The 115,343-nt window shown below is 61.5% G+C and carries 96 protein-coding genes and 1 riboswitch (2 of these 97 cut by a window edge); of the genes, 47 read left to right on the top strand and 49 right to left on the bottom strand.

What is annotated here, in order from left to right:
• Positions 1-1,987: the 5' portion of a penicillin-binding protein 1A gene (locus P3C18_RS03300; protein WP_275960448.1), read on the bottom strand. Its footprint begins 431 nt before the window's first position; the window shows 1,987 of its 2,418 coding nt (coding positions 1-1,987); the start codon lies at positions 1,985-1,987; its stop codon lies beyond the left edge, outside the window.
• 181 nt (positions 1,988-2,168) lie between these two features.
• Between P3C18_RS03300 and P3C18_RS03305 the strand changes: the two genes are divergently transcribed.
• The 11 genes from P3C18_RS03305 to hemE all read left to right on the top strand — a co-directional run bounded on the left by P3C18_RS03305 (position 2,169) and on the right by hemE (position 17,802).
• Complete coding sequence (locus tag P3C18_RS03305) at positions 2,169-3,233, top strand: pilus assembly protein PilM (RefSeq protein ID WP_275960449.1); 1,065 nt, start codon at positions 2,169-2,171, stop codon at positions 3,231-3,233.
• The gene (locus P3C18_RS03310; protein WP_275960451.1) at positions 3,233-3,805 is read left to right on the top strand and encodes a PilN domain-containing protein; all 573 of its coding nucleotides are present in this window, start codon (positions 3,233-3,235) and stop codon (positions 3,803-3,805) included. The genes P3C18_RS03305 and P3C18_RS03310 overlap by 1 nt, the downstream gene beginning before the upstream one ends.
• Complete coding sequence (gene pilO / locus P3C18_RS03315) at positions 3,802-4,422, top strand: type 4a pilus biogenesis protein PilO (protein ID WP_275960453.1); 621 nt, start codon at positions 3,802-3,804, stop codon at positions 4,420-4,422. The genes P3C18_RS03310 and pilO overlap by 4 nt, the downstream gene beginning before the upstream one ends.
• Entirely contained in the window at positions 4,419-4,943 is a 525-nt protein-coding gene (gene pilP, locus P3C18_RS03320) for a type 4a pilus biogenesis lipoprotein PilP (protein WP_275960454.1), read from the top strand. Before pilO ends, pilP begins: the two co-directional genes overlap by 4 nt.
• Positions 4,944-4,998: 55 nt before the next feature.
• Positions 4,999-7,119 (top strand): type IV pilus secretin PilQ, encoded by a 2,121-nt coding sequence (pilQ, locus tag P3C18_RS03325; RefSeq protein WP_275961567.1) that lies wholly within the window; start codon positions 4,999-5,001, stop codon positions 7,117-7,119.
• Positions 7,120-7,124: 5 nt separating this feature from the next.
• Complete coding sequence (gene aroK, locus P3C18_RS03330; RefSeq protein WP_275960455.1) at positions 7,125-7,643, top strand: shikimate kinase AroK; 519 nt, start codon at positions 7,125-7,127, stop codon at positions 7,641-7,643.
• Positions 7,644-7,694: 51 nt separating this feature from the next.
• On the top strand, positions 7,695-8,798 hold the full coding sequence (aroB, locus tag P3C18_RS03335; RefSeq protein ID WP_275960456.1) for a 3-dehydroquinate synthase: 1,104 nt from the start codon (positions 7,695-7,697) through the stop codon (positions 8,796-8,798).
• A 10-nt stretch (positions 8,799-8,808) separates the two neighbouring features.
• The gene (locus P3C18_RS03340) at positions 8,809-10,389 is read left to right on the top strand and encodes an AAA family ATPase (protein ID WP_275960457.1); all 1,581 of its coding nucleotides are present in this window, start codon (positions 8,809-8,811) and stop codon (positions 10,387-10,389) included.
• A 240-nt stretch (positions 10,390-10,629) separates the two neighbouring features.
• Positions 10,630-15,078 (top strand): glutamate synthase large subunit, encoded by a 4,449-nt coding sequence (gltB, locus tag P3C18_RS03345; RefSeq protein WP_275960458.1) that lies wholly within the window; start codon positions 10,630-10,632, stop codon positions 15,076-15,078.
• A gap of 34 nt (positions 15,079-15,112) precedes the next feature.
• On the top strand, positions 15,113-16,531 hold the full coding sequence (locus P3C18_RS03350) for an FAD-dependent oxidoreductase (protein WP_275960459.1): 1,419 nt from the start codon (positions 15,113-15,115) through the stop codon (positions 16,529-16,531).
• 203 nt (positions 16,532-16,734) lie between these two features.
• Positions 16,735-17,802 carry a uroporphyrinogen decarboxylase gene (hemE, locus tag P3C18_RS03355; RefSeq protein WP_275960460.1) on the top strand — a complete coding sequence of 356 codons (1,068 nt, stop codon included), beginning with the start codon at positions 16,735-16,737 and terminating at the stop codon, positions 17,800-17,802.
• 116 nt (positions 17,803-17,918) lie between these two features.
• On the opposite strand, the gene P3C18_RS03360 is transcribed toward hemE, so the two are convergent.
• From P3C18_RS03360 to P3C18_RS03470, 23 genes are all read right to left on the bottom strand, one after another.
• A complete protein-coding gene (locus P3C18_RS03360) occupies positions 17,919-18,248 on the bottom strand; it encodes a cytochrome c (RefSeq protein ID WP_275960461.1) in 330 nt (109 codons plus the stop codon).
• The gene (locus P3C18_RS03365) at positions 18,238-18,681 is read right to left on the bottom strand and encodes an excinuclease (RefSeq protein WP_275960462.1); all 444 of its coding nucleotides are present in this window, start codon (positions 18,679-18,681) and stop codon (positions 18,238-18,240) included. The genes P3C18_RS03360 and P3C18_RS03365 overlap by 11 nt, the downstream gene beginning before the upstream one ends.
• Positions 18,682-18,704: 23 nt before the next feature.
• Entirely contained in the window at positions 18,705-19,109 is a 405-nt protein-coding gene (locus P3C18_RS03370; protein ID WP_275960463.1) for a hypothetical protein, read from the bottom strand.
• A 22-nt stretch (positions 19,110-19,131) separates the two neighbouring features.
• Positions 19,132-20,367: a beta-ketoacyl-ACP synthase gene (locus tag P3C18_RS03375; protein WP_275960464.1), complete on the bottom strand. Its 1,236-nt coding sequence runs from the start codon at positions 20,365-20,367 to the stop codon at positions 19,132-19,134.
• Entirely contained in the window at positions 20,367-21,095 is a 729-nt protein-coding gene (gene fabG, locus P3C18_RS03380; protein ID WP_275961568.1) for a 3-oxoacyl-ACP reductase FabG, read from the bottom strand. The genes P3C18_RS03375 and fabG overlap by 1 nt, the downstream gene beginning before the upstream one ends.
• Positions 21,096-21,127: 32 nt before the next feature.
• A complete protein-coding gene (locus P3C18_RS03385; RefSeq protein WP_275960465.1) occupies positions 21,128-21,592 on the bottom strand; it encodes a hotdog family protein in 465 nt (154 codons plus the stop codon).
• On the bottom strand, positions 21,589-22,821 hold the full coding sequence (locus P3C18_RS03390) for a beta-ketoacyl-[acyl-carrier-protein] synthase family protein (protein WP_275960466.1): 1,233 nt from the start codon (positions 22,819-22,821) through the stop codon (positions 21,589-21,591). The genes P3C18_RS03385 and P3C18_RS03390 overlap by 4 nt, the downstream gene beginning before the upstream one ends.
• Positions 22,821-23,321, bottom strand: coding sequence for a hypothetical protein (locus P3C18_RS03395; protein ID WP_275960467.1), 501 nt, complete (start codon positions 23,319-23,321; stop codon positions 22,821-22,823). Before P3C18_RS03395 ends, P3C18_RS03390 begins: the two co-directional genes overlap by 1 nt.
• On the bottom strand, positions 23,318-24,046 hold the full coding sequence (locus P3C18_RS03400; RefSeq protein WP_275960468.1) for a class I SAM-dependent methyltransferase: 729 nt from the start codon (positions 24,044-24,046) through the stop codon (positions 23,318-23,320). Before P3C18_RS03400 ends, P3C18_RS03395 begins: the two co-directional genes overlap by 4 nt.
• 8 nt (positions 24,047-24,054) lie before the next feature.
• Positions 24,055-25,314, bottom strand: coding sequence for an NAD(P)/FAD-dependent oxidoreductase (locus P3C18_RS03405; protein WP_275960469.1), 1,260 nt, complete (start codon positions 25,312-25,314; stop codon positions 24,055-24,057).
• Entirely contained in the window at positions 25,301-26,458 is a 1,158-nt protein-coding gene (locus tag P3C18_RS03410) for a sodium:proton antiporter (protein WP_275960470.1), read from the bottom strand. Before P3C18_RS03410 ends, P3C18_RS03405 begins: the two co-directional genes overlap by 14 nt.
• The gene (locus P3C18_RS03415; protein WP_275960471.1) at positions 26,455-28,818 is read right to left on the bottom strand and encodes a hypothetical protein; all 2,364 of its coding nucleotides are present in this window, start codon (positions 28,816-28,818) and stop codon (positions 26,455-26,457) included. Before P3C18_RS03415 ends, P3C18_RS03410 begins: the two co-directional genes overlap by 4 nt.
• Entirely contained in the window at positions 28,808-29,437 is a 630-nt protein-coding gene (locus P3C18_RS03420) for an outer membrane lipoprotein carrier protein LolA (protein WP_275961569.1), read from the bottom strand. The genes P3C18_RS03415 and P3C18_RS03420 overlap by 11 nt, the downstream gene beginning before the upstream one ends.
• Positions 29,438-29,463: 26 nt before the next feature.
• Positions 29,464-29,889 carry an acyl-CoA thioesterase gene (locus tag P3C18_RS03425; protein WP_275960472.1) on the bottom strand — a complete coding sequence of 142 codons (426 nt, stop codon included), beginning with the start codon at positions 29,887-29,889 and terminating at the stop codon, positions 29,464-29,466.
• A complete protein-coding gene (locus tag P3C18_RS03430; RefSeq protein ID WP_275960473.1) occupies positions 29,882-31,423 on the bottom strand; it encodes an aromatic amino acid ammonia-lyase in 1,542 nt (513 codons plus the stop codon). Before P3C18_RS03430 ends, P3C18_RS03425 begins: the two co-directional genes overlap by 8 nt.
• Entirely contained in the window at positions 31,404-32,342 is a 939-nt protein-coding gene (locus P3C18_RS03435; RefSeq protein ID WP_275960474.1) for a glycosyl transferase, read from the bottom strand. Before P3C18_RS03435 ends, P3C18_RS03430 begins: the two co-directional genes overlap by 20 nt.
• Positions 32,339-33,121, bottom strand: a complete 783-nt coding sequence (locus P3C18_RS03440; protein WP_275960475.1) for a glycosyltransferase family 2 protein — start codon at positions 33,119-33,121, stop codon at positions 32,339-32,341. The genes P3C18_RS03435 and P3C18_RS03440 overlap by 4 nt, the downstream gene beginning before the upstream one ends.
• Positions 33,122-33,248: 127 nt before the next feature.
• The gene (locus P3C18_RS03445) at positions 33,249-34,919 is read right to left on the bottom strand and encodes an acyl-CoA synthetase family protein (protein ID WP_275960476.1); all 1,671 of its coding nucleotides are present in this window, start codon (positions 34,917-34,919) and stop codon (positions 33,249-33,251) included.
• Positions 34,916-35,461 (bottom strand): hypothetical protein, encoded by a 546-nt coding sequence (locus P3C18_RS03450; RefSeq protein WP_275960477.1) that lies wholly within the window; start codon positions 35,459-35,461, stop codon positions 34,916-34,918. Before P3C18_RS03450 ends, P3C18_RS03445 begins: the two co-directional genes overlap by 4 nt.
• On the bottom strand, positions 35,461-35,721 hold the full coding sequence (locus P3C18_RS03455) for an acyl carrier protein (protein WP_090380641.1): 261 nt from the start codon (positions 35,719-35,721) through the stop codon (positions 35,461-35,463). Before P3C18_RS03455 ends, P3C18_RS03450 begins: the two co-directional genes overlap by 1 nt.
• A gap of 11 nt (positions 35,722-35,732) precedes the next feature.
• Positions 35,733-35,993: a phosphopantetheine-binding protein gene (locus tag P3C18_RS03460; protein WP_090249897.1), complete on the bottom strand. Its 261-nt coding sequence runs from the start codon at positions 35,991-35,993 to the stop codon at positions 35,733-35,735.
• The gene (locus tag P3C18_RS03465) at positions 35,968-36,783 is read right to left on the bottom strand and encodes a lysophospholipid acyltransferase family protein (RefSeq protein ID WP_275960478.1); all 816 of its coding nucleotides are present in this window, start codon (positions 36,781-36,783) and stop codon (positions 35,968-35,970) included. Before P3C18_RS03465 ends, P3C18_RS03460 begins: the two co-directional genes overlap by 26 nt.
• The gene (locus tag P3C18_RS03470) at positions 36,756-37,472 is read right to left on the bottom strand and encodes a beta-ketoacyl synthase chain length factor (protein WP_275960479.1); all 717 of its coding nucleotides are present in this window, start codon (positions 37,470-37,472) and stop codon (positions 36,756-36,758) included. Before P3C18_RS03470 ends, P3C18_RS03465 begins: the two co-directional genes overlap by 28 nt.
• A gap of 227 nt (positions 37,473-37,699) precedes the next feature.
• Between P3C18_RS03470 and P3C18_RS03475 the strand changes: the two genes are divergently transcribed.
• Positions 37,700-38,470, top strand: coding sequence for a ParA family protein (locus tag P3C18_RS03475; RefSeq protein WP_275960480.1), 771 nt, complete (start codon positions 37,700-37,702; stop codon positions 38,468-38,470).
• A 58-nt stretch (positions 38,471-38,528) separates the two neighbouring features.
• Here the strand turns inward: P3C18_RS03475 and P3C18_RS03480 are convergent, their stop codons facing one another.
• From P3C18_RS03480 to P3C18_RS03500, 5 genes are all read right to left on the bottom strand, one after another.
• Positions 38,529-39,329, bottom strand: coding sequence for a universal stress protein (locus P3C18_RS03480; RefSeq protein ID WP_275960481.1), 801 nt, complete (start codon positions 39,327-39,329; stop codon positions 38,529-38,531).
• Between the two features lie 88 nt (positions 39,330-39,417).
• Positions 39,418-39,861 carry a YiiD C-terminal domain-containing protein gene (locus tag P3C18_RS03485; protein WP_275960482.1) on the bottom strand — a complete coding sequence of 148 codons (444 nt, stop codon included), beginning with the start codon at positions 39,859-39,861 and terminating at the stop codon, positions 39,418-39,420.
• A 107-nt stretch (positions 39,862-39,968) separates the two neighbouring features.
• A complete protein-coding gene (trxC, locus tag P3C18_RS03490) occupies positions 39,969-40,403 on the bottom strand; it encodes a thioredoxin TrxC (RefSeq protein ID WP_275960483.1) in 435 nt (144 codons plus the stop codon).
• 60 nt (positions 40,404-40,463) lie between these two features.
• Positions 40,464-41,741 carry a bifunctional O-acetylhomoserine aminocarboxypropyltransferase/cysteine synthase gene (locus P3C18_RS03495; RefSeq protein ID WP_275960484.1) on the bottom strand — a complete coding sequence of 426 codons (1,278 nt, stop codon included), beginning with the start codon at positions 41,739-41,741 and terminating at the stop codon, positions 40,464-40,466.
• Between the two features lie 265 nt (positions 41,742-42,006).
• Positions 42,007-43,803 carry an SLC13 family permease gene (locus tag P3C18_RS03500; protein WP_275960485.1) on the bottom strand — a complete coding sequence of 599 codons (1,797 nt, stop codon included), beginning with the start codon at positions 43,801-43,803 and terminating at the stop codon, positions 42,007-42,009.
• A gap of 237 nt (positions 43,804-44,040) precedes the next feature.
• Here P3C18_RS03500 and P3C18_RS03505 point away from each other — a divergent pair, with 237 nt between their 5' ends.
• Positions 44,041-44,739 (top strand): aspartate/glutamate racemase family protein, encoded by a 699-nt coding sequence (locus P3C18_RS03505; protein WP_275960486.1) that lies wholly within the window; start codon positions 44,041-44,043, stop codon positions 44,737-44,739.
• A gap of 88 nt (positions 44,740-44,827) precedes the next feature.
• Here P3C18_RS03505 and P3C18_RS03510 read toward each other — a convergent pair whose 3' ends face one another.
• From P3C18_RS03510 to P3C18_RS03530, 5 genes are all read right to left on the bottom strand, one after another.
• Positions 44,828-46,288, bottom strand: a complete 1,461-nt coding sequence (locus P3C18_RS03510; RefSeq protein ID WP_275960487.1) for a protein adenylyltransferase SelO — start codon at positions 46,286-46,288, stop codon at positions 44,828-44,830.
• Positions 46,289-46,364: 76 nt separating this feature from the next.
• On the bottom strand, positions 46,365-49,721 hold the full coding sequence (gene mscK, locus P3C18_RS03515) for a mechanosensitive channel MscK (RefSeq protein ID WP_275960488.1): 3,357 nt from the start codon (positions 49,719-49,721) through the stop codon (positions 46,365-46,367).
• 144 nt (positions 49,722-49,865) lie between these two features.
• Positions 49,866-51,611 carry a potassium/proton antiporter gene (locus P3C18_RS03520; protein WP_275960489.1) on the bottom strand — a complete coding sequence of 582 codons (1,746 nt, stop codon included), beginning with the start codon at positions 51,609-51,611 and terminating at the stop codon, positions 49,866-49,868.
• A 378-nt stretch (positions 51,612-51,989) separates the two neighbouring features.
• Positions 51,990-53,792: an acyl-CoA dehydrogenase gene (locus P3C18_RS03525; RefSeq protein ID WP_275960491.1), complete on the bottom strand. Its 1,803-nt coding sequence runs from the start codon at positions 53,790-53,792 to the stop codon at positions 51,990-51,992.
• 292 nt (positions 53,793-54,084) lie between these two features.
• The gene (locus P3C18_RS03530; protein WP_275960492.1) at positions 54,085-55,128 is read right to left on the bottom strand and encodes a nitronate monooxygenase; all 1,044 of its coding nucleotides are present in this window, start codon (positions 55,126-55,128) and stop codon (positions 54,085-54,087) included.
• Between the two features lie 96 nt (positions 55,129-55,224).
• Between P3C18_RS03530 and P3C18_RS03535 the strand changes: the two genes are divergently transcribed.
• Positions 55,225-56,073 carry a 23S rRNA (adenine(2030)-N(6))-methyltransferase RlmJ gene (locus tag P3C18_RS03535; protein ID WP_275960493.1) on the top strand — a complete coding sequence of 283 codons (849 nt, stop codon included), beginning with the start codon at positions 55,225-55,227 and terminating at the stop codon, positions 56,071-56,073.
• Here the strand turns inward: P3C18_RS03535 and P3C18_RS03540 are convergent.
• Positions 56,070-57,323, bottom strand: a complete 1,254-nt coding sequence (locus tag P3C18_RS03540) for an HD-GYP domain-containing protein (RefSeq protein WP_275960494.1) — start codon at positions 57,321-57,323, stop codon at positions 56,070-56,072. The two genes, P3C18_RS03535 and P3C18_RS03540, sit on opposite strands and share 4 nt — an antisense overlap.
• A gap of 86 nt (positions 57,324-57,409) precedes the next feature.
• Complete coding sequence (locus P3C18_RS03545; RefSeq protein ID WP_275960495.1) at positions 57,410-57,946, bottom strand: PadR family transcriptional regulator; 537 nt, start codon at positions 57,944-57,946, stop codon at positions 57,410-57,412.
• A 126-nt stretch (positions 57,947-58,072) separates the two neighbouring features.
• Here P3C18_RS03545 and P3C18_RS03550 point away from each other — a divergent pair, with 126 nt between their 5' ends.
• The gene (locus P3C18_RS03550; RefSeq protein WP_275960496.1) at positions 58,073-59,725 is read left to right on the top strand and encodes an NAD(P)/FAD-dependent oxidoreductase; all 1,653 of its coding nucleotides are present in this window, start codon (positions 58,073-58,075) and stop codon (positions 59,723-59,725) included.
• On the opposite strand, the gene P3C18_RS03555 is transcribed toward P3C18_RS03550, so the two are convergent.
• The 3 genes from P3C18_RS03555 to P3C18_RS03565 all read right to left on the bottom strand — a co-directional run bounded on the left by P3C18_RS03555 (position 59,722) and on the right by P3C18_RS03565 (position 63,289).
• The gene (locus P3C18_RS03555; RefSeq protein WP_275960497.1) at positions 59,722-59,919 is read right to left on the bottom strand and encodes a putative motility protein; all 198 of its coding nucleotides are present in this window, start codon (positions 59,917-59,919) and stop codon (positions 59,722-59,724) included. The genes P3C18_RS03550 and P3C18_RS03555 overlap by 4 nt on opposite strands.
• An 18-nt stretch (positions 59,920-59,937) precedes the next feature.
• Positions 59,938-60,585, bottom strand: coding sequence for a peptide-methionine (S)-S-oxide reductase MsrA (msrA, locus tag P3C18_RS03560; RefSeq protein WP_275960498.1), 648 nt, complete (start codon positions 60,583-60,585; stop codon positions 59,938-59,940).
• Positions 60,586-60,646: 61 nt separating this feature from the next.
• Entirely contained in the window at positions 60,647-63,289 is a 2,643-nt protein-coding gene (locus P3C18_RS03565; protein ID WP_275960499.1) for an EAL domain-containing protein, read from the bottom strand.
• A gap of 131 nt (positions 63,290-63,420) precedes the next feature.
• On the opposite strand from P3C18_RS03565, the gene P3C18_RS03570 reads away from it, so the two are divergent.
• A complete protein-coding gene (locus P3C18_RS03570; protein ID WP_275960500.1) occupies positions 63,421-63,897 on the top strand; it encodes a hypothetical protein in 477 nt (158 codons plus the stop codon).
• A 290-nt stretch (positions 63,898-64,187) separates the two neighbouring features.
• On the opposite strand, the gene aceF is transcribed toward P3C18_RS03570, so the two are convergent.
• Positions 64,188-65,843, bottom strand: a complete 1,656-nt coding sequence (aceF, locus tag P3C18_RS03575; RefSeq protein WP_275960501.1) for a dihydrolipoyllysine-residue acetyltransferase — start codon at positions 65,841-65,843, stop codon at positions 64,188-64,190.
• 11 nt (positions 65,844-65,854) lie between these two features.
• Entirely contained in the window at positions 65,855-68,500 is a 2,646-nt protein-coding gene (gene aceE / locus P3C18_RS03580; RefSeq protein WP_275960502.1) for a pyruvate dehydrogenase (acetyl-transferring), homodimeric type, read from the bottom strand.
• Positions 68,501-68,766: 266 nt separating this feature from the next.
• Between aceE and glnE the strand changes: the two genes are divergently transcribed.
• The 14 genes from glnE (at position 68,767) to P3C18_RS03650 (ending at position 86,117) form a co-directional block, all read left to right on the top strand.
• The gene (gene glnE / locus P3C18_RS03585; protein WP_275960503.1) at positions 68,767-71,715 is read left to right on the top strand and encodes a bifunctional [glutamate--ammonia ligase]-adenylyl-L-tyrosine phosphorylase/[glutamate--ammonia-ligase] adenylyltransferase; all 2,949 of its coding nucleotides are present in this window, start codon (positions 68,767-68,769) and stop codon (positions 71,713-71,715) included.
• Between the two features lie 71 nt (positions 71,716-71,786).
• Positions 71,787-72,710 (top strand): branched-chain-amino-acid transaminase, encoded by a 924-nt coding sequence (gene ilvE, locus P3C18_RS03590; protein ID WP_090249834.1) that lies wholly within the window; start codon positions 71,787-71,789, stop codon positions 72,708-72,710.
• 111 nt (positions 72,711-72,821) lie between these two features.
• Positions 72,822-73,856: a lipopolysaccharide heptosyltransferase II gene (gene waaF / locus P3C18_RS03595; protein ID WP_275960504.1), complete on the top strand. Its 1,035-nt coding sequence runs from the start codon at positions 72,822-72,824 to the stop codon at positions 73,854-73,856.
• Between the two features lies 1 nt (position 73,857).
• Entirely contained in the window at positions 73,858-74,859 is a 1,002-nt protein-coding gene (gene waaC, locus P3C18_RS03600; protein WP_275960505.1) for a lipopolysaccharide heptosyltransferase I, read from the top strand.
• Positions 74,859-75,980: a glycosyltransferase family 4 protein gene (locus P3C18_RS03605; protein ID WP_275960506.1), complete on the top strand. Its 1,122-nt coding sequence runs from the start codon at positions 74,859-74,861 to the stop codon at positions 75,978-75,980. The genes waaC and P3C18_RS03605 overlap by 1 nt, the downstream gene beginning before the upstream one ends.
• Positions 75,977-76,807 carry a lipopolysaccharide core heptose(I) kinase RfaP gene (gene rfaP / locus P3C18_RS03610; RefSeq protein WP_275960507.1) on the top strand — a complete coding sequence of 277 codons (831 nt, stop codon included), beginning with the start codon at positions 75,977-75,979 and terminating at the stop codon, positions 76,805-76,807. Before P3C18_RS03605 ends, rfaP begins: the two co-directional genes overlap by 4 nt.
• Positions 76,804-77,541 carry a lipopolysaccharide kinase InaA family protein gene (locus P3C18_RS03615; RefSeq protein WP_275960508.1) on the top strand — a complete coding sequence of 246 codons (738 nt, stop codon included), beginning with the start codon at positions 76,804-76,806 and terminating at the stop codon, positions 77,539-77,541. Before rfaP ends, P3C18_RS03615 begins: the two co-directional genes overlap by 4 nt.
• A complete protein-coding gene (locus P3C18_RS03620) occupies positions 77,538-78,284 on the top strand; it encodes a lipopolysaccharide kinase InaA family protein (protein WP_275960509.1) in 747 nt (248 codons plus the stop codon). Before P3C18_RS03615 ends, P3C18_RS03620 begins: the two co-directional genes overlap by 4 nt.
• Positions 78,281-79,744, top strand: a complete 1,464-nt coding sequence (locus P3C18_RS03625) for a lipopolysaccharide kinase InaA family protein (protein WP_275960510.1) — start codon at positions 78,281-78,283, stop codon at positions 79,742-79,744. The genes P3C18_RS03620 and P3C18_RS03625 overlap by 4 nt, the downstream gene beginning before the upstream one ends.
• A 14-nt stretch (positions 79,745-79,758) precedes the next feature.
• Positions 79,759-81,513 carry a carbamoyltransferase gene (locus P3C18_RS03630; RefSeq protein ID WP_275960511.1) on the top strand — a complete coding sequence of 585 codons (1,755 nt, stop codon included), beginning with the start codon at positions 79,759-79,761 and terminating at the stop codon, positions 81,511-81,513.
• Positions 81,506-82,645, top strand: coding sequence for a glycosyltransferase (locus tag P3C18_RS03635; RefSeq protein WP_275961570.1), 1,140 nt, complete (start codon positions 81,506-81,508; stop codon positions 82,643-82,645). Before P3C18_RS03630 ends, P3C18_RS03635 begins: the two co-directional genes overlap by 8 nt.
• Position 82,646: 1 nt before the next feature.
• Positions 82,647-83,930 (top strand): capsule biosynthesis protein, encoded by a 1,284-nt coding sequence (locus P3C18_RS03640; protein ID WP_275960512.1) that lies wholly within the window; start codon positions 82,647-82,649, stop codon positions 83,928-83,930.
• Between the two features lie 102 nt (positions 83,931-84,032).
• The gene (locus P3C18_RS03645) at positions 84,033-85,235 is read left to right on the top strand and encodes an O-antigen ligase family protein (protein ID WP_275960513.1); all 1,203 of its coding nucleotides are present in this window, start codon (positions 84,033-84,035) and stop codon (positions 85,233-85,235) included.
• A gap of 42 nt (positions 85,236-85,277) precedes the next feature.
• Positions 85,278-86,117 (top strand): lipopolysaccharide core biosynthesis protein, encoded by an 840-nt coding sequence (locus tag P3C18_RS03650; RefSeq protein WP_275960514.1) that lies wholly within the window; start codon positions 85,278-85,280, stop codon positions 86,115-86,117.
• Here P3C18_RS03650 and P3C18_RS03655 read toward each other — a convergent pair.
• Complete coding sequence (locus tag P3C18_RS03655; protein ID WP_275960515.1) at positions 86,087-86,701, bottom strand: lipopolysaccharide kinase InaA family protein; 615 nt, start codon at positions 86,699-86,701, stop codon at positions 86,087-86,089. The genes P3C18_RS03650 and P3C18_RS03655 overlap by 31 nt on opposite strands.
• A 35-nt stretch (positions 86,702-86,736) precedes the next feature.
• On the opposite strand from P3C18_RS03655, the gene msbA reads away from it, so the two are divergent.
• The 4 genes from msbA (at position 86,737) to P3C18_RS03675 (ending at position 92,591) form a co-directional block, all read left to right on the top strand.
• On the top strand, positions 86,737-88,515 hold the full coding sequence (gene msbA, locus P3C18_RS03660) for a lipid A export permease/ATP-binding protein MsbA (RefSeq protein WP_275960516.1): 1,779 nt from the start codon (positions 86,737-86,739) through the stop codon (positions 88,513-88,515).
• A gap of 39 nt (positions 88,516-88,554) precedes the next feature.
• Positions 88,555-89,976, top strand: a complete 1,422-nt coding sequence (gene hldE / locus P3C18_RS03665) for a bifunctional D-glycero-beta-D-manno-heptose-7-phosphate kinase/D-glycero-beta-D-manno-heptose 1-phosphate adenylyltransferase HldE (protein ID WP_275960517.1) — start codon at positions 88,555-88,557, stop codon at positions 89,974-89,976.
• Positions 89,977-90,086: 110 nt separating this feature from the next.
• Positions 90,087-91,370, top strand: a complete 1,284-nt coding sequence (locus P3C18_RS03670; protein WP_275960518.1) for an acyl-CoA dehydrogenase family protein — start codon at positions 90,087-90,089, stop codon at positions 91,368-91,370.
• Between the two features lie 12 nt (positions 91,371-91,382).
• Positions 91,383-92,591: an acyl-CoA dehydrogenase family protein gene (locus P3C18_RS03675; protein WP_275960519.1), complete on the top strand. Its 1,209-nt coding sequence runs from the start codon at positions 91,383-91,385 to the stop codon at positions 92,589-92,591.
• 202 nt (positions 92,592-92,793) lie between these two features.
• On the opposite strand, the gene P3C18_RS03680 is transcribed toward P3C18_RS03675, so the two are convergent.
• The 4 genes from P3C18_RS03680 to P3C18_RS03695 form a co-directional block, all read right to left on the bottom strand.
• Positions 92,794-93,669: a metal ABC transporter ATPase gene (locus P3C18_RS03680; RefSeq protein ID WP_275960520.1), complete on the bottom strand. Its 876-nt coding sequence runs from the start codon at positions 93,667-93,669 to the stop codon at positions 92,794-92,796.
• 63 nt (positions 93,670-93,732) lie between these two features.
• Complete coding sequence (locus P3C18_RS03685) at positions 93,733-94,551, bottom strand: aldo/keto reductase (protein ID WP_275960521.1); 819 nt, start codon at positions 94,549-94,551, stop codon at positions 93,733-93,735.
• Positions 94,551-95,723 carry an FAD-dependent oxidoreductase gene (locus P3C18_RS03690; RefSeq protein WP_275960522.1) on the bottom strand — a complete coding sequence of 391 codons (1,173 nt, stop codon included), beginning with the start codon at positions 95,721-95,723 and terminating at the stop codon, positions 94,551-94,553. Before P3C18_RS03690 ends, P3C18_RS03685 begins: the two co-directional genes overlap by 1 nt.
• Positions 95,724-95,800: 77 nt before the next feature.
• The gene (locus tag P3C18_RS03695; protein ID WP_090249763.1) at positions 95,801-96,133 is read right to left on the bottom strand and encodes a multidrug efflux SMR transporter; all 333 of its coding nucleotides are present in this window, start codon (positions 96,131-96,133) and stop codon (positions 95,801-95,803) included.
• A gap of 87 nt (positions 96,134-96,220) precedes the next feature.
• Here P3C18_RS03695 and P3C18_RS03700 point away from each other — a divergent pair, with 87 nt between their 5' ends.
• On the top strand, positions 96,221-97,105 hold the full coding sequence (locus tag P3C18_RS03700; protein WP_275960523.1) for a LysR family transcriptional regulator: 885 nt from the start codon (positions 96,221-96,223) through the stop codon (positions 97,103-97,105).
• A 54-nt stretch (positions 97,106-97,159) separates the two neighbouring features.
• A complete protein-coding gene (waaA, locus tag P3C18_RS03705) occupies positions 97,160-98,455 on the top strand; it encodes a lipid IV(A) 3-deoxy-D-manno-octulosonic acid transferase (RefSeq protein WP_275960524.1) in 1,296 nt (431 codons plus the stop codon).
• 129 nt (positions 98,456-98,584) lie between these two features.
• Here the strand turns inward: waaA and P3C18_RS03710 are convergent, their stop codons facing one another.
• On the bottom strand, positions 98,585-100,030 hold the full coding sequence (locus P3C18_RS03710) for a TolC family outer membrane protein (RefSeq protein ID WP_275960525.1): 1,446 nt from the start codon (positions 100,028-100,030) through the stop codon (positions 98,585-98,587).
• A 221-nt stretch (positions 100,031-100,251) separates the two neighbouring features.
• A riboswitch (TPP riboswitch) is annotated at positions 100,252-100,358 on the top strand.
• 95 nt (positions 100,359-100,453) lie between these two features.
• Here P3C18_RS03710 and thiC point away from each other — a divergent pair.
• The 10 genes from thiC to P3C18_RS03760 all read left to right on the top strand — a co-directional run bounded on the left by thiC (position 100,454) and on the right by P3C18_RS03760 (position 111,821).
• On the top strand, positions 100,454-102,346 hold the full coding sequence (gene thiC / locus P3C18_RS03715; RefSeq protein ID WP_275960526.1) for a phosphomethylpyrimidine synthase ThiC: 1,893 nt from the start codon (positions 100,454-100,456) through the stop codon (positions 102,344-102,346).
• Positions 102,347-102,579: 233 nt separating this feature from the next.
• Positions 102,580-103,179: an NUDIX domain-containing protein gene (locus tag P3C18_RS03720; RefSeq protein ID WP_275960527.1), complete on the top strand. Its 600-nt coding sequence runs from the start codon at positions 102,580-102,582 to the stop codon at positions 103,177-103,179.
• Complete coding sequence (locus P3C18_RS03725) at positions 103,170-103,628, top strand: DUF1249 domain-containing protein (RefSeq protein WP_275960528.1); 459 nt, start codon at positions 103,170-103,172, stop codon at positions 103,626-103,628. The genes P3C18_RS03720 and P3C18_RS03725 overlap by 10 nt, the downstream gene beginning before the upstream one ends.
• A 173-nt stretch (positions 103,629-103,801) precedes the next feature.
• Positions 103,802-104,623 (top strand): 3',5'-cyclic-AMP phosphodiesterase, encoded by an 822-nt coding sequence (gene cpdA / locus P3C18_RS03730; RefSeq protein WP_275960529.1) that lies wholly within the window; start codon positions 103,802-103,804, stop codon positions 104,621-104,623.
• A 64-nt stretch (positions 104,624-104,687) separates the two neighbouring features.
• Positions 104,688-105,299, top strand: coding sequence for a YqiA/YcfP family alpha/beta fold hydrolase (locus P3C18_RS03735; RefSeq protein ID WP_275960530.1), 612 nt, complete (start codon positions 104,688-104,690; stop codon positions 105,297-105,299).
• A gap of 15 nt (positions 105,300-105,314) precedes the next feature.
• Positions 105,315-107,219 (top strand): DNA topoisomerase IV subunit B, encoded by a 1,905-nt coding sequence (gene parE / locus P3C18_RS03740; RefSeq protein WP_275960531.1) that lies wholly within the window; start codon positions 105,315-105,317, stop codon positions 107,217-107,219.
• Positions 107,216-108,202, top strand: coding sequence for an esterase-like activity of phytase family protein (locus P3C18_RS03745; RefSeq protein WP_275961571.1), 987 nt, complete (start codon positions 107,216-107,218; stop codon positions 108,200-108,202). The genes parE and P3C18_RS03745 overlap by 4 nt, the downstream gene beginning before the upstream one ends.
• A complete protein-coding gene (locus P3C18_RS03750) occupies positions 108,199-108,723 on the top strand; it encodes a TIGR02281 family clan AA aspartic protease (protein ID WP_275960532.1) in 525 nt (174 codons plus the stop codon). Before P3C18_RS03745 ends, P3C18_RS03750 begins: the two co-directional genes overlap by 4 nt.
• A 7-nt stretch (positions 108,724-108,730) precedes the next feature.
• Positions 108,731-110,989: a DNA topoisomerase IV subunit A gene (gene parC / locus P3C18_RS03755; protein ID WP_275960533.1), complete on the top strand. Its 2,259-nt coding sequence runs from the start codon at positions 108,731-108,733 to the stop codon at positions 110,987-110,989.
• 127 nt (positions 110,990-111,116) lie between these two features.
• Positions 111,117-111,821 (top strand): ABC-type transport auxiliary lipoprotein family protein, encoded by a 705-nt coding sequence (locus P3C18_RS03760; protein ID WP_275960534.1) that lies wholly within the window; start codon positions 111,117-111,119, stop codon positions 111,819-111,821.
• Between the two features lie 282 nt (positions 111,822-112,103).
• On the opposite strand, the gene P3C18_RS03765 is transcribed toward P3C18_RS03760, so the two are convergent.
• Positions 112,104-113,639 carry an AhpA/YtjB family protein gene (locus P3C18_RS03765; RefSeq protein ID WP_275960535.1) on the bottom strand — a complete coding sequence of 512 codons (1,536 nt, stop codon included), beginning with the start codon at positions 113,637-113,639 and terminating at the stop codon, positions 112,104-112,106.
• 174 nt (positions 113,640-113,813) lie between these two features.
• Here P3C18_RS03765 and serB point away from each other — a divergent pair, with 174 nt between their 5' ends.
• Positions 113,814-115,028: a phosphoserine phosphatase SerB gene (serB, locus tag P3C18_RS03770; RefSeq protein WP_090249722.1), complete on the top strand. Its 1,215-nt coding sequence runs from the start codon at positions 113,814-113,816 to the stop codon at positions 115,026-115,028.
• A 52-nt stretch (positions 115,029-115,080) separates the two neighbouring features.
• Here serB and P3C18_RS03775 read toward each other — a convergent pair whose 3' ends face one another.
• Positions 115,081-115,343, bottom strand: the final stretch of a protein-coding gene (locus tag P3C18_RS03775) for an EAL domain-containing protein (RefSeq protein ID WP_275960536.1). Its footprint extends 1,807 nt past the window's final position; 263 of the gene's 2,070 nt are visible here — the last part of the coding sequence; its start codon lies off the right edge, out of view — the gene reads right to left on this strand; the stop codon is at positions 115,081-115,083.

A 115,343-nucleotide genomic window follows, 5' to 3' on the forward strand; every position in this document is an offset into this window, starting at 1 on the left:
CCGTGCCGCGCTTGATCACGTCCTGGAGCATGCTGGTCATGATGTAGGCGGTGCGCTCATCGATAATCTGCTCAGCAAGCACCGGCTCAGGCGGTAGTGGCTGGTCGCCGACGCTGAACTGCAGTGCGCTGCCCTGTTCTGCACGCTGGGCGATACCGGTCGGGGTTTGCGCCGGGTTGGCGTTGAACAGCTGCTTGCCCGTGCGGTCTTCGATCCGTTCGATCAGATAAGGCTCGGTCTTGTAGCCGCCGCTGGCAAACACGCTCCAGCCCTCGGCGATTTCCATTGGCGTGAGGCTCGCGGTGCCCAGTGCCAACGACAGGTTGGGCGGCAGGTCCTTTTTCTCAAAGCCAAAGCGCTCGATATAGCTCAGGGTGCTGGCGATGCCGAGGTCCTGCAGCAGGCGAATGGAAACCAGGTTGCGTGAACGGTACAAGGCTTCGCGCAGGCGGATCGGGCCGAGGAAGGTGTTGTTGTCATTCTTCGGTCGCCATACCTGTGACAGCGCATCGTCGGCGAACACAATCGGCGCGTCATTCACCAGGGTGGCGGCGGTATAGCCTTTATCCAGCGCGGCGCTGTAGACGAAGGGTTTAAAGCTTGAGCCCGGCTGGCGCTTGGCTTGCGCGGCGCGGTTGTAGTTGCTCTGTTCAAAGGAGAAGCCGCCGACCAGGGCGCGAATGGCGCCGCTGTTCGGGTCCAGCGATACCAGAGCGCTCTGCGCCGCAGGCAGCTGAACAAAGCGCAGGCTGCCGTCTTCCTGGCGTTGCACGCGGATCAGGTCGCCAATCTGGCTGACATCGGCGGGCTGTTGTGGGCGTGGGCCCATGCTGTTGGTGTTAAGGAAAGGTCGCGCCCATTTCATACTGTCCCACGCAACGGCGTGTTCCTCGCCGTTGCGTAGCAGAACCATGATCCCGCTTTTTTCCACGCCTGTGACAATGGCCGGTTCCAGGCCGCCGAGAGAGGTTTGCTTGTTCAGCTCGGTTTGCCAGTTTTCCTTGGTCATGCCCGGCAGCCGGCTTTCTGGGCCGCGATAACCGTGGCGCTGGTCGTAAGCAATCAGGCCCTCGCGGACTGCCGAGTTGGCCGCGAGTTGCAGGTCGCTGGATACCGTAGTGGTGACGTTAAAGCCATCGGTATAAGCCTCGCTGCCGTAGCGGCCGACCATCTCCGCGCGTGCCATCTCAGCGATATAAGGTGCCGCCAGTTCCGGTGCCGGTACGTGGTAACTGACATTGATGGGTTCAGCCAGGGCTTCCTCATAACGCTGTTTGTCGATGCGTCCAAGGCTGTACATGCGCCCAAGAATCCAGTCGCGGCGCTCCATCGAGCGGGTTGGGTTGACCAGTGGATTGAAGCGCGAGGGGGCTTTGGGCAGGCCGGCAATCATTGCCATTTGAGCAAGGCTGGCCTCGCGAATGGATTTGCCGTAATACACCTGCGCGGCTGCTTCGATACCGTAAGCGCGATTACCCAGGTAAATCTTGTTCACATAAAGTTCAAGAATTTCGTTCTTACTGAGCTCCCGTTCAATTTGCAGAGCTAGAAGTATCTCGTTGATCTTGCGCGAGAAACTTCTTTCGCTGGTGAGAAAGAAGTTCTTCGCCACCTGCATGGTAATGGTGCTGCCGCCGGTTTGAATCTGCCCGCTTTTCAAGATTTGCGTTGCAGCGCGCATCAGGCTGGTAAGGTCGACGCCATAATGGTTGGCAAAGTTGTCATCTTCGGCCGCCAGCAAAGCGCTGATGAAATCTGGGGGGATGTCCGCAAAGGCGATTGGCGAGCGGCGCATTTCACCGAATTCGGCAATCAGCTTGGCGTCGCTGCTGTAAACGCGCAGAGGAATCTGCAGCTGAATGCTGCGCAAAGATTCGACGGATGGAAGGCTAGGGCTAAGATAGAGGAAGGCTCCGCTGAAACTGAGCACCAGAGCACAAAAAGCGGCGAGGCCAGACCAGCAGAAAAAACGCAAAAGATGCATCAAGATTTTTGGATTTCCAGATAAAAGAACGGGTTAAGCGAAACACAAGGTTAAAAGAGAAAAACTGATCACATTATAAGCGGTTTTTTTGCTGGGTAGCCATTTGCGCTTCTGTCAAGACTGTTATTTAATGTGAAAAAACATAAATAGTCCGTAAGTCGCGGATGCCAATAGGAAATCGGTCGTGCTAGGGCTCTTCAATAAGAAAGCGAATACGCTACTCGGGATCGATATCAGTTCGACCTCCGTCAAGCTCCTCGAATTGAGCCGCTCCGGAAGCCGCTACAAGGTAGAGGCTTACGCAGTCGAGCCGCTCCCGCCAAACGCGGTGGTCGAAAAGAACATCGCCGAACTGGAAGGGGTGGGGCAGGCCCTTTCACGTGTGCTCGCCAAAGCCAAAAGCGGTGTGAAAACCGTTGCGGTGGCAGTGGCAGGCTCAGCGGTGATTACCAAGACCATCGAAATGGAAGCTGGGCTTTCTGATGATGAGCTTGAAAATCAGCTGAAGATCGAGGCCGACCAATACATTCCCTATCCACTGGAAGAAGTTGCGATCGATTTCGAAGTGCAAGGCGCGTCCGCGCGCAATGCTGATCGTGTCGAGGTGCTGCTTGCCGCGTGCCGCAAGGAAAACGTCGAAGTCCGTGAGGCCGCTCTGGCGCTCGCCGGTCTTACCGCCAAAGTGGTTGATGTCGAAGCCTATGCGCTTGAGCGTGCATACGGTCTGCTGATCGATCAGCTGGGCGGCGGTCGTGATGAGCTGACTGTCGCGGTTGTCGATATTGGCGCAACCATGACCACGCTCAGCGTCCTGCACAACGGTCGCACTATCTATACCCGTGAGCAGCTATTTGGCGGTAAACAACTTACCGAAGAAATTCAGCGCCGCTATGGTTTGTCCGTCGAAGAAGCCGGCCTTGCCAAGAAGCAAGGTGGCTTGCCGGATGACTACGACAGCGAAGTGCTGCAGCCATTTAAAGAGGCCGTGGTTCAGCAGGTCGCTCGCTCTCTGCAGTTCTTCTTCGCAGCGGGTCAGTTCAATGATGTCGACTACATCCTGTTGGCGGGCGGTACTGCGTCGATTCCAGACCTTGATCGTTTGATTCAGCAAAAAATTGGCACTCAGACATTGGTCGCCAATCCATTCGCTGAAATGGCGCTGAGTGGCAAGGTCAATGCAGGTGCGCTCGCCAGCGATGCGCCGGCCTTGATGATTGCCTGTGGTCTGGCGATGAGGAGTTTCGACTAATGGCGAGGATTAACCTTCTACCCTGGCGCGAGCAGCTACGCGAAGAGCGCAAGCAGCGTTTTTTGGTGACGCTTGCTGGTGTGTTTGTTGTTGCGGCAGGTGCTGTCTTCCTTGGTGATCAATATCTGAGCGGGGCGATAGAGCAACAAAATGCTCGAAATGAGTTTGTCCGTAAGGAGATTGCTGTCCTGGATGCTCGGATCGCTGAAATCAGTGAGCTCAAAGCGCGTCGACAGCAGCTTCTTGAGCGGATGAAGATTATTCAGGATTTGCAGGGTAATCGACCGATTATTGGGCGGGTTTTTGATCAGCTGGTTAGAACATTACCTGATGGTGTTCATTTCACTGGCGTGAAAATGACCGAAAAAAATATCGCAATCGTTGGTGCTGCTGAATCCAACAATCGTGTCTCGAGCCTAATGCGAAATTTAGATGCTTCTGAATGGTTGGCTGCGCCAAATCTAACTGAAGTTAAGTCTGTGACGGCAGGCGCGGTTGATCAGGCTAATGTGTTTCAGCTAAGCGTACAGCAGACCCAGCCGGCGCTTGCGGCAGAGGAGGCTAAGCCATGAGTCTTAATGATTCCTTAGAAAGTCTGCGGCAGATTGATTTAAATGACCTTGATCTCAATAACATCGGCTCTTGGCCTGCGGCGGTAAAGTTTATTGCAGGTGCTTTGTTGTTGGTGGGTATTGTTGCGCTTGGGTATAATTTTCACCTGAAAGACTTGCAGGTGCAGCTAGAAGGTAAGCAGGCTGAAGAGATTTCCCTAAAGGAACAGTTCTCAAGTAAGGCTTTTCAAGCTGCAAATTTAGATGCATATAAAGAGCAGATGCAGGAAATGGAGGTTTCGTTTGGTGCTCTTTTGAAACAGTTGCCGAGTGATACTGAGGTTCCTGGATTGTTGGAAGATATTACTCGTACAGGCTTGGGTAGCGGTCTGGAGTTTGAGGAGATCAAACTTTTGCCAGAGGCAGTGCAGCAGTTTTACATCGAATTACCTATTCAGATAGTTGTTGTCGGTGCATATCACGACTTGGCTACTTTTGTAAGTGGTGTGGCGAGTCTTCCTCGGATTGTAACGCTTCATGATTTTGATTTGACTCCTGATGCAGAGAACTCTTCAAAATTGAGGATGACTATATTGGCTAAAACTTATCGCTACAATGATAAGGGAGTGCAGCCATGAGAAGCTATTTGGTGTTGTTGGCGTGTTTTGTTTTGGCGCTTTCTGGGTGCGAGGGTGGGAGCGGATTTTCTGATCTTCAGGCTTATATGGATGAGGTGCGTGCTCGTCCTAAGGGTGAAATTGAACCATTACCGAAGTTTCAGCCTTATGAAAGTTTCACGTACAGTGCTGCTTCACTGCGTAGTCCATTTCAGCCGCCTGTAAAGTTAGAGTTAATGGCTCAGCAGAAAGGTTCAAAAGATATTAAGCCTGACGAGGCTCGTGTAAGACAGTTTCTCGAAGGCTTCAATATAGAAACGTTTTTGATGGTGGGTACCTTGGCCAATGATGCGGGTTCTTTTGCGTTGATTAGTGGGGCTGGTGGTGTCCATCGAGTTCGGGTGGGGGACTATCTTGGTCGAAATCATGGCCGAATATTTGCCATAGATGAATCTAAGGTTGATGTAGTTGAAATCGTTCCGGATGGTGAGGGTGGTTGGTTGGAGCGGCCGCGTAGTCTGTCCCTTAAGGAGCGTTCTTAATCGGAGCGGAATGAATATGAAAAAGAATAATCGACCTGCTCAACGGAATATGAAGATGAAAAAAAGCCTCTCATTTTTTGGTATTTCGCTGATAACTGCGTTTTTGTCGCCCTCGCTGATGGCTGCAAACTTGCAGGCCCTAGATGTTGCTGCATTACCGGGAGATCGTGTTGAGCTGAAGTTGACTTTTGATGAGCCAGTGCTTGCTCCGCGTGGTTATACAATAGATCAGCCGGCTCGTATCGCGCTTGATTTGCCTGGTGTGTCGAGCAAGCTTGGTACGAAAAATAGAGAGCTGGGAGCGGGTAACGCGCGTAGCGTTACAGTTGTCGAAACAAAGGATCGCACCCGGCTGATTATAAATCTGACTACCCTTTCTCCATACAGCACCCGCGCTGAGGGGAATAACCTTTTCGTGGTGGTTGGTGAGGGGGCTAAAGGTTCGTTCGTCAGTAGCCAGAAAATGGCTGCTCCTATCGTTGCTCCAGCGCACAAGTATGTTGCTCAGTCACGAGAGGTTAGTAGTATCGATTTTCAGCGCGGCGAACAAGGCGAGGGTAATGTTGTTATTACCTTGTCGGATGCTTCTATAAATCCTGATATACAAGATCAGGGTGGGAAGATTCGTTTAAATTTTGCCAAGACGCAATTACCTGAATCGCTTAGGGTGAAACTTGACGTGAAGGATTTCGCAACGCCTGTGCAGTTTGTGAGTGCTGTTGGTTCTACAGGTGATACGAGTATTCTTATTGAGCCGTCAGGTGTTTACGACTATCTAGTCTATCAAGCAGATAACAAGCTTACCGTCAGTGTAAAGCCGCTAACTCAAGTTGAGTCGGATAAGCGTAAGGCCGATAGCTTTGCGTATTCCGGTGAAAAATTGTCCCTGAATTTTCAGGATATTGATGTTCGCTCTGTGTTGCAGCTGATTGCTGATTTTACTGATCTTAATTTGGTTGCGAGTGATACTGTTTCTGGAAATATAACGCTTCGGCTTCAGAATGTGCCGTGGGACCAGGCTTTGGATTTGGTTCTTAAGACTAAAGGGTTGGATAAGCGTAGGTTAGGTAATGTTCTGATGGTTGCGCCGGCTGATGAAATTGCCGCGCGCGAGCGCCAAGAGCTAGAGGCACAAAAGCAGGTTTCCGAATTGGCTCCGTTGCGTAAGGACTTTATTCAGCTTAATTATGCCAAAGCGTCGGACATTGCAAAGCTCTATGAGAGTAAAGATAAAGAAGGTGAGTTGAAGGATGATATGCGTGGGACTGTTATTTCTGATGACAGAACAAATAGCCTGATTGTTACTTTGACTCAGGAGCGTATCGATGAGCTGCGGCGTATTGTCACACAGCTAGATGTTGCTGTTCGCCAAGTAATGATTGAGGCGAGAATTGTCGAGGCGAACGTGAATTACGATAAAAGCCTGGGCGTGCGTTGGGGGGGGACCTTGGGGGGGGCAGGTGCAAAATGGCGTGCCAACGGTAAGGATGGTGCGACTGGTATCGATGCAGATGGAGCTGGGACCTGTGGTCCATTTGCTGGGGCGTGTACTCGCCCAACGGTAGGCACTACTAACGTGCCCGTTCCTTTTGTAGATCTTGGGGTTGTGAATAGTGCTGCTGGAATTGGTATTGGCTTTATTACTGATAACGCCATTTTGGATCTTCAGCTTTCTGCTATGGAGAAGACAGGTAATGGGGAGATTGTTTCTCAGCCGAAAGTTGTAACATCTGATAAAGAGACTGCGAAAATTCTCAAGGGCACTGAGGTGCCTTATCAAGAGGCGAGCTCCAGTGGCGCCACTACAGTTTCCTTTAAAGAAGCTGCGCTTTCTCTGGAGGTTACTCCGCAAATTACTCCCGATAATCGTATTATCATGGAGGTTAAGGTTACTAAAGATGAACCGGACTATCCCAATGCGGTGTTAGGGGTTCCGCCAATCAAGAAGAATGAAGTTAATGCAAAGGTTCTTGTGCGTGATGGTGAAACCATCGTAATCGGTGGTGTTTTTTCTAACACTCGAAGCTCTTCGGTAGAAAAAGTTCCTTTTCTTGGCGATTTACCCTACCTGGGGAGAATTTTTCGTCGAGATATAGTTCAGGATAATAAATCGGAGTTGTTGGTTTTCCTTACTCCGCGCATTATGAATGATAACGCCATTGCTGTGAATCGATGACCTAAGTGCGAAACTTGATACTTGTAGGCCCGATGGGGGCTGGTAAAAGCACCATCGGGCGTTTGCTTGCTAAAGAATTGCGGTTGCCGTTCAAGGACTCTGATAAAGAGATTGAGCAGCGCACGGGCGCTGATATTCCCTGGATCTTTGATGTTGAAGGTGAGCAGGGGTTTCGTGAGCGTGAGCAGGCGGTGATCGCAGAGCTTTGCCATGTGGACGGTATGGTATTGGCTACTGGTGGCGGCGCGGTGATGCGTGCTGAAAACCGTGTTGCCCTGAGGCGCGGCGGTCATGTGGTTTATCTGCATGCTTCTGTTGAGCAGCAGGTGGATCGTACTTCGCGTGATCGCAATCGGCCGCTGTTGCGTGCGGCGGACCCGGGTAAGGTTCTGGCTGAGCTGTTGGCTGTTCGCGATCCGCTCTACCGTGAAATCGCTGATGTAGTGGTCGAAACCGACGAGCGTCCGCCTCGCCTGGTGGTGCAAGAGATCCTTGAGCGTCTTGAGGCGCTTTCTCCCCGTTAAAGCGCAGGCTGAACTGCGCTATCCTAGGCCCCTTTGTAACCTGGGGGCTTTATGCAGACTCTTCATGTCGATCTTGGTGACCGCAGCTACCCGATCTATATCGGTGCTCAGCTGTTGGCTCGTGATGATTTGCTGGCAGCCCACATTGTTGGCCGGCAGGTCGCGATAGTAACCAATGAGACTGTTGCTCCCCTCTACCTTGCTGCGCTTGAGCGTTCGCTCGCGGGCTACGCCATTACCTCTGTGGTGTTACCCGATGGTGAGAGTTATAAAACCTGGGAAACCCTGCAGTTGGTTTTTGATGGATTGCTGGGCGCGCGGCATGACCGTCGCACGACGGTCATTGCTCTGGGTGGTGGTGTAATCGGTGATATGGCGGGGTTTGCCGCCTCGTGTTACCAGCGCGGTGTGAACTTTATCCAAGTGCCAACCACGCTGCTGTCGCAGGTCGATTCATCGGTGGGTGGCAAAACCGGGATCAACCACCCGCTGGGTAAAAATATGGTGGGAGCCTTCTACCAGCCGCAAGCCGTGTTGATCGATACCGCCACGCTGGCTACCTTGCCTGCTCGTGAGTTGTCTGCTGGTTTGGCCGAGGTGATCAAGTACGGTTTGATTTGCGATGAGCCATTCCTGTCCTGGCTTGAGGAGCATATGCCTGCACTGCGTGCCCTTGATCAGGAGGCCCTGACTCCGGCGATTGCTCATTCATGTGCGGCCAAGGCTCGCGTTGTCGCGGCTGATGAGCGTGAGTCGGGTGTGCGCGCTACGTTGAATCTTGGGCATACCTTCGGCCATGCCATCGAGACGCATCAGGGCTATGGTGTCTGGCTGCATGGTGAGGCGGTTGCGGCTGGCACCGTTATGGCGCTGGATATGTCCGAGCGCCTGGGCTGGATCAGCGCTGCTGAGCGTGAGCGGGCCGTTCGCTTGTTTATTGCCGCGGGATTGCCGGTTACTCCTCCTGGGGATATGACTCCTGAGGACTTTATGGAGCATATGGCGGTCGACAAGAAGGTTCTCGATGGCAAGTTGCGCCTGGTGTTGTTGCGCGGCTTGGGTGAGGCGGTTGTAACCGGTGATTTTCCCCGGGAAATTTTGAATGCCACGCTGAGCGCAGATTATGCGGCGCAGCTGGCTCAGCTTAAAAATTAACGAGTGTCCCATGACAAGTCTGCATGCTGACGAGGCGTTTCTCGATCATTACCACTTCACTCACGACCCCTTTGCTGCGCGGGTGCCGGGCTTCAAGTTTTTTCCGGCGCAGCGCAAACCGGTGCTGGGCCAGCTGCATCACTTGGCGCGCTACAGCCAGCTGTTGCTGGTGGTCAGTGGGCCGGATGGCAGTGGCAAAACCCTGCTGCGCCAGGCGCTGGTAGCCAGTACCAATAAGCAGGCTGTGCAAAGTGTGGTGGTGTCCGCCAAGGGCGCTGCTGATCCTGCGAGCATTTTGCGTCAGGTCGCGCAGGGGCTGCAGGTGCAGCGGCCGGAGCTGCCGGCCATTCTGGCGCAGGTCGGGCAATTGGCACTGACCGGGCAGGAAGTCTATGTGCTGGTTGATGATGCTGAGGATCTCAGTGACGCGGCGCTGACCAGCTTGCTGAGTCTGGCGGTCGGCAATGCGGAAGGTCGCCCGCATGTCTTTCTGTTTGCTGATTCGCAGCTGCTACCGCGTATTGAGCATGTGGCTGCGGGTGATGAGTGCTTTCATGTCATCGAGTTGCAGCCTTATGGCGAGGATGAAACGCGCGAGTATCTGGCTCAGCGTCTTGAGGGGGCGGGGCAAGGTATTGAGGTGTTGAGCGATGAGCAGGTTGCGGATATTCATGAGCAATCTGCTGGCTGGCCTGGGGTAATCAATCAGGTCGCGCGCGAGTCGTTGGTTGAGGCGATGTTGGCGCAGCGCGGCGCGGCGAACCGGGGTGGTTTTTCTTTCAGTTTGCCGCGCAAGCATTTGCTGGCTCTCTGTGTGGTGGCTATCGGTGTGTTGGCTGCCTGGTTTATGCAGGGGCGAGTGGTTGAAGATGTAGAGGCGCCTGTGATTGCACAGTTGCCACTCGGTGAAACTCTTCCGCCTGCGGTAGTTGCGGAGTCGCCTGCTCCTGCTGCTCCTGCGGTTGCACCGGCAATTCAATTCGAGGGGGCTAATCAGCCACTGCCGCTGCCTTTGGTGGGGGAGGCGCAGCCGGTTATTCGTGAGCCTTTGGCGCAGGCGGCAGGTTTGAGTGGTGCAGAAGAGGCTGACGCACTAGGTGCATCAGGTGCTGCGGATATCGCGCCTGAGCCGGCGGTTTCGGCGAGTGTTCCGGTGGCGCCTGTAGTGTCTGAGCCGGTCAAGGTTGCGCCTGTGGTTGCGCCGCCTGCTGCGCCCGTGGTTAAGCCGGTTGCGCCAGTGGCTGCTGCCGTGCCGCCGCCAATTAAGCCGCAAGCACCGGTCGCTGCGGCCCAGCCTGCTGCTGGTGGTGATTGGTATGCTGCGCAGGCCGGCTCGCGTTATACCCTGCAGATCCTCGGGGCTCGGTTGGAAAGTGGTGCGCAGGCTTTTGTAAAAGCCAATGGCGCGGACTACCGCTATTTCAAGAAGCAGCATCAGGGCAAGCCGCTTTATGTGGTTACCTATGGCAGCTTTGCCACGCGTGATGCGGCGCAGGCGGCCTTGCGTACCCTGCCTGCCAAGGTGCAGGCTGGTAAGCCCTGGCCGCGTAACTTCGCGGGCATTCAGCAAGAGATTGCCCAGGCGCGCTAGCTGATACACTTCAGCGCTTGCGCTGACCGGTCGGTCGCTACCACGACCTTCCGGTCTTATCCTTCGTTTTAGCGACATATTTTTTCAAGGCTTCGTCACTAAGATTTGTGACGGCCTAGGTGGGTATGTACAATGACTGCCCTTTCGCCTGCGCAAAGCTGGGGCTTGGTCCTGCGCGCATGGTAAGTGGTTGAATTAGAAAGTAATTGCCTTGTGATAGGCCGTCTGGTGAGAGTCCCTATGAAAGCAGGTTTGTACCGTCCTGATGAGTTCAAGGATAACTGCGGCTTCGGCCTTATCGCCCATATGCAGGGTGAGGCTAGCCATCACCTGCTGCAGACCGCGATTGAAGCCCTGACATGCATGACCCACCGTGGCGGGATCAACGCCGACGGTAAAACCGGTGACGGTTGCGGTCTGCTGATCCAGAAGCCTGATGCTTTCCTGCGGGCCATGGCCCAGCAGCACTTTGCCGTCGAGCTGCCTAAGCAGTACGCCGTCGGCATGGTGTTCCTCAACCAAGATCCAGTGAAGGCTGAAGCGGCCCGCGAAAACATGAATCGCGAGATTCTCGCAGCTGGCCTGAGCCTGGTCGGCTGGCGCAAAGTGCCAATCGACACCAGCGTGCTTGGCCGTCTGGCGCTTGAGCGTCTGCCGCAGATCGAGCAGGTGTTTATCGGCGGCGAAGGCCTGTCCGACCAGGAATTTGCGATCAAGCTGTTCAGTGCCCGTCGTCGTTCCTCGGTGGCCAATGCCGCTGACAGCGATCACTACATCTGCAGCTTTTCGCACAAAACTATCATCTACAAAGGCCTGATGATGCCGGCCGATCTGCAGCAGTTCTACCCGGACCTGGGTGACGAGCGTCTGCAGACCGCCATTTGCGTCTTCCACCAGCGCTTCTCCACCAACACCCTGCCGAAGTGGCCGCTGGCACAGCCGTTCCGCTTCCTCGCGCACAACGGTGAAATCAACACCATCACTGGTAACCGCAACTGGGCGCAGGCGCGTCGCCTGAAGTTTGCCAATGACCAGATATTCGACCTGGAAGAACTCGGCCCGCTGGTCAACCGTGTCGGATCCGACTCCTCGAGCATGGACAACATGCTTGAGCTGATGGTCACCGGCGGCATCGACTTGTTCCGTGGCGTGCGCATGATCATTCCGCCTGCATGGCAGAACGTCGAAACCATGGACGCCGATCTGCGCGCGTTCTACGAATACAACTCCATGCACATGGAGCCCTGGGATGGTCCGGCCGGTGTGGTACTCACCGATGGCCGCCATGCTGTGTGCCTGCTCGACCGTAACGGCCTGCGTCCGGCGCGCTGGGTTACCACCAAGAATGGCTATATCACCCTGGCTTCGGAAATCGGCGTGTGGAACTACGCACCCGAGGACGTATTGGCCAAGGGCCGCGTTGGCCCGGGGCAGATCCTGGCGGTGGACACCGAAACCGGGCAGATTCTCGGCAGCGACGATATCGACAACCGTCTCAAGTCGCGTCACCCCTACAAGCAGTGGATGCGCAAGAGTGCCCAGCGCATTCAGGCGACCCTGGAAGACCGCGACCATGGTTCTGCGTTCTACGACGTTGACCAGCTCAAGCAGTACATGAAGATGTACCAGGTCACCTTCGAAGAGCGTGATCAGGTGTTGCGTCCGCTTGGCGAACAAGGCCAGGAAGCGGTCGGCTCGATGGGCGACGACACGCCGATGGCCGTGCTCAGCCAGCGCGTGCGCTCGCCGTACGACTATTTCCGTCAGCAGTTCGCGCAGGTCACCAACCCGCCGATCGACCCGCTGCGTGAAGCCATCGTCATGTCGCTGGAGATCTGCCTCGGTGCCGAGCGCAATATCTTCGAAGAGTCGCCAGAGCACGCCGCACGGGTGATTCTCAGCAGCCCGGTGATCTCGCCGGCCAAGTGGCGCGCATTGATGACCCTCGACCGCCCAGGCTTCGAGCGTCAGCTGATCGACATGAACTACGACGAGTCGATTGGCCTGGAAGCCGCCGTGCGTAACATGGCCGATCAGGCCGAAGAAGCGGTGCGCGCCGGTAAGGTGCTGCTGGTTCTGTCTGACCGTCATATCGCCCCAGGCAAGCTGCCGGCCCACGCCTCGCTGGTCACCGGTGCGATTCACCACCGCCTGACCGAAAAAGGCCTGCGTTGCGACTGCAACATCCTGGTCGAGACGGCGACTGCCCGCGATCCGCATCACTATGCGGTGCTGCTCGGCTTCGGCGCGTCGGCGGTCTATCCGTTCCTCGCATACGAAGTGCTGGGCGACCTGATCCGCACCGGCGAAGTGCTGGGCGATCTGTATGAAGTGTTCAAGCACTACCGCAAAGGCATCTCCAAAGGCCTGCTGAAGATCCTATCGAAGATGGGTATCTCCACTGTTGCCTCCTACCGTGGTGCGCAGCTGTTTGAAGCGGTCGGCCTGGCCGATGACGTCACCGAGCTGTGCTTCCGAGGTGTGGCCAGCCGCATCAAAGGCGCGCGCTTCGTTGATATCGAAAACGAGCAGAAGCTGCTGGCGGCCGAAGCCTGGAACGCGCGCAAGACCATCCAGCAGGGCGGCTTGCTCAAGTTCGTCTACGGCGGCGAGTACCACGCTTACAACCCGGACGTGGTCAACACCCTGCAGGCCGCTGTGCAGCAGGGCAGCTACGAGAAATTCAAGGAATACACCACGCTGGTCGACACCCGTCCGGTATCGATGCTGCGCGACCTGCTGCAACTGAAGCTGGCCGATCAGCCACTGGCGCTGGATCAGGTTGAGCCGCTGGGCGATATTCTCAAACGCTTCGACTCCGCCGGGATTTCCCTTGGCGCGTTGTCGCCGGAAGCCCACGAAGCCATCGCCGAGGCAATGAACCGCCTGGGTGCGCGCTCCAACTCCGGTGAGGGCGGCGAAGACCCAGCCCGTTACGGCACCGTGCGCAGCTCGAAGATCAAGCAAGTGGCCACTGGCCGTTTTGGCGTGACCCCGGAATACCTGGTCAACGCCGAAGTGCTGCAGATCAAGGTTGCTCAGGGCGCCAAGCCCGGCGAGGGCGGCCAGCTGCCGGGCGGCAAGGTCAACGGTCTGATCGCCAAACTGCGTTATGCAGTACCGGGCGTGACCCTGATTTCGCCACCGCCGCACCATGACATCTATTCCATCGAAGACCTGGCGCAGCTGATCTATGACCTCAAGCAGGTCAACCCGGCTGCCCTGGTATCGGTCAAGCTGGTGGCGGAAGCCGGTGTTGGCACCATCGCCGCCGGTGTGGCCAAGGCCTATGCCGACCTGATCACCATCTCCGGTTACGACGGTGGCACCGGTGCTTCGCCACTGACCTCGATCAAGTACGCCGGTGCGCCGTGGGAACTCGGCCTGGCCGAAACCCACCAGACTCTGCGCGGCAACGACCTGCGCGGCAAGGTGCGGGTACAGACTGACGGCGGCCTGAAGACCGGCCTGGACGTGATCAAGGCCGCTATTCTCGGCGCCGAAAGCTTCGGCTTTGGTACTGCGCCGATGATCGCCCTGGGCTGTAAATACCTGCGTATCTGTCACCTGAACAACTGCGCCACCGGCGTGGCCACGCAGAACGACAAGCTGCGCAAGGATCACTTCATCGGCACCGTCGAAATGGTGATGAACTTCTTCACCTATGTCGCCGAAGAAACCCGCGAGTGGCTGGCCAAGCTCGGCGTGCGTAGCCTGGAAGAGTTGATCGGGCGTACCGATCTGCTGGAAATGCTGCCGGGCGAAACCGCCAAGCAGGGGCATCTGGACCTGACGCCGCTGCTCGGTAGCGACCACATTCCGGCCGACAAGCCGCAGTTCTGTCTGGTTGATCGCAACCCGCCGTTCGACGAAGGTCTGCTGGCCGAGAAGATGGTCGAGCTGGTCAAGCCGGCGATTGAGGCAGCCAGCGGTGCTGAGATTGATCTGGAAATCTGCAACTGTGACCGTTCCATCGGTGCCCGTGTCTCCGGCGAAATCGCCCGCAAACACGGCAACCAAGGCATGGCCAAGGCGCCGATCACCTTCCGCTTCAAGGGCACTGCGGGCCAGAGCTTCGGTGTGTGGAACGCCGGTGGTCTGAACCTGTACCTGGAAGGCGACGCCAACGACTACGTCGGCAAGGGCATGACCGGCGGCAAGCTGGTGATCACCCCGCCGAAAGGCAGCCCGTTCAAGACCCAGGACAGCGCCATCATTGGCAACACCTGCTTGTATGGCGCCACCGGTGGCAAGCTGTTCGCCGCGGGTACTGCGGGCGAGCGTTTCGCCGTGCGTAACTCCGGTGCCCACACGGTAGTGGAAGGCACGGGCGACCATTGCTGTGAATACATGACTGGCGGCTTTGTCTGCGTACTGGGCAAGACCGGCTACAACTTCGGTTCCGGCATGACCGGCGGTTTCGCCTACGTGCTCGATCTGGATAACAGCTTCTACGACCGCGTTAACCACGAGCTGGTGGAAATTCAGCGGATCAACAATGAGTCGATGGAGGCTTACCGTAGCCACCTGGAGCGCGTACTCGCCGAGTACGTCCAGGAAACATCGAGTGAGTGGGGCATCAACCTGCTGGAAAACCTGGACGACTACCTGCGCAAGTTCTGGCTGGTCAAACCGAAGGCGGCAAGCCTGAAGTCGTTGCTCTCCAGCACCCGTGCCAACCCGCAATAAGAATGCGCCTGAAGTGGTTTGATGAGGTATTGCAATGACTGAACGTCTGAATAACGACTTCCAGTTCATCGAAGTCGGGCGCAAAGACCCGAAGAAGAAACTGTTGCGTCAGCGTAAGAAAGAGTTCGTCGAGATCTACGACAACTTCAAGCCTGCGCAAGCGGCCGACCAGGCACACCGTTGCCTGGGCTGTGGCAACCCCTATTGCGAATGGAAGTGCCCGGTGCACAACTTCATTCCCAACTGGCTCAAGCTGGTGTCCGAGGGCAACATCCTCGCCGCCGCCGAGTTGTCGCACCAGACCAACACCCTGCCGGAAGTCTGCGGCCGTGTGTGTCCGCAGGACCGTCTGTGCGAGGGTGCATGCACCCTTAACGACGGCTTCGGCGCGGTGACCATCGGCTCGGTGGAGAAGTACATCACCGATACGGCCTTCGCCATGGGCTGGCGCCCGGACATGTCGCGCGTGGTGCCAACCGGCAAGCGCGTTGCGGTGATCGGTGCCGGCCCGGCAGGTCTCGGCTGCGCCGACGTCCTGGTGCGCAACGGTGTGACCCCGGTGGTGTTCGACAAGAACCCGGAAATCGGTGGCCTGCTGACTTTCGGTATCCCCGAGTTCAAGCTGGAGAAGAGCGTGCTGAGCAATCGCCGCGAAGTCTTCACCGGCATGGGCGTCGAGTTCCGCCTGAACACCGAGATCGGCACAGACATCACCATGCAGCAGCTGCTGGATGAGTACGATGCCGTGTTTATGGGCATGGGCACCTACACCTACATGAAGGGCGGCTTCCCCGGTGAAGACCTGCCGGGCGTTACCGATGCGCTGGATTTCCTGATCGCCAACGTCAACCGCAACCTCGGTTTCGAGAAGAACGCGGAAGACTTTATCGACATGAAGGGCAAGCGCATCGTCGTCCTCGGCGGCGGCGACACCGCGATGGACTGCAACCGCACTTCGATTCGCCAGGGCGCCAAGTCGGTCACCTGCGCCTATCGCCGCGACGAAGAGAACATGCCGGGCTCGCGCAAGGAAGTGAAAAACGCCAAGGAAGAAGGGGTGAAATTCCTCTTCAACCGTCAGCCCATCGCCATCGTCGGAGAAGACAAGGTCGAAGGCGTGAAAGTGGTCGAGACCCGTCTCGGCGAGCCTGATGCCCGTGGCCGTCGCAGCCCTGAGCCGATTCCCGGTTCCGAGGAAATCATCCCGGCGGAAGCCGTGCTGATCGCCTTCGGTTTCCGTCCAAGCCCGGCTGCCTGGTTCAGCGATTTCAAGATCGAAACCGACAGCCAGGGCCGCGTCGTCGCCCCGGAGCAGAGCCAGTTCAAGCACCAGACCAGCAACCCGAAGATCTTCGCCGGCGGCGATATGGTTCGCGGTTCCGATCTGGTGGTGACGGCGATCTTTGAAGGCCGTAATGCCGCCGAAGGCATCTTGGATTACCTCGGCGTCTAAGCTACTACGCTGTACCTGTGGGAGGGGCTTTAGCCGCGCGCTTTAAATCGGCGGCATCGCGGCTGAAGCCCCTCCCACAGAAGTGTTTTCCCGCGACAAATTGACCCTATAGACAAAAGGCACGGCACTCGCCGTGCCTTTTGTTTTGTGGTCTGCGAAAATGCCCGCACTTTTTTGCTGCCTTCCATGTTTCGGGAATTGTTATGACCGCCCTGAAGAACGACCGCTTCCTTCGTGCTCTGCTCAAGCAACCTGTCGATGTCACCCCGGTGTGGATGATGCGCCAGGCCGGTCGTTACCTGCCGGAGTACCGCGCCACCCGTGCCAAGGCCGGTGATTTCGTCAAGCTGATGAAGAACCCGGAGCTGGCCTGCGAAGTCACCATCCAGCCGCTGGACCGTTACCCGCAGCTGGACGCGGCGATTCTGTTCTCCGACATCCTGACCATCCCCGACGCCATGGGCCAGGGCCTGTATTTCGAAACGGGCGAAGGCCCGCGCTTCAAGAAAGTCATCAGCTCGATGGCTGACATTGAGGCGCTGCCGATCCCCGATCCGGAACAGGACCTGGGTTATGTGATGGACGCCGTGCGCACCATTCGCCGCGAGCTGAATGGCCGTGTGCCGCTGATTGGCTTTACCGGCAGCCCCTGGACCCTGGCCACCTATATGGTTGAAGGCGGCTCGTCGAAGGACTTCCGCAAGTCCAAGGCCATGCTCTACGACAACCCGCAGGCCATGCATGCCCTGCTCGACAAGCTGGCGCAATCGGTGACTGCCTACCTCAACGGGCAGATCAAGGCTGGCGCGCAGGCCGTGCAGATTTTCGATTCCTGGGGCGGCTCGCTGTCTGCCGCGGCGTATCAGGAGTTCTCCCTGGCCTATATGCAGAAGATCATCGACGGCCTGATCCGCGAGCATGACGGTCGCCGTGTGCCGGTAATCCTGTTCACCAAGGGCGGCGGCCTATGGTTGGAGTCCATGGCCGACAGCGGCGCTGAAGCCCTGGGCCTGGACTGGACCTGCGATATTGGCAGTGCTCGCGCCCGCGTCGGCAACAAGGTGGCACTGCAAGGCAATATGGACCCGAGCGTGCTCTACGCCAACCCGGCGGCGATTCGCGCCGAAGTCGGGCGTATTCTTGCCAGCTACGGTCATGGCAGCGGCCAAGTGTTTAACCTCGGCCACGGCATCACCCCGGAAGTTAATCCAGCCCACGCGGGTGCGTTCTTCGAAGCGGTGCATGAATTGTCCGCGCAATACCACACCTGAGAAACACAGGCCCGTAGGAGCGGGCCATGCCCGCGAATCGCACGCATGGCGTGCTCCTACAGGTGTGCAGATAAAACAAAGGCCGCTAATGCGGCCTTAGTTTTTCTGGGTGTTGCTTAGGGCTTACGCAAATCGCGCACTGCCCTTACCAGCGCCAGCTGTTCGGCTTCGCTGAGCTTGCCTGCGTAGCCGGGCATGGCGCCTGGGCCTTCCTGAATGGCTTCGAGGATGTCGTTGTCGCTGTTGTTGTCCTGCCACTTGGCTTTGCTCAGGTTCTGCGCAAAGTACAGCCAGCCGCGCAGGGTGTTGGCGCGGCCGTCTTCGGCGTGGCATTTGGCGCAGTGCTGGCGGTACAGCTGCTGGCCATCCACTTCGGCCAGCGCGGGCAGGCTGGCGAGCAGGGTCAGCGCGCCGAGCAGGCCAAGCAGCGCCGGCTTATTTGACATTGGCCAGGTTTCCCTTGAGGGCGACGCCCGCCATCACCGCGCCGGCGTGGCATTCGTACTTCTGGCTGTCCTTGTACTCGATGTTCTTGTAGTTGCTGGCCAGGTCGACCACGGCATTGGCGCCGGCAGCCTTGGCGGCGTTCTGGAAGCGGATCAGCGCGGATTGCAGGGCCCAGCTGCAGGCGGCTTCATCGCTCTTGTTGAAGGCGTTGGTCTTCTGGCTGGTGGTGACGCCGGATTTGATCACACTGACCGCACCAGCCGGTTTGTTACCCGCCAGGTAGAACTTCACGCTGCCGTCGAGGCGGCCGGCGTTGAGGGCTTCCTGCACAGCGGCTTCGAACGGCAGAAAGTGGGTAGTGTCACGGGCTTGGCTGATGCTCGGCAGTGCCGCGAAGCAGGCAACAGCGACGAGTAGGTGGCGCAATTTCATGGTGACCTCCGTGGTTCTTATGCTTATGAGCTGCTTGGCTCAGGATTGATCGACAGTTTCATATAGTGCTGGGTCAAGCCGTGCAAGCGTTTCACCAAGGCGTTATAGCGCTTGTGAATCTTGCCATCTGCATAGCGTAGCTTTTCGCTGTCGCGGTACAGGATGTCATAGCGCGTCGCACTGTAATTAAGGGTAATAGAGGCGCTGTGCCCGCGAAAGTCGATGCGCGCGAGGATTTGCTGCGGTCGATCCTGTTCTACCACCCAGTTACCGTGCGCCAGCGCTTGCAGCAGGATTTGATGAAAGTCGCCGCTGTAGTTGGCGAGCGGCACGGGCTGATGAATTTCGCGGATCGGCTGAACCCGACTACAGGCCAGCAAAGAAACGATGGCAAGGCTGATGAGCAGCAGCTTAGTGAAGCGGTACATGGCGGACTCCTTGTCCAGTGGTTTAAGTCCAGCGTTTGAAGATCAGCGAGGTATTCACCCCGCCAAAGGCGAAGTTGTTATTCATCACGTACTGGTGGCTCATCTGGCGGAACTCGCCGCGCAGGTAGTCCAGCTCGCCGCAGGCCGGGTCTATCTCGTCCAGGTTCAGGGTCGGCACATAGCTATCCGCGTTCATCATTTCGATGCTGAACCAGGACTCCAGCGCGCCGCAGGCGCCCAGGGTGTGGCCGAAGTAGCTCTTCTGCGAGCTGATCGGCATCTGGCTGCCGAACAGTTCCTGAGTGGCCTGAGTTTCCGCGACATCACCCTGGTCGGTGGCGGTGCCGTGGCCGTTGACGTAGCCGATGGCAGAAGGCTGTAAGCCGGCATCCTGCAGCGCCAGTTCCATCGCCCCGCGCATGGTCGCCTGCACCGGTTTGGTGGCGTGCTGGCCATCGGAGTTGCAGCCAAAGCCGACGATTTCGGCATGGATAGTCGCGCCACGGGCCAGGGCGTGTTCCAGCTCCTCCAGGACCAGAATGCCGGCACCTTCGCCGATTACCAGGCCGTCGCGGCCGCTGTCGTAGGGGCGCGGTGAAGTGTGCGGGGCATCGTTTTTCAGGCTGGTGGCGTACAACGCATCGAACACCATGGCCTCGGTGGGGCACAGCTCTTCGGCGCCGCCGGCGAGCATCATCGGCAGTCGGCCGAACTTGATCGCCTCGTAGGCGTAACCGATGCCCTGGCTACCGCTGGTGCAGGCGCTGGAGGTAGGGATCAGGCGGCCCTTGAGGCCGAAGAAGATGCTGATATTGGCCGCCGTGGTGTGCGGCATCATGCGGATATAGGAGTTGGCGTTGAGGCCGTCGGCCACCGAGTTCAGCAGCATATTGCCGAACGCCTTGATCTCGTCGGTGCTGCCGGTGGAGGAGCCGCAGGCCACGCCCATACGGCCGTCCTTGATCGACTCGTCGCCGAGCAGGCCGGCATGCTCCAGTGCGCGTTCGGCGGCGTACACCACCAGCTTGGAGACGCGGCCCATGCTGCGGGTTTGCTTGCGGTTCCAGTGCTTGGGTTGCACGAAATCATCCACCGGGCCGCCGAGGCGAGTGTTCAGCTCGCTGAATCTGTCCCACTCGTGCATATAGCGGATGCCGCTCTTGCCGGCCTTGAAGTTCGCTTCAATCGTCGGCCAGTCGCTGCCCAGCGAGGTCACGCCGGCCATGCCGGTGACTACAACCCGTTTGCATCCGTTCATCAGCACAACCCACCGTTCACCGCGAGGACCTGGCGGGTAATGTAGGCCGCCTCCTCGGACATCAGAAAATTCACCGCGCCGGCTACTTCTTCGGGAGTGCCCATGCGGGCGGCCGGGACCATCTTGAGGATTTCCTCGATGGGTACATCGGCATCGAGAATCTCGGTATCGATCAGCCCCGGAGCCACGCAGTTGACCGTGATCTTGCGCTTGCCCAGCTCGATCGCCAAGGCCTTGGCCGCGCCGATAATGCCGGCCTTGGAGGCGCTGTAGTTGACCTGGCCACGGTTGCCGATCAGCCCGGATACCGAGGTGATGCAGACGATGCGCCCGGCCTTGCGCCGCCGCACCATGGGCATGGTCAGCGGATGCAGCACGTTATAGAAACCGTCCAGGTTGGTGCGCATCACGATGTCCCAGTCCTCTTCGCTTAGCGCCGGAAAGGCGCCGTCGCGGGTCAGGCCGGCGTTGCATACGACCCCATAATAGGCGCCGTGCTGCTCGACATCGGCCTCCAGCGCCGCGCGGCAGGCGGCGCGGTCGGAGACGTCGAATTGCAGGATGCGCGCCTGCTGGCCCATCTCGATGATCTGCGCCTGCACCGCTTCGGCTTCCTCACGGCGGGCGCGGCAGTGCAGTACGATGTCATAGCCGCCCTTGGCCAGGCGCAAGGCAATCGCCCGACCGATGCCACGGCTGGAGCCGGTGACCAGAATGGTTTCGCTTATGGCTTTGCTTTCGCTCACGGCTGCTTTTTCGCTCATGGCTGCGTTCCCTCAAATTCTTCCTGAAGATAGCTGGCCACCTGGGGTGGACGGAATACGTTAAGGCGGGCCAGGGCCTCGATGCCGGGACCGCGCAGCTGGCACTCGAACACGCCCATGCCGTTGTCATCCTGCAGCGAGCGGCTCGCATGGATATGCAGCTCGGCTCCGGCCGGGAAGCGTTCGACATTGCACTCGTACTTGCGCGTACCGAGCAGAAAGCCCAACTCCACCGGCTCGCCGCGCAGGCGCGCCTGGCAGCCTGCGTAGGCGGCGACGCTCTGCGCCATCAGCTCGATGCCAACCCAGGCCGGCAGGCTGCCGTCTTCCAGGTTAAACAGGCCACCGTGGCGGATGGTCAGCTGGGTTTCGATGTCCTCGTCGCCAAAGCGCAGCACCTGGTCGATCAGGATCATGTCAGCGGCGTGGGGGATCAGTTCGGCGATTGGCCATTGGCTCATAGCTGTTCTCCTGGCGCTTCAGCGAGAAGCAGGCTGATATTGTTGCCGCCAAAGGCGAAGGAGTTGCTCATTAGCCGGCGCGGGCGGCTATTGCTCAGGCGGGTTCCGGGCTGTACCAGATTCAGCGTTGGCAGGGCCGGGTCAGCCTGGCCGTCCCACAGGTGCGGCGGCAGCAACTGCTCTGGGTTGTATTCGCTTAAGGTCAGCCAGCAGAAGGCAGCTTCCAATGCACCGGCGGCGCCCAGGGTATGGCCGACCATAGGCTTGCTGGATGAACAGGGCACCCCATGCGGGAAGATTGCCTGCACCGCCTGACTTTCCATGGCGTCGTTGTGGGTCGTAGCGGTGCCATGCAGGTTCAGGTAGTCGACCTGGTCAGCGCTGATCCCGGCTGCAGCCAGGGCTTTGCGCATCGCCGCCTGGGCACCAAGGCCATCGGGCTGCGGTGCGGAAATATGGTGGGCGTCGGAGCAGGCACCGCCACCAAGCAGGGTGATTGGTATGGCGGCTGCGCCACCTAGCGGCTCTCTGGTCATTGGCTCTTTAGTCATTAAGAACAGCGCCGCCGCCTCGCCGATATTGATGCCGTGACGATTCACAGAAAACGGGTTGCAACGCTCGGCTGAGACCGCTTCCAGGGCGGTAAAGCCATTCAGGGTCAGGCGGCACAGGCTGTCCACGCCGCCGCAGATCACCGCATCGCACACGCCTAGGTTCAGCAGACGCTGCGCACTCAGTAGCGCCCGCGCGCCTGAGGTACAGGCGGTGGAAATGCTAAAGCACGGCCCGCTCAGGCCCAGCCAGTCACTGAGAAAGTTCGCCGGCTCAGCCAGCTCCTGTTGGGCATAGTGATAGTGCGCCGGCAACTCGCCCTGTTTGAGATAGGTGGCGATGCTCTGGCTGGCTTCCTCAATGCCCGAGGTGCTGGTGCCGAGTACCACGGCGATCCGCTCGGCGCCGAAACGGCTGATGGCGGCGCGCAGTTCTGGCTCGATTTCCAGCGCGGCCGCCAGCAGCAGCTGGTTATTGCGGCTCGGCGGATGGCCCGGCAGCTCGGGTAAATCCGGCAGGTCGCCAGGCACGGCACCGACGGTCAGCGCGCGCTCGGCCACCCAGCCGGTTTGCGCCTGCATGCCGCTGCTATCGCCGGCAAACAGCGCTGTCGCCACCGCCTGCTTGCCTTGGCCGAGGGCGCAGTTAAGGCCCAGTGCGTTGAGGTAAACCGGCATCAGGGAATCTCTTCGTCGGCGAGGGCGTAGACCCGGTAACTCAGCACCTGGCCTTGGCTCAGGGTGAAATCCAGCGGCGCGTGGTAGTCGATCAGCCAGTGCGGATTAAGCCGGCGCTGACCGTCGGCCAGTTGCTGCCAGGTGTCCGGCGCATAGCTGGCGGGCAGCTTGTCGAGAGGGGTGAGGGCGAACAGCAGGGCGGCGAACAGCTCCTGGGCTTCGCTGTTGGGCGGCAGCAGGCCATCGGCGCGCCACTTGCCATCCTCCAGCAGCTGCCGCGCCAGGGGCACGCCGAGTGGATCGAACAGCGACCAGCGCAGCGCCGATTGTTCGGTCTGCACCACCAGCCACCAGGTCTGTTGATCCGCGCCTTGCTGGCGCTCGACGCGCAGCGCGGCGGGCAGTGGCGCGCCAAAGGTCGGTGCGCTTAGCGGCAGCGGTGTGTGGGCGGCGCAGGCGCTGAGCAGCAGGCCGAGGCCGAGCAGGATGAGGCGCCTCATGCTGGGGTTGCCTCAAGCGGCTTGCGCGCCACCACATTGACCAGGGTTTCATTGCGCTGGCCGACCGGCTTGGGCTTTAGCAGCCCCCAGCGTTCCAGCAGGCCGAAGTCCTTGGAACGGCTCCACCACAGATAGGGGTAGGAGACATTCTGGGGTTCGAACTCGAAGCCCTGGCCGCGCAACATCTGCAGATAGCCTTCGGCGCTTTTCTGCACATGCATGGGGTGGCGGAACAGCCAGCGGATCACCCAGGTGTCGATGTAGTACTGAGTCGATTCGGCGAACAGCAAACGGCCGCCCGGTTTGAGTACACGCCAGAACTCGGCGAGGGCCTGCTCCTGCTCGACCAGGTGATGGAAGGTCTGGTGACAGAACAGCAGGTCGACGCTGGCATCCGCCAGGTCGATGGCCGCGCAGTCGCTGGCGATCAATTGCACATCCAGGCCCAGGCGCTCCGCCTCGGCACGCGAGCAGTCAAGGCTGTGCGGATCAGCATCCAGACCGATTATCCGCGCAGGCGCAAACGCCTCGGCGAGCAGGCCGAAGGACTTGCCCTGGCCGCAGCCGGCATCCAGCAGCACCGGTGCTTCTGGCAGCGGGCCGGCGAACAGGCCGCGCAGGTCATTGATCGCCACGCGCAGCACATGGTGCTGCCAGACGTGGCTCTGCAAGAACCAGAAGCCGAAGCGGGTTTCCTCGACGTAGGTGGCGGCCGGGTTGCTCATAAATATCCTTATTGACTAGTGGCGCAGAGTTCAGCGAGCACCCGCAGGCGCCGCTTCGGTTCGGCGACATAGGGGTTTTTTTCATCCCAGGCGTAGCCGGCGAGGATCGAGCTGATCATCCGGCGGATCTCCGGCTGAGCTTTCTCGAAATAGATTACGTCCTGGAAGCTGCCGTCGTACCAGCCCTCGACATACACGCGGAAGGTGTCGACGCCGCGCTTAAGCGGGATGGCGAATTCATTTTCCCAGTCCACCGTCTCGCCGCTTAGCTGGCGGTGCAGAACGCCTGCGGCCATGCTCGCCGAACGCATGGCGATGGTCACGCCCGAGCTGAACACCGGGTCGAGGAATTCGGCGGCGTTGCCTAGCAGGGCAAAGCCTGGGCCGTGCAGAGTTTTCACGTTGGCCGAATAGCCGCCAATGGTCCGCGCCGGGGTGTCCCACACGGCGTTCTTCAGCACCTTGTGCAGGCTGGGCGTCTCTTCAATAAATTGCTTCAAGCAGGCGTCCAGATCTTCCGGGCGACCCTGATAGCGGGTGGCATCGGCCACCACGCCGACCGAGCAGCGGCCGTTGCTGAACGGGATGGTCCAGAACCACACATCCCTCAGAGTTGGGTGGGTGGTGATCAGAATCTTCTCGCGGTCGAAGCCGGTGCCTTCGCTGCGGTCTTCGACGTGGGTAAACACCGCCTGACGCACCGGGAAGCTCGACGGCGTGTCGAGGTCAAGCAGGCGCGGCAGCACGCGGCCGTAGCCGCTGCCGTCGAGGACGAAGGCACATTCGACCTGATACTCATGGCTGTCGGCCAAGCGCCGCACGCTTAGGCGAGGGCAGTCGCCGCTGCGCACGCCGCTGAAGTCGACGGCGAAGATTTCCTCTTCATAACGGATTTCCACACCCTGCAGTTCGGCCTGGTCGGCCAGCAGCTTGTCGAAATCGGCGCGCAGCACCTGATAGGTCGAACCCTGGCCTTTGGTAAAGGTGTCGCGGAAGTCGAACTCGGTATAACGCTCACCCCAGCCAAAGGCCGCGCCATGCTTGGTCTGGAAGCCCGCAGCACGCACAGCGTCGAGCATCCCGGCTTCTTCGACGAAGTCCAGGCAATGCGACAGCAGGCTTTCGCCGATCGAGAAGCGCGGGAAGCGCTGGCGCTCCAGCACCAGCACATCATGGCCATTACGCTTGAGCAGCGCCGCGGCGATCGCCCCGGAAGGGCCGGCCCCGATAACGACGACCTGGCGTTGTTCGACTTCAAGAGACTTCATGGCGGCTTCTTGCCTCGTTAATGGCATGGGTGGCTGGGCGCGTGCCGAGCAGGGCTGGCAGCAGTGTGGAAAACAGGCTCATCAGCAGCAAGCTGAAATACACCAGGGCATCGATCAACTGCAATTGCAGCAGCAGATTGAGGAAGACGATTTCGGTCAGCCCGCGAATATTCAGCAGCAGGCTTTCCTGCCATTTGATCTGACTTGAGGCCGCCGGGTCGGCCCAGTGCAGGCCCAGCCAGCTGCCCAGCACCTTGCTCAGCACCGGCAGCACCAGCAGCGCGCCGAGGTAGAGCCAGGAATAGTGCGCGCCGATGTTGTGGAAATCCACGCGCAGCACGCCGTAGGTAAGGATCAGCGGCACTGCCAGGCCATTCAACAGCAACTTCCAGTGCCGCGTCGGTAAAGGCAGGCGAAACGGCTGCTTGAGCCAGGCCAGGCACAGCATATAGGCGATGCCGAATACCAGGGCGTTGAGCCCCAGTTGCTGGAACAGCAGCATCAGGGCAAAGAACGGCAGGCTGTAGAGCAGGCCGTGGCGCATCTTCAGCGCGCGCAGCAGCAGTGGCAGGCCGGCGGCCAGCAGCGGCCAGAGCAACGTGGCCGGATTGCTGCTGCCCTGGGCCAGGCCGAATAGGCTCCAGCACATAAAGTCCATCAGGATCGCCGCGTGCAGCAGGCGTTTGGTCGCCTCCAGCGGGTAGCCGATGCTCTGCAGAAACAGGTACAGCACCGGGATCGCGGTGATCGAAAACAGCAGGCCGATGCCCACCGCGCTCAACCAGTCGCGCTCGCCAGGCAGCAGCCAGACGGCGCAGACCAAACCGGCCAGCATCGGCACGAGGAAACTCGGCAGGGCGATCTTCAGGCAGGCAGCATTCACCTCCAGGTCGATCACGTCGCTGAGTATGTAGCCCAGCAGCAACGCGAAACACAGGCCGTAGGCCAGGCTCAGCCATTCAGGCGCGAGCAGCTGCTTGGCGCTGAGCTGCCAGTGCGGCTCGACCCACAACAGCAGCAACGCCGGAATCGCCAGGCTGGCGACCAGCAACTGACCGACGATGGGAATCAAGCGGCGGCCGCCGACCCATGCCACCAGCGCATAGATCGCCAGGGCCAGCAGCCAGAACCCGATAACACTCATGACGCTATTCCTTGATTACGAGTTGGTGCGCTTACTCGCTGGGTACCGGCCCAGGGCGCGAGCAGGAAGCAGAACAGCAGACCGAGGCTGATCGCCAGGCCAAAGTTGGCAATCGCCGGGGTGTCACTGATCAGCAGCAGGCCGAACGACAGCCAGCTGGTCAGCGCCGAGAGCAGGGTGCCGAGCAGGCTGACCGCCGGCCCGCCGATGTTCTCGCGCATCAGAATGGCGTAATCGACGCCGATGGCGGTGATCAACAGCAGGCCGAACAGGCTGAACAGCGTCAGCGGCTGGCCCAGCCAACCGAGGCAGGCCAGCGCCGCCAGCGCTGCCAGCAGCGGCAGGCAGACCACCCGCAGTGCGCCGCCGAGGCCGAACGGCAGGCACAGCAGCAAGAGGATCGCCACGCTGGAGATGAGTTTTAATTCTGCGGCGCTAAGTTGGGTGGCGCTGAATAGCGCGTTGAGTTCGCTGATCCGATCCACTAGCTGCACCCCAGGCAGGCCCTCGACCAGCGGCTTGAGTTCGCTGCTGTTGCTAAGCCCCTGCAGGCTGACCAGCCCGGCCACAGCATCTGCCCCGTTCTTGCTATGAGCGCCCAGCCATAGCGGTCGCCAGGCCTCGCCCAAGGGGCTGGCCAGGGCTTGTTCAAGGCTCGCCTGGTTGTTCTGTTGGAGTTCCAGCAGTTCGTTATGCAGCGCGGCTGGCGGAATGCCCAGGTCGAGCAGCGGTTGCCAGTGCTGCGGCAGTGCGCCCAGCGCAGCGCGCAACTCCTGCAGCTGACTGTCGGGAGCGACCAGTTGGCTCAGGGCGCGGTAGTCACGTAATTGACCGTTTTGCACTGCCTGATCCAGACGCTGGCTTAGCGCCGCCTGGCGCTCCAGCAACTGCTGTGGGTTAGCGGCGCGCACCAGAAAGAACTGGCTGGTGGGCTGTTGTCCGGTCAGCTCGGCGATGCGCTGGGCCTCGGTCAGCAGCTCCGGTTCCTGGCCCAACCACTGGCGTAAATCATTCTGTGTATGCAGCTGCCACAGCCCGCCGGCGCAAAACAGCAGCAGTAAAGCCAGCAGTGGCGCGCTGCCGACCTTGGCCAACAGGCGTGTCCGACCGGCCAGCAGGCGTTGGCTAAGGCTCAGCAGCTGCGGCGATGGGCTTAGCCGCAGGCCACGTAGCCAGGCCGGCAGCAGGCAGACCGAGCACAGATAGGCGGCAATCAGCCCAGCGGCGGAGAACAGCGCGACCTGGGTCAGCGCCGGAAACGGGGTAAAGGCCAGCGCCAGGTAGCCGATCAGATTGGTGCCCAGGCTCAGGCTCAAGCCCGGTAGGGTGGCGCGCAGTGCGCTCCAGCTGGTCCAGCCATCTGTGCCCTCGGCGTTGCTCCAGCTCTTGCTTAAGTAATGTTGCGGATAGTCCGCAGCGACCCCGACCAGACTGGCACCCAGTACCAGGGTCAGGGCGTTGATCTGGCCGAACACCAGTACGCAGGCGGTGCAGCCAGCCAAAAGGGCCATGCCAATAGGCAACAAGCTGACCAGCACCCGCACGCGGCGGAAGGCCAGCAACAACAACAGCAGGGTGCCGAGCGTAGCACCGCCGCCAATCAGGCTGATCTCGCGGGTGGCCTTGGCCTGCCCGGCGGCGGCGTATAACACGCCACCGGCGGCCAGCAGTTGGCCGCCGGCTGTTTCGATCTGTGCACGGGTAGCGGCGACCTGTGCGGCAATCAGCGGCGGCTCCTGCATATCGAAGGCGCTGCCCTGGGCGCTGGCGCGCAGCATGGCCCAGGTCATGCCCGGCTCTTCCAGCAGCAGTGCGCCGCTGCTCAGGTCGGCCTGGATGCGGCTGCCGGGATTCAGTACCTGTTGCGCGCGTACGCCAAGGCCCAGCCAGTCCTGCTCGATGGGCAGCAGGCTGAAACCGGCGAAGGTGTCGAACAGCTGGGCGGCACGTTGTTCGATCAGTTGTTGTGGCTGCTCCAGCAGCAGCTGGCGATCCGCCGTCGGCAGCAGGCTCAGGCGGTTGCTGCGCAGGTAGTCGCGCAGCGCCGCGAGGTCGCTGTCGACGCTCCACTGCACTTGGGCGAAGCGTCCGCTGCCGCGCCACTGCTCGCCAACTTGCTGCGCCAGGGCAATCGCCTGGTCGCGCTGCGGGTGGCCAATCAACAGCAGCAGGTCGCGATTGAGCGGCTCCTGCATACGTTGCTCGGCCTGCTGCACCAGTTCATCGCCGCTACCGGCCGGCAACAGCGCGAGCATATCCGCCGCTACGGGCGGGCCGTTGCGCCACTGCCAGGCGGCGAGCGCCAGTAGGGCGGCGAGCAGCAGCAGAAAGCCGCGCGGCAGCCAGCGTTCACTGGGCAAAGTCGCGCCGCTCCTGCTCACTCAAGGCATCGCCGGCCTGGCTTTCCGGTAAGCGCAGCACGCTGTGGTCGCCCTGGGTTTCATGCAGCTCGATACGCTGCACCAGCGCGCCGCCGTCGATCTGGATGCGGCTGAAAATCTGCTTGAGCAGCACCGAGTTCGGCACCAGGCGCAGTTGCCAGGCCTCGGCAGTGCCACTCAGTTGCAGCTGGAAATCTTTGGACAGGCCGCTATGGTCGCCCTTGAGCACGGCGAGAAACAGCCGGCTCTGCTGGGCGGCGACATCCTGGCCGGGTTGCTGTTGCCAGCCGCTGGGCGTGCGTTTGGCGATGCCCTGGCTGTTTATGCGGTAATCCTGCTTAAGCGGGCTTTGCAGCTGCCAGAGCAGGCCGAAGTCGCGACTCAGGACGAACTGACCGCGACTGGTCAGCGGCTGTGGCAGGGCGCGCAGGTGCTTTTCCTGAATCAGCGGGCCACGGACCACGGCAGGTTTAGCCAGCTGGGCGCTGAGTTGGTCGAGGTCGAAGGCGTAAGTTCTCGGTGTCAGAAGCAGGAGCAGCAGTAGCCCGGATGCAATCCGGGAGCGGTGCAAGGTCGGAGAACGCTTCCCGGATTGCATCCGGGCTACGAGCTTGTGCAGGCTGTTCACGCCAGCACCTTCTCAACGGCGTCGATCAACACCTTGGGCGAAGCAAACTGCATCTCCCGCGTAGCGATTTCCACCGCGACCTGCACGCTGCTGCCACGGGTCATGCGCTCGCCGCTGGCGGCGTCAGTGATCAGGTAGTTGATCTTCAGGCGGTTTTCCCACTCCACCAGATCGGCGCGCACGATGATCTTCTGGCCGAACTGCGCGCCACGGATATAGCGCAGCTGCAGGTCGATCACCGGCCAGGCGTAGCCGGCGTCGCGCATCTGCACGTAGTTGTGGCCGAGCTTGTCGAGCAGGGCGCAGCGCGCCTCTTCGAAGTATTTGACGTAGTGGCCGTGCCAGACCACTTCCATCATGTCGACGTCGAAGAACGGCACCTGCAGTTCGATTTCCGCCTGCAATACGCCTTTGCTACGCATAGAGCCTCCAGTGCTGCGCGCGGATACGCACCAGGCACAGACGCAGCTCGGCTTCCAGGGCGCGGTCTTCGATCACCGGGTGGAAGTCCTCGGCCAGCTGTTCACGCATGGCGGCAACCGGCGCAGGGATATCGCTCTTGCCGTCGCGCTGACGCAGCCACACGCCTTGATTCGCGGCGAGCAGGGTGGCGGCGGCGACCTGTTCGGTCAGCTCCAGGCTGCGCAGGGCGTCGCGGGCGGCGATGGTGCCCATGCTCACCTTGTCCTGGTTGTGGCATTCGGTGGAGCGCGAGAACACGCTGGCCGGCATGGTGTTTTTCAACGCTTCGGCGGTCCAGGCGCTGGTGCCGATCTGCACGGCCTTGAAGCCGTGGTTGATCATCGCGCTGACGCTAGGCGCGCCGGACAGGTTGCTCGGCAGGCCGTGGTTGTAGCGGGTGTCGACCAGCAGGGCGAGCTGGCGGTCGAGCAGATCGGCGACGTTGCCCACCAGGTTTTTCAGACTGTCCATGGCAAAAGCGATATGCCCGCCGTAGAAGTGGCCGCCGTGCAGCACGCGCTCGGCTTCGGCGTCGATCAGCGGGTTGTCGTTGGCGCTGTTCAGTTCGGTTTCAATGAACTGGCGCAGCAGACCCAGGCTGTCGGCCAGCACGCCGAGTACATGGGGCGCGCAGCGCAGCGAGTAGCGGTCCTGCAGGCGGTGCAGCGGCGCGGTCGGCGCGTCGATGGCCAGGTCCTGGCGCAGCCAGGCGGCGACTTGCATCTGCCCCGGGTGCGGCTTGGCGGCGAACAGGCGCTCGTCGAAGTGTTCCGGATTGCCTTCCAGCGCCACCACGTTAAGCGCGGTGATGCGCGTGGCCAATTTCAGCAGGTAGTCGGCGCGGGAATAGGCCTGGCAGGCCAGGGCGGTCATCACCGCCGTGCCGTTCATCAGCGCCAGGGCTTCTTTCGGGCGCAGGGTCAGCGGCGTCCAGCCGAGTTCCTTGTGCACATCGGCGGCGCTGCGGCGCTCACCCTTGAACATCACTTCGCGCTCACCGCTCAGGGTGGCGGCAACATAGGACAGCGGCGTCAGATCGCCACTGGCGCCCACCGAGCCTTCTTCCGGAATCAGCGGCAGCACATCAAATTCGAGAAACGCCTGCAGGCGTTCCAGCAGCTCCACGCGCACCCCGGAGACGCCCTGACACAGCGACTGCAAACGCGCGGCCAGCACGGCGCGGGTGCTGGCTTCATCCAGCAATTTGCCCAGGCCGCAGCCGTGGAAGGTATAGAGGTGACGTGGCAGCGCCTCGACCTGGTGCAGCGGCACGGCCACCACGCAGGAGTCGCCGTAGCCGGTGGTAACACCGTAGATCACGCCTTCCTTGTCCAGCAGGCTGTCGAGAAAGCGCGCGCCCTTGGCGATTTTTTCGCGGTAGGCGGCATCGCTCTGCAGTTGCGCCGGGGCGCTGCGGCTGGCCAGGGCGACAACCTGCTCGATGCTCAGGGGGCGTTCGCCAAACACGATGGGATCAGGCTGATTTGTCGTCATCTTCATTCCAGAACGGGTAGAAATTGAACCATTGCAGGGGCGCATCCAGGCAGCGCTGCGCGAGCTGGTCGGCGTAGCGCTGGGTCCAGTGGCGGATCACCTCGTCCCGTTCGCTGCGCTTCCAGTGCAGGCGCTCGGCGAAGGGTTCGATGATCACCTGATAGCGTTTGTCGATTTTCAGGCAGTGAATCAGGTTGACCGGGCATTGCAGAAGCCCGGCCAGCAACCACGGGCCTTGTGGGAAGGCGGCGGGCTTGCCGAGGAAGTTCACGTTGACCTTGCGGCTGCCCTTGAGCGGCACGCGGTCGCCGGCAATCGCCAGCCATTCACCGCGTTCCAGACGCTCGGACAATTGCAGCATGATTGCCGCGTCCAGTTCACTGACCTGAATCAGGCGCAGGTGGGTGGCACCGGCCTCGCCGAGCAGACGGTTGAACTGTTCGGCATGTTTGGTGTGCACCAGCACATTCATCGTCACCTGCTCGCCGAGTTCGGCCAGGGCGCGGCAGACTTCCAGATTGCCCAAATGCGCGGCCACCAGCATCTGCCCACGGCCTTGCTGGTGCAGCTGGGCGCAGGCATTGCCCGGGTCGATCAGGGTCACCTGTTCTAGGCCGAGCTTGCCGTTCCACACATCGAGCTTGTCCAGCAGGGTGTCGGCGAAGCTCATGAAATGACGAAATACCGACTGGCGAGTGGGCTGCAGCTCGGCGCGGCCGCTCCAGTTGGCCAGGTTGCGCTGGTACTGGCGGATGCTGCGCCGCGCCTTGGCACCGAACAGGTAGAAATACAGCACGATCAAATACAGCAGCGGGCTGATCAGCCGACGGCCGAGCAGGCGCGCCAGCACTGCGGTGAATTTCATCAGGATAAAACTGCCGCGCTCGCGCTGCCCGGCCCAGTGCTGCTGGCCACTCATGCCTGCCACCTGCGCCAGAGGATCTGCGGGGCGCGCAGCAACATGCCGAAGAACAGCTTGGCGTGCATCTTCGAGATCAGCGCGTTGTCGTGCCACAGGCGAAAGTGCGAGAGGCCGTCCAGCGGGTAGTGCACCTTGGTCGGCAGCCAGTGCATCGGCTGATTGCGCCAGGCCAGGCGCACCAGAATCTCGGTGTCGAAATCCATGCGCTTGCCGATGTTTACCGCGTCGATCAGCGCCAGGGTGGCCGGCAGCGGGTACACGCGAAAGCCGCACATGGAGTCGCGGATGCTCAGCGATAGAGTGTTGATCCACACCCACACGTGGGTCAGGTAGCGCGCGTAGAGGCGGCCTTTCGGCACGCTCTCGTCGTACTGCGGGTAGCCGCAGATCAGCGCCTCAGGGGTGGCCTGTGATGCGTTGATAAAGTGCGGCAGATCGCTGAGGTCGTGCTGGCCGTCGGCGTCCACCTGCAGCGCATGGCTAAAGCCCAGACGCGCCGCTTCACGCAGACCGGCCATCACCGCGCCGCCTTTGCCCTGGTTGATCGGCAGGCGTACCAGGTAGGTGTCGGGCTGTGTAGCCAACTGATCCATCACCGCCGCACAGGCCGGACTCGACGCATCGTCCACCAGCAGGCAGGGCAGGCCGGCCGCATGCAGCGCGGCGACCACCACGGGCAGCGCGTGCTCGTGGTTATAGACCGGGATCACCGCGCAGGGCTTATGGAAAGCTACCTCGGCTTTGGCTTCCTGCGTCGCTCTACCTCCTGCATCCATGCAGTCGTGCGTTGCCATCGCTGCGTTAAGAACAGGCTCAGAATGCTCATTTAGCGCTTGTAAACTCCGCTTCTTCGCCTGCTCTTGCCTTGCGCTGGCTGCCTCACCAACGCTTTCCGGGGTGTGTTTAGACACTGGCAGCTCCCAGCAGAATCCGTCCGGACGAGCAGGCCGCTTCACCATTGCGGAAGGCGAAGTACAGCTTGCCGCGCGCGGAGTCGAAACGCAGGGTCAGTTGCAGCTGATCGCCGGGGCGCACCAGTTGCTGGAATTTCAGCACTTCCATGCCGCTGAAGCGCGGCGGCAGGTCTTTGATCAGGCTGCGCGCCAGTTGCTGCGCCCAATCGACTTGCACCACGCCTGGCAGCACCGGGGTCTGCGGGAAGTGGCCGGTGAAGTGCGCCAGATCCAGCGGTACCACCAGCTCCAGCTGCCATTCGCCGTCCTGCTCGACAGCGGACAGCGGCGCCACCTGGGTCGGTCGCGGCTCGGCCAATACTGCTTCCACTGTGGCTTGCGCCAGCTTGCCCTGGTTGTTGTAGGGCAGCTGGACGAGCAGGCGCCAGCGCCGGGGTAAGGCGATGGCTTCGCAATGACTGGCCAGATGGCGGCGCAGGGTTTCGGTGACGGTCTTGCGCCCCTGATTGCGCAGTGCGTGCAAACCGGCCGGGCTTAGGGCAACCAGCGCGCCGAGGTAGGCGCGGCCTTCTTGCACCACACCCAAGCGTGCGTCGCTGAGCCATTCGTGGCTGCTCAGCGCCTGTTCGAGCATGGGCAGGGATATACGCTTTTCTTCCAGCTTGATAATCCGGTCCAGGCGGCCGCGCAGGGCGAAGCGGCCATCGGCCTGCAGTTCCACCGCATCGGCGGTCTGCTCGCGGTGGCCGGCTGGCAGGTAGGGCGAGCTCAGGTGCAGCGCACCTTCGCCGTTCTGTCCCAGTTCGATGCCGGCGAAGGGCGTCCACAGCTCACCGCCCTGGCGCCAGGCAATGCCGCCGGTTTCCGAGCTGCCGTAGATTTCCGTGGGCCATTGGCCAAGCAGTTCATGCAGCTCAGCGGCGGTTTCGCCGGGTAGCGCGCCGCCGGAGGAGAACACCTGACGCACTGCACGTAGCGCTGGCCAGTTGAGGTTATCGCCCATTCTCTTCAACAGAGCCGGGCTGGCGACCCAGGCAAAGTCGCTGCCGCTGGCCAGGCTTTCGCGTTGCAAATCTTCGGGGAATGGCTGGGCGCGGCGCTGGAAGGCGCGGCCGGCGCACAGCGGCCAGAGCACGCGAAACAGCAGGCCGTAGATATGCTGGGTGGCGACGCTGCCAAGGATGGTCGCCTGGCCCAGTTGCTCGCCCCACAGTTGCTCCAGGGCGGTGACTTCATTGGCCAGCTGGCGCAGGGATTTGTCGATCAGCTTGGCTTCGCCGCTGGAACCGGAGGTGCACAGGGTCAGCCGGCACTGGTCGAGATCGAGCGGGGCCGCTGGCAGCGCAGCGCTTTCGGGACTAAGCAGGTCATCTAGATTGTCCAGCCACAGGTCGCACTGCGTAGTCATGCGTTGGCGGGTTTGCGGCTGGGCATCGGCCGGCAGCAGTACGGCAATCCCGGCGCGCCAGGCGGCCAGCAGGGCGATGGCCAGTTCAGCGGCATCGTCGAGGTACAGCGCCAGGCGTTTTACGCCACGGCCTTGCAGCTCAGCCGCCAGTTGCAGGGCGTGCTGGCGCAGCTGGGGCTGGTCCAGGTCCACGGTTACTGCGCGACCTGGGTGGGCTTCGAGCAGCAGGTGCTCGAGGGGCAGCCAGTTCATTCATGTCTCCTTACACGCTGGCGCACCAGCCATTCGCCGGCAAACAGCAGGCCCATCAGGCCGTAGGCAATCAACCCGGTATACAGCGTCCACCAGCTCAGCGGCGCCCAGAAATTCAGTGCCACTACCACCAGGCCGTTGGCCAGGAAGAACCAGGCCCAGATGGCGGTGACCAGGCGCGTGTAGCGGATCGCCACTTCCGGCAGCTGCGGCTCGGTCAGGCGCGCCAGGCGCTCGATCAGCGGCGGGCCGAACTTCAGGCTGAGGCCGAACAGCGCCAGCAGCAGGCCGTTGAGCAGCACCGGATACCAGCGCAGCAGCTCAGGTTCACCGGCCAGGCCCAGCAACAGGCAGAAGCCCAGGGCCACGGCGGTCATCCAGCGATTGCCCGGCTTGCCCCATTGGCTCAGCGCACGCACCAGCCACAGGCCGCCGAGCACGGCGGCAAACAGGCGTGGCGACAGATGCTCCATGCCGTAATACACGGCAAAGGGATAGAGCAGCCCGGCCAGCAGCAGGAGCAGGCCAAATAGGCGACTCATTATTCGCTGGCTGGGGCGTTGACCAGCTGCAGCACCGCCTCGACCACGTCACCGACGGTGCGCACAGCCTTGAACTCTTCGGCCGCAAGCTTCTTGCCGGTCTGGCGCTTGATATGGTCGATCAGGTCCACAGCGTCAATGCTATCGATCTCAAGGTCCTGATAGAGGTTGGCTTCCGGCGTAATACGTTCGGCGTCCAACTCGAACAGCTCGACCAGCGCGTCGCGCAGGGTGTCGAAAATCTCTTCACGGGTTTGCATCGGCGGCTTCCTCAGGCGGTCTGTTGCGATGACACGAATGCCGCCAGGCTGGCTACGTTGGCAAAGTGCTTGCGGGTGTCTTTGGCTTCGGCGTCGATCTTGATGCCGAAACGTTTCTGGATCGCCAGACCGAGTTCCAGGGCGTCTACCGAGTCCAGGCCCAGGCCTTCACCGAACAGGGTCAGGTCGGCGGCGATGTCTTCGGCAGCCATGTCTTCCAGGCCCAGGGCGTCGATGATCAAGTTTTTAATTTCCAGCTGTAAATCGCTCATCTTTGGCGAGCTCCTTCATAAAGTGTTGGTGCAGAAAATCGTTGAGTTTGCGTGAGGCTATCGGCGGCGGCCCCATGGCATTGAACTGTTGTGGGTCAATATCCTCGCCTACGCGCAGGCGAATGTGAAAACGGCGCGACGGAATGCTGTACCAGGGCTCGGCTTTGGTCAGAGTAGTGGGGCTGACGCTGATCACCACCGGAGTAACGATGCGCGCACCGCGAATGGCGATAGCCGCCGCGCCACGGTGAAATTCCGGGGCCTGCCCCGGCGTGGTGCGCGTGCCTTCGGGGAATATCACCAGGGTCTGGCCGCTCTGCAGGGCGCCGGCCGCTTCGTCGAGCATGTCCATGCTGCCGCTGTTGCTGATGTAGTGGGCTGCGCGCAGGGGGCCGCGCATGCTCGGGTTATCCCACAGGCTCTGTTTGACCACGCAGTTGGCATCGCGAATAAAGGCGATCAGCACCACCACATCGATCAGCGAGGGGTGGTTGGCGATGACCATCTGCCCCGGCTGGCCAAGGCGCTCGATGCCTTCGACCTCGTAGGTCAGCACGCCGCTGCGGTACATAAAACGCACGAACAGGTAGAAGGTCTTGCTCACCACCGCACGGGCGCGGGTGCGTCGGCTCAGAGCATCACCCGGTAGCAGGGCCAGCAGCGGGAAGATCAGTACGCGTAGCAGCACGCCGCCGATGCCGAACAGGCTGAAACTCAGGGCCGTGGCAATCAGGCGCCAGACATAGGGCGCGCTGTAACGGCTCAGGCCTTGTTGCGTGACCAGATCCATTGTCGGCTCTTCCAGTGGTGCTGCAGGGTCGGCTGATCGCTGCACAGGGCGCGGACCAGATTGAGGGCATGGGGCCATTCGCTGCCAGCGCCATTGGCGCGGCTCAGTTGCAGCTGCCAGTCATCACCTGGCGTCAGCAACAGGCCAACAGCATAGGGGAACGGCACGTCATCGATAAAGGGTGCGTAAAGCTCGGGTGGGGTTTCCTCGGCAATCACCACTAGCACTGCAGGTGCGCCGTCGTGGAGCATGCCGCAGGCTTCCAATATGGCGTTTTCCAGGCCGTCGCCGGCGCCGGCAATGGCGGTCATTTCGCTGTGATCGCCGCGCTGGATCGACCACAGGCCAATGATCGCGTTATGCACCGAGAGGCTGAACTGGGTCGGCGACAGCGGCTCGCCATGCGCCAGGTCGCTCAGAATCGTCAGGGTGCGTGGGGTTTCGCCATGCCGACTGGCGAACACCATGGGTAATTGCGGGTGTGCTTCGGCCAAGGGCCAGGCGACGTGAAAGGCCATCCGCGCCAGGCGGCTTAAGCGTCTGCGCTGCATGGCCGGCAGTGCGCTGACATCCGGCTGCTGACCAGCATCCACCAGGCGCGAGGGTGCCTGATGCCAGGCGCACCAGTCAGCCGTGCTGTCCAGGCCAGGGGCCCAGGCACGCCATTGTTCGATCCTGAAATGTGTCACGCGGTGGGCGTCCATGTCGGCTACGGCCAGCCGCAACCAGCGAAGGGCTTGGCAGCAGGTGTGGCGAAGTGCTGGCATTATCCAGACCGTACGGGCCATGCGCAAATCTGTGGCCTGCTGTTCTGACCGGAGGCGGCGCGGTTTTGCCGAAAATCTCGCCCTTGTCACGTAGTTTGCATAGAATCCGGGACCATTTCGGGGTTTATGCGGGATTCAGGGGGTATTTCATGCGGCGCGTGATCTTCAATCAGAAGGGCGGTGTGGGTAAGTCCAGTATTGCCTGCAACCTGGCCGCGGTGAGCGCTTCCCAGGGCTATCGCACGCTGCTGATCGACCTGGACGCCCAGGCCAATTCGACCCATTACCTCACCGGCCTGACCGGCGAGGACATTCCCATGGGCATTGCCGAGTTCTTCAAGGGCACGCTGTCATCGGCGCCGTTCGGCAAGAAAGGCAGTGTGGATATCTACGAAACGCCGTTCGACAACCTGCATGTGGTCACAGCCACCGCCGAGCTGGCCGATTTGCAGCCCAAGCTGGAGCAGAAGCACAAGATCAACAAGCTGCGCAAACTGCTCGAAGACCTCAGCGAGGACTACGAGCGCATCTACCTCGACACCCCGCCGGCGCTGAATTTCTACACCGTCTCCGCGTTGATCGCCGCCGACCGCGTGCTGATCCCGTTCGACTGCGACAGTTTCTCGCGTCAGGCGCTGTATGGTTTGCTGCGCGAAATCGAAGAACTCAAGGAAGATCACAACGAAGGCCTGGAAGTCGAAGGCATTGTGGTCAATCAGTTCCAGCCGCGCGCCAGCCTGCCACAGCAGCTGCTCGATGAGCTGGTCGCCGAGGGCCTGCCGGTGCTGCCGGTCAACCTGATGAGTTCGGTGAAGATGCGCGAATCGCACCAGGCCTGCACGCCGCTGATCTACCTGGACCGCAGCCACAAGCTGACCCAGCAGTTTGTCGAGCTGCATGACCTGCTCAACGCCAACTGATCGTTACGCGGACAACAAAAAAGCTGCCTAGGCAGCTTTTTTGTTGGGCGTGGAAAACCTAACGGACGACGTAAATGTCGCAGGGCGCCTTGTGCAGGAAGTGCTGCGCCAGGCTGCCGAGCAATGCTTGCGACAGTGCGCTGCGGCCGTGGCTGCCGAGTACCAGCAGTTCGGTGTTGGTGCTTTTCAGGCGCGCTTGCAGGCAGCGCAGGATGCCGCCTTGCTCCACCGAGTGAGTCAGGGTCGGGCCTTTCTCCGGCAGGTTCTGCGCTTCATCTTCCAGCAACTGGTTGATCAGGGCTTTCTGCGTGTTCAGTTGCGCTTCGACCTGCTTGGGCGTGCCCTTGTCCGGTTCGAATACGTGCAGCGCGTGCAACTCGGCGGCTTCCGGCAGCAGGCGGTAAGCCTGGCCGAGGGCGCTGCAGGCGCAGAGCGAGAAGTCGATGGCGGCCAAGGCGCGCTCATATGGGCTCGAATCGTTACGCGCGACCAGCAGCAGCGGCACCGGGCAATTGCGCGCAATGCGGTCGAGGCTGGTGCCGGAGAAGAAGTCGTGGCGTTGGTGATGGCCACCGAGTACCAGCAGGTCGCAACCCAGCTCATTGAGTTGCTGCAACACCACTTCCGAGGGCTTGATGCCGGTGCGGATCAGCAGCTGGCTGCCGGCCGGGGCGTACTGGGTCAGGCTGCGGTCCAGTGCCTGCTTGGCCTGCTCATGTTCCTGGCTGCTTTTGCTCGGGTCGAGTACATGCAGGATGGTCAGTTTGGCATTGAACTGCTTGGCCAGCTGGGTGGCGCGGCACAGCGCCATATCCGCAGTGTCGCGCAGGTCGTGGGCAATAAGGATGTGACTGGGCATGGTCGGCGTTCTCCTGCCGATGCATGTCGGCACATTTATTGTGACCTCGAGTCATAGCTGGACTTTTGACCCAGGGCAAGGTCAGGTGTCAGCGTGCGCGTAATTGATACAGACCGCGACTCTCGACCACTACTTCACCACTCTCATCGGTTAGCTGCAACTGTAAAACATACTCGGCTTTGCCGAGTTCTGTTGCCTGCTTTTGCAGCTGCTGGATTTCTCCCGCCGTAAGGCGTGCTTCAACCCAGATATCGCCGCTGGCCGGGCGGCGAAAGCGCAGGTTCATTTCCTTGACGATGGGGTAAAAACGCTGGGCATCGAAGCTGGTGAGAAACAGCGCACCGCCGGGAATTTCCGCCAGGGTGAACAGCGCGCCGGCGTACATGCTGCCGATATGGTTCTGGTTACCCGTCAGCGGCATGCGCAGGCGCACGTGACCCACTTCCAGCACTTCGGCCTTGAGGCCGCTGCGCTGGACAAAGGCGATCTGTTCTTCGGTGAGCTGGCGTACCAGTTCGATTGGCATCGTCATGCTTGGCTCCACACCTGTTGTTGTGCAGCCAGCCTAAAGGTTGGTCGATGGCAGGGTAATGACCTCGGTGGCGGTGTGTGATTGACCAATCCGCTCAGCGCGGTCTGTTAGATACCCTGCTGACGCAACCAGCCGAACAGTTGCGGCAAGGGCAGGGCGCCGCTCTGCCGGGCGACTTCCACGCCACCCTTGAGCAGGATCAGCGTGGGGATTGAGCGGATGCCCATTTCTGCCGACAGTTGCGGGTTGGCTTCGCTGTCCAGCTTGCTCAGGCGGCAGTGGCCTTGCAGCTGCGCGGCGGCTTGCTCATAGATGGGCGCAAAGCTGCGGCAGGGGCCGCACCAGCTGGCCCACACGTCAATCAGCAGCGGCAAGTCGCCCTTGTTCTGCGCGTCGAAATTGGCCTGGGTCAGCTCGAAGGGTGTGCTCGGTAGCACCTCGGCCTTGCAGCGGCCACAGCGCGGCGCATCGCCCAGGCGCTCGGCGGGAATACGGTTGAGGCCGTTGCAGTGTGGGCAGGGGATCAGCAGAGGGTTGGACATGGGCGACTCCAGAGGCGGTTACCCCTTATCTGGAGTCGCTTGCGCGGATATCAAGGGCGATCAGCCCGCCGCCGCATCCAGTGCTTGCGCCAGGTCGGCGAGAATATCGTCGCTGTGCTCGATGCCAATGGACAGGCGCACCATGTCGCGCGGCACGCCGGCGCGCTCCAGCTCTTCGTCATTCAGCTGGCGATGGGTGGTCGAGGCCGGGTGGCAGGCCAGCGATTTGGCATCGCCGATATTCACCAGGCGCACCACCAGCTTGAGTGCATCGATAAAGCGCGCGCCAGCGGCCTGACCGCCAACGATGCCGAAGGACAGGATCGACGCCGGCTTGCCGCCGGTGTAGCGCACGGCCAGCTCGTGCTCGGGATGATCCGGCAGGCCGGCGTATTTCACCCAGGCCACCTGCGGGTGGTTTTGCAGGTAGTGGGCGACCTTCAGCGCATTCTCGCAGTGGCGCTCCATGCGCAGGGCCAGGGTTTCCAGGCCTTGCAGGATCAGGAAGGCATTGAACGGCGACAGCGCCGCGCCCGTGTTGCGCAGCGGCACCACGCGGCAGCGACCGATAAAGGCGGCCGGGCCGAAGGCCTCGGTGTAGGTCACGCCGTGGTAGGACGGGTCGGGCGTATTGAGCAGCGGGAAGCGCGCCTTGTTGTCGGCCCAGGGGAACTTGCCGGAGTCGACGACTATGCCGCCGATGCTGGTGCCGTGGCCGCCGATGTATTTGGTCAGCGAGTGCACGACGATGTCCGCGCCGTGCTCGAACGGGCGGCAGAGGATCGGCGTGGCCACGGTGTTGTCGACGATCAGCGGCACGCCATGGCGGTGCGCCGCTGCGGCGAGGGCAGCCAGGTCGACGATATTGCCGGCTGGGTTGCCGATGGATTCACAGAACACCGCTTTGGTGCGCTCGTCGATCAGCGCTTCCAGGGCGGCGATGTCGTCATGGGCGGCGAAGCGGGTCTGGATGCCAAAGCGCGGCAGGGTGTGGGCCAGCAGGTTGTAGGTGCCGCCGTAGAGCTTGGCCACCGAGACGATATTGTCGCCAACCTCGGCCACGGTCTGAATCGCGTAGGTGATGGCGGCCATGCCGGAGGCCACGGCCAGGGCGCCGACGCCGCCTTCCAGCGCAGCCACGCGCTCTTCGAGCACGGCGTTGGTCGGGTTCATGATCCGCGAATAGATATTGCCGGCGACCTTCAGGTCGAACAGGTCGGCACCGTGCTGGGTGTCATCGAAGGCAAAGGAGCTGGTCTGGTAGATCGGCACCGCCACCGCCTTGGTGGTCGGGTCGGGGCTGTAACCGGCGTGGATGGCCAGGGTTTCCAATTTCATGCGCGCGTTCCTTCAGGGCAGATTGAAAGATACGCAGCATGGAGAAGGCAGCCAGGCCCGGTCAATGCGCTGGCGCAATGAAACGGGCCTTGGGTTAGATCGATATATTCGCCGCTTATGCCGCTAACAGGCCGCTGAAAACTACCTGCGTTGCCATCGCGGCGTTAAAAACAGGCTCAAAATGCTCATTTACAGCTCGTAAACTGCGCTTTTTCGCCTGTTTTTGCCTTGCGCTGGCTGCCTCGCCTACGTTTTCAACGGCCTGTTAAACCGGTGTCAGCGGGAAGAACCAGGGAATCACGAAGCTGGCCACTACCCACAGCAGCAGGTTGAGCGGAATGCCGACCTTCATAAAGTCGGTAAAACGATAGCCGCCGGCGTTGTAGACGAAGGTGTTGGTCTGGTAACCGATGGGCGTGGCGAAGCTGGCGCTGGCGGCGAACATGACTGCGACCACAAAGGCGCGCGGGTCGACGCCCAGGTGCTGGGCCATGCCGATGGCAATCGGCGTGACCAGCACGGCCACGGCGTTGTTCGATAGCACTTCGGTGAGGATCGAGGTGAACAGGTAGATAAACGACAGCATCAGCAGTGGGCCAGCCCAGGGCATCAACCCCATGACATTGCTGACCATCAGGCCGACCAGGCCAACTTTGTCCATGGCGATGCTGATGGCCAGCATGCCGAAGATCAGGCTGAGGATCTTCCAGTCCACTGCCTTGTAGGCGTCTTCCACATCCAGGCAGCGGGTCGCCAGCACGGTGACCGCGCCGATGATCGCCAGGCCTTCGATGGGCATCACGCCAAACGCGGCGAGGATCATCACCGCCAGGGTGGCGATGATTGCAATCGGCGCCTTGTCGCGGCGGAAGGCGCGTTCCTGCACGGCATTGAGGCTGATCAGCTCGCCGTTGTCGGCGAAACGCTTGATCTGCGTTGGCGTGCCTTCCACCAGCATCACGTCGCCAAACTGCAGCTCGAAATCGTCGAGGTTGCCCTGAATATTCTCGTCCTGGCGGTGCACCGCCAGCACGGCGATGCCATAGCGCGCGGTCAGGTCGAGGTCGCGCATTGGTCGGTGGCTGTAGCGCGAGTTACGCCCGACTATGGCCTCGGCGAGGATCACGTCATGGCTGCTGATGGTTTCGAAGGCGTCGCTGCGGTTGAAGATCAGATGGCCGCTTTCGCGCAGCTCCACCACATCCTTGACTTGGCCGTGCAACACCAGGCGGTCGCCGCTGGCCAGTAGGGTGTCGGCAGCGGGCTCGGTCAGCTCCAGTTCCTCGCGAAACAGCTTGAGCACCAGCAGGCCGCTGCCGCCGTTGAGGTTGGCTTCGTGCAGGGTTTTGCCGATAACCGGTGAGTCGTGCGGCACCAGCAGTTCGGTCATAAAGGTGCGGTCCAGATCCGGGCGCAGCTGCTTGGACAGGGTTTCGCGGTTAGGCAGCAGGTGGCGGCCGATGGTCAGCAGGTAGAGCATGCCGACACTGGCCAGGATCAAGCCCGCGCCAGTGATCTCGAAGATGCCGAAGGGCGCCAGGCCGGCCTTGCGCGCCACGCCGTCGACCAGAATATTGGTCGAGGTGCCGATCATGGTCAGGGTGCCGCCGAGGATGGTGGCGTAGGACAGCGGGATCAGCAGTTTTGACGGCAGGGTGCCGGCGCGGCGGGCCAGGGCGATGGCCACCGGGGTGAGGATGGCTACCACTGGGGTGTTGTTCAGGCAGGCGGAAATCACCAGGGCGGTGACGGTCAGCCCGGTAAGCACACGAATCGGGCTGGTGCCCACCAGATTGCCCAGCCAGTTGCCCAGGGCGTCGATGCAACCGGTGCGCTCCAGCGCGGCAGACAGCACGAACATGCAGGCGATGGTCACCGGCGCCGAGTTGCTCAGCACGCTGAGCACTTCCGCAGGTGTCAGCAACTGGGTAATTAGCAGCGCCGCCACGGCAATGGCGGCGACGATGTCCGGGCTCCACTTCTCGCGCACAAAGGCGTACAGCACCCAGACCAGCAGGGCGCCGACAAACAGCAGGGGCAGAGGAAGAGAGTCCCAGAACATGAACATCCTTAGCGTGCGAATCTCGTGTGAGGTATCGGGCGCGCCAATCCAGACGGCTGGCCACGCAAGGCGGAGAAGATAAGGGTTGCTGCTTAGAGAGTCTAAGAATGTTTGGAAAGGTTTATATGCCTTTTCGATTTAATAGATAAGGCTGTACCGGCCGCTCTAGCGCGCACTGTGTCTGTGCGCTTAACCGCTGGCGGATTAGGCTCAAGGCTTTAGTGAGTGGGAGGTGATATGCGTCAGCTAGGCATTCTGGGTGGCATGAGCTGGGAGTCCACGGCCAGCTATTACCGCTTGCTCAACCAGGGCGTGCGCGAGCAGTTGGGCGGCCTGCATTCGGCGCCGCTGCTGCTGCATTCCGTGGATTTTGCCGAGATCGCCGAACTGCAGCGGCGTGGCGACTGGCAGGCGGCTGGGCAAGTGCTGGCACAGGCGGCTGAGGGCCTTGAGCGGGCGGGAGCTACGGCCCTGCTGCTGGCCACCAACACCATGCATAAGGTGGCGCCGGCCATTGAGGCGGCGGTGCAGATACCTCTGCTGCATATTGGTGATGCGGTTGGCCAGGCGCTGCAACGCCAGGGTGTGCGCCGCGCAGCCTTGCTCGGCACGCGTTTTACCATGCAGGAGGACTTCTACCGTCAGCGCCTGGCCGAGCGCTTTGCCATCGAAGTAATCACCCCGAACGCGGCGCAGATGGTGGAGATTGACCGGGTGATCTTTGCCGAACTGTGCCAGGGCCAGTTTCTGCCGCCGGCGCGGGTGTTCTATCTGGACTGTTTGCGCGCGCTGCAGGAGCAGGGCGCCGAGGTATCCATCCTCGGTTGCACTGAGATCGGCTTGCTGCTTGATGGCCTGGACGCACCGTTGCCGTTGCTCGACAGCACCGAGCTGCATGTTGCCATGGGGCTGGAATGGATGTTGGGTGGTTTGTAGGTTGGGTTGAGGAGCTTGCGACGAAGCCCAACGATAGCCGGGCGGAGCGTTGCGCGCTCCCTGTTGGGCTTCGCAAGCTCAACCCAACCTACGATGAACAGCTGATTTCCAGGTGTTTACCCCATTCCGGTGGTCGCTGGGCGTAGCGTTCGAAGCCGGGTTGCTCATCGAACGGTCGCGACAGCACCTGATGCAGCTCGCGCACCGGGGCGTAATCGCCCTGCTCGGCGGCTTCGATCACTTGCTGCGCCAGGTAATTACGCAAGATGTACTTGGGGTTGGCCGCGTGCATGCGCGTGCGCCGTTGCGCCTGCTCGTCGCCATCGCGCGCGCTGCGCACCAGGTAGTCGGCGGCCCAGGCGTCGAAGCCGGCCAGGTCGGTAAAGTCATCACGCAGGCGCGCCACGGCTTGCGCGGCTGGGCTGTCGCCGAGTTCGCGGAAGAACAGCGTGTAATCCACCGCGCTGCTCTGCATCAGTTGCAGCAGGTGTTGCACCAAGGCTTCGTCGCCGTCATCGGCGCTGAGCAGGCCCAGGCGTTTGCGCATCAGGTCGAGGTAGTGCGCCTGGTACAGCGGTAGAAACAGGCCGAGGGTTTCACGCAGTGCGTCTACATCCACCAGCGGCACCAGGGCTTGGCCGAGGGCGGCGAGGCTCCATTGGGCGATCGGCACCTGATTGCTGAAGCTGTAGCGGCCGCTGTCATCGGAGTGGTTGCAGATGTGCTGGGCGTCGAAATCATCGAGAAAGGCGTAGGGGCCGTAATCGAAGGTGATGCCGAGGATCGACATATTGTCGGTGTTCATCACCCCGTGGCAGAAGCCATAGGCCTGCCAGTAGGCAATCATCGCCGCGTTACGCTCGATGATTTCGCGGAACATCGCCAGGTACGGCAGCTCCTGCTGCAGGCAGTCGGCATAGTGGTTGTGCAGCACGTGGTCGGCCAGCTGTTTGAGCTGCTCGTGCTGGCGGGTGTAGTAGAAGTATTCGAAGTGACCGAAGCGGATATGGCTGGGCGCCAGGCGTAGCACCATTGCTGCGCTTTCCTGCTTTTCGCGCCACACCGGGGTGCTGGAGCCGGTTACGCACAGCGCCCGCGAGCTGGGGATGCCGAGGGCGTGCAGGTGTTCACTGGCGAGAAATTCGCGGATCGATGAACGCAGCACGGCGCGGCCGTCGCCCATGCGCGAGTAGGGCGTTTGCCCGGCGCCTTTCAGGTGCAGATCCCAGGACTCGCCGGCATCGTTGACCACTTCGCCGAGCAACAGGCCTCGGCCATCGCCCAGGCGTGGGTTGTAGCCGCCGAACTGATGCCCGGAATAGACCATGGCGCGCGGCTCTGCGTTGCTCCACAGCTTGTGCCCGGCAAAAATCTGCGCGAACACCTCGCTGTCGGCCTCGCTCGGGTCGAGATCAAGCAGGGCCATGGCCGCCGGGCTGGCGACCACCAGGCGCGGCTCGGCAATCGGCTCGGGCAGCACGGGGGTGGAGAACGCGTCGCCGAGGCGGGCAAAACGGTTGTCGAACTGCAGCTCGATAAGCGGCTTCACGGTCAGGCTCCAGCCGGGCCAATGTGGCCCGGCAGTGATGAGGTAGCGGCCCACGCAGGCGGGCCGAGTGGCTGACTTACAGCGGGTCTACGGCGGGGAGCGGTGGCAGCTGCTCTTGCTTGGCGCCAGCAGCGGCGCCTGCCGCCAGCACTTGTCCGCTGCTCAGGTTGAGCTCCTGGCCCTGCAGGTTCTTGATCATCACCTCGACCTGGTTGAAGGCCATTTCCACGTTGTTTTCCCGGAAGCTCAGCGCGATGCGCGTGAGGATTTCGTCGGTGGCCGCGTTACGGTCGCCCAGTTCACGCACATGGAAGCGCAGCTCGTAGTCGAAGGTGCTGGCGCTGATGGTCAGGAAGAACAGCAGCGGTGCCGGGTCGCGCAGTACCCGTGGGTTTTCCTCGGCGGCCTGCATCATCAGCTTGCGCGCCAGCGGCAGGTCGGTTTCGTAGGCTACGCCGATCTTGATGATCACTCGGGTGACGGTGTCATTGAGTGACCAGTTGATCAGCTGGTCGGTGACGAAGGTTTTGTTCGGCACGATGATTTCTTTGCGGTCGAAATCGGTGATGGTGGTGGCGCGGATGCGGATCTTGCTCACGGTGCCAGACAGGTTGCCGATGGTCACCACGTCGCCGATGCGCACCGGGCGCTCGAACAGGATGATCAGGCCGGAGATAAAGTTGGCGAAGATTTCCTGCAGGCCGAAACCCAGACCCACCGACAGCGCGGCCACCAGCCATTGCAACTTGTCCCAGCTGACGCCGAGGGTCGACAGGGTGGTGACAAAGCCGATGGCCACGATCAGGTAGGACAGCAGGGTGGTGGTGGCGTAAGCGCTGCCCTGGGCCAGACTCAGCCGCGACAGCACCAGCACTTCAAGCAGACCGGGCAGGTTGCGCGCCAGAGCGATGGTGATGCCGACGATGATCAGCGCACCGAGCACATCGCTGAGGCTGATTGGCACCAGGGTGGCGGCATCGCCGGTACCGCTGCTGTATTCGTAGAGGGAGATATTGTCGAGGTAGGTAAATACCGAGATCAGGTCCGCCCAGACCCAGTACAGGCCGGCGATAAAGGTGCCGAGCAGGGCCAGGCGAATCAGGCGCAGCGACTGCTGGTTGACCTGTTCGATATCCAGGGTTGGCTCTTCGACCACGGTTTCCGTGCCTTCGCCGCTGTCCTTGCTCTGCGCCTGGCGCTTGCTCATGGCGCGCTGGTAGGCCAGGCGACGTGCGGCAACGCCCAGGCCGCGCACGAAGGTGGCTTCGATGATCAGCCAGATCACCAGCAGGTAGAGGGTGTTGATCAGGCGGTCGCTGAGTTTCAGCGCGGTGTAGTAGTAGCCGAAACCGACCGCAATGATCAGCGCCAGTGGTAGCAGGCTCAGGCCCATGCCGATCAGCATGCGGAAGGCCGAGGCATGTTCGCGGGCCGGGCCGGTAAGCAGCAGTTTGTGCAGCAGCCAGACCATCAGCGCGTAGCAGGTCAGCACCACGGCCAGGCCGATCACGTCATCGCCCAGGCCGGCCGGTTGGTGCTTGGCAATCGTGACCACGGCGACCAGCGCGATCACCACCAGACCCAGGCGGCGCACTTGTTTGTGCAGGAAGGCCACTTGCGAGCGGCCCCAGCGGAAGTGCAGTTCGGCCACGCCGCCATCGGCGAGGATGCGGTACAGGGTGTAGAACACCAGCCAGGCCTGGGCCATCTGGAACAGCGCCTCACCCAGGTTGGCGTTCTGTCCGCGGGCATCCATTTGCAGGGCGAAGCCGCACAGCGCCAGGAACAGCGTGCCGGGCAGTGCCAGCAAGACGTTGAGCATGATCGCCATCGGCGTGTGCAACTGGCTGTCGCGCTTGAAGTGGCCGATGTCCTGGTGCAGCTCGGCGAGCTTGCGGTACAGGTAACCACGGCGCCACAGCAGCACCGCAATCAGCAGCAGCAAGGGCAGGAACAGCAGCGGTCGCTCGGTCAGACCGGCGCCCAGCTGGCGCAGGTTGGCGCCCCAGGGCAGTTCGGCAATCTGCCGTTCGAGCAGGCGCGGCGCGGATTTAAACCACTCCAGGTCCAGCGGCTTGTTGCTGGGAATCCAGAACATCTGCTCGTCGAGGGTGGCGCGCAGGGTGTCGGCAGTGGTTTTCAGCTGCTTCTGACTCAGCTGCAGGGTGATCGACTCGTTGAGCAGGGCATTCAGCTCACGGTTGAGGCGGTCGATCAGCTCGCGGCGGGTATTGATGATTTCCAGCAGGTCGGTGCGCAGGGCCTGAGTGTCAGCGTTGCTGTCAGCGGTGGTGAGCAGTTTCTCGACATACACGCTGGGGTTGCTGATGGCCTCGCGTTGCTGGTTAAGCTCGAACTGGTACAGGCGCAGGTCGGCAATCTGGTCAGGCAGGTTGCTGTCGATCTTTAGCGTCGGCAGCGCCTGTTGCTGCTTATAGAGAATGCGCGAGAGCAGCAGGCTGCCCTGCAGCACGCTGATCTGTTCGGCCAGGGCCTGGTCGCTTTGGCTCAGACTGTCGAGTTGCTGCTTGGTCTGCAGGTTCAGGCGGGTCAGTTCATTGAGCCGGTCGGTGGCGCGCAGCAGGTAGTCGGAGAGTTTCAGGTTGAGTGCGCTTTCGCGGGCTAGCACGGTGTCGCTGCCGGCTTTTTCGGCCTCACGTGATTGCTCGGCGACGGTCTGCTCGGAGAGGTTGCGGCGCTTTTCATTGATCAGGTTCTGCAGCTCGAGCAGTTCCTGTTCGAGGCGCCTGATGCGTTCTTCCAGCAGGCTACGGCGGCTGTTGCCAAGGTCCTGCAGCAGGCTGTTGCCGGCCAGTTCCTGGCGGCGCAGCTGGGTTTGCGCATCCAGCTTGGCCAGTTCGGCATGCAACTGGTCACGGCGTTCGTTGCTCAGCGGTTTGTTGGCCTCGCGGCCACTTTTCAGGATGCCGTTGATCGTCTGGCTGCGGGTCTGGTTGCTGCTGATTTCTGCCTGGGCGCGCTCCGGGCGGGTTTGCGAGGTGATCACCAGGCTGTTGGCTTCGATGATCTGTTTCTGCCACTCGTTGAGTTGCGCGTTGCGCTCGGCCAACAGCTGTTCGAGCAGCGGCAGCGCGCTTTTGCCATAGCGCAGATTGACCTCGGTGGGCAGGCTGTTTTTCAGTCGATCAAAGTCGCGCTGCGCCTCGCCAATCAAGCGTGGGGCTTGCTGCAGCTGCTTTTCAAGGTCGGCCAGACGCTTTTCGCTGTCGGCTTTCTCATCCAGCAGCGTCAGGGTTTTTTCCAGAGTCTGCTTGACGGCCAGTTGCTCGGCCTCCGGCAGCTTGCGCTCGGCCAGGTTGTCCAGGCTGTTTTGTACGGCCGCGCGGCTCGGTGGCTCGGCGGCATGCAGCAACGGGGCGCTCAGGCACAGCCCGAGCAGGGCGACGGCAAGATAAGTGCGAAGAGAGGGCATAGTGACGATCGTTGGCTCGAAAAGAAGCTGAGTTTAACAGGCGCCTGGCTAAGCGCCTGTGCCGTATATAACGGCTCTTGGGCGCTAGATTACGCTCTTGTGCTGCGCTTTTTAACGCAACAGCGCTGGCGCGTAACCCGGCGCTTAAAGGAAGAGCCCAGGGCCTGGGCGACTGCCTTCGGGGAATCTGACGCCGACCTTGCGGATCTTGTTCCCTTCCATGGCGGCCACTGTCCAGGTGAGGCCTTGCCATTCCACCTGGTCGCCGATAACTGGCGAGCCGCCAATCTTGTGGGCAATAAAGCGACCCAGGTGCAGCTGGCCTTCGGCGCCTTCCAGTTTCAGGCCGTAGAGGGCGGCAATGGCGGCCAGTTCGGCATCGCCTTCCAGCACGAAATCACCGAAGAAGCGCAGGTCCTGGCCGCGTGTGGGCGCTTGGCTGAACAGTTTGCCAAGGGCGGGCAGGTCGTGTTCATGGCCGACCACGCAGAGCAGGTCACCGGCATCCAGGGTGGTGCTGCCGGAGGGGTGCAGCAGCTCCTTGCCACGGAACAGTGCGGCGATGCGCGTGCCTTCGGGCATCTTCAGCTCGCGCAACGGCGCGCCGATGCACCATTTTTCCGCCCCGAGACGGTAGATAAACAGCTCCCACTGGCTGGTCGGGTGTACGTCCAGCCCCGCGCGGGAAATGGGCGCCGGCTCCGGCGGTACGGTGACGCGCAGCAATTTGGCGGCAAACGGCAGGCTGGTGCCCTGCAGCAGCAGCGAGACCAGCACGATAAAGAACGCCACGTTGAAGAACAGCTGGGCATTCGGCAGGCCGGCCATCAGCGGGAACACCGCGAGAATAATCGGCACCGCGCCGCGCAGGCCGACCCAGGCGATAAAGGCGCGCTCGCGGTCATGGAACGCTTTGAAGGGCAGCAGGCCGAGAAATACCGACAGCGGCCGGGCAAACAGGATCATCCACAGCGCCAGGCCCAGCGCCGGCAGGGCAATGGGCAGCAGCTCGTGGGGGGTGACCAGCAGGCCAAGGACCAGGAACATGCCGATCTGCGCCAGCCAGGTCAGGCCGTCGAGCATATGCAGGATGCCGTGGCGCGAGCGGATCGGTCGGTTGCCCAGCAGCAGGCCGCACAGGTAGATCGACAGAATGCCGCTGCCGCCGACGGCGGTGGTGATGGCAAAGATGATCAGGCCGCCGCTGACCACCAGCAACGGATACAGGCCGTTGGCCAGTTCCATGCGGTTGATCAGGTTGAGCAGCAGCCAGCCGCCACCGAGGCCGAACAGCGCGCCGATGCCGAACTGCTGCAGCAGCTGCACCAGCAGGCTCCAGCTCATGCCGTCCTGGCCGCTGGCGAGCATGGCGATGAGGGTAACGGTGAGGAACACCGCCATCGGGTCGTTGCTGCCGGATTCGATTTCCAGGGTGGCGCTGACCCGTTCGTTAAGGCCGCGCCCGCCGAGCAGGCTGAATACCGCAGCCGCATCGGTGGAGCCGACGATGGCGCCGATCAGCAGGCCTTCCATCCAGGTCAGGTCGAACAGCCAGGCCGCCGCGACACCGGTTAACCCGGCGGTCAGCAGCACGCCCAGCGTGGCCAGGGACAACGAGGGCCACAAGGCCACACGAAAGCTGGAGACCCGCGTACGCATGCCGCCATCGAGGAGGATGATGGCCAGCGCCAGGTTGCCGACCAGGTAGGCCAGCGGATAGTTATTGAAGATGATGCCGCCAGGGCCGTCGGTGCCGGCGAGCATGCCGACAGCGAGAAAGATCACCAGAATCGGGATGCCGAAACGCGAACCGAAGGCGCTGACCAGAATGCTCATGGCCACCAGCATTGCACCGATCAAAAACAGATTATTGATGGTGCTGGCATCCAAGGCGCGTACTCCGTGCGGGTTGGTGAGCGTGCCACTATGCATGGCGCGTGCCAGCGATTCTAACCGCTGCCTTCGAGCAACGCTCAAAAAAAACGCCCGGCATCGGCCGGGCGTCTTGTAACAGCATGCTATGCGTACAGAACCTGTTTACGATCTTGCGAGCTAGAGCCATGCAAGGCGCTACGTTAGTAACAGCCTCCGGCTGGTCAAAGCGGCGAGGAAGCGTACTGGGCTCGCACACGAGTGTACGAGTTGTACATGAGCATTACTCGTTTCACTCGCCCTTCGGATCGCGCTAAAGCGCGTTAGCCGCAAGCGGCTTGCCGAGCCTGTTTTTAACGCCGCAGGGCCGACGCGCAGCAGATCGTATGCAGGTTCTTAGAACCAGGCGTCCTGCATACCCAGACAGGTATCGTCGCGGGCTTCGAGGATGGCCAGGTCGTGGTGGCAGCTCGGCACTTCCCAGGTCAGGAAGTAGCGCGCGGCCTGTAGCTTGCCCTGATAGAAGTCGGCATCGGCGGCGTTGCCGCGCGCCAGGCCTTCTTCGGCGCGAATCGCCTGCTCCAGCCAGCGCCAGCCAATCACGGTGTGGCCAAAGACTTTCAGGTACAGCGCCGAGTTGGCCAGGCCCTGGTTGACCTTGCCGCTCATCAGATCGCCCAGCAGTGCCAGGGTCACCGTTTGCAGGCGTGCCAGCAGTTGCTCCAGCGGCTGGCGCAGGGCGGTCAGCGAGGCGTGAGCTTCGGCGCGCTGGCAGGTGCCGTGGATCAGCTTGAGCAGCTGTTTGAGCGCTGCGCCGCCGTTCATCGAGACCTTGCGCCCGAGCAGGTCGAGGGACTGGATGCCGTGGGTGCCCTCATGGATCGGGTTGAGGCGGTTGTCGCGGTAGTACTGCTCCACCGGGTAATCGCGGGTGTAGCCATGGCCACCGAGAATCTGGATGGCCAGCTCGTTGGCCTTGAGGCAGAACTCCGAGGGCCAGGATTTGACGATCGGGGTAAGCAGATCGAGCAGCTCCAGGGCGATACGGCGTTCGTCTTCAGTCGCCAGGGTCTGGGTGTCGTCGAACAGCCGCGCGGCGTACAGGCCGAGATCGAAAGCGCCTTCTACATAAGCTTTCTGGGTCAGCAGCATGCGCCGCACATCGGCATGCTCGATGATCGCCACCTGGTTGGAGGTCGGGTCCTTGCCATCCGGCAGGCGACCTTGCGGGCGCTGGCGGGCGTAGTCGAGCGAGTACAGGTAGCCGGCGTAGCCGAGCATCACCGCACCCATGCCGACGCCGATGCGCGCCTCGTTCATCATCTGGAACATATAGGCCAGGCCGTGGTGCGGCTTGCCCACCAGATAGCCGACGCAGTCGCCGTTATCACCGAAGTTCAGCGCGGTGGAGGTGGTGCCGCGCCAACCCATCTTGTGGAACAGCCCGGCCAGCACCACGTCGTTGCGCGTACCCAGGCTGCCGTCAGCGTTAACCAGAAACTTCGGCACGATAAACAGCGAAATACCTTTTACCCCGGCTGGGGCGTCCGGCAGCTTGGCCAGCACCATATGCACGATGTTTTCCGACAGCGGATGGTCGCCACCGGAGATAAAGATCTTGTTGCCCTTAAGCCGGTAAGTGCCGTCTTCGGCCGGCTCGGCGCGGGTGCGGATGTCTGACAGCGAGGAACCGGCATGCGGCTCGGTCAGGGCCATGGTGCCGAAGAAGCGGCCGTCGATCATCGGCTGCAGAAAGCGCTGCTTCTGCTCGTCGTTGCCGAAGGTTTCGATCAGGTTGGCCGCGCCCATGGTCAGGAACGGGTAGGACGTAGTCGCCGCGTTGGCCGACTGGAAGTGGGCGAAGCAGGCCTGCGACAGCAGGTTGGGCAGCTGCATGCCGCCGACGTCGAATTCGCGGGTGGCGTTGAGGAAGCCCGCTTCGAGGAAGGCATCCACCGCCGGTTTCACCTCGGGAATCAGCACCGCTGCGCCGTCGACATACTCCGGCTCGTGTTCGTCATTCTTGCGGTTGTGCGGGGCGAACAGGTTTTCCGCGATGCTGCGGGCGGTGTCGATGGCCGCGTCAAAGGTTTCGCGACTGTGCTCGGCGAAACGCTCGCGCTGGGTCAGGCCTTCGGCGTCCAGCACTTCGTAAAGCTCGAAGGCCAGGTTGCGGGAACTGAGCAGGGACTCGGACATGGGTGTACCTCCGGTTACGATGCAACGAGTCTAAGCAGGCGCGTGCGCCGCTCCCAGCACTATTAATAAGCGTGATAACGGGGCGTTGGGCCGGGTCGGGTCGCCCTGATAAGCCTGACCATAGGACCATGCTCATTGCTCCTCTCTCCCATTTACGGGAGAGGGGCTGGGGGAGAGGGCTGAAAACACCGCACATCGGCCAGGTATCCCCTCTCCCTAACCCTCTCCCCGGAGGGCGAGGGGATTGATCGCGTCCGGTCGCTGCCTAGTGTTTTTAGCCGGGCTCTGCTGTTTACCCGGCAAAGCCCTGGGCCAGCTCGCGGGTTAGCTCAGCGGCGCCGATATTCTTGCAACCGCTGACATTTTGCCCCGCCCACAGCGGCGAGAAATCACCGCTGCGCAGGCTTTCAGCCTTGCTGCGCAACGGCGCAATGGCTGCAGTGGCCAGCGGGAAGGCCGGTGCCTGCATGCTGATTGGCCCCAATTCGCGCATCACCCGGTTGACGATGCCACGCGCCGGGCGGCCGCTGAACAGGTTGGTCAGGGCCGTGTGCTGTGCTGCCGGGCTGTGCAGGGCGGCGCGGTGAATGGCGCTGGTGCTGGCTTCATCACAGCACAGGTACGCGGTGCCGACCTGCACCCCCGCCGCGCCGAGGGCCATGGCGGCGCGTACGCCTTGGGCCTCGGCGATGCCGCCGGCGGCAATCACCGGTACGCGCACCGCCTGGACGATCTGCGGCAGCAGGGCGAAGGTGCCGAGCTGGCTGCTCAACTCATCGGTGAGGAACATGCCGCGATGGCCGCCGGCTTCCAGGCCCTGGGCGATGATCGCGTCAGCGCCATTGGCCTCGAGCCACAACGCCTCTTCAACCGTGGTCGCCGAGCTGAGCACCGTGGCCCCGCACGCTTTTACGCGCGCCAACAGTTCAGCCGATGGCAGGCCAAAGTGAAAGCTCACCACGGCGGGTTTGAACTCATCGAGCAGATCGGCCATCTCGGCACTGAACGGCAGGCGGCCGGGACCGCTGGCAATCGCCGCAGGATCAATACCGAACTCGCGGTAGTACGGACTCAGCGCCTCGCGCCAGGCGGCTTCGCGTGTGCCGTCGATGTTTGGCGGGGTGTGGCAAAAGAAATTCAGGTTATAGGGCTTGTGGGTTTTTTCATTCAGCGCCAGCAGCTCCTTGCGCAAGCCGGCGGCGTCGAGCATGGCGCAGGGCAGCGAACCCAGCGCGCCGGCGTTGGATACGGCAGCGGCCAACCCATGCAGCTGCACGCCCGCCATGGGGGCCTGGATCAGCGGTAGCTCAATGCCCAATAGCTCTTGCAATGACATGTTGGTTCTCTTTTGCCAGACGGATCAGTGGCCACCGTACTGATCCATCCAGCGCCTGGCAAACTGGTAAACTGCCCGGCCACAGGAGCCCGCCCAATGAACTACCGCCACGCCTTCCATGCCGGCAACCATGCCGATGTGCTGAAACACTACGTCCTCACTCGCCTGATTGCTCTGTTGTCACGCAAGGAGGCGCCGTTCGCCTACCTCGACAGCCATGCGGGTATCGGCCTGTATGACCTGCGCGGCGATCAAGCCAGCCGCACGGGTGAGTGGCTGGAAGGCATCGCCCGGCTGTGGCAGGCCACCGACGTACCGGACCCGCTGCTGGATTATCTGGAAGTGATTCGGGCGATGAACCCGGATGGGGAGCTGCGTCATTACCCCGGCTCACCGGAGCTGGCCCGTCTGCTGACCCGCGAGCAAGACCGCCTGCACCTGAACGAGAAGCACCCGGAAGACGGTCGCCTGCTCAAGGAAAACATGCACGGCGACCGCCGTGTGGCGGTGCACCTCGGCGAGGGCTGGTATGTGCCGCGCGCCCTGCTGCCAACCCGCGAGAAGCGCGCGCTGCTGTTGATCGACCCGCCGTTCGAGCAGGCCGATGAAATGGAACGCTGCGCTCAGTCGTTGAGCGAAGCCATCAGCCGCATGCGTCAGGCGGTGGTGGCAATCTGGTATCCGATCAAGGACCTGCGCCAGCTGCGGCGTTTCTACAGTGACCTGCAAAAGAGCAAGGCGCCCAAGCTGCTGCGCGTCGAACTGTATGTGCACCCCACCGACGAAGCGGTACGCTTGAATGGCTCCGGCCTGGTGATCAGCAACCCGCCATGGGGGCTGGAAGACGAACTCAAGCAGATCCTGCCATGGCTCGCCGACCTGCTTGGGCAAAGCCAGGGCGGCTGGCGCCTGGATTGGCTGATTGAGGAAGGCAGCGCGGGCTAGCGACCTTTGCTCGGTTCAACAAAGTAGCTCAGCTGCTGGCGCGGGTTGAGGTACTCCAGCGCCTCGCGCGGCAGCTGCGCCGGGCGCAGGCTGCTGGCAATGCCGAGGCGTGTTTCCTGTTCCAGGTCGATGATCAGCGCCTCGTTCTTGGGCACTTCGGCATCGTAGACCACCAGCGTCGGTTTCAGCGGCAGGCTTGGGTTCATCCCCAAGACCAGGGCGTATCGCTGGTCATCCAGCTGCACCAGGCAGCCCGGTGGATACACCCCCATGCAGCGGATAAAGGCTTTCAGCGCCACCGCGTCGAAGCGCGCATTGTATTGCTTGAACATCAGCGCCAGGGCCTCGTGCGGGCTGAGGCCATCGCGCGGGTTGAGCGGATTACACAGGTTGTCGAACTGGTTGGCGATGCACACCAGACGGCTGAGGCGGCCGATGGCGGCCTCGCGCAGCTGGCGTGGGTAGCCGCTGCCGTCGCAGTACTCGTGGTGCTCGTTAATGATGCGCAGCACCTCGTCGTCGAGCATCAGCTTCTGGCCCATGCGCAGGCCGAACTCGCAATGCAGTTGCAGCAGCTGTTGTTCCGGGCGGGTCAGTGGCTCGCTTTTCAGCAGCACCTTGCTTGGCACTTCCAGCTTGCCGACATCGTGCAGCAACGCGCCGAGGCCGAGGATATGGCAGTCCTCGCTGTCCAGGCCAAGTTGGCGGCCGAGCAGCAGGGCCAGCACGGTGACGTTCAATGAGTGGAAATAGCTGTCTTCGGCGGCCTTGCTATTGATGCTGTGCAGCACTACGCCGCTGCCGCCGAGCAGGGTTTCGACCATCGCGCCGACAATCTCGCCGGCCTGCTTGATGGCGTCTTCCGGGCGGCTGCGCAGGGTCTGGTTAAGTGTCTTGACCTGTTGGCTGGCCTGAACGAACTTGCGGTCCACCTCGGCCAGGCGTTTGCGCAGCGCCTTGAGCTTTTCCGCGCGGGCCAGGCTGGCCTGTTCGGCCGGGCTGGGCGCTGGTGCGGCTACGGGTTCGGCCGCAAGCGGAGCCGGGCTGGCGTCCAGCGGCGGGCAATCGCTGCGCGCCGGGTCATAGCGCAGGCGCTCCAGGCCCAGAGCGCGCAAGGCCTTGATCTGCGCTTCATCCTTGATCTTGAAGTTGCTAAAGGCAAAGTTGTGTTCCCACCAGGCCAGTTCGAGCTGGATATACAGGCCGACGCACAGCTGTTCGGGGGATATGTAGGCGGAGGTCGCAGGCATGCGGGTATCGGCACTGGTGGCTATTGGCTTGCAGTCTAGCGGTTTGCCTTTGAGCTAGCAGTAATCTGCAGTGAGTTCTGCTGCGCTTAGTTTTTCCGCAGTTCCTGTTCAACCTCATCCGCCCAGGCCAGCCAGGACTGCTCACCGAGAATGCCGCGACGCAGGGTCAGGTAGGGCAGGCGCAGCGTCTTGCGTTGTTCATCCGGCAGGGCTTGGTAGTCGCGTTCGATGCTGAGCAGGCTGTCCAGGGTCTTACGGTGCACGGCTATATGGCGCTGCATTTCTTCGCGCAGGTTATCCAGCGAGGTATGCGCACCGGCATAGAGTTTGACCAGCAGCGCATCGTTGATCTTGTTCGGCTGCACTGGCTCGCCCAGCCAGCGCAGCAGCTCGGCGTGTCCAGCCGGGGTCAGGCGGTAGTTCTTCTTGTCCGGACGGGTGTCCTGGGCCTGCGCCTCGAATTCCAGCCAGCCGGCTTCACTGAGCTTTTTCAGCTCCAGGTAGACCTGCTGGTGCTTGGCGTTCCAGAAATAGCCGAGGCCATCCTTGAAGCGCTTGAGCAGGTCGTAGCCGCTGCCGGGTTCGCTTTCCAGGAGGATAAGGATGGCGTGCTTGAGCGACATAGGCGGGTTTCACCGGCTGCTATTGAGGTGCGCCGCAGTATACGGATTATGCAAAAAGTTGCATCGACTCCAATCGCTGTCTAGTATGCAAAAAATTGCATAACAAGAATAACGCAGGAGCTCTCCATGAAACGCACTGGTACCCGCTTCCGTCCGCGCCTGGTTCAGGGTGATTACGACGCCATCATCATTGGCTCCGGCATCGGCGGCCTGACCACCGCCGCGCTGCTGGCCAAGCTTGGCAAGCGCGTGTGCGTACTGGAGCAGCATTACACTGCCGGCGGCTACACCCACAGCTATGAGCGCGAAGGCTACGAGTGGGATGTGGGCGTGCATTACATCGGCGAGGTGCACAAACCCTGGTCGGCGATCCGCCGGGTGTTCGATGTGATCAGCGACGGCAAGCTGGAGTGGGCGCCGATGGATGCGCACTACGACCGCATCGTGATTGGCGAGCAGACCTACGACTACGTGGCCGGGCGCGAGGAATTCAAGGCGGAGATGGCGCGCCACTTCCCCAATGAGGCTGCGGTGCTGGAGCGCTATGTCGACCTGCTTAGCGAGGTCAGCGCCAAGGTGCCGCGCTTCTTCGCCGGGCAAGCCCTGCCACGCTCGTTGGGCATGCTGTACAGCAAACTGCGCCGGTTGTGGCTACCGGACTACTTCTTCAAAACCACCCGCGAAGTGCTCGAAGGCCTGACCGACAATCAAGAACTGATCGGCGTACTCACCGCGCAGTGGGGTGATTACGGACTGCCGCCTGCCGAGGCCGCCTTCGTTATGCATGCGATGGTGGCCAAGCACTACATCACCGGCGGCAACTACCCGGTGGGCGGCGCGACAAAAATCTCAGAGACCATTATCCCGGTGATCGAGGCGGCGGGCGGCCAGGTGTTCACCTATGCCGGGGTCGATAAGATTCTGGTGGAGAAGGGGCGTGCGGTCGGCGTACGCATGCAGAAAGACGGTTTTGAGATTCGTGCGCCACAGATTGTCAGCTGCGCCGGCCTGGTGCCGACTTATACCCGCCTGCTCGACCATCAGGTGGCCAGCGAATATGGCCTGCTGGAGCAGCTGCCCAAGGTCAAATTGTCGGCCGCCACCCTGTGCCTGTACGCCGGTTTCAAGGGCAGCGCCGCCGAGCTGAAGCTGCCAAAGACCAACTACTGGGTTTACCCGACCCACAACCACGACCACAACGTCAGCAGCTTTATGGCCGGGCAAAATCCGGCGATGCCGCTGATCTATATCAGCTTCCCCTCGGCCAAGGACCCGGCGTGGGATGCGCATTACCCCAACAAGGCCACGGTGGAAATCGTCGCGCCGACCCAGCCGCAGTGGTTCGCTCAGTGGAAGGGCACGACCTGGGGCAAGCGCGGCGCCGACTACGAGGCGTTCAAGGCCGAGCTGACTGCGCAGTTGCTGGAAACCCTCTACCAGCATCAGCCGCAATTGCGCGGTGCATTGGATTTCTGCGAGCTGGGTACGCCGCTGTCCACCGAGTGGTATCAGTGGAATGAGCAGGGCGAGATCTACGGCATCGACCACACCGTACAACGCTTCGAGCAGCACTGGATTCACAGCCAGACGCCGATCAAGGGCCTGTACCTGACCGGGGCCGATACGGTGACTGCCGGGGTGGGCGGCGCGCTGATGGCTGGCGTGCTGACTGCCTCGCGCATGCTTGGCTGGCGCGGTTACAAGGTCGGCAAACTGTTGAAAAGCTGGAAGGCGGAAGCGGTTACCGGGGCTAGTGCGACGGCGGATATAGCGGGCTAAACCACCACGTCGACGCTATTGCCCAGATTGGGCGGATTGTTCGGCGCGCTGGCCGGCGTGGCGGCCTCAACCAGGCCGCCGATGCTGGCAGCCTGCAGTTCCAGGGTCTTACGCAGCAACAGCAGTGAGGCCAGGGCAGAGGCCTGAGCCGCTGCCTGGGTCGACACCTGATTGGTCAGGCTGCTGAGTTCCATCGTGCTATCCCCTCTCTATCAGTCCGGCAGGCAGGTTCCCGTGCCGCCCAGGCCGCAATAGCCGCCGGGGTTCTTCGCCAAGTACTGCTGGTGATAGGCCTCAGCGTAGTAGAAGGGCGGAGCCTCGCGCACCTCGGTGGTGATAGCGCCGAAACCGGCCTTGCTCAATTCCGCCTGGAACTGCGCCTGCGTGCTCTTTGCTGCCGCCAGCTGTTCAGCGCCGTAGCAGTAAATCGCCGAACGGTACTGGCTGCCCATGTCGTTACCCTGGCGCATGCCCTGGGTTGGGTTGTGCGCCTCCCAGAACACTTTCAGCAGTGCGGCGTAGCTGGTGACCTGTGGATCAAACACTACCAGCACCACCTCGGTGTGGCCGGTCAGGCCCGAGCAGGTTTCGTCATAGGTCGGATTTGGCGTATGGCCGCCGGCATAGCCGACCGCCGTGCTCCACACGCCCGGCTGCTGCCAGAAGCGCCGTTCGGCGCCCCAGAAACAGCCCATGGCGAACACCGCCTGCTCAAGGCCTGCTGGAAATGGCCCTTGCAGCGCGTTGCCGTTAACGAAGTGCGCAGTTGGCACCTGCATGGCTTCGGCGCGGCCAGGCAGGGCTTGCTCGGCGCTGGGCAGTTCGAGTTTGTGAGCGAGAATTTGCGAACGCAGAACCATGAGCCATTTCCTCAGCAGAAGCATGTGTGTCATAGACCGTCAAAGGGCGAGCTTGTTACAGCTAGCCTCGGTTTGGATAGCGCTTGAGGCTTTCCAGCAGGTCGCGGCTGGCGATGGGTTTGTCGAACAGGTAGCCCTGGCCGATATCGCATTGCTGGCGGCGGAGAAAATTCAGCTGCGCGGCCGTCTCGATACCCTCGGCCACCACCTTGAGCTTCAGGTTGTGCGCCATGGCGATCACCGCGGAGGTGATCTCCATGTCGTCCTGATTCTCCGGGATGTCCTTGATAAAGCTGCGATCAATCTTGATCACGTCGATGGGGAATTTCTTCAGGTAGCTGAGCGAGGAATAGCCGGTGCCGAAGTCGTCCATGGCCAGGGTCAGGCCCAGGCTCTTCAGGCGGCTGAGCTGGTGGCGGGTGTCGTCGGTGGCTTCCAGCAGCAGGCTTTCGGTCAGCTCCAGCTCGAGCAGGGCCGGGTCGAGCTGTTCTTCGTGGAGGATGGCGGCGATCTCGCCAACCAGATCCGGGTCGGAGAACTGTTTGGGCGACAGGTTGATGGCCATCTGCAGCGGCGTGTAGCCGATGGCGATCAGCTGCTTGCTCATGCGGCAGGCCTGGCGGGTGACCCATTTGCCGATGGGGATGATCAACCCGGTTTCTTCCGCCACGCTGATAAATTTGTCCGGGCTGATCATGCCCTTGTCCGGGTGGTGCCAACGCAGCAGCGCTTCCAGGCCCAGCAGGCGGCCGCTCTTCAGGCACAGTTTGGGCTGGTAGAAGACCTCCAGCTCGTTCTGCATCAGCGCGCGGCGCAGGTTGCTCTCGACGAACAGCTTGTAGTGCGCCTCGGCATTCAGCACATCGGTAAACACCTGCAGCTGATTTTTGCCGTTGGCCTTGGCTTTGTGCAGGGCCAGGCCGGTGTGCTTCATCAGGGTTTGCGGGTCGTCGCCATGCTCGGGGGCGCAGCCCAGGCCGATGGAGCCGGTGACGCTGATCAGCTGGTTGTCGACAAACAGCGGCTTGTCCAGGGTGTGCAGCAGCTTCTGCGCCACCAGCTGGCTGTCGGCCTGATTGGCTTCGAGCAGCACGGCGAATTCGTTGCTGGCAAAGCGCGCCAGCACGCTGCTGGGATGCAGGGTGTTGCGCAGACGGCGCGCCAGGCTGACCAGCAGTTTGTCGCCGGTCTGGTGGCCAAGGCTGTCGTTGATCCGCTTGAAGTTGTCGATATCCACCAGCAGCAGGCTGATCGGCTTGCCGGGGTGCGCGCTGAAGTGATCTTCCAGCGAACGGATAAAGGCGTAGCGGTTGCCCAGCCCGGTGAGGTTGTCGCGAAACGCCAGGCGCTCGATATGCTGCTGCGCCTGCTTGCTCGCGGTAACGTCTTCGTAGATGCCGATGTAATGGGTCAGGCTGCCGTCGTCGGCATGCACTTTGGACAGCGACAGCTGGCCCCAGTAGGGGTCGAGGTTCTTCCGTCGGCTCTTGAATTCACCCTGCCAGCTGTTGTGTTCGGCCAGGCTGGAGCGGGCGTCGAACAGCAGGTCGCTGAGGTTTTCCAGGGCGGGGATTTCGGACAGGCGGCGGCCCTGCACTTCGCTGGCGCTGTACAGGGTGATGGCGGTAAAGCTTGGGTTGACGTACTCCACCAGGCCATCGCGGTCGAGCAGGATAAAGGCGCTGGAACTCTGCTCAACGGCGCGCTGGAACAGGTACAGGGCATTGGTCGCGGAGCGCCGTTGCTGATTGGTCAACACCTGGGCGTACTGGTCGGCCAGCTCGCCGGCAAAGGCGATTTCGTCGGCCTGCCAGGTGCGCGGCGCGCCGATATGTTCCAGGCACAGTACGCCCACCACTTCACCGGCGATGCGGATGCTGGCATCAAGCATGGCGGTGATGCCCATGGGCTGCAGGTAGCTGCTGCTCAGCTCGCAGGTGCGCGGGTCCTGGTGGGCATCATGCGCGTCCAGCGCGCGGCCGCTGTGCAGCGCCTGCAGGTAGGCGGGGTAGGGGCTGGCGTCGATATCGTCCTGGGCGACATGCCGGCCCTGGTCCTGTTGGTACAGGGCCACCGCTTGCAGCACATGTTGATTGAGGTTCCAGATGCCGACGCGGCTGACGCCATACAGCTCGCAGGCGCTTTTGCTGATCAGTTCGGCGGCTTCACGCAAGGGGTCGCTGTCGCCGTAATGATGGCGCGCGAGGGTCACGATCAACTGTTGCTGGGCCTGCGTGCGTTGCTGCTGCGCCTGCAGTTCGGCCTGACTGCGCTCATACAGCTCAAGGGTTTGCGGTGAAGCAGCGCTCTGCTCGTTCATCACCAGCAGATAGCCGCGTAGCAGATGGCGGCCGCGTTGCTTGAAGGCTTCGCCCACCTCCATCAGAGTCAGGCTGCCGCGCGGGGTGTGCAGGCAGTACTGCACGCTGTAGTGCCGTCGGTCGGCCAGTTGCTGCGCAATGTTGTCGTGCAGCTGATGACGCACCGCGGGTTCCATCAGGCTGGCGTAGGGGGCATCGAGCAGGGAGCAGAGTTCGTGAGCGGGCAGACCAAACTGTTGTTCACAGCCCGAATCGAGGTACAGCAGAGCCCAGCTGGCTTCATTCAAGCGCTCGAAACGCAGCAAGCCAAGGCGCGAAGGCACTGGCAACTGCGTCACAACCTCGGCCGCTAAACGACTCGCGGCATCGGGATGGCTTTTCATTCGGAGGCTGGCTTCCAGTATGCTGATCGAAGCGGCAATCGACTCACTTCATTTATAGCGTCGGGTAAGGGTGCATCATGCAATTGCGACTGACAAGAAAACTAATATCCGCAGTGCTGCTGAGCAGCTGTATGGCCACCTCAACGGTATTCGCCGCTGAGCCTGACACGGGTTTGAGCAGTGCCGAACAAGGCAATTATCTGCTCGAACTGAAACGCCTTTATCTAACCCAGAGTGACCGCCAGGCGTTGTTGGCGCACTGCAATGATCTGCTAAAAACCTACGCCCTGCGCGCCGCTTATCAGGTCGGCCAGGCGCAGCGTCAGGACCTGCTTTATCAGCTGCGTCAGGGCGAGTCCGGCGAGCTGCTGCTGCGTGAAGAAACCCGTGGCAAGCAGGGCACCGATATTGCCGTGCGCAACCAGCGCGTACCGCTATTTGGCGTCGACCCTTTCGTGCGTTACGAATGCCCGACCAACGGCATCAGTTGCGTGCTGCACAACCCCAACGACGGCAGCCCAATGCTGACCATCGTGCGTGATCACAAGGGCGCCGCCGAACTGGCCAAGGCCCTGAGCTTTCTGATTCGTAATCTGCAGAAGGGCTGAGTTTTTTCGGCTGCTGTTTTTGAGTTGTGAGTCTGTTTACGAGCTCGCGAGCTAGAGATAAACGGCGGCGAAAGCGGCCGAGGAAGCGGAGTTTACGGGTTGTAAATGAGCATTACTCGCTGCACTCGCCCTTCGGATCGCGCTAAAGCGCGTTAGCCGTAAGCGGCTTGCCGAGGCCGTTTTCAACGTCGTTTAGCCGACGCGCAGCAGATCGTAGCCAAACCCTGAAAAAACCCCGCCTAAAGGGGCGGGGTCGAGGATACGAGCGTGGCTGCTCGAAAGTTGATGCGTTACAGCAGCATGGTGCGGATGTCCGCCAGTACGTCACCCAGGCGCTTGGTGAAGCGCGCCGCAGCGGCGCCGTTGATCACCCGGTGGTCGTAGGACAGCGACAGCGGCAGCATCAGCTTGGGCTGGAACGCCTTGCCATCCCAGACCGGCTGGATGGTCGCCTTGCTGACACCGAGAATCGCCACTTCCGGCGCATTGACGATCGGCGTAAAGCCGGTGCCGCCAATGTGGCCGAGGCTGGAGATGGTGAAGCAGGCGCCCTGCATGTCATCCGCCGACAGCTTCTTGGTGCGTGCCTTCTCCGCCAGCGCGGCGGCTTCGGCAGCCAGCTGCAGCAGGCTCTTCTGATCGACGTTCTTGATTACCGGTACCAGCAGGCCATCCGGGGTGTCCACGGCAAAGCCGATGTGCACGTATTTCTTGCGGATGATGGCTTTGCCGCTCGGCGCCAGTGAGCTGTTGAAGTCCGGCAGTTCCTTGAGCAGGAAGGCGCAGGCCTTGAGCAGCAGTGGCAGCACGGTGAGTTTGACCCCAGCCTTTTCCGCCACGGCTTTTTGCGCGACGCGGAAGGCTTCCAGCTCGGTGATATCGGCCGAATCGAACTGGGTCACGTGCGGTACGTTGAGCCAGCTGCGATGCAGGTTGTTGGCGCCGACCTGCATCAGGCGGGTCATCGCCACTTCTTCGATTTCACCAAACTTGCTGAAGTCCACCACCGGGATCGGCGGGATGCCAGCACCACCGGTTGCACCGGCAGCCGGTGCTTCCTTGGCCTTCTGCATCATTGCTTTGACGTAAGCCTGTACGTCCTCTTTGAGCACGCGACCTTTCGGCCCGGTACCCGGTACGGCGGACAACTCGACACCAAACTCGCGCGCCAGCAGACGTACCGCTGGCCCCGCATGCACCTTGGCACCGTCACGCTTGGGCGCGGCGGCAACGTTGGCGGCAGCAGCGGCCAACGAGGCAATCGCACCCACTTCGGCAGCGACCGCCGGGTGCGCGCCGGCCGGAACCTTGTGCACATCACTGGCGGCTGCAGGTGCGGCCGCAGCGGCCGGTGCTGGTGCCGCAGCGGCGCCGGCGACTTTCAGCTTGAGGATGAAATCACCGGTGCCGACTTCGTCTTCCAGTTTGACGCTGATGCTTTCCACCACGCCGGCAGCCGGCGAGGGGATTTCCATGCTGGCCTTGTCCGACTCCAGGGTGATCAGCGACTGATCGGCTTCGACGCTATCGCCGACCTTGATCAGGATCTCGATGACCTTGGCTTTGCCGTCCGAGCCGATGTCCGGCACATGCACGTCCTGCACGCTGCTGCTGGCCTGCGCGGTTGGCGCAGGTGCGGCGGCCGGAGCGGGAGCAGCTGCTTTAGGTGCTTCTGCCGGTGCTGCGGCAGGCGCCGCTGGTGCTTGGGCAGCGCCTTCGGCTTCCAGCTCAAACAGTTCGTCGCCTTCTTTCAGGCGGTCGCCCAGCTTTACTTTAAGGCTTTTCACCACGCCGCCTTTCGGCGCGGGGATTTCCATGCTGGCCTTGTCCGACTCCAGGGTCAGCACGCTCTGATCGGCCTCGATGCGATCACCGACCTTGACCATCAGTTCGATTACTTCACCCTCACCACCACCGATGTCGGGTACGCGAATCAATTCACTCATCGTTTCGCTCCTTAGCAGTCCAGTGGGTTGAGTTTTTCCGGGTTGATGCCGAACTTGACGATGGCTTCGGCCACCACCTTAGGTTCGATATCACCACGGTCGGCGAGTGCTTCCAGGGCCGCCAGGACAACCCAGTTGCGGTCCACTTCGAAGAAGTGGCGCAGCTTCTTACGGCTGTCGCTGCGGCCGAAGCCGTCGGTGCCCAGCACCTTGAATTCCTTGCTCGGCACCCACTGGCGAATCTGTTCGGCGAACAGCTTCATATAGTCGGTGGAAGCAATGACCGGGCCTTTGCGGCCGCTCAGGCACTCTTCCACGTAGGTCTGCTTGGGTTTCTGGCCCGGGTGCAGGCGGTTGCTGCGTTCCACGGCCAGGCCATCACGGCGCAGTTCGTTGAAGCTGGTAACGCTCCATACGTCTGCAGCAACGTTGAACTCGTCACGCAGGATCTTCGCCGCCTCGCGTACTTCACGCAGGATGGTGCCGGAGCCGAGGAGCTGCACGTGGTGCGCGGCTTCCTTCTTGTCCTCTTCGAGCAGGTACATGCCCTTGATGATGCCGTCCTCGACACCCGCCGGCATGGCCGGCTGCTGGTACGACTCGTTCATCACGGTGATGTAGTAGAAGACGTCCTGTTGCTGCTCGGTCATCTTCTTCATGCCGTCCTGGATGATCACCGCCAGCTCGTAGCCGTAGGTCGGATCATAGGTGCGGCAGTTGGGGATGGTCGCCGCCAGCATGTGGCTGTGGCCGTCCTCGTGCTGCAGGCCTTCGCCGTTCAGCGTGGTACGGCCGGCGGTGCCGCCGATCAAAAAGCCTCGGGTGCGGCTGTCGCCAGCGGCCCAGGCCAGGTCGCCAATGCGCTGGAAGCCGAACATCGAATAGAAGATGTAGAACGGCAGCATCGGCTGGTTATGGCTGCTGTACGAAGTACCGGCTGCAATGAACGACGACATGGCGCCGGCCTCGTTGATGCCTTCTTCGAGAATCTGGCCCTTCTTGTCCTCGCGGTAGAACATCACCTGGTCTTTATCCACCGGCTCATAGAGCTGGCCGACCGAGGAGTAGATGCCAAGCTGACGGAACATGCCTTCCATGCCGAAGGTACGCGCTTCGTCCGGGATGATCGGGACGATGCGTGAGCCGATGTCCTTGTCCTTGACCAGCTGCGCGAGGATGCGCACGAAGGCCATGGTGGTGGAGATTTCACGGTCGCCCGAGCCGTCGAGGATGGCCTTGAGGGTATCCAGCGGCGGCGTTGGGATGCTGAAGCTCTTGGCGCGGCGCTGTGGCACGAAACCACCGAGGGCGGCGCGGCGCTCGCTCAGGTAACGGGCTTCGGCACTGCCTTCTTCCGGCTTGAGGAATGGCAGGTTTTCCAGCTCGTCGTCTTTAACCGGGATGTCGAAGCGGTCGCGGAACTGCTTGAGGCTGTCGACATCGACCTTCTTGGTGTTGTGCGCGGTGTTCTTCGCTTCACCGGCGCCGGTGCCATAACCCTTGACGGTCTTGGCCAGGATTACGGTCGGCTGCTCTTTGTGGTTGACCGCCTGGTGATAGGCCGCGTAGACCTTGTACGGGTCGTGGCCGCCACGGTTGAGCTTCCAGATCTCGTCGTCGGACAGATCGGCAACCATCGCCTTGAGTTCCGGCGAATTGAAGAAGTGCTCGCGGACGAACGCGCCGTCCTTGGCCTTGTAGTTCTGGTATTCGCCGTCGATGACTTCGTCCATACGACGCTGCAGGATGCCGTCGACGTCCTTGGCCAGCAGTGGGTCCCAGAAACGGCCCCACACGACTTTGTTGACGTTCCAGCCACCGCCACGGAACACGCCTTCGAGTTCCTGGATGATCTTGCCGTTACCGCGCACTGGGCCGTCGAGGCGCTGCAGATTGCAGTTGATGACGAAGATCAGGTTGTCCAGCTTCTCGCGGCCAGCCAGGGAGATCGCGCCGAGGGATTCCGGCTCGTCGCACTCGCCGTCGCCCATAAAGCACCAGACCTTCTGCTTGCCGGCCGGGATAAAGCCGCGGGCTTCCAGGTACTTCATAAAGCGCGCCTGGTAGATCGCCTGAATCGGGCCCAGGCCCATGGAAACAGTCGGGAACTGCCAGAAGTCCGGCATCAGCCAGGGGTGCGGATAGGACGACAGGCCCTTGCCATCGACTTCCTGACGGAAGTTGTTCATCTGGTCTTCAGTGATGCGGCCTTCCATAAAGGCGCGGGCATAAACGCCGGGCGATGCGTGGCCCTGGAAGAAGATCAGGTCGCCGCCGTGCTCCTCGGTAGGCGCCTGGAAGAAGTAGTTGAAGCCGATGTCATACAGGGTCGCCGAGGAGGCGAAGCTGGAGATGTGGCCGCCCAGATCCGAGTCTTTCAGGTTAGTGCGCATGACCATGGCCAACGCGTTCCAGCGCACCAGCGAGCGAATGCGGCGTTCCATAAACAGGTCGCCAGGCATGCGTGCTTCGTGGGTCAGCGGGATGGTGTTGCGGTAAGGCGTGGTGATCGCATACGGCAGCTGTGAACCACTGCGGGTGGCCAGCTCGCCCATACGGGTCATCAGGTAATGTGCGCGGTCTTCACCCTCGTTATCGAGGACGGACTCAAGGGCGTCCAGCCATTCCTGGGTTTCGACGGGATCGAGGTCTTGCATGGCTTGCTCCAGGGCGGAAAGGCTTCCAGAATCGGAGGCCAGGTTTCGTGGCCGACTTCGTGAGTGGCCGCGTGAATTCTTGGATTGACCGGGGGTAGGACCGGCTGCGTGTAGTTTTACTACATTCCGACGCCGATTTCAGCCTTTTGGATACAATCTTTGGTAGTAAAACTACAATTATTTTTCTGCCAGTGATTCGACCCGCTCTAGCGTGGGTGGTGCCATCCATGGTCGCTGCACTGGCAGACCGCTAAAAAGGATAGACCATGAGCCTGCCCGCGCTGGCCTCTTTGCCTGCTGCCTTGTCCCCCCTCGCACTGCGCGCCGAACAGTCCCTGCAGCACGCATTTGCCGGGCTCTCCAGTGAGGCGGCCGCGGCTTTCGCAGGTTGGCCGAGCGCGCGACTGGAGGCGTTGCAGCGGGTGGGCGCCGCCAGTGATTTCGTGGTGCAGCAGGGCCTGCGTGACCCGCAGATGTTGCTGGATCTGGCCGCCAGTGGTGAGCTGGAACGCAGTCTGGCGGCGGGCGAGCTGCGCGGGCAATTGGCGCAGGTGCTGGAAGAGTGCGCCGATGACGACGAGCTGGGGCGGCGCTTGCGGCGTTACCGCAACCGCCAGCAATTGCGCATCATCTGGCGCGATATCAGTCGTCAGGCGGATTTGATCGAAACCTGCCGCGACCTTTCCGATCTGGCCGATGCCTGTATCGATCTGGCCTATCAGTGGCTCTACCCACGGCACTGCATGCAGTTCGGCACCCCCATCGGCCGGCGCAGCGGCCAGGCGCAGCATATGGTCATCCTCGGCATGGGCAAGCTGGGCGCTCATGAACTGAACCTGTCCTCGGATATCGACCTGATCTTCGGCTACCCCGAAGGCGGCGAAACCGAAGGGGTGAAGCGCCCGCTGGATAATCAGGAATTCTTTATCCGTCTCGGCCAGAAGCTGATCAAGGCGCTGGACGTGATCACTGTCGACGGCTTCGTCTTCCGCACCGATATGCGCCTGCGCCCTTACGGTTCCTCCGGCTCGCTGGTGTTCAGCTTCAACGCGCTGGAGCAGTACTACCAGGACCAGGGCCGCGACTGGGAACGCTACGCGATGATCAAGGCGCGGGTGGTCGGTGGTGACCAAACCGCCGGCGCGCAACTGCTAGAGATGCTGCGGCCCTTCGTTTACCGGCGTTATCTGGATTTCTCGGCGATTGAAGCGCTGCGTGCGATGAAGCAGCTGATCCAGCAGGAAGTGCGGCGCAAGGGCATGGCCGAGAACATCAAGCTGGGTTCTGGCGGCATCCGCGAAGTGGAGTTTATCGCTCAGGCCTTCCAGTTGATTCACGGCGGTCGCGACCTCAGCCTGCAGCAGCGCTCGCTGTTTGCCGTGCTGAATACCCTGCGCGATCAGGGTTACCTGCCGCCGGCGGTGACCGATGAGTTGCGCGATGGTTATGCCTTCCTGCGGTATGCCGAGCATGCGCTGCAGGCTATCGATGACCGGCAGACGCAGATGCTTCCGGACACCGATCAGGACCGTGCGCGTGTGGCCTTTATCATGGGCTTCGACAGTTGGCAGGCGTTCCACGAGCAGCTGATGCACTGGCGTGGCCGAGTGGACTGGCACTTCCGCCAGGTGATCGCCGATCCCGATGAAGAGGAAGGTGGCGAGCCGGTCGAAGAGGCCGTGGGCTGCGAGTGGTTGCCGCTCTGGGAGGATGTGCAGGACGAAGAGGCCGCGTGCCGGCAGCTGGCCGAGGCCGGCTTTGCCGAGCCGCAATCGGCTTGGCAGCGCTTGGCAGGGCTGCGCAACGGCAACCAGGTGCGCGCCATGCAGCGCCTCGGTCGTGAACGTCTGGATGCCTTTATCCCGCGCCTGCTGGCGCAAGCGGTGGAGCATGAAAATCCCGACCTGGTGCTGGAGCGTGTGCTGCCGCTGATCGAAGCGGTGGCGCGACGTTCGGCCTATCTGGTGCTGCTCACGGAAAACCCCAGCGCGCTGCAGCGTCTGCTGACCCTGTGCGCAGCCAGCCCGTGGATTGCCGAGCAGATCACCCGCTTCCCGCTGCTGCTCGATGAGCTACTTAATGAAGGGCGTTTGTTTAAGCCGCCACTGGCACCGGAACTGGCCGCCGAGTTGCGCGAACGCCTGATGCGCATTCCCGAGGAAGATCTTGAGCAGCAGATGGAAGCGCTGCGTCACTTCAAGCTGGCGCATCGCCTGCGTGTGGCCGCCTCGGAAATTGCCGGCACCCTGCCGCTGATGAAGGTCAGCGACTACCTGACCTGGCTGGCCGAGGCGATTCTCGATCAGGTGCTGGCTCTGGCTTGGCGCCATACGGTGAGCAAATACGGCGCGCCGCGCCGCCCTGACGGCAGCATCTGTGATCCGGACTTCGTCATCGTCGGTTACGGCAAGGTTGGTGGCATCGAGCTGGGCCATGGTTCGGACCTCGATCTGGTGTTTATCCACGATGGTGACCCGCATGCGGAAACCGATGGCGAAAAATCCATCGACGGCGCGCAGTTCTTCAATCGCCTGGGCCAGCGCATCATTCACCTGCTGACCACCCAAACCAATTCCGGCCAGCTCTACGAAGTCGACATGCGGCTGCGCCCGTCCGGTGCGGCAGGTCTACTGGTCAGCTCGCTGGGTGCCTTCGAGCGTTACCAGCAGGGCGAAGCCTGGACCTGGGAGCATCAGGCGCTGGTGCGCGCGCGGGTGCTGGTCGGTTGTGTGCGGGTTGGCAAGGCGTTTGAGGCGGTGCGTGCCGGGGTGTTGGGGCGTGAGCGCGACCTAGCCACGCTGCGCACTGAGGTCAGCGAGATGCGCGCCAAGATGCGCGACAACCTCGGCAGCAAGGCCACGGCGGCCGGCACCGCGGCGAATGCCTTCGAGGCCACCGCGCCGTTCGACCTCAAGCAGGACGCCGGAGGTATCGTCGATATTGAATTTATGGTGCAATACGCGGCCCTGGCCTGGTCGCGCCAGTACCCGGAATTGCTTGAGTTCACTGACAATATTCGCATTCTGGAAGGGCTGGAGCGGGTTGGCTTGCTACCGGGCGAAGATGCCCGCTTGCTGCAGGATATCTACAAGGCCTACCGCTCGGCGGCCCACCGTCAGGCCCTGCAAAAGCAGCCTGGGGTGGTCAGCGGTGATCAGTTCGCCGAAGAGCGGCGCACGGTGATGCGCATTTGGCAGGAACTGGGTTTGAACTGAATTTGAAGCGGTCGGGCGCTTAAGGTGGCCGGCCAAATGCTGTACCAATCGAATGTGAGGAGCAGGCAACTATGTCGATGGCCGATCGTGATGGCGTGATCTGGTATGACGGCGAGCTGGTGCCGTGGCGCAACGCGACCACCCACGTGCTGACCCATACCCTGCACTACGGCATGGGTGTGTTTGAAGGCGTACGCGCCTACAACACCCCGCAAGGCACGGCGATCTTCCGCCTGCAAGCGCACACCGACCGCCTGTTCGACTCGGCCCACATCATGGGCATGAAGATTCCGTTCAGCAAAGACGAAATCAACGAAGCCACCCGCGCCGCCGTGCGTGAGAACAACCTGGAAAGCGCTTACATCCGCCCGATGGTGTTCTACGGATCTGAAGCCATGGGCCTGCGCGCCAGTGGCCTGAAAACCCAGGTGATCGTCGCGGCCTGGAGCTGGGGCGCCTATATGGGCGACGAAGCCCTGCAGGTTGGCATCAAGGTGCGTACCAGCTCCTTTACCCGCCACCACGTCAACATCTCGATGACCCGCGCCAAGGCCAACGGCAACTACATCAACTCGATGCTGGCCCTGCAGGAAGCCATCTCCGGTGGCGCCGACGAGGCCATGTTGCTGGACCCGGAAGGCTACGTGGCCGAAGGCTCGGGCGAGAATATCTTCCTGGTCAAGAACGGCGTGATCTACACCCCAGAAGTGACCTCCTGCCTGAACGGCATCACCCGCAATACCATTCTGACCCTGGCCGCCGAGCATGGCCTGGAAGTGGTCGAGAAGCGCATCACCCGCGATGAGGTGTATATCGCCGATGAAGCCTTCTTCACTGGCACCGCCGCCGAAGTCACGCCGATCCGTGAAGTCGATGGCCGGCAGATCGGCGCAGGCCGCCGTGGGCCGATCACCGAGAAGCTGCAAACCGCTTATTTTGATCTGGTGACGGGTAAAACCGATGCCCACGCTGAGTGGCGTACGCTGGTCAAATAACTGCCTCGCATGGGCTGGATGCTGCTGCATTCGGCCCGCAGGCTAGGCTGATAGTCGAGCGTTGAGTCTGTCCGGGAGGCGAAAGCCTCCTTGGTCGTTTCTGGAAGTGGCATGAAAATACTGATCGTAGGCCCCAGCTGGGTGGGTGACATGGTGATGGCGCAGACACTGTTTCAGTGTCTGCAGCAGCGTCACCCCGGCTGTGCAATCGATGTACTGGCCCCCGAGTGGAGTCGGCCGATTCTCGAACGCATGCCCGAAGTGCGCGCGGCCCTGAGCTTTCCGCTCGGTCATGGCGTGCTCGAACTGGCGACGCGGCGCAAGATCGGCAAATCCCTGGCCGGCCAGTACGACCAGGCGATTCTCCTGCCCAACTCGCTGAAGTCCGCGCTGGTGCCGTTTTTCGCCGGTATCCCCAAGCGCACCGGCTGGAAGGGCGAGCTGCGCTACGGCCTGCTCAACGATATCCGCACTCTGGACAAAGAACGCTACCCGCTGATGATCGAGCGCTTTATGGCGCTGGCCTTCGAGCCGGGTAGTGAGCTGCCGCAGCCCTATCCGCGTCCAGCCTTGCAGATCGACTCGCAGAGCCGCGACGCCGCCCTGGCCAAGTTCGTCCTGAGCCTGGATCGTCCGGTGCTGGCGCTGTGTCCGGGGGCTGAGTTCGGTGAAGCCAAGCGCTGGCCGAGCGAGCATTACGCCAAGGTCGCCGAGCTGAAGATCCGCGCCGGCTGGCAGGTGTGGATTTTCGGCTCGAAGAACGATCATCCGGTCGGCGAAGATATTCGCAGCCGGCTGATCCCCGGCCTGCGCGAGGAGGCGGTGAACCTGGCAGGCGAAACCAGCCTGGCCGAAGCCATCGACCTGCTGTCCTGCGCCGGCGCTGTGGTGTCCAACGACTCTGGCCTGATGCATGTGGCGGCAGCGCTGAATCGCCCGCTGGTGGCGGTCTACGGTTCGACCTCGCCAGGCTTTACCCCGCCGCTGGCCGAACAGGTGGAAATCGTCCGGCTGGGGCTGGAATGCAGCCCGTGCTTCGACCGCACCTGCCGTTTCGGCCATTACAACTGCCTGGGCCAGCTCAAGCCGCGCCCGGTGATCGAGGCGCTGGATCGCCTGGTCAGCGACCCGGTCGAGGTTGAATAGCTTGCGGGTACTGTTGATCAAGACTTCCTCGCTGGGCGATGTGGTGCACACCTTACCGGCGCTGACCGATGCTGCGCGGGCGATTCCCGGCATTCAGTTCGACTGGGTAGTGGAAGAGGGTTTTGCCGAGATTCCCGCCTGGCATCCGGCCGTGGCTCAGGTGATCCCGGTGGCCATCCGCCGCTGGCGCAAGCACCTCTGGCAGACTTTCAAAAATGGTGAGTGGAAGCGCTTTAAACAGCGCCTCGGCGAAACCAAATATGACCTGGTGATTGATGCCCAGGGCCTGCTGAAAAGTGCCTGGCTGACCCGGTATGTCAAGGCGCCAATTGCCGGCTTGGACCGCGATTCGGCCCGCGAGCCACTGGCCAGCCGCTTCTATGATCACGCCTATGCCGTGCCGCGCGAGCAGCATGCCCTTGAGCGCACCCGCCAGTTATTCGCCCAGGCGCTGGGCTATGCGCTGCCGGCTGGTGTCGGCGATTACGGCCTGAACCGTGCGCAGCTGGCCGATCACGCGCCGCAGCCTTACTTGCTGTTTCTGCATGGCACCACTTGGCCAAGCAAGCATTGGCCAGAAGCCGACTGGCGCCAGCTAGCCGAGCAGATGAGCGCGCAGGGCTGGGCCGTACGCCTGCCTTGGGGTAATGAAGCCGAGAAAACCCGTGCCGAACGGATTGCCGCCGGCATTGAAAACGCTGCAGTGCTGCCCAAATTAAATCTTGCAGGCGTGGCTAAAGTGATTGCCGGAGCCACTGCCTGTGTGGCGGTGGATACCGGCCTTGGCCATCTGGCCGCTGCCTTGGATGTGCCGAGTATTTCCCTGTACGGCCCGACCCTGCCGGGGCGTGTCGGTGCCTATGGTCGTGGTCAGGTTCACCTGTGCGCCACGGGGCCCAATGCCGGCTCGGGTGATCGACACAAAGCCTGCTTCGACGGTCTGGATGCCGAGCGTGTCGCCACACAATTGCAGGCCCTGTTGCTAGCCGAGGACGTTGTCTGATGCAGCTCGCGTTTATCCTCTACAAATACTTCCCCTTCGGCGGCCTGCAGCGCGACTTTATGCGCATTGCCCTGGCGTGCCAGGCGCGCGGCCATGCCATTCGCGTCTACACACCGATCTGGGAAGGTGAAGTGCCTGCCGGCTTTGACGTGGTGGTGGTGCCGGTCAAGGCGCTGTTCAACCACAAACGCAATGAAAAGCTCACGGCCTGGGTCGAAGCTGATCTGGCCGAGCGGCCGGTGGATCGGCTGATTGGCTTTAACAAGATGCCTGGTCTGGACGTCTACTACGCCGCCGATGGCTGCTATGAAGACAAGGCGCAGACCCTGCGCAATCCGCTGTACAAGCGCTGGGGTCGTTACAAGCACTTTGCCGATTATGAGCGGGCGGTATTTGCCCCCGAGTCGAACACCGAGATTCTGATGATCTCCGAAGTGCAGCAGCCGCTGTTTATCAAGCATTACCACACCCCGCTGCAGCGCTTTCACCTGCTGCCGCCGGGCATCGCCGCAGACCGCCGCGCGCCGGCCAATGCTGCCGAAATCCGTGCCGAGTTCCGCGCCGAGTTCAAACTGGCGGATAACGACCTGCTGCTGGTGCAGATCGGCTCCGGCTTCAAGACCAAGGGCCTGGATCGCAGCCTCAAGGCCCTGGCCGCCTTGCCGCGCGAGCTGAAGCAACGCACCCGACTGATCGCCATCGGTCAGGACGATCCGCGCTCGTTCCAGCTGCAGGCCAAGGCCCTAGGCGTGTCCGATCAGGTGCAGATTCTCAAGGGGCGCAGCGATATTCCGCGTTTCCTGCTCGGGGCTGATCTGCTGATCCACCCGGCTTACAACGAAAACACCGGCACCGTGCTGCTTGAGGCGCTGGTCTCCGGCCTGCCGGTGCTGGTGACGGATGTTTGCGGCTACGCCCATTACATCGCCGAAGCGGATGCCGGGCGTGTACTGAGCGGGCCGTTCGAGCAGGAGCGGCTTAATCATCTGCTCGCCGATATGCTCGCCGACGATCAGCGCCGCGCCTTCTGGGGCCGCAACGGTTTGGCTTATGCCGACAGCGCCGACCTGTATTCCATGCCGCAACATGCGGCTGACATCATTCTGGCGACACGTCCATGAAACTGGTACTGGCTGAACCCTTTAAAAGCCTGTGGGCCGGTCGCGATGCCTTTGCCGCCGTCGAGGCTCTGCAGGGACAGGTGTACCGCGAGCTGGAAGGCCGCCGCACGCTGCGCACTGAGGTCGATGGACGCGGTTATTTCGTCAAGATTCATCGCGGCATTGGCTGGGGCGAGATCGTCAAGAACCTGCTCACAGCTAAGCTGCCGGTGCTCGGTGCACGCCAGGAGTGGGACGCTATTCAGCGACTGACTGAGGTCGGTGTCGCGACCATGACTGCCGTGGCTTACGGCGAGCGCGGCAGCAACCCGGCGGCGCAGCATTCCTTTATCGTCACCGAAGAACTGGCGCCGACCACCGACCTCGAGCAGCTCAGTCTGAACTGGGCGCAGCAACCGCCCGAGCCCCGGCTGAAGTGGGCGCTGATCAAGGAAGTGGCGAACATGATCGGCAATATGCACCGCGCCGGGGTCAATCATCGTGACTGCTACATCTGCCACTTTCTGCTGCACACCGACAAACCGGTAACCGCCGATGATTTCCGCCTGTCAGTGATCGACCTGCACCGCGCCCAGGTACGCCGCCGGCTGCCCTTGCGCTGGCGCAACAAGGACCTGGCCGCGCTGTACTTCTCCGTACTGGATATCGGCCTGACCCGGCGCGACAAGCTGCGTTTTCTGCGTGGTTATTTTTCCGCGCTGAAGGGCCTGCAACCGTTGCGGCAGATTCTGTGTGAAGAGGCGCAGCTGCTAGCATGGCTGGAGCGAAAGGCGCAGCGCCTGCTGGAGCGTTACGCCCGCAAATACGCGCCAGGTGCCGAGCAATGAGCGAGTGGCGGGTTACCGATATCTGTCCCCCGGAGCTGCTTGATGAGCTGGCCGATCTGCAGCGGGTGTTTGCCCTCGAAGGGCAGCGCCTGACCCGCGATCCGCTGTCGGAGGTGGTACGTATCGAGCGTGATGGCGTGTGCTATTACGTCAAGCGCTACTGGGGCGCTGGCAAGGGGCTACGCCGCTATATTGGCCGGCCGCGGGTCAAGGCCGAATGGCAGAACCTCAAGTATTTTGCCAAGTGGGGTATTCCCACCGCACCCATCGTAGCCTACGGCCTGGAGCGCAAGGGCGGTGCCTTCGTGCGTGGCGCGCTAATCACTCGCGAGCTGCCACGCACTGAGGATATGGCGCTGCTGGCGCGGCGCAGGGACGAGCGTCTGCTCGATCGAAGCTGGGTCGCGCGGGTCAGTGCGCAGCTGGCCCATGCGACCCGCACCCTGCATGATCACCACTTCACCCACAACGATCTGAAATGGCGCAATCTGCTGGTCAACGACCAGGCCGAGCTGTTTCTCATCGATTGCCCGACAGGCGCGTTCTGGTGGGGGCCGTTGCTGCGCTATCGCATGGTCAAGGACCTGGCCTGTCTGGACAAAGTAGCCAAGTACCATCTGAGCCGTACCCAGCGTCTGCGTTTTTACCTGCAGTATCGTGGTCACACGCGCCTGAGTGCTGCGGATAAACGCAAGGTGCGCAGCATCGTCAAATTTTTTGAGGGGCGGGAATGAGTGATTTTGTCGCGGCCGCGGATCGGGTCGTTCTCGAAAATCAGAAGCTGGCCAGTTTTGAGGCGTTATGGGCATTGCAGCTGGAAGCGGTCGACGAGCCCAATACCGAGCGCGGTGGCTGGAGCAGCGTGTACCGGCTGGATTTGGGCGAGGCTGCGTTTTACCTCAAGCGCCAAAGCAATCACCTGACCCGCAGCATTCTGCATCCGTTCGGCGAGCCCACCTTTGCCCGCGAGTTTCGCAATATTCAACGTTATGCGGCGCTGGGTGTTCCTGCGTTGCAGGTAGCATTTTTTGCCGAGCGTAAATTGCCCGGCGAGCGGCGTGCGGTGCTGCTGACCCGCGCCCTGGATGGCTGGCAGGATCTGGATGCCTGGTTGCCTGGCTGGGCGGCGCTCGAAGAAGCGCGCCGTGCGGCAATTCTCAAGGCCTGTGGTGAGCTGGCGCGGCGCCTGCATCAAGCTGGGCAGATGCATGGCTGCTTTTATCCTAAGCATATTTTCCTGCGCGAGACCGCTGAAGGCTTCGAGGCACAGCTGATTGATCTGGAAAAGACCCGCCCATTGCTGTTCGGTGAGCGCGATCGGGTAAAGGATCTGGAACCGTTGTTGCGCCGCGCCAGTGTGTGGAGTGAGGCGGAGGTCGACGTGCTGTTGGCGGCCTATCTTGGCGAGACGGCGGATCTTGGCCGCTGGAGTGAGCGTCTCGGTGCGCGCCGGCGGAACAAGGAGGCGCGTCGATGAACTTGGCGGAGCTCCGTCAGGTTGGGCGTGCGCCAGCATTGCCGCTGGCCATCGAGTTGGCCGATGCAGCCGGCTCGGCGGAACTGACTCTGCAAAGGCTGCTGCGCGTATTGCCCGGGCAGCGCTATGTCGCCCAGGCCGAATGGCGCGGCCGGCCTGTGCTGGCCAAGCTGCTGGTTGGCGACAAGGCTGCGCGACACTTTCAGCGCGAGCGTGACGGTGCGCGCCAGCTGGCCGAGCAGGGGCTGAAAACGCCGGCACTGTTGGCGGATGGGCTGCGTGAGGGCGAGGGTGGCTGGCTGCTGTTCGAGTACCTGGATGACGCAGAGAGCCTATGGAATGCCTGGCGCGCTGTGGAAGACCAGCCGCTGTTGAGTGGCGATCAGCAGGCGGTGCTGGCCGATGCGCTGGTCAGCATCGCGCAAATGCACGCCAAGGGGCTGTGGCAGGCCGATCTGCATCTGGACAATCTGTTGCGGCATAGCGGCCAGCTCTTCGTTATCGACGGTGGTGGTGTGCAGGTTGAAACGGCCGGTCAACCGCTGTCGCGCGGCAAGGTGCTGGAAAACCTAGGTATGTTCTTCGCCCAGTTGCCTGCCGAGGTTCAGCCCTTTATCGAGGAATTGCTGGTGCATTACTTGCTGGCCAATGGTGAGCACGCGCTGCCGCTGGAGGCGCTACTGGCCGAGGTGGTAAAGGTGCGGCGCTGGCGTCTGCGTGACTATATGAAGAAGATTGCTCGCGATTGCAGCCTTTTCCACGCCAAGGTCGGTGCATTCGGCTTGCGTGTGGTGCGCCGTGAGTGTGTCGATGAGTTTGCGACACTGTTGGCTCAGCCCGACGTACCGCTTGCTCAGGGACGCGCCTTGAAGCAGGGCGGCTCCGCCACGGTGACGCAAGTCCGCCAGTCCGACCGTGATCTTGTGGTCAAACGCTACAACATCAAAAGTTTTATCCATTGCCTCAAGCGCTTTTGGCGGCCCAGCCGCGCTTGGCACAGCTGGGTCGAGGGCAATCGCCTGCAGTTGCTGGGTATCGACACTCCGCAGCCGCTGGCCGTGCTAGAGCGTCGCTGGTGCTGGTTGCGTGGGCGCGCCTACCTGATTACCGAATATTGTCGTGGGCAGGATATAATCGCCCGCTTTCAAGCATATCAAGACGGCCCCCCCCCCCCGGAGGCCGAGCTGCTGGCGCTGGACCGCCTGTTCGCCGCCTTGCTGCGCGAACGCATCAGTCATGGCGATTTCAAGGGAAGTAATGTGTTCTGGGATGAAAATGTTGGTCGTTGGTTGTTGATCGACCTCGACGCCATGCAGCAGCACCGCAGTGCGCGCAGTTTCGCCAGGGCTTATGCCCGCGACCGCGCCCGTTTCCTGCGCAACTGGCCCGCCGATTCGGCGCTGCACCAGTTGCTCAACCAACGCATACCGCTGACGCCCGCCGTCGGCTCAGCAGACTAGAAGAGGCAAAACCAGTGGCACTGACCATTCTCGGCCTGTCCGGCGCCCTCAGCCATGACCCCTCCGCCGCCCTGTATATCGACGGCAAGCTGATCGCGGCCGTCGAAGAAGAGCGCTTTGTGCGCGACAAGCACGCGAAGAACCGCATGCCCTACGAATCGGCCAAGTTCTGTCTGGAGCAGGCCGGGATCAAGCCGTCCGATGTCGATGTGGTGGCGATCCCGTTCGCCCCGATCAGCATCTTCGAGAAGGCCCGCTGGCAGTACGCCAAGCGCTACTGGTATGCGCCGGACCGTGCCCTCGACGCGATCCTGATGGGCAATCGCCGCTACAAGCGCTACTACAAGCACATCCAGTGGTGCCTGCAGCAGCTCGGCTTCGACCTGAAGAAGATCAAGATCGAGCCGGTCGAGCACCACCTGGCCCACGCCGCCAGCGCCTACCACTGCTCGGGCTTCACCGAGAAGACCGCGATCCTCGGCATCGACGGCAAGGGCGAGTACGCCACCACCTTCTTCGGCTATGGCGAGAACGGCAAGATCCACAAGATCAAGGAATTCTACGACCCGGATTCCCTCGGCGGCCTGTACGGCGCGATCACCGAGTTCCTCGGCTTCGAGATGCTCGACGGCGAGTTCAAGGTCATGGGCATGGCGCCCTATGGTGATGCCAACAAGTACGATTTTTCGCGCCTGGCCAAGTTCGAGAATGGCGAGTTGGTGATCAATACCGAGTACGCCAACGTTATCGGCCTGCGCCGCTATAAAGAAAATGGCAAGGGTTTCTACTTCTCCAAGAAGCTGATCGAGTGGCTGGGGCCGAAGCGTCAGGGCGATATCGCCGATGACCCCTACATCCACTACGCCGCCAGTATGCAGGCACTGTTCGAGAAGCTGGCGCTGCAGATGATGGAGCACTACCTGGGCGACATCATCCGCGAGACCGGCAAGATTGCCTTCGCCGGCGGCTGCGCGCTGAACGTCAAACTCAACCAGAAGATCATCGCTCGCGACGACGTGAAAGAGCTGTTCGTTCAGCCGGCTTCCGGTGACGCCGGTACTGCAGTTGGCGCTGCTGCCTACGTTTCGCACCAGCGCGGCGTGCCGGTGGAGAAGATGGAGCACGTCTACCTCGGCCCGTCCTATTCCAACGAAGACGTGATCGCCGCCTGCGCTCGTCACCCGAGCAAACCGGTATTCAAACGCATCGACAATATGCCGCAGCGCATCGCCAAGATCATGGTTGATGCCAACCCGGTGGCCTGGTTTCAGGGTCGCATGGAGTTCGGCCCGCGCGCCCTCGGCGGTCGTTCGATCATCGGCTGCCCGAGCGTTGCCGGCGTAGCTGACCGTATCAACGAACAGATCAAGTTCCGCGAGCGCTGGCGCCCCTTCTGTCCGTCGATGCTCGATACCGTCGGCCCGCAGATGCTCAAGGTCGACCACCCGAGCCCGTTTATGACCTTCACCTTCGAAGTCAACGAAGAGTGGAAGACCCGTGTAAGCGAAGTGGTGCACGAAGACGGCACCTCGCGCGCCCAGGTGCTTAAGCGCGAATACAACCCGCGCTACTACGACATGATGCTGGAATTGGAAAAACTCACCGGCAACGGCGTGTCGCTGAACACCTCGCTCAACCGCCGTGGCGAGCCGATGATTTGCTCGCCGACTGACGCGTTGAACATGTTCTACGGCTCCGACCTGCAGTACCTGATCATGGAAGATATCCTTGTGGTCAAGGATGGCAAGGATTGGTATGACAATGTCTGAGGGCGCTGGGGCAGGTCAGTCGTGGGTTTTGCAGTTCTGCCACGGCTATGACGGGCCTTTTCTGGACTGTGCCCGTCAGTACGCCAGCCTGTTCGTCGGAACCCGTTACAAGGTGCTTACGGTTTTTCTGACTGGTGCGCCTGATCCACAGATAGTTTACGGCTGCGCCTCCGACGAGGTGATATTCCTCGACTACCGCTCCAAGGATATTGGCGGGCTGAAGCTGCGAGCGATCCGCGACTTGCGCGCTATCGCCCGCTCTCGGCCGTTCGCCCTGTGCGTCGCCCACCGTTTCAAACCGCTCTATATCGCTTGCCTGGCCACGCGTTTGCCGATAATCGGCGTGAGCCACGCGTTTGGCGTTTACCAGCGTTGGTCGCGCCGGTTATTCGCTCAGGCTTTTCGCCGCCGTTTGAGTTTGCTGGGGGTTTCCGAGGCGGTGCGTGACGATATACGTCATTGCCTAGCCGGCTGGCCTGGCGATCGCATTGAAGCGTTGCATAACCGTATCGATGTCGAGCAGTTGCAAGCTATGCAATTGGACCGCCGGGCTGCACGGGAGGCGCTGAAGTTGCCTGCCGACGCCTGGATTGTTGGTAATGTTGGTCGCCTACACCCCGACAAGGATCAGGCCACGTTGATCCGCGGTTTTGCTCGTGCATTACCTCAGCTTCCCGTAGGCAGCGTGCTGGCGCTAGTGGGTAGCGGGCGATTGGAAGGCAGCCTTAAAGGGCTCTCCAGGGAGCTCGGCGTGAGTCAACAGGTCCTATTTCTCGGCCAGATTCCCGAGGCGCGGCGTTACTTCAAAGCGTTCGATGTCTTTGCCCTAAGCTCCGATCACGAGCCATTCGGTATGGTCCTGTTGGAGGCTATGGCCGCTGGTGTTTTATTGATTGCGACAGCCTGTGGTGGTGCTCGCGAAGTGGTCGAAGGAGTCGGTGTGTTGTTCCCCCTGGCCGACGATAGCGCTCTGGCTCAAGGCTTGTTGCATATGGCGCAATTGGAGTCGGCGCAGCGCCATGCAAGCGCGCAGGCCATGCAAGCGCGGCTGGTAGAGCGCTTTTCGGATGCCGCTATTAGCCGCAGATTCTGGGCGCTGCCGATGATCTCACCTGTGCTCGGCGGGAATTAGCATGGCGACCGCTAACCAGACAGATATCCCGACAGCGGGAGTTTGGGTCGCGAAGGCTCGGGCGCTAGATCGCTACCGTTGGCTGATGCTGCGCGAACGGCATGGGTTGCTTGGCAGCGCTTTTCGTTTCGGCCGTGATGCGTTGTTTGATCTCGTCTTCGGAGTCCGTGCGCATTTAGCCTCGCCTAACCGCATTGTTACGGCTGATCCCTGCGACTTTTTACTATTGCAGGGCGCCCTCAAAGTTGTTCCGCTGCAGCGCAAGAAGCGGCTAATTGAGACGCTGCGGTCTCGCGGTCATCATCTGGTCGAAAGCGCTCTCGAAGAGCCGGATAACATTATTGCAAAAAGGATGTTATCTCTTCCGCCGCAGCCAGTACCACTGCGCTATTTCGGCTACGCGGCGTATGCGGAGTGGCTGGTTCAGCGGCACGATCCCCGCGTGCTTATCAACGATCGCAATGGCAGTTTTTTTGCCCCTTTTTTACGCCTGTCGCTTAATCAGCGGCATCGCCCTCTCGTCCACCTTGCGCATGCCTCGACCGTTGAAAGCTCCCGGCGCCTGGGAATGAACGACTACGACTATTACCTTTTGTTTGGTAAAAGTTCGGAGGAGGCGCTGAGGAGGCGCTCTTTACGATTCGGTACTTCTACCCTGCTACTGGCGGGATCCCACATGATTGATTCCGCTTTTGATTTGCCTGCTGCGTCGGATACGTTGAAAACAGTACTGGTGTTAGGGGTGGGCCCTGATAAGGAAAAGCAAGCCTGTTACTTGCACAATTACCAAATCGTGAGCGATTGGGCTGCACGTCATGCTGATCGTCGTGTTCTGATCAAGGGGCACCCACGCAGTCGCGTGTCGTTCTGGAAGCAAGCGGCGCAAGAACGGGAAAATATTGAAGTATTGCCGGCGGATTGCCCGCTGGAGAAAGCCCTTGAGCAGTCGGCAATTGCTATCAACTTTATGTCGAATGCCGTCATAGAGGCCGGATTGGCTCGTCGCCCGGCGATCTACCTCAATACCTGCCAGGAACGTGAGATATTTGAACAAGAGCGTTTCTTCGGCTCTGCAGTTAAGAGTGCTGTTGTCTTGCAAGAACGCATTAATCTAATTGAGCAAAATTATCAGGCACATGTCACTCGTGCCGAGGAGTTTGCTTGCTTCCACCTGGCGGGCGGCGTGCAGGGGTTGCAAAGAACTGTGGCAGTTCTTGAGGCTCTTGTTGGTGGAACTGAACTGCCGGCTGATATCGAGCAGTCGATGTTGGCAGCGAGTACTTAGGTAGTTGCTAGCAGGTTTGCTGTCTGGTGTCGCTATTAACTAAAATATTCTGTTAGCAGTTTGAGATTGGGGAAGGGTATGGGGCTGGTAAGTACTATTCGCATGAATGCCGTGGATGTCGCTCATAAATGGGCAGCAACGGGCTTTCTGGTGTTCTTAGCAAGTTCCTTTTTCTTGGCGAGTAGTCGTCAGAAGACGGTGTTCTACATGCTCGTGGCTGTGCCGTCGCTGTTGTTATTTATTAGATTCAAATCATTGCTTAGGGAAAATAGTTGGTCTTTGTTCTCGGTTCTAGCTTTTCTGGCCTACTTTTCGGTGAGCGCACTATGGTCAGGCGTGGCTTCTGAGTCTTTGGAGGATGCCTTGAAGTTCAGTCTGAGCATCCTTTGCTTAATGCTTGGGATTGAAGCTTCCAGTCGGCGATACTCCCCCGAGGTTTTCACCCAATTGATTGCCTGGGTTGGCGGGCTAACTGCTTTTGTATATATCGCCGTGATTTTATGGAAAATCCCCGATTTTGCTACGTTGCTGGCCGATAGAAGTTCATTCAAAGACCTGGCAGGGTGGGGCTCAGATAATCCGATTTCTTCGGCGATTTACCTGGGACTTTCTGTCTTGGCTGCTTGGTGGTTACTCCCAAACAAAGCGCGTCATATTCAACTCGGGTTGATATTACTGATTGCGGTTAGCTTAGTTCTTTTGTTTTTAACCAAGAGCCGCGGGCCAATGCTGGCACTGTTTGTTACGCTGCTGCTGCTTTCGTTGTTCAGACGCAGTCGGACTGATATCACGCTGCTGCTCGCCGGTGTTTTTGCCGCGCTGGCCATTGTCCTGACTACCGACATTCTCTCGTTAGTCATGCAGCGTGCGGCCGAGCCGAATTATCGTATGGAGATATGGACCGCAGCGCTTGAGCAAATTAAGCAGCACTGGGCGTTCGGTCAGGGTTTTGGCCATGAAGCGAATATTCAAATAAAAGCGGATAAGTTTGTTACGCATGCTCATGCATCAGTGCTTGAGGTTTTCAGGGTCGGTGGTTTGATCGGCGGTGGATTGCTACTGGCAATGGTGTTTTTACTCAGTAGGGGTGCCATTTTTCATCGTGGTGGCGTGTTTTTTATGCTTTGGCTTTTCTATGGCTTGCTCTGCTTGTCCACTAACGGGCGCATGGTGTTGAGCCGGCCTTCTATTGAGTGGTTTGGTTTTTGGATCCCTTTGTTCCTTTTGTATTTTTCCACACGCTATGAAGCCCTTAAGTTGGTTTCGCAGGAGCAAAGTGCTAGGAAGTTGAGTGATTCTCAGTAATACGATGGACGTGCGTTCGGAGGCAGGGAGGGCCTAACATAAATGAATAATCCAGTGGTTCTTGATTCGTGGCTTTGTGGGCTATGGGATGAGGGGCGAAAGTTCCAGCAGTGTAAGGGTATTCACTCAGGGCCCGTGATCATCTTCGCGTCCGGGCCATCTGCTGCTCAATTTCCCCTTGAGCGTTACGCACACGTGCCGTTCATTACCATGAATGGGGCTATTGCACGTTTCTCCCAGACCGCGGCCCGCCCCTTGTTCTATCTTTGCGATGATCAGGGGTTTGTCCGTGAGCGTCGTCAGTTGGTGTTGGAGGGTATTCGCTTATCCAGCCACGCAGCTCTTGGCGCGAATGCTCTGAAAGTGCTGATGCAGGCCTCTCCTGATATTGTCGAAATGGCTAAACCGTATTTGATGCTACGGGTTAATCGCCCTCTATCAGGTACACCCTTGTCAGATCGACAGTTTGCCTGGAATGCGCGCGGTAATGCCGAACTGGAATGCGGTTTCTCTTTATTTGAACGTAAGCCCAACCGCATCGGGTTTAGTCGAAACATGGCGCTTGGCTACTTTGGTGGCCGAACTATTCCTTATGCCGCCGTTCAGCTTGCGTTTCATCTAGGATTCGATCATGTCTTTCTGGTGGGGATGGATCTCAATGCTCAGGCCGGGCGCTTTTATGAGCAAGCCGATGAAGCTTTGCCCAGTCGCCTTGATGATGATTATAAGGATTACATTCTCCCGAGCTTCCAGTTGATGGCGAAGCGAGTTGTCGGAGAAAACTTTCAGGTATTCAATTTATCGATCGATAGTCGCATGCCCACGACGGTGGTGCCGAAGATCGATCTGGCTCAGTTTGAGGCGCTTCTGGCACGCTCATAGTGATCCATCAATAGTTCCCAGGGAAAGTCTTGAACTTTCCGTCGCTGTAGATAGTTGTGCATATGCTGGAAGTTGCGTCGAATCATTCTCGGTCCAAGTGGCCGGCGTTTGAATCGCATATCCAGGAAATCGATCAGGCCGAACCCCCCGCTTGGAGTCAGTAATACGTTTCCCAAGTGAAGGGAGCGAAAGTAGATACCTTGTTTGTGGAGGTGGTGGATGTATTTGGCCAATCGAGGCAGCAAAGCCTCGAGCTCCGCGCGGGACTCCTCAAATATTTTGTCTAGCGATGCGCCTTGAAGCGGAACGTATAAGCACGCGCTTACGGCCTGATTATAGTCAATCCAACAACACTCTTTGATGAGGGGGGTGGCGATGCCTAATTCCTGCAGGCGTAACGCGTGCTCGGCGAAGCGCGAGGCGTCTGGACGCCAGCGGGCCAGCAGTGGGGAGCGGCGACTGCGAAATATCTTGAGGATTTCTCCTCGAGGTAGGCGCAACACCTTAGGGCCTTTACTGTCTTTTTCCAGCACCTCACCGGTACTCAGCCAATCTTGCAGTTCGTTCGCTGTTACAATTCGCATCTTGTCTCTCTAGCCAGTCGTACGAGGCCCGCCGCATGGCTAACTCCGCACAGCAATCCAGTTTGAAGGTATATCTGCGATTGCTGAAGTATGTAGTCCCCTATTGGGGCGCTTTCGCCGTTAGCATCATCGGTTTTCTGCTCTTCGCCTCAAGCCAGCCGATGCTGGCGCATATGCTCAAGCTATTCTTGGATGGCTTGCAGAACCCTGAGCACGCTACTTTGCTCGGGGTGCCGATGATCTATGGCGTGCCGTTGCTGATTGTACTCATTGCGCTCTATCAGGGCATAGGTTCATTTCTGGGCAACTATTACCTGGCCAAGGTGGCGCGTGGCGTGGTGCATGACTTGCGTTGCGCGTTGTTCGACAACCTGCTTACCCTGCCCAATCGCTATTTCGACAGTCACAACTCGGGTCATCTGATTTCCCGTATCACCTATAACGTGACTATGGTCACTGGTGCCGCGACAGATGCGATCAAAGTTGTGATTCGCGAGGGGCTCTCGGTCATTTTTTTGTTCGGTTATCTGCTCTACATGAACTGGAAACTGACTCTGGTGCTGCTCAGCATATTGCCGGTAATCGGCCTGATGGTGGGGTCAGCAAGCAAGAAATTTCGCAAGCAGAGCAAGAAGATCCAGGAGGCGATGGGCGATGTTACGCATGTCGCTTCCGAGACTATTCAGGGTTACCGGGTGGTGCGCAGCTTCGGCGGTGAGGCTTACGAGCAGCAGCGCTTCCATCGCTCCAGCGCCGACAATATGAACAAGTCGTTGAAGATGACCCGCACTCAGGCGGTCTATACCCCGATGCTGCAGTTGGTGATATTCAGCGCCATGGCAGTGCTGATGTACCTAGTGCTTTACTTGCGCGGCGATGCGTCGGCTGGCGAACTGGTGGCCTACATTACTGCCGCCGGCCTGCTCCCCAAGCCTATTCGCCAGCTTTCCGAGGTGAGTGCGACTATTCAGAAAGGCTTGGCAGCGGCCGACAGTATCTTCGAACAGCTCGATGAGACTCCCGAAGCTGATCAGGGTACGGTCGAGCTTGATCGGGTCAGCGGTCGGCTGGAAGTGCGCAATCTGAGCTTCCAGTACCCTGGTGCTGAGAAGCCGGTGCTCAACGATATTTCCTTTAGTGCAGAGCCTGGGCAGATGATTGCTCTGGTCGGGCGCTCCGGCAGCGGTAAGTCGACCTTGGCTAGCTTGATTCCACGTTTCTATCATCATGAAACTGGGCAGATTCTGCTCGACGGAGTGGATGTCGAAAGTTACACCTTGCGCAACCTGCGCCGACATATCGCTCTGGTTACCCAGCAGGTCACCCTTTTCAACGACAGTGTGGCCAACAATATCGCCTACGGCGACCTAGCCGACGCGCCGCGTGAGGCCGTCGAGCAGGCAGTCGAGGCAGCCTACGCCAAAGAGTTTATCGACAAGCTGGCGCAAGGGCTGGACACCGAAGTCGGCGAGAATGGCGTGTTGCTCTCTGGCGGTCAGCGCCAGCGTCTGGCGATTGCCCGGGCCTTGCTAAAAGATGCGCCGATTCTGGTGCTGGATGAAGCAACCTCGGCCCTCGATACCGAGTCCGAGCGGCATATCCAGGCAGCCCTGGATCGGGTGATGAAGGGGCGTACCACGCTGGTCATCGCGCACCGTCTGTCGACCATCGAGAAGGCCGACCTGATTCTGGTGATGGATCAGGGCCGGATCGTTGAGCGTGGTACCCATGTCGACCTGCTGGCGCAGAATGGTTTCTATGCACGCCTGCATGCGCTGGGGTTGGATGAAAGCGCGCCATTGGATATCGCCTGATAGACTACGCGCCCGCCACTTTTAGGCTCCGGAGTTCACATGAAGTTGTCCATGCCCTGTTTTGACCAAGCCTCCGTTCTGGTGGTGGGCGACGTTATGCTCGACCGTTATTGGCATGGCGGCACCTCGCGGATTTCTCCGGAAGCGCCGGTGCCGGTGGTCAAGGTTGAGCAGATCGAGGATCGCCCGGGTGGTGCGGCCAACGTCGCGCTCAACATCGCCGCCCTCGGTGCGCCAGCGACATTGCTCGGTGTGACCGGGCAGGATGAAGCCGCTGAAAGTCTGCGCAACAGCCTGCAGGCGGTTGGGGTAAAGACCTTCTTCCAGACGATCAAAGACCAGCCGACCATCGTCAAACTGCGTGTGATGAGCCGTCATCAGCAGTTGTTGCGCATGGATTTCGAAGAGCCGTTCCGCACCGACAGCGCTGCTCTGGCCGCCAGTGTCGAAGCGCAGCTGGAGGGCATCAAGGTGCTAATCCTCTCTGACTATGGCAAAGGCGCGCTGCAGAACCATCAGGCACTGGTGCAGCTGGCGCGCAGCAAGGGCATTGCGGTGCTGGCCGATCCCAAGGGTAAGGATTTTTCCATCTACCGTGGCGCCAGCCTGATTACCCCGAACCTGCACGAGTTTGAAACCATCGTTGGTCACTGTCGTGATGAAGCCGAACTGGTGGCCAAGGGCGCGGCCTTGATGGCCGAGTTGGAGCTGGGGGCGCTGCTGGTGACCCGTGGCGAGCACGGCATGACCCTGCTGCGTCCAGAGCATCCGGCGCTGCACCTGCCCGCGCGCGCCCGCGAAGTGTTCGATGTGACCGGTGCCGGCGATACAGTGATTTCCACCCTGGCCGCCAGTCTGGCTGCAGGCGAGGAATTGCCGCATGCCGTCGCCTTGGCCAATCTGGCTGCCGGTATCGTGGTCGGCAAGCTCGGTACTGCGGCGATCAGCGCACCCGAGTTGCGCCGCGCGATCCAGCGTGAAGCCGGCTCTGAGCGTGGTGTACTAAGCCTCGATCAACTGCTGCTGGCCATCGAGGATGCGCGCGCCCATGGCGAGAAGATTGTCTTTACCAATGGTTGTTTTGACATCCTGCATGCTGGGCATGTGACCTATCTGGAGCAGGCGCGCGCCCAGGGTGATCGACTGGTGTTGGCGGTGAATGACGATGCCTCGGTCAGTCGTCTGAAAGGCCCGGGCCGGCCGATCAACGCGGTGGACCGGCGTATGGCTGTGTTGGCTGGCCTGGGCGCGGTGGATTGGGTGGTGAGCTTTAGCGAAGACACCCCGGAAAACTTGCTGCGTGCTGTCAAGCCGGATGTGTTGGTCAAGGGTGGCGATTACGGCATTGACGGCGTGGTTGGCGGCGATATTGTCCGTGCCTATGGCGGCGAAGTGCGCGTGCTCGGCCTGGTGGAAAACAGCTCGACTACCGCCATCGTCGAGAAGATCCGCAGCAAGTAAACGACCAGAGCGACTGGCTGCTTTGCCAGTCGCTGGCGTCGGCGCGGTCATAGGCGCTTGCCCTGACCGCGCGCATGATCATCGGCATCCCCCGCATGGAGCGAGATGCCATGACTTCCGACGTACAGGGCCGTGCCCTGGCAATGCTCAACCGGGTCGCCCAGGCCGACTGGCCGGACCGCTTGAAGTTGCGCAAACCCTTCGAAAAACTTATCTACACCGGCAGCCGCGCGAGCTTTCGTGCGGCGGCGCAGCGCGCGGGCAAAGTCGCCAAATTGCCGCGCCCGGCTGACCCCGATGCCTTGTTTGATCTGTCGCTCTCCGATGAGCAGCAGATGCTGGTGGAGATGCTCGAAGCCTTCGCTGGCGAAGTGCTGCGCCCGCTGGCCCATGATGCAGATGAACAAGCCGCGCTGCCCGCTGCCTTGCTCAACCAGGCGCATGAGCTGGGGCTGACCCACTACGCGGTGAGTGAGGCCCAAGGCGGTATGGCGGGCGAACGCACCACTTTGAGTAATGCGCTGATTGTCGAAGCGCTGGGCAAGGGCGATTTGTCTTTGGCTGCTGCATTGCTGGTGCCCTTGTCGGCGGCCAACTGCATCCGCCGCTGGGGCAATGCCCCGCAGCAGGCGCGCTGGCTGCCGGCCTTTGTCGGTGAAGAGCCGGCGCCAGTGATGGCCATTGCGGTGAATGAGCCGACGCCGTTGTTTGACCCGCATAAGCTGGCGGCTCGGGCGCGCAAGCGTGGCAAGCATTATGTCCTCAGCGGCGAAAAGTGCCTGGTGCTGCGCGGCCTGGATGCCAGCCAACTGATCATCGCGGCGCAGGCTGCGGATGGCCCGGCGCTGTTTATCGTCGAAGCCGGCGCCAAGGGCCTACAGCGCAGCCCGCAACCGGCCATGGGCCTCAAGGCCGGCAGCACGGCGCGCGTGCGGCTCAATAGCGTCAAGGTGCCGGTTGAAGCGCGTCTCGCCGCCGAGCAGTTTAACTACCAGAGTTTTCTCGATTACGCCGGGTTGGCCTGGTGCGCCCTGGCCGTGGGCACGGCGCAGGCGGCGCTGGATTATGTGGTGCCGTACTGCAACGAGCGCGTGGCCTTCGGCGAGCCGATTAGCCATCGCCAGGGCGTGGCCTTTATGGTCGCGGACATGGCCGTGGAGATCGATGCCATGCGCCTGATGGTCTGGCGCGCCTGCGCCCGCGCCGAGCAGGGTTTGCCGTTTCAGCGCGAAGCCTACTTGGCGCGCCTGCTGTGCAGCGAAAAGGCCATGAAGATCGGCACCGACGCTGTGCAGTTGCTCGGTGGCCACGGCTTTACCAAAGAACATCCAGCCGAGCGCTGGTACCGCGATTTGCGTGCGCTGGCAGTTATGGCCGGCGGTCTCCAGCTTTAAGGGCGCCTCAACATGAATCTGGAAACCCCAAAGAAATTCCGTGGCTTGGTCAATCAGGCCCATCAGGTGGCGGAGAATTACTTTCGCCCGCTTTCACGCAAGTACGACAAGGCCGAGCATGCCTATCCCAAGGAGCTGGACCTGCTCGCGGCGCTGCTCGATGGCATGAATGCCGGCTCGCCGGACGCCATCGGCGCCACCTCGGCGAGCAAGCGCGGCGCGGCCCGTGAACAGCAGGAAGGCATCAAGAATGGTGGCAATCTGTCCGCCCTGCTCGGGGTGATGGAGCTGTGCTGGGGCGATGTCGGTCTGTTGCTGGCGATGCCGCGTCAGGGCCTGGGCAACGCGGCGATTGCCGCAGTGGCCAATGATGAGCAGCTGGCGCGCTTTGGCGGCACCTGGGCGGCCATGGCGATTACCGAGCCGGGTTGCGGCTCGGACTCGGCGGCGATTCGCACCACGGCGATCAAAGATGGCGATCACTACGTGCTCAACGGCGAGAAGATCTTTGTTACCTCTGGCGAGCGTGCCGATGCGGTGGTGGTCTGGGCCACCCTGGACAAGAGCCTCGGCCGTGCGGCGATCAAGTCCTTTGTGGTTGAGCACGGCACACCGGGCATGACGGTGACTCGCCTAGAGAAGAAGCTTGGGATCAAGGCTTCGGATACGGCCTCGATCAGTTTCAGCGATTGCCGCGTGCCGGCGGCCAACCTGCTGGGCAACCCGGAAATCGATGTGCAGAAAGGCTTTGCCGGGGTGATGGAAACCTTCGACAACACCCGCCCGCTGGTCGCCGGCATGGCGGTGGGCGTGGCCAAGGCGTCGCTGGATCGTACCCGTGAGCTGCTGAAGAAGGTCTGCACGCTGGATTACCGCAAGCCACTGCTCAGCGTTAGCCATGCCGAGGCGACGCTGTATCGCCTGGAAGCCGAGTGGGAGGCCGCGCGCCTGCTCACCCTGAAAGCCGCCTGGATGGCCGACAACAAACTGCCCAACTCCAAGGAAGCCTCCATCGCCAAGGCCAAGGCCGGGCGGGTGGCCAACGAGGTGACGCTGAAATGTGTCGAGCTGGCCGGCGCCTTGGGCTATGGCGAGGATGAGCTGCTGGAGAAGTGGGCGCGCGACTCGAAGATTCTCGACATCTTCGAGGGCACCCAGCAGATCCAGTTGCTGATCGTCGCAAGGCGCCTGCTGGGCAAAAGTTCCAGCGAATTGAAGTAGTTGTTACGCGGGCTGGATGAGTCTAGCCCGTCTGCCTGAAATCCCTTTTTGCCCTGCTTAGGTGGGGCTTTTTTGCGTCTGCGCCAGCCAATTGTAGGGTGGTTGGCGCTTCACCCATCCACCGATACGCGGCAAAGGTGGATGAAAAGAGCGTCATCCACCCTACGGTTTTGGCCGTTGCAGATTGCCTCTGCGGCTGCGTTCAAATACCTTGCAGGCTTAGCCAATCCTTCCAGCGAACGCGCTCCTCGCGCACCAGCCAGCCATCCTGTGGCGCAAAGCTCTCCGCCAGCCATAGACCGCGGGTGTTCGCGGGTGACAGTTGACCTTGCTTAAGGGTCAGCAGCTCGGCGGTCGGTCGGCCTTGGTCCAGGGCAATCAGAAACAGGTCGGGGCGCGCACGATTGAGTCGGGCGATCAGTTGGCCATCTTCTAGATGCTCGTCGACATGCAGCAGGCTGAGCTGCCGCGTTTCCTTGGGCAAATCCAGGCGCAGGTCATACACCAGCTGCAATGAGGCGGTTGGCAGGTGCACGTAGGCGCGCGGGCGTTCGAGCAGCTTGAGGTTGCCACACTGCACTGGCCGCGCCGCGCCGGACAGCGAGCTGAGGCTGAAGTGCGCGGTTTCCCGGTAGTGCAGGCTGCTCTGGTAGGGCGTCGGCAGCCAGGTGTCGCCAAAGCGTCCGCTTAGCCAGCCTTCCGGGGTTTCCAGCAGGCATTCTTCGGCCACTTCCTGAATTGCGGTCAGCAGCGGCAGGTTGAGTTCATGGGCCGGCACGTAACCGGAGATCAGCTTGAGTACCACATCGCCGCGATCCGCACGGCGTTGACGCACCAGCACCCAGTATTCGCGGCCCTGCCAGCAGAGGGTCAGGCGCACCGAAACGCCTAGGTTGGCCAGCTCCACGGCAAAGCGCTGGGTGTCGGCCACGCTTACCGGTTTGCGCTTCTCCAGCATCTGCGCAAAGTTCAGCGGCATCCCCAGGCCCTGATAGCTCAGCCCTTCCGGGCTGGCTTCGACAAACAGCTGCAGGGTCTTGAAGTTGCTGGGGTCTTTGCGGATCAGGGTGCGCGGCATGGCAACTCCTCGCGGACATGGATACGGCCTGAGAGCTTGGCACAGATGGGCGGGCGTGAACGCTTAGGCAATATCCTGAATTACAGCGGCAGCGCTGGCGACGTTGTGCGCCAGGTGTTGCGGATTGATGGTGCCGATGATCGCGCTGCAGGCGCCTGGGTGGCCGAAGATCAGCTCGAAACTGGCGCGCACCGGGTCGACACCCGGCGCCAGGCAGGCATGACCGCTGGCCAGGGCCTTCTTGATCAGGATGCCTTTGCCGTGCAGCTCGGCGTAGTCGAGCACGGTCTGTTCGGCCTGCTCATTGAGGTTGTAGGTGACCATCGCGCAGTCACCGGTTTCCAGGGCCAGCAGGCCACCTTCGACGGTTTTGCCGGAGAGGCCGAAACCGCGAATTTTGCCCTCGCGCTTAAGCTCAGCCAGGGTTTCGTACACGCCGCTGTCACGCAGAATCGCCACATCGTTGCCGTCGGAATGCACCAGCACCAGGTCGATAAAGTCGGTTTCCAGACGCTTGAGGCTGCGCTCCACCGAGAAACGGGTGTGCGCCGGGCTGAAGTCGAAGCGCGACTGGCCATTGTCGAACTCTTCGCCGACCTTGCTGACAATCACCCACTGCTGGCGCTGGCCGCGCAACAACGGGCCGAGGCGGGTTTCGCTGGTGCCGTAGGCCGGTGCGGTGTCGATCAGGTTGATGCCCAGGTCATGGGCCTGGGCCAGCAGCTCGCGGGCGGCGGCGTCATCGGGGATGGTGAAACCGTTGGGGTATTTCACCCCTTGATCACGGCCCAGCTTGACCGTGCCCAGGCCCAGCGGCGAAACCAGCAGCTCGGTGGCGCCCAGTGGGCGATGCAGGTTGTGCAGGCTGTGCAGTGGATGCATCAGAACAGTTCCTCCCAGGCGGGTAGGGCGACGGTCGGGCGCGGCAGCGCGGGAAGTGGCGCGTGCTGCGCCGGTTGAATGCCATCGCGGGCCAGCGCCGCCAGCACGCGGTCGGCAAAGTCCGGGGCTAAGGCCAGTTTAGTCGGCCAGCCGACCAGCAGTTTGTCCTGCTCGTGCAAAAAGGCGTTGTCCGGGCGCACCAGACCGGATTGCGCCGGCTCGGCGCGCTCTACCCGCAGCGTCGCCCATTGCGCAGCGGACAGATCGACCCAGGGCAGTAACTCGCTTAGCTCTTTCTGCGCGGCCTGGATTTGCGCCGTTTCATCACGGGCTACGCCATCGGCTTCGGCCAGATCACCGCCCAGGTACCAGACCCACTGGCCATCGGCCGCCGGGTGGGTAGTGATGGTCACGCGCGGCTTCGGTCCGCCGCCCAGGCAGTGGGCGTAGAGCGGTTTCAACGTTGGACCTTTGACCAAGACCATATGCAGCGGGCGCAGTTGCTGTGCGGGTTGGCTAAGGTCGAGGGCACTGAGCAGCTCGGCATTGCCCCGCCCGGCGCTGAGGATGATGCGTTGTGCGCGAATCTCGCGGCCGTCGATGATCAGCCCGACCAGCTCGCTATTTTCCCGCAGTGGTTCGATGCGCTCGGCAGCCAGCAGGCCGTCGCCGGCCAGCTCGCTGAGGCGGTTGATCAGGCTCGGTACATCCAGCACCAGTTCGGCCAGGCGGTAGACCTTGCCTTTGAATTTCGGGTGTTGCAGGGCAGGTGGCAGTTGCTCGCCTTTGACCTGATCAACCCGGCCGCGCACCGCCTTGCTGGCAAAGAAACTGGTGATATTGCCGGCCAGGCTGCCGGGCGACCACAGGTAGTGGGCATCGGAGAGCAGGCGCACGCCGCTCAGGTCCAGCTCGCCATTGCCCGCCAGGGCTTCGCGCCAGCGCCGCGGCATATCGGCGATGGCTTCGGAGGCGCCGGTCAGCGCGCCATGCAGGGCGTATTTGGCGCCGCCATGGATGATGCCCTGGGATTTCACGCTCTGCCCGCCGCCGAGGCGGGCGTTTTCCACCAGCACGGTAGCGAAACCCTGACGACGCAGGCGCGCATTCAGCCAAAGGCCGGCGATACCGCCGCCCACGATCAAAACATCAGTGCTTAACGCCTGGGACATGCATGTGTCTCACCGGGAAAACAGGCGCGCAGTATAACCCGCTCGCGCTAGCGCGCCTCCCCTGGCCCAGAACCGGCTTAGTGCCCGACACTCTGCGAGAACAACTGAATCACCACCACGCCGGCGACGATCAAACCCATGCCGAGCATGGCCGGCAGGTCCAACCGCTGCTGGTAAAGAAACACCGCTGCGATGCTCACCAGCACGATGCCCAGGCCCGCCCACACCGCATAGGCGACGCCGACCGGGATGGTCTTCACCACCAGGCTGAGCATCCAGAACGAGATGGCGTAGCCGACCACAACCAAGAGCAGGGGCAGAGGTTTATTGAAACCATCCAGGGCCTTCATCGAGGTGGTGGCGATGACTTCGGCAGTGATGGCAATTGCGAGGTAGAGATAGCCGCCCATGATGTGGCCTCCATAGTGATCTGGCGGCCATTCTAGTGATCTGGCGGATGGGATAAAGTGATTACCTATCTGGATTGGAGATGGGTTATGCAGTGGAGCCTGGAGCAGATTCGCCTGTTTGTCAGCGTCGCCGATGGTCAGTCGTTCTCTGCCGTGGGCCGGCAAATGCAGCGCGCGCAATCGGCGGTGAGCAATGCGATTGCCCTGCTGGAGGCTGATCTGGGCGTGCGCCTGTTCGAGCGCAGCAGTGGCCGTCAGCCACGCCTGACCGAGGCCGGCGCGGCTCTGCTGGAAGAGGCGCGTGAGGTGCTGCGTCAGTGTCAGCGTCTGGAAGGCCGTGCGCTGGGGCTGGTACGCGGTGAAGAGGTGCGCCTGCGTCTGGCCCAGGATGAGGCGATGCCCTATCAGCCGGTGCTGGACAGTCTGGAGGCGCTGGCTCAGCAATTTCCATTACTCGAGGTGCAGCTGGCCAGCGGCGCCCAGGGAGATGTGGCGCGCAAGCTGCGGGAGCACCGCGCCGACCTCGGCCTGCTGTTTCACCATGAGCAGATGCCCGATGCGCTGGAACGTCAGCGCCTGGGCACCATCGAGATGGTGACCGTATGCGGGGCAGGACATGCGTTGGCGGGGGCCGGGCATGTCGATCGGCGTGAACTGGCGCGCCATCGGCAGCTGCTGATGGCGCCGCAGGACAGTCACTATCCCGGCGGCGAGCAGCTCAGCCCGTCGGTCTGGCGCACCGACAGCTTCTACGCCATGGCCGAGCTGCTGATGCGCAACCTTGGCTGGGCCTGGCTGCCGCGCCATGTGGTGCAGTACCCGACTTATCAGAGCCAACTGGTGGAGCTGAGTAGCGACTGGACGCCGCCACCGCTGGTGGTCGAGTTGGTCTGCCGCCGTGATGAAGCGCTGGGCCCGGCTGCGTTGTGGTTGGCCGAGTGTTTTGCCCAGCATCTGCAGGCGATTGGCTGATGCGGGCCTGCGCCTGACTCGACGGTATTGGCCAAAGTGCATAAGCTGCGCGCCATGAATAGAAGCCTCTACACCCTGCTGTTTCATCTTGGTCTGCCGCTGGTGGCTGGGCGTTTGGCCTGGCGTGCCTGGCAGGCGCCGGCCTATGCCAAACGCATCGGTGAGCGCTTTGCCCTTGGCTTGCCGGCGCTCAAACCGGGCGGCATCTGGCTGCATGCGGTGTCGGTAGGCGAGAGCATCGCCGCCGCGCCGCTGCTGCGCGAGCTGCTGGTGCGCTACCCACAGTTGCCGATCACCATCACCTGCATGACGCCGACCGGCTCGGAACGTATTCAGGCGATGTTCGGCGGCAGTGAGTACGCCGGGCGGGTGCAGCATTGCTACCTGCCGTATGACTTGCCCTGGGCGGCGGCGCGTTTTCTCGATCAGGTGCAGCCCAAGCTGGCGGTGATTATGGAAACTGAGCTGTGGCCCAACCATATCCACCAGTGCGCCACGCGTGGCATCCCGGTGGCGCTGGCCAACGGGCGGCTGTCCGAGCGCTCGGCTCGTGGCTATGCGCGCTTTGCCAACCTCACCGCGCCGATGCTCGCCGAGCTGGATTTGCTGGCGGTGCAAACGGCGCTGGAGGCCGAACGCTTTCGCAGCCTGGGTGCGCGGCCTGAGTGTGTTGAGGTCACCGGCTCGATCAAGTTTGATCTGACCATTGATCCAGCGTTGCTAAACCGTGCCGCAGCCTTGCGTGAGCAATGGCAGGCCACGCAGCGCCCAGTGTGGATTGCCGCGAGCACCCATGCCGGTGAAGACGAGATCGTTCTCGCTGCCCACCGTGAATTGCTCACCCACAACCCCGATGCGTTGCTGATTCTGGTACCGCGTCATCCCGAGCGCTTCAATGCGGTGTTCGAGTTGTGCCAACGGCAGGGCTTTAGCACGCGCCGCCGTTCCACTGGCGAAGCGCTGCTGGCGAGTGATCAGATGCTGCTCGGCGACACCATGGGCGAGCTGCTGTTTCTCTATGCCCTCGCAGATATCGCCTTTGTCGGCGGCAGCCTGGTGGCCAATGGCGGGCATAACCTGCTGGAGCCGGCGGCGCTGGGCAAGCCGGTGTTGAGCGGCCCGCATCTGTTCAACTTTCTCGAGATTGCCGCGCAGTTGCGCGCTGCCGGCGCCTTGAGCGAGGTGGCGGATGCCGATGGTTTGGCCCAGCGAGTCGCGCAATTGTGGCGTGAGCCTGATGCAGCGCAGGCCATGCGTGATGCCGGGGTGGCGGTGATGCAGGCCAATCAGGGCGCGCTGGCGCGTTTGCTGGCAGGGCTTGAGCGGTTGCTTGAGGGTAAGTCGCAATAGGTTTTGTAGGAGCGGCGGGGGTGCCTAACCCATGCCCGCGAAATTGCAATCGCGGGCATGGCCCGCTCCTACAAATCGTGTTCCATAAAAAAGCCCGCTGAATTCAGCGGGCTTTTTGTTAGGCCTAACTCAGTACTGCGGGTTGCCGCGCAGCTGGGCTTCGGCAGCCTTGGCCAGGTCCGGCGGGAGGAAGTCTTCATCCGGGTTGTAGTCGGATTTCAGGTACTGCTCCAGGGCGGCCAGGTCGTCCGGGCTGAGGGTGCCGGCGGCCTGCTTCAAGCGCAGGTTGTTGAGGATGTAGTCGTAACGCGCGTTGTTGTAGTTGCGCACCGAGCTGTACAGCTGGCGCTGGGCGTCGAGCACGTCAACGATGTTACGCGTACCGACCTGGTAGCCGATTTCGGTGGCTTCCAGGGCGCTCTGGTTGGAGATGATCGACTGCTTGCGCGCCTGCACGGTTTCCACGTCGGTATTCACCGCGCGGTGCAGGTTGCGGGTGTTTTGCACCACCTGACGGCGCAGGCTTTCACGCAGTTGCTCGGTCTGGTTCAGGCGCTGGTAGGACTCGCGCACTTGGGAGCTGGTCAGGCCGCCGCTGTACAGCGGGATATTCAGTTGCAGGCCAATCGAGCGTTGCTCGACATCACCGCTGAAACGCGCCTGACCGGGTGCGCCGGAGTTGCTGAAGCCGAGGCTGTCGTTGTCGCCTTTTTGGTAGCTGGCAACCGCGTCCAGCGTCGGGGCGTGGCCGGATTTACGCTGGCGCAGGGTTTCTTCGGCGGCTTCAACGGCGTAGTTGCTGGCTTGCAGATTGAGGTTTTGCGCGGCGGCGGTGTCGACCCAGGCCTTGGCGTCATTCGGCGTTGGCGCGAGGATCGGCAGGCTGTGTTCGATGCCTTCCAGAGCGGCGAAGTCGCGGTTGGTCAGGGTGATCAGGGCCTCGAAGGCGTCCTCCACCTGTTGCTGGGCGATGATGCGGTTGGCGCGGGCGGTGTCAAAACCGGCCTGGGCTTCCAGTACGTCAGTCTTGTCCGACAGGCCGACATCGAAGCGCTCGTTGGCTTGATCCAGCTGACGCTTGAACGCGGCTTCTTCAGCCTTGGTCGAGGCCAGGTTGTCCTGGGCGCGCAGTACCGCGAAGTAGGTTTCGGCGCTCTGCAGAATCAGGTTCTGCTCGGTGGCCGAGAGTTCCAGCACGGCTTGTTCGTTGGTCGCTTTAGCGGCCTGCAACTGGAACCAGCGGTCAGCGCGGAACAGCGGCTGGCTCAGGTTGGCCTGGTACACCATGCCGCTGCGCGAGCTGGTGTTGGCCGGCGAGTCGACCTGGGTACGGGTGTCGCTCAGGTTGGCGCCGGCAGACAGGTTCGGCAGCAGGCCAGCGCGGGCCTGGGGGACCACTTCGCTGCGCGCTTCGTAATCTGCACGGGCGGCGGCCAGGTCGGCATTGTTGGCGGCGGCTTCCTGGTAAACCGTGACCAGGTCAGTTTTGGTAGACAGCGGGGCTTGTTCAGCAGCCCAGGCCATTCCGTTGGACGCGGCGGCCACAGCGAGAGCCAGAGAGAGTCTGCGCAACATGGGTGTGATCCTGATTTTGGCGGTAATCGGCAAGGCTATAGGGGCGCTGCCTAGAGGGTCAAGATTTGTCTGGGGCTGAATGAGTGTAGATTGCAACAATCCATGGCGTGTTCTGCCTGTCGGGTTATTTGTAGCGGCTGCTCGCGTCACTTTCCGACGCGTGGGTCATAAGAAATTGACTCCCGAGTTGGTTTTATTGGCTGGGGTTGATTAGACTGGCCGCGTTCTTGTCGGGGTGCCCCAATTGCGGGGCTGAGATTGGCAGCTGCCGGATCCCGTTGAACCTGATCAGGTTAAGGCCTGCGTAGGGAACAAGATGTGCTCGCCCTTCCTTCGGCGAGCCTCTGGCACCGCCCCTGGTGCGCCTTTCGCCGCTCATTCATCTCCAGGTTCGCTCCGACATATAGCCCTGGAGAGCCGCCGATGAGCACACAAGAAAAAAACCTCAACCCGATCCTGAGTGAATCTGCCCAGGTCGACCAGCAGTCGATCCAACCCTTCCCGCGTTCGCAGAAAGTCTATGTGCAGGGCTCGCGCCCGGACATCCTGGTGCCGATGCGGGAAATCAGCCTGGACGTGACCCCGACCGACTTCGGTGGCGAGATCAACGCGCCTGTGGTGGTCTACGACACCTCCGGCCCGTACACCGATCCCAAGGTCATCATCGACGTGCGCAAGGGCTTGGCCGATGTGCGCTCGCCGTGGATCGAAGCGCGTGGCGACACCGAACGCCTGCCTGGCCTGAGCTCCAATTTCGGCCAACAGCGCCTCGCCGATGCCGAGCTGACCAAATTGCGTTTCGCCCACGTCAACAACCCGCGCCGGGCCAAGGCCGGGGCCAACGTTAGCCAGATGCACTACGCGCGCAAAGGCATCATCACCGCCGAGATGGAATACGTCGCCATCCGCGAAAATATGAAGCTGGAAGTGGCGCGCGAAGCCGGCCTGCTCGATCAGCAGCATGCCGGCCACAGCTTTGGTGCCAGCGTGCCGAAGATCATCACCCCTGAATTCGTGCGTGAAGAGATTGCCCGCGGCCGCGCGATCATCCCGGCCAACATCAACCACACCGAACTGGAACCGATGATCATCGGCCGTAACTTCCTGGTGAAGATCAACGGCAACATCGGCAACTCGGCGCTGGGCTCTTCGATTGAAGAAGAAGTGGCCAAGCTGACCTGGGGCATTCGCTGGGGTTCCGACACGGTCATGGACCTGTCGACCGGCAAGCACATTCACGAAACCCGCGAGTGGATCATCCGTAACTCTCCGGTGCCAATCGGCACCGTGCCGATCTACCAGGCCCTGGAGAAAGTCGGCGGCGCGGCCGAAGAGCTGACCTGGGAGCTGTTCCGCGACACCCTGATCGAGCAGGCCGAGCAGGGCGTGGACTACTTCACCATCCACGCCGGCGTGTTGCTGCGTTATGTGCCGATGACCGCCAAGCGCGTCACCGGTATTGTTTCGCGCGGTGGTTCGATCATGGCCAAGTGGTGCCTGGCGCACCATAAAGAGAACTTCCTCTACACCCATTTCGAAGACATCTGCGAAATCATGAAGGCCTACGACGTCAGCTTCTCGCTGGGCGATGGCCTGCGTCCGGGCTCGATTGCCGACGCCAACGATGAAGCGCAGTTCGGCGAGCTGGAAACCCTTGGCGAGCTGACCAAGATCGCCTGGAAGCACGACGTGCAGACCATGATCGAAGGCCCTGGCCACGTGCCGATGCAGCTGATCAAGGAGAACATGGACAAGCAGCTGGAGTGCTGCGACGAGGCGCCGTTCTACACCCTCGGCCCGCTGACCACTGACATCGCGCCGGGTTACGACCACATCACCAGCGGCATCGGTGCAGCGATGATTGGTTGGTTCGGTTGCGCCATGCTCTGCTACGTCACGCCCAAGGAGCACCTGGGCCTGCCGAACAAGGATGACGTCAAGACCGGCATCATCACCTACAAGATCGCCGCCCATGCTGCGGACTTGGCCAAGGGCCATCCCGGCGCGCAGATTCGTGACAACGCCTTGAGCAAGGCGCGCTTCGAATTCCGCTGGGAAGATCAGTTCAACCTTGGCCTCGATCCCGATACCGCGCGCAGTTATCACGACGAAACGCTGCCCAAGGACTCGGCGAAGGTGGCACACTTCTGCTCCATGTGCGGGCCGAAGTTCTGCTCGATGAAGATCACCCAGGAAGTTCGCGTCTATGCTGAAGAGCAACGCATCGCCGCACTCGACCTGGACGCTGAGGCGGGCATGCAAGCCAAGGCAGAGGAGTTTAAGGCGCAGGGTGGGCAGCTCTACCACAAGGTCTGATAGAGAGATCCGATTACGATCTGCTGCGCGCCGGCCTTGCTGCGTTGAAAACAGGTTCGGAATGCTCATGTACAGCTCGTACACTCCGCTTCCTCACCTGTTTTCGCCTTGCATGGCTCTAGCTCGCAAGCTCGGAATCGGATTCTAGAGCTTTTGCTGCGCCCTGTTTCGGCGCAGCATAGGATGCAACTAGGACGGGCCTTCGGGCCCGTTTCTGTTAATCAGGGGGCGTTATGCAACGAGAAGATGTCGAAGTGATCGAGCGCGAGGCCTGCTTTAGCGGCTTCTACAAGCTTGATCGGCTGCGTTTGCGCCATCGTCAGTTTGCCGGTGGCATGGGTCCTGCGCTTACCCGCGAGCTGTTTGTGCGCCACGATGCGGTGTGCGTGCTGCCCTACGATCCGCAGCGCGACTGCGTGGTGCTGATCGAACAGTTCCGTGTCGGTGCGCTGGATAAAAGCACCAATCCCTGGCTGCTGGAGCTGGTCGCCGGCTTGATCGACAAGGACGAGCAGCCGGAGGAAGTGGCCCGCCGTGAGGCGCTGGAGGAAGCCAATCTACCGCTGACCTCGCTGTGGCCGATTACCCAGTACTACCCATCACCCGGTGGTTCGGATGAGCGTGTGCACCTGTTTGTCGGCCGCTGCGACAGCGAGGGGGCCGGCGGCGTGCATGGCTTGGCGGAAGAGGGCGAGGACATCCGCGTGCACGTCTGGCCGCTGGAAGATGCCCTGGATGCGCTGAAAGACGGGCGGATCGACAATGCTGCCAGCATCATTGCCCTGCAGTGGTTGGCGCTGAACCGCGCTGAAGTGCGGGGGTTGTGGTCGTGAACCTGCTGCGCGAGCGCTATCGGGTCGACCTGGTCGAGCTGCAAACCGCTTGCGAACTCAACTATGTACGCTTGCTGCAGCTGCTGCCGGACATGCGCGGGGATGGCCGGCAGCAGGTTCGTCGTGTGGCTCTCAGTCAGGGCGAACACCTGCTCGGCGTGCTGGCCCTGGAGGTGCTGGAAACCTGCCCCTATACCTCGACCATCGAAGTGCGCCAGGAACACAGCCTGTCCTGGCTGCCGGTGCCGCGTCTGGAAGTGCGGGTCTATCACGATGCGCGCATGGCCGAGGTAGTCGGTACGCAGAGTGCGCGGCGCTTTCACGGCATTTATCCCTACCCGAATGCGGCCATGCATCAGCCGGATGAGAAGACCCAGCTCAATCTGTTTCTCGGCGAGTGGCTGAGCCACTGCCTGGCCTGCGGTCACGAACTGGCGCCCGTGCGTTAGGTTTTTCCACGTTCTGCCGATAATCAGTCGCAGGCGCATTATTCCGATACGCGCTAGCCTTAGGGTGGGCGTTGGATTTACAGCGGACGTTCTGTGATCTATTCCCCTTTCGCGGGTTTACCGCCCGTAGGGCTAGCCAGCATAATTCACGCATTCCGCTCAAGGAGAAGGTCTTGCCGGGCGCGCCGACTAAAACCACTGCTGTTGATCGCTCGGTACTGCTGGTGCAGTTATCCGACAGTCACCTGTTTGCCGACGGGGCAGGCAAGCTATTGGGCATGGATACCCAGGACAGCTTGCAGCGGGTGATTGAGCGTGTGCTGCAGGAGCAACCGCAGATCGACCTGATCCTGGCCAGTGGCGACCTCTCGCAGGACGGCAGCGCTGAGTCCTACCAGCGCTTCCGCGAGATGACCGCTGCCATCCCTGCGCCCGCGCGCTGGTTCCCCGGTAACCATGATGAAGTGCCAGCCATGCAGGCCGCCTGCGTTGGCAGTGATCTGCTGGAACCGGTGATCGACCTGGGCAACTGGCGCGTGATTCTGCTCGATTCCTCAATCCCCGGTGCCGTGCCCGGTTACCTCAACGACCAGCAGCTTGCCTTGCTGGAGCGTGCGCTAAGCGAAGCGCCGGATCGTCATCATCTGATCTGCCTGCATCACCACCCGGTGTCCATCGGTTGCAAATGGATGGAGCCCATCGGTTTGCGCAACCCGGATGCCTTGTTTGCCGTGCTGGAGCGTTTCAGCCAGGTGCGTGCGGTGCTCTGGGGGCATATTCATCAGGAGCTTGATCAGCAGCGCGGCCCGATCCGCCTGCTGGCGTCGCCTTCGACCTGCGTGCAGTTCGCTCCGGGTAGCGAGGAGTTTCAGGTGGATAAAACCGCGCCGGGCTATCGCTGGCTGCGCCTGTTTGACGACGGTCGCCTGGAAACCGGTGTATCGCGGGTAACCGGGATCAAGTTCGAAATCGATTACACCATCAAAGGCTACTAAGGTCTTTGCAGTGCCTGGCTAACCGGTTGCAGCCGGTCGCCGCAACCGGTTAGCCTCCCGCCCCATGACCACATCCATTCTCTATATCCACGGGCTTAACAGCTCGCCGGCATCGCTCAAGGCCAGCCAGCTGCAGCGCGCCATGGCCCAGCTGGGCCTGGCCGCGCAGCTACGGGTGCCGGCGCTGCATCACCATCCGCGTCAGGCGATGGCCCAGCTCGAAGCGCTGATTGCCGAGCTTGGTCGGCCCGTGCTGGTTGGCAGCTCGCTGGGCGGCTACTATGCGACCCACTTGGCCGAGCGCCATGGGCTGCCGGCGCTGCTGATCAATCCCGCCGTGCGCCCGCACCTGCGTTTCGATGGTTACCTGGGCCCGCAGAAGAACTATTACAGCGATGAGACCTGGGAGCTGACGGCTGACCATGTAACGGCCTTGGCCGAACTGGATGTGCTGGCGCTGCAAGACCCTGCGCGCTATCAGGTGTGGCTGCAGACTGCCGACGAAACCCTCGATTACCGCGATGCCCAGCACTATTACCGCGCCTGCGCGCTGCGTATTCAGGCCGGTGGCGATCACGGCTTTCAGGGTTTTGCCGAGCGCCTGCCGATGCTTTTCGCTTTCGCCGGTATTCCTCGCCATCTGTGGCAGGATATCGACTTTTCCGCTCTCAATTGACGAACAAGAGACCCCATGGCCCAGCAAGGTTCTAGCTCTTACAACGCCGATGCCATCGAAGTCCTTTCCGGCCTCGACCCGGTGCGCAAACGCCCGGGCATGTACACCGACACCAGCCGGCCCAACCACCTGGCCCAGGAAGTCATCGACAACAGCGTCGACGAAGCGCTGGCCGGGCATGCCAAATCGATTCAGGTGATCCTGCACGAGGACAACTCCCTGGAAGTGCTCGACGACGGTCGCGGCATGCCAGTGGACATTCACCCGGAAGAGGGCGTGCCAGGGGTCGAGCTGATCCTTACTAAGCTGCATGCCGGCGGCAAATTTAGTAACAAGAACTACCAGTTCTCCGGCGGCCTGCATGGCGTGGGTATTTCGGTGGTCAACGCGCTGTCGACCAGCGTGATCGTCACGGTCAAACGCGACGGCAACGAATACCAGATGAGTTTTGCCGACGGCTACAAGGCCAGCGACTTGGCCGTTGTCGGCACCGTGGGCAAGCGCAACACCGGCACCAGCGTGCATTTCTGGCCAGATGCCAAGTACTTCGACTCCTTCAAATTTTCGGTCAGCCGTCTCAAGCACGTACTGAAAGCCAAGGCGGTGTTGTGCCCGGGGCTTGCGGTCAGTTTCGAGGACAAGGCCAGCGGCGAGAAAGTCGAGTGGATGTATGAAGACGGCCTGCGTTCCTACCTGGTGGATGCGGTCAGTGAATTTGAGCGGCTACCCAATGAACCCTTCTGCGGCAGCCTGGCGGGTAATAAAGAGGCTGTAGATTGGGCGCTGCTGTGGCTGCCGGAAGGCGGCGACGCGGTGCAGGAAAGCTACGTCAACCTGATCCCCACCGCCCAGGGCGGCACCCACGTCAACGGCCTGCGGCAGGGCCTGCTGGATGCCATGCGCGAGTTCTGCGAGTTCCGCAGCCTGCTGCCGCGCGGGGTCAAGCTGGCCCCGGAAGACATCTGGGAGCGTATTGCCTTCGTGCTGTCGATGAAGATGCAGGACGCGCAGTTCTCCGGGCAGACCAAGGAGCGCCTGTCGTCCCGTGAGGCCGCCGCCTTCGTTTCTGGCGTGGTGAAAGATGCCTTCAGCCTGTGGCTTAACGGCCATCCGGAGTTGGGCCAGCAGCTCGCCGAGCTGGCGATCAGCAACGCCAACCGCCGCCTCAAAGCCGGCAAGAAGGTCGAGCGCAAACGCATCACCCAGGGCCCGGCGCTGCCTGGCAAGCTGGCTGATTGCGCGGGGCAGGACCCGATGCGCTCCGAACTGTTTCTGGTGGAAGGTGACTCCGCCGGCGGCAGCGCCAAGCAGGCGCGCGACAAGGAGTTTCAGGCGATCCTGCCGCTACGCGGGAAGATTCTGAATACCTGGGAAGTCGATGGCAGCGAAGTGCTGGCCAGCCAGGAAGTGCATAACATCGCCGTGGCAGTTGGCCTCGATCCGGGTTCCAGCGACCTCAGTCAGCTGCGCTACGGCAAAATCTGCATCCTCGCCGACGCCGACTCCGACGGTCTGCATATCGCCACCTTGCTCTGCGCGCTGTTCGTTCAGCATTTCCGCCCGCTGGTGGATGCGGGGCACGTCTATGTCGCTATGCCGCCGCTGTACCGCATCGACCTGGGCAAGGAGATTTTCTATGCCCTGGATGAAGCTGAGCGTGATGGCATTCTCGACCGTCTGGTGGCCGAGAAGCGTCGTGGCAAACCGCAGGTCACCCGCTTTAAAGGCCTGGGTGAAATGAACCCGCCGCAGCTGCGGGAAACCACCATGGACCCCAACACCCGGCGCCTGGTGCAACTGACCCTGGACGATTACCCCGGCACCCAGGAAATGATGGACATGCTGCTGGCGAAGAAGCGCGCCGGCGACCGTAAATCCTGGCTGGAGTCCAAGGGCAACCTGGCCGAGGTGTTGCTCTGATGCAGCGGCTGTTGGCTGTCTGCCTATTGCTTTGCTCACCCTTGCTGGCGAGCGCGGCGGCGCTGGAAGAGCTGAAACTGCTCAACGAGCAAGCGGTCAGTGGCGTCACTGGTGGCAACTTGTCCGGGTTGGCCTGGTGCGATAACGCGTTGTGGGCGGTTTCCGACCGCGATGATCAGCAGCTCTATCGCCTGGAATCCGACGAGTCGCAGTGGCAGGCCACGGCCGAGACCTTTGTCGCGCCGCCTGCGCCGGATGCGCGTTTGCCCTGGGGGCTGCGTATGCGCAGCTGGGCTGCCGGCCTGGTGCGCGGGGGCGCGCTGGATTTCGAGGGCATCAGTTGTGACGCCGCCGGTAACCGCTATCTGGTCAGTGAGGCCAAGGCGGCCGTGCTGCAGTTACCGGTTATGGGTGAGCCCAATTGGCTGAAACTGCCTCAGGGCCTGCTACGTCAGGCGCGCGCCAGTGGCATGTTGTTGCACTACAACTCGCTGTTTGAAGGCATTGCCGTCGACCCGGCTGGCGAGCGCCTGTACCTGGCGGCCGAGCGCATGCGCCGTGGTTTGCTGGTGGTGCACAAGCAGCGCGCCATCTGGCGTTGCACCGGTGGCTGCGTGTTGTTCAGTGAGGCGGGCACCGAGCCCGCGCCCGAGCAGCTGGGCGCGAAAGAGCAGCCACGGGATTTCTCCGGCCTGGCCTTCCATAACGAGAAGCTCTTCACCCTTGAGCGCCAGGCGCACCGCATCTGTCGACGCAGCCTGAGCAATGGTCAGGTCGAGAAGTGCTGGTCGTTTGCCGCCGAGGCGCTGACCCCGGAGCGCCTCTATCCGCCGTCCTATGGTCTGGCCGAGGCGTTGTGGGTGGATCAGGACGGCGCTTGGGTCGGCGTTGATAATGGTCGCTTCAGCCGCGCCGACGGTGAATCACGGCCGATTATCTGGCGCTTTACCGCACCTAAAGGCGGCTGGGGTAGCAAGCCGTGAGCGAGCAGCCTGCAGGCAAGCGTGCCGGGCGCGTGATGCTGGTGCTGGCCTGGGGCGCGGCTTTGCTGCTGGCGACCAAGTTCTTCGGCGACTGGGAAGACGCTCAGCGCAATCCCAATCGCACGCCTGAGTCGCTGCATGGCAGCGGCTATGTCGAAGTGCACCTGGCCAGCAGTCGGCAGGGCCACTATATGGCCGGCGGCAAGATCAATGGCGAGGAGGTGACTTTCCTCCTCGACACCGGTGCGACGCAGGTCGCGGTGCCGACCGAGGTGGCGCAGCGCCTGGGGTTGCAAGCCGGAGCGGCAATCACCATCAGCACCGCCAATGGCCGCGCCACGGCCCATCGCACGCGGCTTGAGCGCCTGCAGTTGGGCGATATCGTGCTGACCGACGTAGAGGCTTTGATCGCTCCCGGCATGGGCGGCGATGACGTATTACTGGGCATGAGCGCCCTGAAACAACTCGAATTTACCCAGCGCGGCGGCACCTTGATGCTGCGCCAATCCACCTTGCAATGAGGCACGCATGAGCGAATCCCTCGATTTGAGCCTGGACGGTGTTGAACGCCGTTCCCTTGCCGATTTTACTGAGCAGGCTTACCTCAATTACTCCATGTACGTGATCATGGACCGCGCGCTGCCGCATATCGGCGACGGCTTGAAGCCGGTGCAGCGGCGCATCGTCTACGCCATGAGCGAGCTGGGCCTGGACGCCGACTCCAAGCACAAAAAGTCGGCGCGTACTGTCGGTGACGTGCTCGGCAAGTTCCACCCGCACGGCGATAGCGCCTGTTACGAAGCTATGGTGCTGATGGCGCAACCGTTCAGCTACCGTTACACCTTGGTCGACGGCCAGGGCAACTGGGGTGCGCCGGACGATCCGAAGTCCTTCGCCGCGATGCGCTATACCGAAGCGCGCCTATCGCGCTACTCGGAAGTGCTGCTCACCGAGCTGGGCCAGGGCACCGTGGACTGGGTGCCGAACTTCGACGGTACCCTGAATGAGCCGGCGACTCTGCCCGCGCGTCTGCCGAATATTCTGCTCAACGGCACCACCGGTATCGCCGTGGGCATGGCCACCGACGTGCCGCCGCACAACCTGCGCGAGGTCGCGACGGCCTGTATTCGCCTGCTGGACGAGCCGAATGCCACGGTCGAGCAGCTCTGTGAGCATATCCTCGGCCCGGACTATCCGACCGAAGCGGAAATCATCACCCCACGCAGCGACCTGCTGAAGATCTATGAAACCGGCAAAGGCTCGGTGCGTATGCGCGCCGTGTACCGCGTCGAGGACGGCGATGTCGTGGTCACCTCGCTGCCGCATCAGGTCTCCGGGGCCAAGGTGCTGGAGCAAATCGCCGCGCAGATGCAGGCGAAGAAGCTGCCGATGGTCGCCGACCTGCGCGATGAATCGGACCACGAGCATCCATGCCGCATTGTGATCATCCCGCGCTCCAACCGGGTGGATGCCGATGAGCTGATGCAGCACTTGTTCGCCACCACCGAGCTGGAGTCCAGCTACCGGGTCAACACCAACGTGATTGGCCTCGATGGCAAACCGTCGGTCAAGGACCTGCGCACCCTGCTCACCGAGTGGCTGCAGTACCGCGTAGGCACTGTGCGCCGTCGTCTGCAGTTCCGTTTGGACAAGGTTGAGCATCGCCTGCACCTGTTGGAAGGCCGCTTGATTGCCTTCCTCAACCTCGACGAAGTTATTCGCATCATCCGCACCGAGGACTCGCCCAAGCCGGTGCTGATGGAGCGCTTCGGTCTTACCGAGATTCAGGCTGAGTACATCCTTGAGACCCGCCTGCGCCAGCTCGCGCGGCTTGAGGAAATGCAGATCCGTGGCGAGCAGGACGAGCTGGCCAAGGAACGCGACAAGCTGCTGGCCCTGCTGGGTAGTGAAACCAAGCTGAAGAAGCTGGTGCGCCAGGAAATTCTGGCCGACGCCGAGAAGTACGGCGACGACCGTCGTTCGCCGATTGTTGCCCGCGCAGAAGCCAAGGCGCTGAGCGAAACCGAGCTGATGCCGACTGAGCCGGTGACCGTGGTGATCTCGGAAAAAGGCTGGGTGCGCTGCGCCAAGGGCCACGATATCGACGCCACCGGCCTCTCGTACAAGGCCGGTGATGGCTTCAAGACCGCTGCGCCGGGCCGCTCCAATCAGTACGCGGTTTTTATCGACTCCACCGGGCGCAGCTACTCATTGGCGGCGCATTCGCTGCCGTCTGCCCGTGGTCAGGGCGAGCCGCTGACCGGGCGCCTGACGCCGCCGCCGGGCGCGACCTTCGAGTGCGTGCTGCTGCCGGATGACAATGCGTTGTATGTGATTGCTTCCGATGCTGGCTACGGCTTTGTGGTCAAAGGCGAAGACCTGCAAGCGAAGAACAAGGCCGGTAAAGCGCTGCTTAGCCTACCGGCCGGCGCCCTGGTGGTGCCGCCGAAACCGCTGGCCAATCGCGAAGAAGACTGGCTGGCGGCGGTGACCACCGAAGGCCGCCTGCTGCTGTTCCCTGTGCGCGATCTGCCGCAACTGGGTAAAGGTAAAGGCAACAAGATCATCGGCATTCCGGGTGAGCGGGTTGCGTCGCGTGAGGAATACCTCACCGATCTGGCCGTGCTGCCGGTCGGGGCGACGCTGGTATTGCAGGCCGGCAAGCGTACCCTGTCGCTGAAAGCAGATGACCTGGAACACTACAAAGGCGAGCGCGGGCGGCGTGGTAACAAGCTGCCGCGCGGCTTCCAGCGCGTCGACAGCCTGTTGGTCGAGGCCCAGGGCTAGCGAGTGCTGCGCTGGAGTCGCGAGCGGCTTTCAAGGATGATACGCGGCCGTAAGGCGGGTCACGCAAGCGACCCGCCGGCACCTAATGTGTAAGCACGCCGGCAGACTGGCCGGCTGGATGAGTGAGATGACTGCACTGCGTTTCCCCGGAATTCTGCTGCTGGCCGGCGTGCTTGGCCTGGCGGGTTGTACGCGTTACCAGCAAGCGCCGCTGTACCAGCTCGATAGTGGTGATATTCGCGTTCCCGCCGCCGAGCAAGGCATTGCCGTGCTGCTCGGGCCGGTGGCGATTGCCGATTACCTGCAGCGCGAGGCACTGTTGCAGCGCCAGACCGACGGCAGCCTGACCGCCGCCGAGGATGCGCGCTGGGCCGGCAGCTTGGCTGCCGATATTGATCAGCAGCTGCTGCGTCAGCTGGCCTCGCGTCTGGACAGCCAGCGCCTGGTGCTGGCGCCGGCCACCGTCGGCTTTGTGCCGCAGGTGCGCCTGGGGCTGTCGATTACCCGCCTGGACTCCGGTCCGCAGCGCCCGGCCGTGCTGGAAGCGCAGTGGCGCCTGGCGGGTGCCGACGGCAAGCTGCTCGATGGGCGTCTGGTGCGTCTGGAGCAAGCCCACAGCGGCACCATCGTCGATCAGGTACGGGCGCAGAGCCTGGTGGTACAGCAGCTGGTTGAGCAGCTGGCGGTAGCCGTCGAAACCCACGGCAAGCCTGTACCAGTGGTGGCCGAGCCGCCGCGCAAGCCGGCGCCGGTAAAGCCCGCGCCGCCTGCGCCACCGCGTATCCCGGTGGTTGAGCCAATGCGTGATGAAGGCGAAGTGTTCCGCTTCTAAGCGCCACTAAGAAAAAGCCCGCCAATCAGGCGCAATGCTGTTCAGTTAAGTGGGGCCGCTTTACGCCGCTATAGAGCGGCGGGCTTTGAAATCTCTCGCTCTAAGTCTTTGGCAGTGGTTCAGGCCGTAGGATGGGTGCTAACCCATCAGCCAATTGATGGGTTAGCACCCATCCTACGGTGGTGAGCACAAAGAAATGCCGCTTCCCTGGCAAGGGCGAAGCGGCATTTTTCTTATGTGAACAGCATTACGCCAATCAGGCGGGCTTTTTCTTGGGTCGGCTTAATGGTTTTCGTGCATGCGCGCCAGTTGGCGCTCCAGCAGTGATGGGTAGGGCTCCAGCAGGCGTTCCACGCAGCAAGCGCCTTGCGGGCTGGCGATGGCGCGAATGCGCGCACGCTGGCTGACCAGGGCGTCGTCAGCAATGCTGCGCTCGACCAGCAGCAGGTTGCGGCTGTGCTGTGACAGCGCCAGGGCGTTCTGCGCCGTTTCACTGAGCAGCAGGTCGCCCTGGCTAAGGTCACTGAGGTTTTCACCCAGGGTCAGGCCCAGCTGCAATTGCAGGGTGATGCCGCTGTCCGCCACTTCGATCTGCAGGGCGTGACCGAGGGCGCGCATCAGTTCGCCGCAGCAGATGGCGTGGGTCAGGTAGTCCTCACCAATATCCAGCTGGTGAAACAGCATCAGGCTGCTGCCGTCGCTCAAGGTATGCAGCTCGCCCTGGTACAGGTTGGCGGCGCGGTCCAGGCAGTCACGGTAACGCTGTAGCAACTCCATCAGGCGGCTGCGCGGCAGGCGGCGCAGCTGCTCTTGCGCGCCCAGCTGGATCGCCAGTACGGCACTGGGCAGCGGCTGGCGGATCACGGGAGCTGGCGCCGGCTCATGCTCGGGCTGCTCGCGCAGCTCGGAGAATGGATCGTCCACTGCGCTGTCTGCGTATGGCTGGTCATCGCTATGCAGCGGCTCGAGCAATTCGTCTCGCTCATCGAAGCGCTCATCGTGCAGGTCGCGCACTTCGAAGTCCGGCTCATCATCAAACGATTCCGGCAGGTAGTCGTCATCGTCCTGGGCCACCGGCTCGTCGTCGTAGAGCGGCTCTTCCTGTTCCTCTGGCAGCGCAGGCTTTTCCGGCACCAGGCGTGCTTGCAGCTGGCGCGCCAAGTCGCCGATTTCATCCTGGCGACCGGCGCCTGGCGCCGGGTCATCCGGGTCACGCAGCCATACCCGCAGTTGCAGCAGCGGTGTGGAGATATGCCGGCCCAGGCGCATGCTCAAGGACAGGGTCAGGGCCAGCAGAATCAGGCTGAGAATGCCCATGCTCTGCAGGCTGATGGTCATCGGTTGTTGGAATTGCTGCATATCCAGGCTGATACGCAGTTGCCCGGCAATCACCTCCTGGAAGGTGATGGGCGTCGAATACAGCCCCTCGGTTTCGCCGAGCATGCTTTTGCTTGGGCGCGAACCTGCCTCGGCGAGGATGCGGTTGTCCACGCTGTAGATGGCGGCGTGGGCCACCAGCGGGTTCTTCACTAGATTGTTGAGCAGCACGTTGAGGCTGAGAATGTCGTTGGACACCAGCAGCTCGGTCGCCGAGGCCGCAGTCTGGGTAATCAGGCTGGTGCCCAGGGCTTCAGCCTGTTGCTGCATGGCGTACTTGAACTGCATGCCGATCACCCAGCCATAGATGACCAGGGCCAGGGCTACCAGCAACAGGCTATGGCTGACAATGCGCAGCGCCAGGGGGATGCGCCGTTGGCGCAGGGCCTGGAACAGCAGCAGAAAGAAATTATCGGGTTTTACGGGGGTGGGCCGGTTCACAGAGCTCGGCTCATGTCGACTGTAGTTGGCGCGCAGTATAGCGGCGCCCCTGCGGTGGGCAAAGCGCCGTGCGTGGCTGTTTGCCGCTGAAAATGGGTAGAATGTGCGCCTTTTCCACGGCTTGTGACCTGTTCAGCAAGCCGCTGCCCCTGACGCTGTACTGGAGACCGAGCCTTGCGCGAAATCGTCCTGATCAATATCACCGGCGAAGATCGCCCCGGTTTGACTGCCGCCATCACTGGCGTGCTGGCCCAGGGCGGGGTGAATATCCTCGATATTGGCCAGGCGGTGATCCATGACACCCTGTCGTTCGGCATTCTGGTGGAAATCCCGGATACCGAGCGCGCCTCGTCGGTACTCAAGGACATTCTGTTTACCGCCTACAAGCTTGATCAGCAGGTGCGCTTCACGCCGGTATCCGAGGCGGATTACCAGCAGTGGGTCAGTGGCCAGGGCAAAGCCCGGCATATCGTCACCCTGCTGACGCGCAAGGTCACCGCCGAGCAGTTGCAGCGGGTCAGCGCGATTACCGCGCGTTATGACCTGAATATCGACCATATCGACCGCTTGTCCGGGCGTATGCCGCTGGATATGCCGGCCGAGCAGGGCAAGGGCTGCATCGAGTTTTCCGTGCGTGGCGAGCCGGCCGACCCGGCCGCTCTGCGTGCCGAGTTCCTTAGCGTGGCGCAGGAACTCAACGTCGATATCGCTTTCCAGCGTGACTCGCTGTTCCGTCGTAATCGTCGCCTAGCAGTGTTCGACATGGACTCGACGCTGATCGAGGCCGAGGTGATCGACGAGCTGGCCAAGGCCGCTGGTGTTGGTGAGCAAGTATCGGAAATCACCGAGCGGGCGATGCGAGGCGAGCTGGATTTTGCCGCCAGCTTCCGCGAACGTCTGGCCCTGCTCAAGGGCTTGCCGGAAACCGTGCTGGCCGATATCGGCGCTTCGCTGCGCCTGACCGAAGGTGCCGAGACCTTGTTTAGCGAACTGCGCCGTCTGGGTTATAAGACCGCGATTCTCTCCGGTGGCTTTACCTACTTTGCCAAGCAGCTACAGGCCAAGCTGGGTATCGATTATGTGTTCGCCAACGAACTGCAGATCGTCGATGGCCTGGTCACCGGCGTGGCGGTCGAGCCGATTGTCGATGCCCAGCGCAAAGCCGATTTGCTGCGCGAGCTGGCGGCCAAGGAAGGCTTGCGTCTGGAGCAGACCATTGCCGTGGGCGATGGCGCCAATGACCTGCCAATGCTGGCCATCGCCGGGCTGGGCGTGGCCTTCCGGGCCAAGCCGCTGGTCAAGCAGTCGGCCAAGCAGGCGATCTCAACCCTGGGGCTGGACGGTATTCTCTATTTGCTCGGCTTTCGCGACCGCGACGGCCTGGAGTAAATAGCAGGCAAACAAAAGCCGCCCTCGGGCGGCTTTTTGCTGCCTGTACTGCTTACTCGTCGCCAGCCGAGAAGTCGTAATCCATCGACTGGCTCGGGCCCTGCAGGTAATGCCCCTGGATATAGTTGACCCCGGCCTGCCAGAGGGTGGCCAGCACGCTGGCGCTCTCGACGAAGGGCACGATGGTCAGCTTGGCCTGGGAGTGCAGGCTGGCCAGCAGGGTTTTCAATGCTTCCTGGTTTTCCGCCTTGCTCAGGTCCTGGGAGAAGGAGCTGTCGACTTTGACGAAGTCGATATGCAGATGCTTGAGCGTGT

The sequence above is a fragment of the Pseudomonas sp. 1928-m genome, assembly GCF_029269135.1.
Taxonomy (GTDB): Bacteria; Pseudomonadota; Gammaproteobacteria; order Pseudomonadales; family Pseudomonadaceae; genus Aquipseudomonas.

Excerpts from the sequence above, each read along its gene's own strand:
- P3C18_RS03625 (WP_275960510.1), top strand. The coding sequence starts at position 78,281 with ATGAACTTGGCGGAGCTCCGTCAGGTTGGGCGTGCGCCAGCATTGCCG.
- aceE (WP_275960502.1), bottom strand. The coding sequence starts at position 68,500 with ATGCAAGACCTCGATCCCGTCGAAACCCAGGAATGGCTGGACGCCCTT.
- P3C18_RS03640 (WP_275960512.1), top strand. The coding sequence starts at position 82,647 with ATGGCGACCGCTAACCAGACAGATATCCCGACAGCGGGAGTTTGGGTC.
- P3C18_RS03710 (WP_275960525.1), bottom strand. The coding sequence starts at position 100,030 with ATGTTGCGCAGACTCTCTCTGGCTCTCGCTGTGGCCGCCGCGTCCAAC.
- P3C18_RS03485 (WP_275960482.1), bottom strand. The coding sequence starts at position 39,861 with ATGACGATGCCAATCGAACTGGTACGCCAGCTCACCGAAGAACAGATC.
- P3C18_RS03620 (WP_275960509.1), top strand. The coding sequence starts at position 77,538 with ATGAGTGATTTTGTCGCGGCCGCGGATCGGGTCGTTCTCGAAAATCAG.
- P3C18_RS03360 (WP_275960461.1), bottom strand. The coding sequence starts at position 18,248 with ATGTCAAATAAGCCGGCGCTGCTTGGCCTGCTCGGCGCGCTGACCCTG.
- P3C18_RS03390 (WP_275960466.1), bottom strand. The coding sequence starts at position 22,821 with ATGCCGGTTTACCTCAACGCACTGGGCCTTAACTGCGCCCTCGGCCAA.
- P3C18_RS03685 (WP_275960521.1), bottom strand. The coding sequence starts at position 94,551 with ATGCATCCACTGCACAGCCTGCACAACCTGCATCGCCCACTGGGCGCC.
- P3C18_RS03530 (WP_275960492.1), bottom strand. The coding sequence starts at position 55,128 with ATGTCATTGCAAGAGCTATTGGGCATTGAGCTACCGCTGATCCAGGCC.
- P3C18_RS03310 (WP_275960451.1), top strand. The coding sequence starts at position 3,233 with ATGGCGAGGATTAACCTTCTACCCTGGCGCGAGCAGCTACGCGAAGAG.
- P3C18_RS03695 (WP_090249763.1), bottom strand. The coding sequence starts at position 96,133 with ATGGGCGGCTATCTCTACCTCGCAATTGCCATCACTGCCGAAGTCATC.
- parE (WP_275960531.1), top strand. The coding sequence starts at position 105,315 with ATGGCCCAGCAAGGTTCTAGCTCTTACAACGCCGATGCCATCGAAGTC.
- P3C18_RS03500 (WP_275960485.1), bottom strand. The coding sequence starts at position 43,803 with ATGTTCTGGGACTCTCTTCCTCTGCCCCTGCTGTTTGTCGGCGCCCTG.
- mscK (WP_275960488.1), bottom strand. The coding sequence starts at position 49,721 with ATGCCCTCTCTTCGCACTTATCTTGCCGTCGCCCTGCTCGGGCTGTGC.
- P3C18_RS03445 (WP_275960476.1), bottom strand. The coding sequence starts at position 34,919 with ATGAACTGGCTGCCCCTCGAGCACCTGCTGCTCGAAGCCCACCCAGGT.
- P3C18_RS03540 (WP_275960494.1), bottom strand. The coding sequence starts at position 57,323 with ATGCCTGCGACCTCCGCCTACATATCCCCCGAACAGCTGTGCGTCGGC.
- P3C18_RS03680 (WP_275960520.1), bottom strand. The coding sequence starts at position 93,669 with ATGCCGCGCACCCTGATCCGCAAAGACCCCAGCAACTTCAAGACCCTG.
- P3C18_RS03480 (WP_275960481.1), bottom strand. The coding sequence starts at position 39,329 with ATGCCCAGTCACATCCTTATTGCCCACGACCTGCGCGACACTGCGGAT.
- P3C18_RS03650 (WP_275960514.1), top strand. The coding sequence starts at position 85,278 with ATGAATAATCCAGTGGTTCTTGATTCGTGGCTTTGTGGGCTATGGGAT.
- pilQ (WP_275961567.1), top strand. The coding sequence starts at position 4,999 with ATGAAAAAAAGCCTCTCATTTTTTGGTATTTCGCTGATAACTGCGTTT.
- P3C18_RS03340 (WP_275960457.1), top strand. The coding sequence starts at position 8,809 with ATGACAAGTCTGCATGCTGACGAGGCGTTTCTCGATCATTACCACTTC.
- P3C18_RS03440 (WP_275960475.1), bottom strand. The coding sequence starts at position 33,121 with ATGGATGCAGGAGGTAGAGCGACGCAGGAAGCCAAAGCCGAGGTAGCT.
- P3C18_RS03670 (WP_275960518.1), top strand. The coding sequence starts at position 90,087 with ATGACTTCCGACGTACAGGGCCGTGCCCTGGCAATGCTCAACCGGGTC.
- P3C18_RS03605 (WP_275960506.1), top strand. The coding sequence starts at position 74,859 with ATGCAGCTCGCGTTTATCCTCTACAAATACTTCCCCTTCGGCGGCCTG.
- P3C18_RS03720 (WP_275960527.1), top strand. The coding sequence starts at position 102,580 with ATGCAACGAGAAGATGTCGAAGTGATCGAGCGCGAGGCCTGCTTTAGC.
- P3C18_RS03675 (WP_275960519.1), top strand. The coding sequence starts at position 91,383 with ATGAATCTGGAAACCCCAAAGAAATTCCGTGGCTTGGTCAATCAGGCC.
- P3C18_RS03700 (WP_275960523.1), top strand. The coding sequence starts at position 96,221 with ATGCAGTGGAGCCTGGAGCAGATTCGCCTGTTTGTCAGCGTCGCCGAT.
- P3C18_RS03545 (WP_275960495.1), bottom strand. The coding sequence starts at position 57,946 with ATGTCGCTCAAGCACGCCATCCTTATCCTCCTGGAAAGCGAACCCGGC.
- aroB (WP_275960456.1), top strand. The coding sequence starts at position 7,695 with ATGCAGACTCTTCATGTCGATCTTGGTGACCGCAGCTACCCGATCTAT.
- P3C18_RS03450 (WP_275960477.1), bottom strand. The coding sequence starts at position 35,461 with ATGAGTCGCCTATTTGGCCTGCTCCTGCTGCTGGCCGGGCTGCTCTAT.
- P3C18_RS03370 (WP_275960463.1), bottom strand. The coding sequence starts at position 19,109 with ATGTACCGCTTCACTAAGCTGCTGCTCATCAGCCTTGCCATCGTTTCT.
- waaA (WP_275960524.1), top strand. The coding sequence starts at position 97,160 with ATGAATAGAAGCCTCTACACCCTGCTGTTTCATCTTGGTCTGCCGCTG.
- P3C18_RS03525 (WP_275960491.1), bottom strand. The coding sequence starts at position 53,792 with ATGTCCGAGTCCCTGCTCAGTTCCCGCAACCTGGCCTTCGAGCTTTAC.
- msbA (WP_275960516.1), top strand. The coding sequence starts at position 86,737 with ATGGCTAACTCCGCACAGCAATCCAGTTTGAAGGTATATCTGCGATTG.
- P3C18_RS03400 (WP_275960468.1), bottom strand. The coding sequence starts at position 24,046 with ATGAGCAACCCGGCCGCCACCTACGTCGAGGAAACCCGCTTCGGCTTC.
- P3C18_RS03425 (WP_275960472.1), bottom strand. The coding sequence starts at position 29,889 with ATGCGTAGCAAAGGCGTATTGCAGGCGGAAATCGAACTGCAGGTGCCG.
- trxC (WP_275960483.1), bottom strand. The coding sequence starts at position 40,403 with ATGTCCAACCCTCTGCTGATCCCCTGCCCACACTGCAACGGCCTCAAC.
- P3C18_RS03365 (WP_275960462.1), bottom strand. The coding sequence starts at position 18,681 with ATGAAATTGCGCCACCTACTCGTCGCTGTTGCCTGCTTCGCGGCACTG.
- P3C18_RS03635 (WP_275961570.1), top strand. The coding sequence starts at position 81,506 with ATGTCTGAGGGCGCTGGGGCAGGTCAGTCGTGGGTTTTGCAGTTCTGC.
- P3C18_RS03350 (WP_275960459.1), top strand. The coding sequence starts at position 15,113 with ATGACTGAACGTCTGAATAACGACTTCCAGTTCATCGAAGTCGGGCGC.
- P3C18_RS03735 (WP_275960530.1), top strand. The coding sequence starts at position 104,688 with ATGACCACATCCATTCTCTATATCCACGGGCTTAACAGCTCGCCGGCA.
- P3C18_RS03555 (WP_275960497.1), bottom strand. The coding sequence starts at position 59,919 with ATGGAACTCAGCAGCCTGACCAATCAGGTGTCGACCCAGGCAGCGGCT.
- P3C18_RS03405 (WP_275960469.1), bottom strand. The coding sequence starts at position 25,314 with ATGAAGTCTCTTGAAGTCGAACAACGCCAGGTCGTCGTTATCGGGGCC.
- aceF (WP_275960501.1), bottom strand. The coding sequence starts at position 65,843 with ATGAGTGAATTGATTCGCGTACCCGACATCGGTGGTGGTGAGGGTGAA.
- P3C18_RS03385 (WP_275960465.1), bottom strand. The coding sequence starts at position 21,592 with ATGAGCCAATGGCCAATCGCCGAACTGATCCCCCACGCCGCTGACATG.
- P3C18_RS03375 (WP_275960464.1), bottom strand. The coding sequence starts at position 20,367 with ATGAACGGATGCAAACGGGTTGTAGTCACCGGCATGGCCGGCGTGACC.
- P3C18_RS03465 (WP_275960478.1), bottom strand. The coding sequence starts at position 36,783 with ATGGATCTGGTCACGCAACAAGGCCTGAGCCGTTACAGCGCGCCCTAT.
- msrA (WP_275960498.1), bottom strand. The coding sequence starts at position 60,585 with ATGGTTCTGCGTTCGCAAATTCTCGCTCACAAACTCGAACTGCCCAGC.
- P3C18_RS03455 (WP_090380641.1), bottom strand. The coding sequence starts at position 35,721 with ATGCAAACCCGTGAAGAGATTTTCGACACCCTGCGCGACGCGCTGGTC.
- P3C18_RS03690 (WP_275960522.1), bottom strand. The coding sequence starts at position 95,723 with ATGTCCCAGGCGTTAAGCACTGATGTTTTGATCGTGGGCGGCGGTATC.
- waaF (WP_275960504.1), top strand. The coding sequence starts at position 72,822 with ATGAAAATACTGATCGTAGGCCCCAGCTGGGTGGGTGACATGGTGATG.
- P3C18_RS03435 (WP_275960474.1), bottom strand. The coding sequence starts at position 32,342 with ATGAGTGGCCAGCAGCACTGGGCCGGGCAGCGCGAGCGCGGCAGTTTT.
- P3C18_RS03475 (WP_275960480.1), top strand. The coding sequence starts at position 37,700 with ATGCGGCGCGTGATCTTCAATCAGAAGGGCGGTGTGGGTAAGTCCAGT.
- P3C18_RS03420 (WP_275961569.1), bottom strand. The coding sequence starts at position 29,437 with ATGCAATCCGGGAAGCGTTCTCCGACCTTGCACCGCTCCCGGATTGCA.
- P3C18_RS03615 (WP_275960508.1), top strand. The coding sequence starts at position 76,804 with ATGAGCGAGTGGCGGGTTACCGATATCTGTCCCCCGGAGCTGCTTGAT.
- P3C18_RS03460 (WP_090249897.1), bottom strand. The coding sequence starts at position 35,993 with ATGAGCGATTTACAGCTGGAAATTAAAAACTTGATCATCGACGCCCTG.
- gltB (WP_275960458.1), top strand. The coding sequence starts at position 10,630 with ATGAAAGCAGGTTTGTACCGTCCTGATGAGTTCAAGGATAACTGCGGC.
- P3C18_RS03505 (WP_275960486.1), top strand. The coding sequence starts at position 44,041 with ATGCGTCAGCTAGGCATTCTGGGTGGCATGAGCTGGGAGTCCACGGCC.
- P3C18_RS03570 (WP_275960500.1), top strand. The coding sequence starts at position 63,421 with ATGGCCACCTCAACGGTATTCGCCGCTGAGCCTGACACGGGTTTGAGC.
- pilP (WP_275960454.1), top strand. The coding sequence starts at position 4,419 with ATGAGAAGCTATTTGGTGTTGTTGGCGTGTTTTGTTTTGGCGCTTTCT.
- P3C18_RS03430 (WP_275960473.1), bottom strand. The coding sequence starts at position 31,423 with ATGACGACAAATCAGCCTGATCCCATCGTGTTTGGCGAACGCCCCCTG.
- glnE (WP_275960503.1), top strand. The coding sequence starts at position 68,767 with ATGAGCCTGCCCGCGCTGGCCTCTTTGCCTGCTGCCTTGTCCCCCCTC.
- rfaP (WP_275960507.1), top strand. The coding sequence starts at position 75,977 with ATGAAACTGGTACTGGCTGAACCCTTTAAAAGCCTGTGGGCCGGTCGC.
- P3C18_RS03565 (WP_275960499.1), bottom strand. The coding sequence starts at position 63,289 with ATGAAAAGCCATCCCGATGCCGCGAGTCGTTTAGCGGCCGAGGTTGTG.
- hemE (WP_275960460.1), top strand. The coding sequence starts at position 16,735 with ATGACCGCCCTGAAGAACGACCGCTTCCTTCGTGCTCTGCTCAAGCAA.
- P3C18_RS03535 (WP_275960493.1), top strand. The coding sequence starts at position 55,225 with ATGAACTACCGCCACGCCTTCCATGCCGGCAACCATGCCGATGTGCTG.
- pilO (WP_275960453.1), top strand. The coding sequence starts at position 3,802 with ATGAGTCTTAATGATTCCTTAGAAAGTCTGCGGCAGATTGATTTAAAT.
- P3C18_RS03410 (WP_275960470.1), bottom strand. The coding sequence starts at position 26,458 with ATGAGTGTTATCGGGTTCTGGCTGCTGGCCCTGGCGATCTATGCGCTG.
- parC (WP_275960533.1), top strand. The coding sequence starts at position 108,731 with ATGAGCGAATCCCTCGATTTGAGCCTGGACGGTGTTGAACGCCGTTCC.
- P3C18_RS03550 (WP_275960496.1), top strand. The coding sequence starts at position 58,073 with ATGAAACGCACTGGTACCCGCTTCCGTCCGCGCCTGGTTCAGGGTGAT.
- P3C18_RS03495 (WP_275960484.1), bottom strand. The coding sequence starts at position 41,741 with ATGAAATTGGAAACCCTGGCCATCCACGCCGGTTACAGCCCCGACCCG.
- P3C18_RS03395 (WP_275960467.1), bottom strand. The coding sequence starts at position 23,321 with ATGAGGCGCCTCATCCTGCTCGGCCTCGGCCTGCTGCTCAGCGCCTGC.
- P3C18_RS03655 (WP_275960515.1), bottom strand. The coding sequence starts at position 86,701 with ATGCGAATTGTAACAGCGAACGAACTGCAAGATTGGCTGAGTACCGGT.
- thiC (WP_275960526.1), top strand. The coding sequence starts at position 100,454 with ATGAGCACACAAGAAAAAAACCTCAACCCGATCCTGAGTGAATCTGCC.
- P3C18_RS03760 (WP_275960534.1), top strand. The coding sequence starts at position 111,117 with ATGACTGCACTGCGTTTCCCCGGAATTCTGCTGCTGGCCGGCGTGCTT.
- ilvE (WP_090249834.1), top strand. The coding sequence starts at position 71,787 with ATGTCGATGGCCGATCGTGATGGCGTGATCTGGTATGACGGCGAGCTG.
- P3C18_RS03645 (WP_275960513.1), top strand. The coding sequence starts at position 84,033 with ATGAATGCCGTGGATGTCGCTCATAAATGGGCAGCAACGGGCTTTCTG.
- hldE (WP_275960517.1), top strand. The coding sequence starts at position 88,555 with ATGAAGTTGTCCATGCCCTGTTTTGACCAAGCCTCCGTTCTGGTGGTG.